At 65.0% G+C, this 114,954-nt stretch carries 99 protein-coding genes, 1 tRNA gene and 7 pseudogenes (2 of these 107 cut by a window edge); 45 read left to right on the forward strand and 62 right to left on the reverse strand.

Going from position 1 to position 114,954, the window contains the following annotated elements:
- A protein-coding gene (locus EJ078_RS13395) for a tetratricopeptide repeat protein (RefSeq protein WP_127215604.1) crosses the window boundary here: on the forward strand, positions 1–180 show its final stretch. Its footprint begins 1,146 nt before the window's first position; the window shows 180 of its 1,326 coding nt (coding positions 1,147–1,326); the start codon falls outside the window, past its left edge; its stop codon occupies positions 178–180.
- Positions 181–262: 82 nt separating this feature from the next.
- Positions 263–1,717 (forward strand): xylulokinase, encoded by a 1,455-nt coding sequence (xylB, locus tag EJ078_RS13400; RefSeq protein WP_127215605.1) that lies wholly within the window; start codon positions 263–265, stop codon positions 1,715–1,717.
- A gap of 196 nt (positions 1,718–1,913) precedes the next feature.
- Here xylB and EJ078_RS13405 read toward each other — a convergent pair whose 3' ends face one another.
- Complete coding sequence (locus EJ078_RS13405; RefSeq protein ID WP_095824430.1) at positions 1,914–2,276, reverse strand: nuclear transport factor 2 family protein; 363 nt, start codon at positions 2,274–2,276, stop codon at positions 1,914–1,916.
- 111 nt (positions 2,277–2,387) lie between these two features.
- Between EJ078_RS13405 and xylA the strand changes: the two genes are divergently transcribed.
- The 3 genes from xylA (at position 2,388) to EJ078_RS13420 (ending at position 4,950) form a co-directional block, all read left to right on the forward strand.
- Positions 2,388–3,713, forward strand: coding sequence for a xylose isomerase (gene xylA, locus EJ078_RS13410; RefSeq protein ID WP_127215606.1), 1,326 nt, complete (start codon positions 2,388–2,390; stop codon positions 3,711–3,713).
- 185 nt (positions 3,714–3,898) lie between these two features.
- Positions 3,899–4,102, forward strand: a complete 204-nt coding sequence (locus EJ078_RS13415) for a hypothetical protein (protein WP_066996194.1) — start codon at positions 3,899–3,901, stop codon at positions 4,100–4,102.
- A gap of 86 nt (positions 4,103–4,188) precedes the next feature.
- On the forward strand, positions 4,189–4,950 hold the full coding sequence (locus EJ078_RS13420; RefSeq protein WP_306462650.1) for a TIGR01458 family HAD-type hydrolase: 762 nt from the start codon (positions 4,189–4,191) through the stop codon (positions 4,948–4,950).
- Here the strand turns inward: EJ078_RS13420 and EJ078_RS13425 are convergent.
- Positions 4,931–5,911 carry a GlxA family transcriptional regulator gene (locus EJ078_RS13425; RefSeq protein WP_127403596.1) on the reverse strand — a complete coding sequence of 327 codons (981 nt, stop codon included), beginning with the start codon at positions 5,909–5,911 and terminating at the stop codon, positions 4,931–4,933. The two genes, EJ078_RS13420 and EJ078_RS13425, sit on opposite strands and share 20 nt — an antisense overlap.
- A gap of 128 nt (positions 5,912–6,039) precedes the next feature.
- On the opposite strand from EJ078_RS13425, the gene EJ078_RS13430 reads away from it, so the two are divergent.
- The 12 genes and pseudogenes from EJ078_RS13430 (at position 6,040) to EJ078_RS13485 (ending at position 23,856) form a co-directional block, all read left to right on the forward strand.
- Positions 6,040–6,957 carry a 3-keto-5-aminohexanoate cleavage protein gene (locus tag EJ078_RS13430; RefSeq protein WP_127217404.1) on the forward strand — a complete coding sequence of 306 codons (918 nt, stop codon included), beginning with the start codon at positions 6,040–6,042 and terminating at the stop codon, positions 6,955–6,957.
- A gap of 95 nt (positions 6,958–7,052) precedes the next feature.
- On the forward strand, positions 7,053–7,676 hold the full coding sequence (locus tag EJ078_RS13435) for an HD domain-containing protein (protein WP_066996070.1): 624 nt from the start codon (positions 7,053–7,055) through the stop codon (positions 7,674–7,676).
- 2 nt (positions 7,677–7,678) lie between these two features.
- Positions 7,679–8,806 (forward strand): carnitine 3-dehydrogenase, encoded by a 1,128-nt coding sequence (locus tag EJ078_RS13440; RefSeq protein ID WP_067324062.1) that lies wholly within the window; start codon positions 7,679–7,681, stop codon positions 8,804–8,806.
- Between the two features lie 4 nt (positions 8,807–8,810).
- Positions 8,811–9,974 (forward strand): acyl-CoA dehydrogenase, encoded by a 1,164-nt coding sequence (locus tag EJ078_RS13445; RefSeq protein ID WP_127216730.1) that lies wholly within the window; start codon positions 8,811–8,813, stop codon positions 9,972–9,974.
- A 64-nt stretch (positions 9,975–10,038) separates the two neighbouring features.
- Positions 10,039–12,177, forward strand: a pseudogene (locus tag EJ078_RS13450) (acetate--CoA ligase family protein).
- Positions 12,170–12,952 carry a carnitinyl-CoA dehydratase gene (locus tag EJ078_RS13455; protein ID WP_066996079.1) on the forward strand — a complete coding sequence of 261 codons (783 nt, stop codon included), beginning with the start codon at positions 12,170–12,172 and terminating at the stop codon, positions 12,950–12,952. The pseudogene EJ078_RS13450 and the gene EJ078_RS13455 overlap by 8 nt, the downstream one beginning before the upstream one ends.
- Positions 12,953–13,168: 216 nt before the next feature.
- Positions 13,169–14,110 carry an alpha/beta hydrolase gene (locus EJ078_RS13460; RefSeq protein WP_095824388.1) on the forward strand — a complete coding sequence of 314 codons (942 nt, stop codon included), beginning with the start codon at positions 13,169–13,171 and terminating at the stop codon, positions 14,108–14,110.
- Positions 14,111–14,664: 554 nt separating this feature from the next.
- Positions 14,665–16,659 (forward strand): hypothetical protein, encoded by a 1,995-nt coding sequence (locus EJ078_RS13465; RefSeq protein WP_245459218.1) that lies wholly within the window; start codon positions 14,665–14,667, stop codon positions 16,657–16,659.
- Positions 16,656–20,383, forward strand: a pseudogene (locus EJ078_RS13470) (hypothetical protein). Before EJ078_RS13465 ends, EJ078_RS13470 begins: the two are co-directional and overlap by 4 nt.
- A gap of 201 nt (positions 20,384–20,584) precedes the next feature.
- Entirely contained in the window at positions 20,585–21,262 is a 678-nt protein-coding gene (gene rpe / locus EJ078_RS13475) for a ribulose-phosphate 3-epimerase (protein WP_127215648.1), read from the forward strand.
- A gap of 262 nt (positions 21,263–21,524) precedes the next feature.
- A complete protein-coding gene (locus tag EJ078_RS13480) occupies positions 21,525–22,268 on the forward strand; it encodes a GntR family transcriptional regulator (protein WP_127215649.1) in 744 nt (247 codons plus the stop codon).
- A gap of 61 nt (positions 22,269–22,329) precedes the next feature.
- A complete protein-coding gene (locus EJ078_RS13485; RefSeq protein WP_127243146.1) occupies positions 22,330–23,856 on the forward strand; it encodes a malonyl-CoA synthase in 1,527 nt (508 codons plus the stop codon).
- Positions 23,857–24,048: 192 nt separating this feature from the next.
- On the opposite strand, the gene nagA is transcribed toward EJ078_RS13485, so the two are convergent.
- Genes nagA through EJ078_RS13505 form a run of 4 tightly spaced genes read right to left on the reverse strand, consistent with a single transcriptional unit; the run spans position 24,049 to position 27,938 of the window.
- The gene (gene nagA, locus EJ078_RS13490; RefSeq protein ID WP_127215651.1) at positions 24,049–25,209 is read right to left on the reverse strand and encodes an N-acetylglucosamine-6-phosphate deacetylase; all 1,161 of its coding nucleotides are present in this window, start codon (positions 25,207–25,209) and stop codon (positions 24,049–24,051) included.
- On the reverse strand, positions 25,206–26,237 hold the full coding sequence (locus EJ078_RS13495; protein ID WP_127215652.1) for an SIS domain-containing protein: 1,032 nt from the start codon (positions 26,235–26,237) through the stop codon (positions 25,206–25,208). The genes nagA and EJ078_RS13495 overlap by 4 nt, the downstream gene beginning before the upstream one ends.
- Positions 26,234–27,013 (reverse strand): GntR family transcriptional regulator, encoded by a 780-nt coding sequence (locus tag EJ078_RS13500; RefSeq protein ID WP_095799128.1) that lies wholly within the window; start codon positions 27,011–27,013, stop codon positions 26,234–26,236. The genes EJ078_RS13495 and EJ078_RS13500 overlap by 4 nt, the downstream gene beginning before the upstream one ends.
- A 43-nt stretch (positions 27,014–27,056) precedes the next feature.
- Positions 27,057–27,938: an N-acetylglucosamine kinase gene (locus tag EJ078_RS13505; protein ID WP_127215653.1), complete on the reverse strand. Its 882-nt coding sequence runs from the start codon at positions 27,936–27,938 to the stop codon at positions 27,057–27,059.
- A 200-nt stretch (positions 27,939–28,138) separates the two neighbouring features.
- Here EJ078_RS13505 and EJ078_RS13510 point away from each other — a divergent pair, with 200 nt between their 5' ends.
- The 6 genes from EJ078_RS13510 to EJ078_RS13535 all read left to right on the forward strand — a co-directional run bounded on the left by EJ078_RS13510 (position 28,139) and on the right by EJ078_RS13535 (position 34,438).
- On the forward strand, positions 28,139–29,047 hold the full coding sequence (locus tag EJ078_RS13510) for an N-acetylmuramic acid 6-phosphate etherase (protein ID WP_127215654.1): 909 nt from the start codon (positions 28,139–28,141) through the stop codon (positions 29,045–29,047).
- Between the two features lie 52 nt (positions 29,048–29,099).
- A complete protein-coding gene (locus tag EJ078_RS13515) occupies positions 29,100–30,359 on the forward strand; it encodes an ABC transporter substrate-binding protein (protein WP_067324040.1) in 1,260 nt (419 codons plus the stop codon).
- Between the two features lie 229 nt (positions 30,360–30,588).
- On the forward strand, positions 30,589–31,518 hold the full coding sequence (locus tag EJ078_RS13520) for a sugar ABC transporter permease (protein WP_095799125.1): 930 nt from the start codon (positions 30,589–30,591) through the stop codon (positions 31,516–31,518).
- 8 nt (positions 31,519–31,526) lie between these two features.
- Entirely contained in the window at positions 31,527–32,366 is an 840-nt protein-coding gene (locus EJ078_RS13525; protein ID WP_208721556.1) for a carbohydrate ABC transporter permease, read from the forward strand.
- Positions 32,363–33,424, forward strand: coding sequence for a Gfo/Idh/MocA family oxidoreductase (locus tag EJ078_RS13530; protein ID WP_127215655.1), 1,062 nt, complete (start codon positions 32,363–32,365; stop codon positions 33,422–33,424). Before EJ078_RS13525 ends, EJ078_RS13530 begins: the two co-directional genes overlap by 4 nt.
- A gap of 15 nt (positions 33,425–33,439) precedes the next feature.
- The gene (locus tag EJ078_RS13535) at positions 33,440–34,438 is read left to right on the forward strand and encodes an ABC transporter ATP-binding protein (protein ID WP_066996130.1); all 999 of its coding nucleotides are present in this window, start codon (positions 33,440–33,442) and stop codon (positions 34,436–34,438) included.
- 181 nt (positions 34,439–34,619) lie between these two features.
- On the opposite strand, the gene EJ078_RS13540 is transcribed toward EJ078_RS13535, so the two are convergent.
- The 5 genes from EJ078_RS13540 to EJ078_RS13560 all read right to left on the reverse strand — a co-directional run bounded on the left by EJ078_RS13540 (position 34,620) and on the right by EJ078_RS13560 (position 41,197).
- Positions 34,620–35,465: a fumarylacetoacetate hydrolase family protein gene (locus tag EJ078_RS13540; RefSeq protein ID WP_127325055.1), complete on the reverse strand. Its 846-nt coding sequence runs from the start codon at positions 35,463–35,465 to the stop codon at positions 34,620–34,622.
- A gap of 239 nt (positions 35,466–35,704) precedes the next feature.
- Positions 35,705–36,436: an SDR family oxidoreductase gene (locus EJ078_RS13545; RefSeq protein ID WP_095799122.1), complete on the reverse strand. Its 732-nt coding sequence runs from the start codon at positions 36,434–36,436 to the stop codon at positions 35,705–35,707.
- A gap of 201 nt (positions 36,437–36,637) precedes the next feature.
- Positions 36,638–39,013, reverse strand: coding sequence for an aldehyde dehydrogenase family protein (locus EJ078_RS13550; protein ID WP_127847071.1), 2,376 nt, complete (start codon positions 39,011–39,013; stop codon positions 36,638–36,640).
- Between the two features lie 166 nt (positions 39,014–39,179).
- Positions 39,180–40,229, reverse strand: a complete 1,050-nt coding sequence (deoC, locus tag EJ078_RS13555) for a deoxyribose-phosphate aldolase (RefSeq protein ID WP_127216780.1) — start codon at positions 40,227–40,229, stop codon at positions 39,180–39,182.
- Positions 40,230–40,369: 140 nt separating this feature from the next.
- Positions 40,370–41,197, reverse strand: coding sequence for a ferredoxin--NADP reductase (locus tag EJ078_RS13560; RefSeq protein ID WP_066996144.1), 828 nt, complete (start codon positions 41,195–41,197; stop codon positions 40,370–40,372).
- 219 nt (positions 41,198–41,416) lie between these two features.
- Here EJ078_RS13560 and EJ078_RS13565 point away from each other — a divergent pair, with 219 nt between their 5' ends.
- Together EJ078_RS13565 and EJ078_RS13570 are read left to right on the forward strand one after the other, a co-directional pair.
- On the forward strand, positions 41,417–43,489 hold the full coding sequence (locus EJ078_RS13565; RefSeq protein ID WP_127403797.1) for a hydantoinase/oxoprolinase family protein: 2,073 nt from the start codon (positions 41,417–41,419) through the stop codon (positions 43,487–43,489).
- A 2-nt stretch (positions 43,490–43,491) separates the two neighbouring features.
- Positions 43,492–45,197 (forward strand): annotated as a pseudogene (locus tag EJ078_RS13570) (hydantoinase B/oxoprolinase family protein).
- Here the strand turns inward: EJ078_RS13570 and EJ078_RS13575 are convergent.
- The 6 genes from EJ078_RS13575 to EJ078_RS13600 are packed head-to-tail and all read right to left on the reverse strand — an operon-like array spanning position 45,198 to position 52,259.
- A complete protein-coding gene (locus EJ078_RS13575; protein ID WP_095825566.1) occupies positions 45,198–45,659 on the reverse strand; it encodes a MarR family transcriptional regulator in 462 nt (153 codons plus the stop codon).
- A complete protein-coding gene (locus tag EJ078_RS13580) occupies positions 45,656–46,240 on the reverse strand; it encodes an amino acid synthesis family protein (protein WP_095799116.1) in 585 nt (194 codons plus the stop codon). Before EJ078_RS13580 ends, EJ078_RS13575 begins: the two co-directional genes overlap by 4 nt.
- On the reverse strand, positions 46,233–47,114 hold the full coding sequence (locus tag EJ078_RS13585; RefSeq protein WP_095825564.1) for a hypothetical protein: 882 nt from the start codon (positions 47,112–47,114) through the stop codon (positions 46,233–46,235). The genes EJ078_RS13580 and EJ078_RS13585 overlap by 8 nt, the downstream gene beginning before the upstream one ends.
- Entirely contained in the window at positions 47,114–48,655 is a 1,542-nt protein-coding gene (locus EJ078_RS13590; RefSeq protein WP_067324017.1) for a 6-hydroxynicotinate reductase, read from the reverse strand. The genes EJ078_RS13585 and EJ078_RS13590 overlap by 1 nt, the downstream gene beginning before the upstream one ends.
- Complete coding sequence (locus tag EJ078_RS13595; RefSeq protein ID WP_127217109.1) at positions 48,652–51,405, reverse strand: molybdopterin-dependent oxidoreductase; 2,754 nt, start codon at positions 51,403–51,405, stop codon at positions 48,652–48,654. Before EJ078_RS13595 ends, EJ078_RS13590 begins: the two co-directional genes overlap by 4 nt.
- A complete protein-coding gene (locus EJ078_RS13600) occupies positions 51,402–52,259 on the reverse strand; it encodes a xanthine dehydrogenase family protein subunit M (protein WP_127403795.1) in 858 nt (285 codons plus the stop codon). Before EJ078_RS13600 ends, EJ078_RS13595 begins: the two co-directional genes overlap by 4 nt.
- A gap of 224 nt (positions 52,260–52,483) precedes the next feature.
- On the opposite strand from EJ078_RS13600, the gene pncA reads away from it, so the two are divergent.
- Positions 52,484–53,098, forward strand: coding sequence for a bifunctional nicotinamidase/pyrazinamidase (pncA, locus tag EJ078_RS13605; protein ID WP_095776932.1), 615 nt, complete (start codon positions 52,484–52,486; stop codon positions 53,096–53,098).
- A gap of 58 nt (positions 53,099–53,156) precedes the next feature.
- Positions 53,157–54,557, forward strand: a complete 1,401-nt coding sequence (locus EJ078_RS13610) for a sodium:proton antiporter (protein ID WP_095825560.1) — start codon at positions 53,157–53,159, stop codon at positions 54,555–54,557.
- Positions 54,558–54,646: 89 nt separating this feature from the next.
- Here the strand turns inward: EJ078_RS13610 and EJ078_RS13615 are convergent, their stop codons facing one another.
- The 8 genes and pseudogenes from EJ078_RS13615 to gcvA (EJ078_RS13650) all read right to left on the reverse strand — a co-directional run bounded on the left by EJ078_RS13615 (position 54,647) and on the right by gcvA (EJ078_RS13650) (position 63,827).
- The gene (locus tag EJ078_RS13615) at positions 54,647–55,375 is read right to left on the reverse strand and encodes an ABC transporter ATP-binding protein (protein ID WP_127216748.1); all 729 of its coding nucleotides are present in this window, start codon (positions 55,373–55,375) and stop codon (positions 54,647–54,649) included.
- Entirely contained in the window at positions 55,368–56,096 is a 729-nt protein-coding gene (locus EJ078_RS13620) for an ABC transporter ATP-binding protein (RefSeq protein ID WP_067324686.1), read from the reverse strand. Before EJ078_RS13620 ends, EJ078_RS13615 begins: the two co-directional genes overlap by 8 nt.
- The gene (locus tag EJ078_RS13625; RefSeq protein WP_127216749.1) at positions 56,093–57,055 is read right to left on the reverse strand and encodes a branched-chain amino acid ABC transporter permease; all 963 of its coding nucleotides are present in this window, start codon (positions 57,053–57,055) and stop codon (positions 56,093–56,095) included. The genes EJ078_RS13620 and EJ078_RS13625 overlap by 4 nt, the downstream gene beginning before the upstream one ends.
- Positions 57,052–57,933 (reverse strand): branched-chain amino acid ABC transporter permease, encoded by an 882-nt coding sequence (locus EJ078_RS13630; protein ID WP_127216750.1) that lies wholly within the window; start codon positions 57,931–57,933, stop codon positions 57,052–57,054. The genes EJ078_RS13625 and EJ078_RS13630 overlap by 4 nt, the downstream gene beginning before the upstream one ends.
- Positions 57,934–58,040: 107 nt before the next feature.
- A pseudogene (locus EJ078_RS13635) lies at positions 58,041–59,344 on the reverse strand (ABC transporter substrate-binding protein).
- A 258-nt stretch (positions 59,345–59,602) separates the two neighbouring features.
- Positions 59,603–61,063 carry a hypothetical protein gene (locus EJ078_RS13640; protein ID WP_127216751.1) on the reverse strand — a complete coding sequence of 487 codons (1,461 nt, stop codon included), beginning with the start codon at positions 61,061–61,063 and terminating at the stop codon, positions 59,603–59,605.
- A 183-nt stretch (positions 61,064–61,246) separates the two neighbouring features.
- Positions 61,247–62,551, reverse strand: coding sequence for a nicotinate phosphoribosyltransferase (gene pncB / locus EJ078_RS13645; protein WP_127216546.1), 1,305 nt, complete (start codon positions 62,549–62,551; stop codon positions 61,247–61,249).
- 292 nt (positions 62,552–62,843) lie between these two features.
- Positions 62,844–63,827: a transcriptional regulator GcvA gene (gcvA, locus tag EJ078_RS13650; protein WP_127216547.1), complete on the reverse strand. Its 984-nt coding sequence runs from the start codon at positions 63,825–63,827 to the stop codon at positions 62,844–62,846.
- Positions 63,828–64,041: 214 nt separating this feature from the next.
- Here gcvA (EJ078_RS13650) and speB point away from each other — a divergent pair, with 214 nt between their 5' ends.
- The 4 genes from speB to EJ078_RS13670 all read left to right on the forward strand — a co-directional run bounded on the left by speB (position 64,042) and on the right by EJ078_RS13670 (position 67,492).
- Positions 64,042–65,097, forward strand: coding sequence for an agmatinase (gene speB / locus EJ078_RS13655; RefSeq protein WP_095782179.1), 1,056 nt, complete (start codon positions 64,042–64,044; stop codon positions 65,095–65,097).
- A gap of 196 nt (positions 65,098–65,293) precedes the next feature.
- A complete protein-coding gene (locus tag EJ078_RS13660) occupies positions 65,294–66,094 on the forward strand; it encodes a transporter substrate-binding domain-containing protein (protein WP_208721563.1) in 801 nt (266 codons plus the stop codon).
- 88 nt (positions 66,095–66,182) lie between these two features.
- Entirely contained in the window at positions 66,183–66,851 is a 669-nt protein-coding gene (locus tag EJ078_RS13665; RefSeq protein ID WP_127404182.1) for an amino acid ABC transporter permease, read from the forward strand.
- Positions 66,848–67,492 carry an amino acid ABC transporter permease gene (locus tag EJ078_RS13670; protein WP_127404183.1) on the forward strand — a complete coding sequence of 215 codons (645 nt, stop codon included), beginning with the start codon at positions 66,848–66,850 and terminating at the stop codon, positions 67,490–67,492. Before EJ078_RS13665 ends, EJ078_RS13670 begins: the two co-directional genes overlap by 4 nt.
- Before the next feature lie 40 nt (positions 67,493–67,532).
- On the opposite strand, the gene EJ078_RS13675 is transcribed toward EJ078_RS13670, so the two are convergent.
- The 10 genes from EJ078_RS13675 to gcvA (EJ078_RS13720) form a co-directional block, all read right to left on the reverse strand.
- A complete protein-coding gene (locus tag EJ078_RS13675; RefSeq protein ID WP_095825552.1) occupies positions 67,533–68,936 on the reverse strand; it encodes an MATE family efflux transporter in 1,404 nt (467 codons plus the stop codon).
- A gap of 164 nt (positions 68,937–69,100) precedes the next feature.
- A complete protein-coding gene (locus EJ078_RS13680) occupies positions 69,101–70,687 on the reverse strand; it encodes an FGGY-family carbohydrate kinase (protein ID WP_128294493.1) in 1,587 nt (528 codons plus the stop codon).
- Positions 70,681–71,364, reverse strand: coding sequence for an HAD family hydrolase (locus tag EJ078_RS13685; RefSeq protein ID WP_095799101.1), 684 nt, complete (start codon positions 71,362–71,364; stop codon positions 70,681–70,683). The genes EJ078_RS13680 and EJ078_RS13685 overlap by 7 nt, the downstream gene beginning before the upstream one ends.
- 21 nt (positions 71,365–71,385) lie before the next feature.
- Positions 71,386–72,864, reverse strand: coding sequence for a mannitol dehydrogenase family protein (locus EJ078_RS13690; protein ID WP_095825550.1), 1,479 nt, complete (start codon positions 72,862–72,864; stop codon positions 71,386–71,388).
- Positions 72,865–73,018: 154 nt separating this feature from the next.
- A complete protein-coding gene (locus EJ078_RS13695; RefSeq protein ID WP_095799099.1) occupies positions 73,019–73,789 on the reverse strand; it encodes an L-iditol 2-dehydrogenase in 771 nt (256 codons plus the stop codon).
- Positions 73,786–74,790, reverse strand: coding sequence for an ABC transporter ATP-binding protein (locus tag EJ078_RS13700; RefSeq protein WP_066999175.1), 1,005 nt, complete (start codon positions 74,788–74,790; stop codon positions 73,786–73,788). Before EJ078_RS13700 ends, EJ078_RS13695 begins: the two co-directional genes overlap by 4 nt.
- 35 nt (positions 74,791–74,825) lie before the next feature.
- Positions 74,826–75,650, reverse strand: a complete 825-nt coding sequence (locus EJ078_RS13705) for a carbohydrate ABC transporter permease (protein WP_067323984.1) — start codon at positions 75,648–75,650, stop codon at positions 74,826–74,828.
- Positions 75,651–75,859: 209 nt separating this feature from the next.
- Entirely contained in the window at positions 75,860–76,732 is an 873-nt protein-coding gene (locus EJ078_RS13710; RefSeq protein ID WP_127404037.1) for a sugar ABC transporter permease, read from the reverse strand.
- A 138-nt stretch (positions 76,733–76,870) separates the two neighbouring features.
- Positions 76,871–78,181: a sugar ABC transporter substrate-binding protein gene (locus tag EJ078_RS13715; RefSeq protein WP_208721570.1), complete on the reverse strand. Its 1,311-nt coding sequence runs from the start codon at positions 78,179–78,181 to the stop codon at positions 76,871–76,873.
- A 162-nt stretch (positions 78,182–78,343) separates the two neighbouring features.
- Positions 78,344–79,252 carry a transcriptional regulator GcvA gene (gene gcvA, locus EJ078_RS13720; protein WP_127404038.1) on the reverse strand — a complete coding sequence of 303 codons (909 nt, stop codon included), beginning with the start codon at positions 79,250–79,252 and terminating at the stop codon, positions 78,344–78,346.
- 110 nt (positions 79,253–79,362) lie between these two features.
- Here gcvA (EJ078_RS13720) and EJ078_RS13725 point away from each other — a divergent pair, with 110 nt between their 5' ends.
- On the forward strand, positions 79,363–79,548 hold the full coding sequence (locus tag EJ078_RS13725; protein ID WP_095799098.1) for a hypothetical protein: 186 nt from the start codon (positions 79,363–79,365) through the stop codon (positions 79,546–79,548).
- A 62-nt stretch (positions 79,549–79,610) separates the two neighbouring features.
- Here the strand turns inward: EJ078_RS13725 and EJ078_RS13730 are convergent, their stop codons facing one another.
- Complete coding sequence (locus tag EJ078_RS13730) at positions 79,611–80,570, reverse strand: sugar-binding transcriptional regulator (RefSeq protein WP_095825547.1); 960 nt, start codon at positions 80,568–80,570, stop codon at positions 79,611–79,613.
- 201 nt (positions 80,571–80,771) lie between these two features.
- On the opposite strand from EJ078_RS13730, the gene EJ078_RS13735 reads away from it, so the two are divergent.
- Positions 80,772–81,404: an HAD family phosphatase gene (locus EJ078_RS13735; protein ID WP_208721572.1), complete on the forward strand. Its 633-nt coding sequence runs from the start codon at positions 80,772–80,774 to the stop codon at positions 81,402–81,404.
- Between the two features lie 196 nt (positions 81,405–81,600).
- Here EJ078_RS13735 and EJ078_RS13740 read toward each other — a convergent pair whose 3' ends face one another.
- The 7 genes from EJ078_RS13740 to ureC form a co-directional block, all read right to left on the reverse strand.
- Positions 81,601–82,368, reverse strand: coding sequence for a class II aldolase and adducin N-terminal domain-containing protein (locus tag EJ078_RS13740; protein ID WP_127215806.1), 768 nt, complete (start codon positions 82,366–82,368; stop codon positions 81,601–81,603).
- A 66-nt stretch (positions 82,369–82,434) separates the two neighbouring features.
- Positions 82,435–83,067, reverse strand: a complete 633-nt coding sequence (ureG, locus tag EJ078_RS13745; RefSeq protein WP_127215807.1) for an urease accessory protein UreG — start codon at positions 83,065–83,067, stop codon at positions 82,435–82,437.
- On the reverse strand, positions 83,064–83,504 hold the full coding sequence (locus EJ078_RS13750; RefSeq protein ID WP_127215808.1) for a DUF3995 domain-containing protein: 441 nt from the start codon (positions 83,502–83,504) through the stop codon (positions 83,064–83,066). The genes ureG and EJ078_RS13750 overlap by 4 nt, the downstream gene beginning before the upstream one ends.
- A complete protein-coding gene (locus EJ078_RS13755) occupies positions 83,501–84,172 on the reverse strand; it encodes an urease accessory protein UreF (RefSeq protein WP_127215810.1) in 672 nt (223 codons plus the stop codon). Before EJ078_RS13755 ends, EJ078_RS13750 begins: the two co-directional genes overlap by 4 nt.
- The gene (gene ureE, locus EJ078_RS13760; protein ID WP_127215809.1) at positions 84,165–84,743 is read right to left on the reverse strand and encodes an urease accessory protein UreE; all 579 of its coding nucleotides are present in this window, start codon (positions 84,741–84,743) and stop codon (positions 84,165–84,167) included. The genes EJ078_RS13755 and ureE overlap by 8 nt, the downstream gene beginning before the upstream one ends.
- Positions 84,740–85,345, reverse strand: coding sequence for a glutathione S-transferase family protein (locus EJ078_RS13765; RefSeq protein WP_127847076.1), 606 nt, complete (start codon positions 85,343–85,345; stop codon positions 84,740–84,742). Before EJ078_RS13765 ends, ureE begins: the two co-directional genes overlap by 4 nt.
- A 105-nt stretch (positions 85,346–85,450) precedes the next feature.
- Positions 85,451–87,166, reverse strand: a complete 1,716-nt coding sequence (gene ureC / locus EJ078_RS13770) for an urease subunit alpha (protein WP_164750706.1) — start codon at positions 87,164–87,166, stop codon at positions 85,451–85,453.
- 164 nt (positions 87,167–87,330) lie between these two features.
- On the opposite strand from ureC, the gene EJ078_RS13775 reads away from it, so the two are divergent.
- Positions 87,331–87,699 carry a hypothetical protein gene (locus EJ078_RS13775; protein ID WP_127217220.1) on the forward strand — a complete coding sequence of 123 codons (369 nt, stop codon included), beginning with the start codon at positions 87,331–87,333 and terminating at the stop codon, positions 87,697–87,699.
- Positions 87,700–87,816: 117 nt separating this feature from the next.
- The gene (locus tag EJ078_RS13780; RefSeq protein ID WP_245457276.1) at positions 87,817–88,335 is read left to right on the forward strand and encodes a hypothetical protein; all 519 of its coding nucleotides are present in this window, start codon (positions 87,817–87,819) and stop codon (positions 88,333–88,335) included.
- Between the two features lie 20 nt (positions 88,336–88,355).
- Here the strand turns inward: EJ078_RS13780 and EJ078_RS13785 are convergent, their stop codons facing one another.
- Genes EJ078_RS13785 through EJ078_RS13805 form a run of 5 tightly spaced genes read right to left on the reverse strand, consistent with a single transcriptional unit; the run spans position 88,356 to position 90,736 of the window.
- On the reverse strand, positions 88,356–88,661 hold the full coding sequence (locus EJ078_RS13785) for an urease subunit beta (protein ID WP_127217221.1): 306 nt from the start codon (positions 88,659–88,661) through the stop codon (positions 88,356–88,358).
- A 7-nt stretch (positions 88,662–88,668) separates the two neighbouring features.
- The gene (locus EJ078_RS13790) at positions 88,669–89,262 is read right to left on the reverse strand and encodes a HupE/UreJ family protein (RefSeq protein WP_127404190.1); all 594 of its coding nucleotides are present in this window, start codon (positions 89,260–89,262) and stop codon (positions 88,669–88,671) included.
- A gap of 26 nt (positions 89,263–89,288) precedes the next feature.
- Positions 89,289–89,543 (reverse strand): DUF1272 domain-containing protein, encoded by a 255-nt coding sequence (locus EJ078_RS13795; protein ID WP_127216829.1) that lies wholly within the window; start codon positions 89,541–89,543, stop codon positions 89,289–89,291.
- A gap of 10 nt (positions 89,544–89,553) precedes the next feature.
- Positions 89,554–89,856, reverse strand: coding sequence for an urease subunit gamma (locus tag EJ078_RS13800; RefSeq protein WP_059188709.1), 303 nt, complete (start codon positions 89,854–89,856; stop codon positions 89,554–89,556).
- A 37-nt stretch (positions 89,857–89,893) separates the two neighbouring features.
- Entirely contained in the window at positions 89,894–90,736 is an 843-nt protein-coding gene (locus EJ078_RS13805; protein WP_189413706.1) for an urease accessory protein UreD, read from the reverse strand.
- A gap of 197 nt (positions 90,737–90,933) precedes the next feature.
- Here EJ078_RS13805 and EJ078_RS13810 point away from each other — a divergent pair, with 197 nt between their 5' ends.
- The 3 genes from EJ078_RS13810 (at position 90,934) to EJ078_RS13820 (ending at position 93,303) form a co-directional block, all read left to right on the forward strand.
- Positions 90,934–91,188 (forward strand): acyl carrier protein, encoded by a 255-nt coding sequence (locus tag EJ078_RS13810; RefSeq protein ID WP_040975089.1) that lies wholly within the window; start codon positions 90,934–90,936, stop codon positions 91,186–91,188.
- Positions 91,189–91,192: 4 nt separating this feature from the next.
- Positions 91,193–92,401, forward strand: a complete 1,209-nt coding sequence (locus EJ078_RS13815) for a beta-ketoacyl-[acyl-carrier-protein] synthase family protein (protein ID WP_127216828.1) — start codon at positions 91,193–91,195, stop codon at positions 92,399–92,401.
- Between the two features lie 197 nt (positions 92,402–92,598).
- Entirely contained in the window at positions 92,599–93,303 is a 705-nt protein-coding gene (locus EJ078_RS13820) for a glutathione S-transferase N-terminal domain-containing protein (protein WP_127216827.1), read from the forward strand.
- 6 nt (positions 93,304–93,309) lie between these two features.
- Here EJ078_RS13820 and EJ078_RS13825 read toward each other — a convergent pair whose 3' ends face one another.
- The 3 genes from EJ078_RS13825 to EJ078_RS13835 form a co-directional block, all read right to left on the reverse strand.
- Positions 93,310–93,618, reverse strand: coding sequence for a hypothetical protein (locus tag EJ078_RS13825; RefSeq protein ID WP_066999117.1), 309 nt, complete (start codon positions 93,616–93,618; stop codon positions 93,310–93,312).
- 141 nt (positions 93,619–93,759) lie between these two features.
- Positions 93,760–94,371, reverse strand: a complete 612-nt coding sequence (locus EJ078_RS13830; protein WP_127216826.1) for a nucleoside triphosphate hydrolase — start codon at positions 94,369–94,371, stop codon at positions 93,760–93,762.
- A 124-nt stretch (positions 94,372–94,495) separates the two neighbouring features.
- Positions 94,496–95,602, reverse strand: a complete 1,107-nt coding sequence (locus EJ078_RS13835; RefSeq protein WP_127216825.1) for a hypothetical protein — start codon at positions 95,600–95,602, stop codon at positions 94,496–94,498.
- A 283-nt stretch (positions 95,603–95,885) separates the two neighbouring features.
- On the opposite strand from EJ078_RS13835, the gene EJ078_RS13840 reads away from it, so the two are divergent.
- The 3 genes and pseudogenes from EJ078_RS13840 (at position 95,886) to EJ078_RS13850 (ending at position 98,586) form a co-directional block, all read left to right on the forward strand.
- Positions 95,886–96,809 (forward strand): D-alanyl-D-alanine carboxypeptidase family protein, encoded by a 924-nt coding sequence (locus tag EJ078_RS13840; protein WP_127404230.1) that lies wholly within the window; start codon positions 95,886–95,888, stop codon positions 96,807–96,809.
- A 518-nt stretch (positions 96,810–97,327) separates the two neighbouring features.
- Positions 97,328–98,253, forward strand: a pseudogene (locus EJ078_RS13845) (DUF1003 domain-containing protein).
- A gap of 256 nt (positions 98,254–98,509) precedes the next feature.
- Positions 98,510–98,586 (forward strand) — tRNA-Arg (locus tag EJ078_RS13850).
- A gap of 91 nt (positions 98,587–98,677) precedes the next feature.
- On the opposite strand, the gene EJ078_RS13855 is transcribed toward EJ078_RS13850, so the two are convergent.
- A complete protein-coding gene (locus EJ078_RS13855) occupies positions 98,678–99,478 on the reverse strand; it encodes a class I SAM-dependent methyltransferase (protein WP_127217016.1) in 801 nt (266 codons plus the stop codon).
- 250 nt (positions 99,479–99,728) lie between these two features.
- Between EJ078_RS13855 and EJ078_RS13860 the strand changes: the two genes are divergently transcribed.
- Entirely contained in the window at positions 99,729–99,875 is a 147-nt protein-coding gene (locus tag EJ078_RS13860; protein WP_164748409.1) for a hypothetical protein, read from the forward strand.
- A 56-nt stretch (positions 99,876–99,931) separates the two neighbouring features.
- On the opposite strand, the gene EJ078_RS13865 is transcribed toward EJ078_RS13860, so the two are convergent.
- A complete protein-coding gene (locus EJ078_RS13865) occupies positions 99,932–101,017 on the reverse strand; it encodes a nitronate monooxygenase (protein ID WP_245457227.1) in 1,086 nt (361 codons plus the stop codon).
- A gap of 65 nt (positions 101,018–101,082) precedes the next feature.
- Positions 101,083–102,198, reverse strand: coding sequence for a LacI family DNA-binding transcriptional regulator (locus tag EJ078_RS13870; RefSeq protein WP_208721579.1), 1,116 nt, complete (start codon positions 102,196–102,198; stop codon positions 101,083–101,085).
- A gap of 542 nt (positions 102,199–102,740) precedes the next feature.
- Here EJ078_RS13870 and EJ078_RS13875 point away from each other — a divergent pair.
- The 3 genes and pseudogenes from EJ078_RS13875 to EJ078_RS13885 all read left to right on the forward strand — a co-directional run bounded on the left by EJ078_RS13875 (position 102,741) and on the right by EJ078_RS13885 (position 106,381).
- Positions 102,741–103,702, forward strand: a pseudogene (locus tag EJ078_RS13875) (sugar-binding protein).
- Positions 103,703–103,823: 121 nt separating this feature from the next.
- Entirely contained in the window at positions 103,824–105,389 is a 1,566-nt protein-coding gene (locus EJ078_RS13880) for a sugar ABC transporter ATP-binding protein (RefSeq protein WP_127403338.1), read from the forward strand.
- The gene (locus tag EJ078_RS13885; RefSeq protein WP_127215317.1) at positions 105,386–106,381 is read left to right on the forward strand and encodes an ABC transporter permease; all 996 of its coding nucleotides are present in this window, start codon (positions 105,386–105,388) and stop codon (positions 106,379–106,381) included. Before EJ078_RS13880 ends, EJ078_RS13885 begins: the two co-directional genes overlap by 4 nt.
- 142 nt (positions 106,382–106,523) lie before the next feature.
- Here the strand turns inward: EJ078_RS13885 and phnN are convergent, their stop codons facing one another.
- From phnN to iolC, 8 genes and pseudogenes are all read right to left on the reverse strand, one after another.
- Positions 106,524–107,150: a phosphonate metabolism protein/1,5-bisphosphokinase (PRPP-forming) PhnN gene (gene phnN, locus EJ078_RS13890; RefSeq protein ID WP_164750437.1), complete on the reverse strand. Its 627-nt coding sequence runs from the start codon at positions 107,148–107,150 to the stop codon at positions 106,524–106,526.
- Positions 107,147–108,286, reverse strand: coding sequence for an alpha-D-ribose 1-methylphosphonate 5-triphosphate diphosphatase (locus EJ078_RS13895; protein WP_208721581.1), 1,140 nt, complete (start codon positions 108,284–108,286; stop codon positions 107,147–107,149). The genes phnN and EJ078_RS13895 overlap by 4 nt, the downstream gene beginning before the upstream one ends.
- 30 nt (positions 108,287–108,316) lie before the next feature.
- Positions 108,317–109,024 (reverse strand): DUF1045 domain-containing protein, encoded by a 708-nt coding sequence (locus tag EJ078_RS13900; protein ID WP_095799078.1) that lies wholly within the window; start codon positions 109,022–109,024, stop codon positions 108,317–108,319.
- 149 nt (positions 109,025–109,173) lie between these two features.
- Positions 109,174–109,986: a 5-deoxy-glucuronate isomerase gene (gene iolB / locus EJ078_RS13905; RefSeq protein ID WP_208721583.1), complete on the reverse strand. Its 813-nt coding sequence runs from the start codon at positions 109,984–109,986 to the stop codon at positions 109,174–109,176.
- 14 nt (positions 109,987–110,000) lie between these two features.
- Positions 110,001–110,212, reverse strand: a pseudogene (locus EJ078_RS13910) (DUF3329 domain-containing protein).
- 64 nt (positions 110,213–110,276) lie between these two features.
- Positions 110,277–111,191 (reverse strand): myo-inosose-2 dehydratase, encoded by a 915-nt coding sequence (iolE, locus tag EJ078_RS13915; RefSeq protein WP_127215320.1) that lies wholly within the window; start codon positions 111,189–111,191, stop codon positions 110,277–110,279.
- 173 nt (positions 111,192–111,364) lie between these two features.
- Positions 111,365–113,215 carry a 3D-(3,5/4)-trihydroxycyclohexane-1,2-dione acylhydrolase (decyclizing) gene (gene iolD, locus EJ078_RS13920; protein WP_127215321.1) on the reverse strand — a complete coding sequence of 617 codons (1,851 nt, stop codon included), beginning with the start codon at positions 113,213–113,215 and terminating at the stop codon, positions 111,365–111,367.
- Positions 113,216–113,266: 51 nt separating this feature from the next.
- Positions 113,267–114,954, reverse strand: partial view of a 5-dehydro-2-deoxygluconokinase gene (gene iolC, locus EJ078_RS13925; RefSeq protein WP_127215322.1) — the 3' portion only. 247 nt of this gene lie beyond the right edge of the window; 1,688 of the gene's 1,935 nt are visible here — the last part of the coding sequence; its start codon lies off the right edge, out of view — the gene reads right to left on this strand; it ends in the stop codon at positions 113,267–113,269.

The raw sequence follows: 114,954 nt of genomic DNA on the forward strand, positions 1-114,954 counted from the left end.
CGCTTCGGCGGCAGCCATGCACAACGCGACGTGATCGACCTGATGCTGATCGAGGCGGCGCTGCGTGCCGGTGACAGCGCGCTGGCGCGGGCGCTGACCGCCGAGCGTCAGCTGGCGCGGCCGGACAGCCCGCTGTCGGCGCTGTTCTCGCGCCGCGCGGCCGATTTGTCAGAGAATTGACCGGAGGCGGATCTTGGCTTAAGAACTGGCCAAGCCAGATTTTTTCGAGACCCGAAAAAATTAATGGCATCGGGAGGAAATCATGTATCTCGGCCTCGACCTGGGCACCTCGGGCGTCAAGGCGCTCCTGATCGATGATCGCCAGACGGTCGTCGGGTCCGGCCACGGCTCGCTGGACGTCTCGCGGCCGCATGCCGGCTGGTCCGAACAGAATCCGGCGCACTGGATCGAAGCCTGCCAGACAGCGATTGCCGAGCTCAAGACTTCCCATCCCAAGGAGCTTGCAGCGGTCAAGGGTATCGGCCTCTCCGGCCAGATGCATGGCGCGACCCTGCTCGACGCCTCGGACAAGGTGCTGCGTCCCTGCATCCTTTGGAACGACACCCGCAGCCATGTCGAGGCAGCGGCGCTCGACGCCGACCCGCGTTTCCGCAAGCTCACCGGCAACATCGTCTTCCCGGGCTTCACGGCGCCGAAGCTGGTGTGGGTGAAGGACAACGAGCCCAGTGTTTTTGCCGCTGTCGCCAAGGTGCTCCTGCCCAAGGACTATCTGCGGCTCTGGCTGACCGGCGAGCATATTTCGGAGATGTCGGATTCGGCGGGCACATCCTGGCTCGACGTCGGCAAGCGGCAGTGGTCCTCCGAACTGCTCGCCGCGACAACGCTCGACGAGAAGCATATGCCGTCGCTGGTCGAAGGCACGGCGAAGGCCGGCGGCTTGCGCGGCGAGCTTGCCTCGAAATGGGGTATTGCTTCAGGCATTCCGGTCGCCGGCGGCGCCGGCGACAATGCGGCCTCGGCCTGCGGCATGGGCACCGTGGGCGCCGGCCACGCCTTCGTGTCGCTCGGCACGTCGGGGGTGCTGTTTGCCGCCAACGCCTCCTATCTGCCCAATCCGGAAAGCGCGGTGCACACCTTCTGCCACGCGCTGCCCAACACCTGGCACCAGATGGGGGTCATCCTGTCGGCCACCGATTCGCTCAACTGGCTGTCGGAGATCACCGGCAAAGGCGCCGGCGACCTGACCGGCGAGCTCGGCGACAAGCTCAAGGCGCCGACAGGCATCGCTTTCCTGCCTTATCTCTCCGGCGAGCGCACGCCGCATAATGATGCGGCCATTCGTGGTTCCTTCACCGGCCTCGCGCATCAATCGAGCCGCGCCGTGCTGACCCAGGCCGTGCTCGAAGGCGTGGCGTTTGCCTTCCGCGACAGCCTCGAGGCGCTGAAAACGGCGGGCACGACCCTGACCAGGGTGACGGCGATCGGCGGCGGCTCTCGCTCGCGCTACTGGCTGAAGGCGATCGCCACCGCGTTGCAGCTGCCGGTCGACATCCCGGCCGACGGCGATTTCGGCGCCGCCTTCGGCGCGGCGCGTCTCGGGCTGATCGCCGCGACCGGCGCCGATCCGCTTGCCGTTTGCACCGCGCCGGCGACCGATGCGACGATCGAACCGGATGCCGGGCTTGGTGGGGCGTATGCAGATGCTTATCAACGCTATCGTGCGCTCTATCCGGCGATCAGGGCGGTAACCGCGTGAGTATGCGCGAGGCACCCCCCTCTGCCCTGCCGGGCATCTCCCCCTCAAGGGGGAGATTGGCAGCTTGGGCGCCTCGCTCCCTTTTGCAGCGTTGGAGATTGGCGAAATCCTAGATGAAAGCCGATCTCCCCGCTTGCGGGGGAGATGGCCGGCAGGCCACAGGGGGGCGCCTCGCGCCTCCCTTACCCAGTTAGCCTCACTGCGCCGGCACCTTGTCGAGGAAGCCGGTGACGCTCTTCAGGCGGCCGTTCTCGATGACGCAAATATCGGTGCCTTCGATGACGGATTCTGCGCCTTCGGGGCCCAGATTCCACGAGAAGCGGATGCGGTCGGCAAAACCGTCCGGCTCACCCTTCAGCGAGAAGCGGAAGCCGGCGAATTGCTGCTGCACGCCGTCGATCAGCGCGGCGAGGCCGTCGTGGCCGTCGCCTTGCATGATCGGGTCGCGATAGCTGACGTCGCTGGTGAAGGCGGCCTCGAGCAGGGTCTTGCGGCGCGCCGCATCGCTCTCGTTCCAGGCGGTGATGTAGTTGCGGGCGATCGTGTTGAGGTCGGTCATGGTCTTCATCCTTCATTGGATCGTTTCGACATGACCCTTTTGGACCCACGGAAGCGCCAAACCAATTACGCCTGAGGTAATCGGCGAAAGCAGTTGGAGAGGAAGGAAACCATGAGCAGCGGATTTTTCGGCAATATCAAGACCATCAAGTATGAAGGGCCGGATTCGACCAATCCACTGGCCTACCGATATTACAACCCGGACGAAGTGGTGGGTGGCAAGCGGCTGGAGGACCATCTGCGCTTCGCCGTCGCCTATTGGCATTCCTTCGCCTGGCAGGGCGGCGACCCGTTCGGCGGCCAAACCTTCGACCGCCCCTGGTTCGCCAGGCCCGGCGGCATCGACACGATGGAACTGGCGAAACTGAAGGCCGACGTCGCCTTCGAGCTGTTCTCGCTGCTCGGCGTCCCCTATTTCTGCTTCCACGACGCCGACGTTCGCCCGGAAGGCAAGGATTTCTCCGAAAGCGCGGCGCGCCTCGACGAGATCGCCGATTATTTTTCGGCCAAGATGAACCAGACCGGCGTCAAGCTGCTCTGGGGCACGGCGAATCTTTTCTCGCATCGGCGCTTCATGGCGGGCGCCGCCACCAATCCCGATCCGGACGTGTTCGCCTATGCGGCGGCGACGGTGAAGAAGTGCATCGACGTGACCAAGAAGCTGAAGGGCGAGAACTATGTGCTGTGGGGCGGGCGCGAAGGCTATGAGACGCTGCTCAACACCGACCTCGCGCGAGAGCAAGAGCAGGCCGGCCGCTTCCTCAACCTCGTCGTGGATTACAAATACAAAATAGGTTTCGAGGGCACGATCCTGATCGAGCCGAAACCGCAGGAGCCGACCAAGCACCAATACGACTACGATGTCGCCACCGTCTACGGCTTCCTGAAGCGGTTCGGGCTGGAGAAGGAGGTGAAGGTCAACATCGAGCAGGGTCATGCGATCCTTGCCGGCCACTCCTTCGAGCATGAGCTGGCCTTGGCCAACGCGCTCGGCATCTTCGGTTCGATCGACATGAACCGCAACGACTATCAGTCCGGCTGGGACACCGACCAGTTCCCCAACAATGTGCCGGAGATGGCTTTGGCCTATTACCAGATCCTGCAGGGCGGCGGCTTCAAGACCGGCGGCACCAATTTCGACGCCAAGCTGCGCCGCCAGTCGCTCGACCCGGAGGATCTGCTGATCGGCCATATCGGCGGCATGGACGCCTGCGCGCGCGGGCTCAAGGCGGCGGCCAGGATGATCGGAGACAAGGCGCTGTCGGGTCCGCTTAACGAACGCTATGCCGGCTGGAACACGGCCGAAGGCAAGGCGATGCTTTCCGGCAAGCGTACGCTGGAGGAGATCGCCGAACGCGTGGTGACGGAGAAGATCGAGCCGCAGCCGCGCTCCGGCCGGCAGGAGCTCCTTGAAAACATCGTCAACCGCTACGTCTGAGGCTTTCCTGCGGCGCCCGAATCGAGCGCCGCAGAGCTGAAATTGCATTCCATGCGGGGTGAACCTACACGACAAGGTTTTGCCCCGCGCTGCCTCTCAATCGCCGCGCTCTTGCCTTCAAACAGCCGTCACGAATCGCGTATATTGTCGACATCCGGCGGGAAGGAAAGAAGGAGGCGAAACGTATGCAGCACGAACGCGAAATCGACGCCCTGCTCTCTTCCGGCGAGGCTGGTTCGATCATCGATCGGCTGATGGCGCTGCCGCATCCGAAGGATGGCGCCGGCGAAGCAAATGAATGGGATCGCGCGGTCGCCGCGCGGTTGGAAACGGCGCTGGCCAAGAGCATGCGCTCGCGCATTGTGCGCGAAGGCCGCGACGCCGCCTGATTCTTCGGCCCCTGTGTCCGAGGGCGTATTTTCGGCAGTTTGACGAACGGAGACTGTTTCTCCATCCTGCACCGATGATACGCGCGGTGCTGCTCGATCTCGCGGGTGTCGTCTATGATGGCGACACCCCGATCGCAGGCGCTGTGGCTGCGGTCGAGCGTTTGCGCAAGGCCGGACTGCCGCTCCGCTTCGTCAGCAACACGACACGTTCGCCGCGCCATAAAATCATCGCGCAGCTCGCCGCGCTGGGCGTCGAAGTCAGGGATGAAGAATTGCTGACGCCGGCGCGCGCCGCAGTCGAATGGCTGCGAAGGCATGGCCGCCAACCTCACCTGCTCGTCCATCCCAACCTCGAAGCCGAGTTTACCGGTTCGGAGGGCGGCAAGAGCCGCGCTGTCGTCGTCGGCGACGCCGGCGAGGCCTTCGACTATGCCGGCCTAAACCGAGCGTTCCGCGAACTGGTTGCCGGCGCCGATTTTCTCGCTTTGGCCACCAACCGCACCTTCAAGGACGCAGACGGCCAGCTCAGCCTCGACGCCGGCGCCTTCGTGGCAGCGCTCGAATTCGCCTGCGGGCGAAGCCCTGTCGTGCTCGGCAAGCCGTCGCCCGATTTCTTCCTCTCGGCGCTTGCCGGCTTGAATTGCCCGCAGACCGACGCGGTGATGGTCGGCGACGACGCGGAAAGCGATGTCGCCGGCGCGCTCAGCGCCGGGCTCGGCGCGGCGCTGCTCGTACGCACCGGCAAGTATCGCCCCGGTGACGAGACACGCTTCGACTCGGCGCCCACGGCGCTGGTCGACGACCTCAGCGCGGCGGTGGACTGGATCCTCAGCCGCGCCGCAGCCTGACCGGCGCTTCGCCGAACGCGCGGGAAAACGCCCTGGAAAACGCCGCGGCTGATGAAAAACCCGTACGCCCGGCAATGTCGGCCATGGCGATGCGCGTGTCGACCACCAGACGTCGGGCGGCGGCGAGCCGCAGCCGCAGATAGTAGGCGCCCGGCGTCTCGCCGATCGACTTGCGGAAGATGCTCTCGAGTGTGCGCGCCGTGACGCCGGCGCGCTTGGCCACGGCATCGATGGTCAGCGGCTCATCGACATGCGCTTCCATCAGTCGGATCGCCTGCGCCAGGCGCGGATCGTAGCCGTCGAGCCGGCCGAGCGAGACCAGCGGCTGGGCGTCGGTCGCCGCGCGCGTCTGATCGTAGATGAAGACGCTCGCCACATCGAGCGCGGCCGCCATGCCGAGCCGGGTGCGGACCAGATGCAGCATCAGGTCGAAGGTGGGCGAGGCACCGCCCGAGGTGAAGACCGGCCCGTCGATGACATAGCGGTCGGGGCGCACATCGACGCACGGAAAGGCGGCGGAGAAATCCTCCATGTCTTCCCAATGCGTGGTGGCGCTGCGGCCTTCGAGCAGGCCGGCGCGCGCCACCAGCCAGGTGCCGGCCTCGACGCCGCCGCAGGCGCGGGCCGCACGCGCCGCGCGGCGCAACCCGGCAAGCAACGCCGACGTCGCATAGTTCTGCGTGCCGAAGCCGGCGACGACGACCAGCATGTCGGTCGCTTCGGCGGCATCGAAGCAGCCGCCGACGGCGACCGGCAAGCCGCAGGTCGTCACCGGCGCCTCTCCGGTGAGCGAGACCAGCTTGAAGTCGAACAAAGTCTCGCCGGAAATGCGGTTGGCGGCGCGCAGCGGGTCGACCGCCGAGGCCACGCACATGATCGACGAGCCCGAGAACACCAGAAACGTCACCTTGAGGGTTTCCCGCTCGGCGCGAAAGATCGTCGGCTTTTCGCTTTTAGTCATGGCGCCTTCGTAAAACGCAAAACAGTTTCCGGCAAGTCGGTCATGCTTGGCCAGCTTCGGCGCAGGTCGTCATAGCAAAGCCGGTTTCCGGCTTCATGAATGGCTGATCGAATTTGGGAGGAAAGACGATGCCGCTCGCGATGAACCGTGAGGTTTTCATTACCTGTGCCGTGACCGGTTCCGGCGGGACGCAGGACCGCAGCCCGAACGTGCCGCGCTCGCCCAAGCAGATCGCCGATTCGGCGATCGAGGCCGCCAAGGCGGGTGCTGCGATCGTCCATTGCCATGTGCGCGACCCCGAGACCGGCAAGCCGAGGCGCGACGTCCATCTCTACCGCGAGGTCACCGAGCGCATCCGCGAGGCGAACGTGGATGTGGTGCTGAACCTCACCGCCGGCATGGGCGGCGACATGGTGTTCGGCTCGCCGGAAGCGCCGCTGCCGCTTAACGAGAAGGGCACCGATATGGGCGGCGCCACCAACCGCATGGAGCATGTGCGCCAGTGCCTGCCGGAGATCTGCACGCTTGATTGCGGCACGATGAACTTCGCCGAAGCCGACTATGTGATGACCAACACGCCCGGCATGCTGCGCGCCATGGGCGGCATGATGACGGCGCTCGGCGTGAAGCCCGAGATCGAGGCTTTCGATACCGGGCATCTGTGGTTCGCCAAGCAGCTGGTCGAGGAACAGGTGCTGAAGCCGGATGCGCTGGTGCAGCTGTGCATGGGTGTGCCTTGGGGCGCGCCGGACGACCTCAACACCTTCATGGCGATGGTCAACAACGTGCCGTCGACCTGGAACTGGTCGGCCTTCTCGATCGGCCGCAACCAGATGGCCTATGTCGCGGCGGCGGTGCTGGCCGGCGGCAATGTCCGTGTCGGGCTGGAAGACAATCTGTGGCTGGACAAGGGCGTGCTGGCGACCAATGCGCAGCTCGTCGAGCGCGCGGTGAGCATCGTCTCCAATCTCGGTGCGCGCGTGCTCGGACCGGAGGAAGTGCGCAAGAAGCTCAACCTCACCAAGCGGACGCCGATCGCGGCATGAGCATGACCCCGAAAAGTGGGAACCGGTTTTTGCTGCGCTGACCTGCGGTTCGGAAAAGATCATGCTCAAACAACATTGAAAAGCGGGAGGTCGAGATGGCTACCGTCAAATTCACCGCGATGAAGGACGGCGACAAGGAAGACTATGAATTCCTGACCGCCCACGAGATCGACTATGCCGCCAGGACGGGGGATCGGCTGCTTTCCGCCCTGGTGCAGCTGGACGAAGGTTTGTCCGGCTATAAGATCACCCGGCTCGGCCATTCGCTGCAGGCGGCGACGCGCGCCTGGCGCGACGGCGCCGACACTGACTGGATCGTCTCCGCGCTGCTGCACGACATCGGCGACATATACGCGCCCTACAATCATGACGAATATGCCGCTACGATCCTGAAGCCGTTCGTGCGCGAGCAATGCACCTGGGTTGTCGAAAAGCACGGCGACTTCCAGCGCCTCTATTACGCGCATCATTTGGGCGGCAACCAGCATGCCCGCGATCGCTTCGCCGGCCATCTCTATTTCGACGATTGCGACCGGTTCTGCGAGCGCTGGGACCAGTCGAGCTTCGATCCCGACTACGAGACGCTGCCGATCGAGTTCTTCCGGCCCCTCGTGCTCGAAGTCTTCGCCCGAAAGGCTTACGACCCGGCCGTGATCCGCGCCGGCGAGCGCGTGCCGCTTTCCGATCCCGAAACAGCCAAGACCAGAACCGGAGCCTGACCATGAGCATCATCAACAAGGCGGCCGCCATCGGCGGCGGCGTCATCGGCGCCGGCTGGGTGGCGCGCCTGCTCTTGAACGGCATCGATGTCTCGATCTTCGATCCCGATCCCGAGGCGTCGCGCAAAGTCGGCGAGGTGATGAAGGGCGCACGCCGCGCTTACAAGCAGATGCTGCCCGGCGGCCTGCCCAAGGAAGGCAAGCTCACCTTCGCCAAGACGATCGGCGAGGCGGTAGCGGATGCCGACTTCATCCAGGAGAGCGTGCCGGAGCGGCTCGACCTCAAGCACAAAGTGCTGGCCGAGATCGACGCCCATGCGCCGGCCAACTCCATAATCGGCTCCTCGACCTCTGGCATCAAGCCGACTGACATGCAGGTGGCGATGAAGAAGCACCCGGAGCGGCTGGTCGTCGGGCACCCGTTCAACCCGGTCTATCTTCTGCCGCTGGTCGAGATCGTCGGCGGCCACCAGACTTTTCCCGAGGCGATCGAGGTCGCCAAGGAGATCTACGCCTCGATCGGCATGAAGCCGGTGGTGGTGCGCAAGGAAATCGAGGCCTTCGTCGGCGATCGCCTCCTGGAGGCCGCGTGGCGCGAGGCGCTGTGGCTGGTCAAGGACGGCATCTGCACCGTCGAGGAACTCGACGATATCATGCGCTATTCCTTCGGCCTGCGCTGGGCTCAAATGGGCATGTTCCAGGTCTACCGCGTCGCCGGCGGCGAAGCCGGCATGCGCCACTTCATGGCGCAGTTCGGACCTTGCCTGAAATGGCCGTGGACCAAGCTGATGGACGTGCCGGAGTTCAACGACGAGCTGGTCGACCTGATCGCCACGCAGTCGGACGAGCAGGCAAACGGCCTCTCGATCCGCGAGCTTGAAAAGATCCGCGACGACAATCTGGTCGCCATCATGGATGCGCTGTCGAAGCAGAACAAGGGCAAGGGCTGGGGCGCCGGCGCGCTTCACAAGGACTATACCAGGCAGTTGGCCAAGCTGGCGGCGAAGCCGGCCGCCAAGGCAGGCGACAAAGCAAAAGCCGCCAAGCCGGCGAAGAAGATGGCGAAGCCCGCAAAGGCCGAGAAGCCCACGAAGGCCGACAAGGCGAAAACAAGCAAGAAGAAGGGCTGAGGCGATGCATTTCGGTCTTTCGGAAGAACAAAAACTGATCGTCGAGACGACGCGTGCCTTTGTCGAGAACGAGCTTTACCCGCATGAGCGCGAGGTGGAACGCACCGGCGAACTGCGCCGCGAGCTGATCGAGGAATTGAAGGCGAAGGCGATCGCGGCCGGGCTCTACGCCGCCAACATGCCGGCCGATGTCGGCGGCGCCGGCCTCGATACGGTGAGCTGGCTGCTCTACGAGAAGGAGCTTGGCCGCGCCAATTACGCGCTGCACTGGACCTGCGTGGCGCGCCCGTCCAACATCCTGCTCGCCGGCACGCCGGAGCAGCGTGAAAAATATCTCTTCCCCTGCATCCGCGGCGAAAAGTGGGACTGCCTTGCGATGACCGAGCCCGGCGCCGGCTCCGACCTGCGCGGCATGAAGGCGACCGCGGTCCAGGACGGCTCGGACTGGGTGCTCAACGGCACCAAGCACTTCATCAGCCACGCCGACATCGCCGACTTTGCCATCGTATTCATGGCTTCGGGCGAAGAGAATTCGCCGCGCGGCAAGCGCAAGAAGATCACCGCCTTCTTCGTCGACAAGGGCACCAAGGGTTTCACGGTGCGCGACGGCTACCGCAACGTCTCGCATCGCGGCTACACCAACTCGATCCTCGAATTCGACGACTGCCGGCTGCCGGCTTCCCAGGTGCTCGGCGAAGTGCACAAGGGCTTCGAGGTGGCGAATTCATGGCTCGGCGCCACGCGCCTGCAGGTCGGCGCCACCTGCCTCGGCCGCGCAGAGCGCGCGCTTTCGCATGCCATCGAATATGCCGCGCAGCGCCAGCAGTTCGGCCAGCAGATCGGCAAGTTCCAGGGTGTGTCGTTCAAGCTCGCCGATATGGCGACGGAATTGAAGGCGGCCGACCTGATGGTGTTCGAAGCCGGCTGGAAGTACGATCAGGGCACCGTCACCGATCAGGACATGGCGATGGCCAAGCTGAAGGCTACCGAGATGCTGGCTTTCGTCGCCGACGAGGCGATCCAGATCCATGGCGGCATGGGGCTGATGGACGATCTGCCGCTGGAGCGCATCTGGCGCGACGCGCGCGTCGAGCGCATCTGGGAAGGCACTTCGGAGATTCAGCGACATATTATTTCGCGGGCGTTGCTGCGCCCGTTCGGGGCTTAGAGCATGATCCGCCAAAACCGGGATCCGGTTTTGGCAACGATCGTGCTCAAATGAAAAGATGACCATGCATAAACTCGAACGTCTCCTGCGCCCGAAATCGATCGCCGTGTTCGGCGGGGCGCAGGCCGCCGCCGTCGTCGCGCAATCGATCAAGATGGGCTTTGCCGGCGAAATCTGGCCGGTGCACCCGACTAAAGACGAGGTCGCAGGCCGCAAGGCCTACCGTTCCGTCGCCGACTTGCCCGGCGCGCCGGACGCCGCCTTTGTCGGGGTCAACCGGCATCTCACCATCGAAGTGGTCAAGGCATTGGCCGAGCGCGGCGCCGGCGGCGCCGTCTGCTTTGCCGCCGGCTTCCTCGAGACCGAGGCCTATGACGAGGACGGCGAGCGGCTGCAGGCCGAGCTGGTCGCCGCCGCGGGTGAGATGCCGATCATCGGCCCGAACTGCTATGGCCTGATCAACTATGCCGACGGCGCGCTTTTGTGGCCCGATCAGCATGGCGGGATCAGACTGGCCGAGGGCGGCAAGGGCGTCGCCATCATCATCGTCCATCGCCATCAGCGGTCAACATGCCACTGATGCAGAAGCGCGGTCTGCCGATCGCGTTCCTGATGACGGCCGGCAACCAGGCGCAGACCGGCCTTTCCGAAATGGCGCTCGGTCTGATCGAGGACGAGCGCGTCACGTCGCTTGGCCTGCATATCGAGGCCTTCGATTCCGTGGCCGGCTTCGAGCGATTGGCGGCGAGAGCCCGCGAGCTGAAGAAGCCGATCATCGCCATGAAGGTCGGCCGCTCGGAACAGGCGCGGCAGGCGACGGTTTCCCATACCGCGTCGCTTGCCGGTTCGGATGCCGCCTCGGGCGCGTTCCTGAAGCGGCTGGGCATCGCGCGCGTCGATTCCATACCGGCCTTCATCGAGGCGTTGAAGCTCTTGCACATCACCGGGCCGCTGCCCGGCTACAGACTGTCGTCGATGAGCTGCTCGGGCGGCGAAGCCTCCGTGATGGCCGACAGCGCGGAAGGACGCTGGGTGCATTTCCCGACGCTAAGCGCCGAGCATCGCGCGCATGTCAAATCGACGCTCGGGCCGCTGGTCGCGGTCGCCAATCCGCTCGACTACCACACCTTCATCTGGAACAACGAGCCGGCGATGACGGCCACCTTCACTGCCATGGTGTCGGGCGGCTTCGACCTCAACATGCTGGTGCTCGACTTCCCGCGCCCGGACCGCTGCTCGGACACCGACTGGTGGGCGACGCTGCGTGCCTTCGAGGCGGCGCTGAAGACCAACAGGGCGCAGGGCGCGATCGTCTCCTCGCTGCCGGAAAACCTGCCGGAGGAATATACCGCCGGGCTGATGGCGCGCGGCATGGTGCCCTTGTTCGGCATTTCGGAAGCGATGGACGCCGCCCAGGCCGCCGCCTTCATCGGCTGGGCCTGGCGCGAGCCGCAGGCGCAGCCGGTCGACACCACGGCGGCGGGCGCTTCCGACGGCGACCACGTCACGCCGGACGAAGCCGAGGCCAAAGTGCGTCTGATCGAGGCCGGGCTGCCGGTGCCGAAGGGCGAGCGCGCCTCGAACGCGGTCGAGGCGGTGATTGCGTCCATGGCGCTCGGTTTCCCGGTGGCGCTGAAGACGCTCGGCGTGACGCACAAGTCGGAGGTCGGCGCGGTGCGGCTGAACCTCAAGGACGCCGAATCCGTCAGCAATGCCGCGCATGACCTGTTGCCGCTCGGCACCGGGCTTTATGCCGAGCGCATGGTGCGCGACGGCGTCGCCGAACTGATCGTCGGCTTCACCCGCGACCCGATGTTCGGCGCGGTGATGACGCTCGGCACCGGCGGCGTGCTGGTCGAGCTGCTGCGCGACAGCGTGACCCTGATGCTGCCGGCGACGCGCGACGACATCGAGGCGGCGCTGCGTGGCTTGAAGCTCACCGCTCGAGCATCGCGGCAGCGCTCGGCAGGATGAGCGATCGGCGCATAGCGATCGCGCTGCTGGAGGGCTATCGCGGCAGGCCCAAGGCAGACGTCCAGGCCGCCATCGACGCCATCGCCGGCATTGCCGACTTCGTGCAGAAGAATGAAGGCGAGATCGAAGAGCTCGGCTCGACATCAACCCGCTGATCGTCTGCGCCGAAGGCAAGGGCGCCTGGATCGCCGACGCGCTGCTGGTGCTTGGAGAAAAGAAGAATGGCTGACGTCATCACCACTCGCCGCGAAGGCACGATCCTGGAAGTCACGCTCGACCGGCCCAAGGCCAATGCCATCGACCTCAAGACCTCACGACTGATGGGCGAGACGTTCAAGGCGTTCCGCGACGATCCCGGCTTGCGCGTCGCCATCGTCAAGACGGCCGGAGACAAGTTCTTCTGCGCCGGCTGGGACCTGAAGGCGGCTGCGGCCGGCGACGCGGTCGACGGCGACTACGGCGTCGGCGGCTTTGCCGGGCTGCAGGAACTGCGTGACCTCAACAAGCCGGTGATCGCCTGCGTCAACGGCATGGCGGTGGGCGGCGGCTTCGAGCTGGCGCTGTCCTGCGACCTGATCTACGCCTCTGACCATTCTTCCTTCGCGCTGCCCGAGATCCGCGCCGGCACGCTGGCCGACGCCGCGACGATCAAGCTGCCGAAGCGCATCCCCTACCATATCGCCATGGACCTTCTCCTCACCGGCCGTTGGATGGATGTGGCGGAAGCGCATCGCTGGGGCCTGGTCAACGAGGTGCTGCCCAAGGAGAAGCTGGAGGACCGCGTCTGGGAAATCGCGCGGCTTTTGGCCAGCGGGCCGCCGCTGGTCTTCGCCGCGATCAAGGAGACGGCGCGCGTGGCCGAGGCGCTGACTTTCCAGGAGGCCATGAACAAGGTGACGCGCAGGCAACTGCCGACGGTCGATATCCTCTACGGCTCGGAGGACAATATGGAAGGCTTCCGCGCCTTTGCGGAGAAGCGCGATCCGGTGTGGAAGGGTAGATAGGCCGCAGACGATGGCGTTCCGTCACACCCCCCTCTGCCCTGCCGGGCATCTCCCCCGCAAGGGGGGAGATCGGATGTCACGGTCGCTTTCGCCAATTGCCAGCGTCGCAGGTGGATCGCCGGCGCCCAAGCTGCCAATCCCTCCCCCTGCGGGGGAGATGTCCGGCAGGACAGAGGGGGGTGCTCAGGCTCGACCTTCGCGATCGGCCCAAGCGCTATGACCGACTACAAGACCCTCATCGACGTCGAGACCTGGGCTTTCATCGAGAAGACCAATTCCTATTACCCGCCCGACACGATCGACTACACGATCGCAGAGCAGCGGGCGATCTACGACCGGATGTGCCGCGAGTTCTTCGCCGGCTATCCGCAAGGCGTGACGGTCGAAACGTCCGCCATCGCCACGCCGACCGCCAGCATCCCGATCCGCATCTATAGCAACGCGGAATCGAACAGCGCCGCAATGGTGCTCTATGTTCATGGCGGCGGATTCATCCTCGGCGGGCTGGACAGCCATGACGATGTCTGCGCCGAGCTGTGCGCCCGCACCGGCTACGAGGTGGTCTCGGTCGATTACCGGCTGGCGCCGGAACATCTGCATCCGGCCGCCTTCGACGACGTGCTAAGCGCCTTTGAATGGGCCGCCAAGACCTATGATTGCCCTGTCCTGCTTTGCGGCGACAGCGCCGGCGGAAACCTCTGCGCCGCCGTTGCCCACGCAACGCGCGGTCACATCAAGAAGCCGGCCGGCCAGGTGCTGATCTATCCCAGCCTCGGGGGCGACCGCTCGCGCGGCTCCTATGTGGCGCATGCTGACGCGCCGATGCTGACCCTGCGCGATATCGAATTCTACCTGAACATTCGCACCGGCGGCGTGGACCGGACCGGCGACATCACGCTGTCGCCGCTCGCCGACGCCGATTTCGCCTATCTCCCGGCGACGGTGCTGATCACTGCCCAATGCGACCCGCTGTCCTCAGACGGCGAGGCCTATCGCGACCGCGTCGTCGCGGCCGGCGGGTATGCCTACTGGTTCGAAGAACAGGGGCTAGTGCACAGCTATTTGAGAGCCCGGCATACGGTCGGTCGTGCTCGCGCGAGCTTCACCCGCATCGTCGAGGCGGTCTCCGTGCTCGGCAGAGGCGAGTGGATCTGGTGATTTTGCCAAAGCGCGTGGCGTCGAGAATTCAAGCGCCGCGCTTCGGGGCTGATGCCAAAATCGCTGCTCTCTTTTCGGCGACTTGCATGAGACGGGCAAAGACAGCTCTACCAGCCGGACGCCTAGAGCATTTCACCGTTTCACGGAAACGACGAAATGCTCGGGCTTGTTTGTTCTGACGCAATTCCGGACGGAAAACCGCTCACACTTTTTCTCGAATTGCTCTAGACCGGATTGAACCTTTCCGACTCAGCCTGCGACTGACGGCCAGGCGCCGCATGGCGCGGGCCGGAAAGGGAGCCCGTATGATCAGAAATCCAGAGCCGCGGTGGTCCGAGGAAGCAACAGGAGCTCGGCGCGATCATCGGCTTCGGGATGGAGACGACGCGCTCGGCTTTCGGCTGATTCCGTTGACCCTGCCAGGCACCCGGCGTATCGTGAACAGGCGGAAAACAGACAATTCTATCAGGGACGAACGAGCCGGAACGCTGCGACTTACCTTGTTTTGCGCGGCGAAATCGGAGGGTTCTTCCGACGACTTCGGGGGGAGCTCAATGTCTCGCGACCGCGGCTCGTTCGTGGCTTTTCGCGGCGGCGGTTTGCGCCGCGCGATCGTGACCACCAGCGGAATTCTTGCCCTGGCACTGGCCGCCGGCTTTTGCCTCGGCGGTGCGGCAAAGGCTCAGGAAGCCCAGATCATCTATCCGGGCTCGATGGCGGTGACCGGCTTCCCCGGCACGATCATCCCGGATTTCGGCTCTCCCGATTCCGAAAAGGGCGGCCTGCCGCCCGGCGTCGACCCGGTCGACGAAACCTTCATCGACACTTCGCAGGCCTCGTTGCGCATTTTCAACGTCTCGCAACTCGGCGGCCCAGCTTCGGGCCAGCTCGTCTACACGCCGCCGCCCTTCGAGGTGACAGCCGGCCAGATCGGCGAGGTCTTCGGCCTCACTTATGACGACGGCGTGCGCGATGGCGTGCCGTCGGGCATTCCGAACCTCTATACGGCGGCGACCTCGCTGCACGGCATCGACATCGTCACGCCGGACGCCGACGAGGACGGGCGGCCTGAGCGACAGCGCCGCGGCGCCGCCGGCGCTGTCTTCATGAACGGCCAGTTCGGCATCGAAAATGGCGGCGGACCGGGCACCATCTGGAAGATCGACGGTATCTCGGGCGCCGTCTCGAAATTCGCCGACATCGACACCAACAGCGGGCCCGGCATCGGCAACCTCGCCTTCGATCCGACCCATCGTGAGTTCTTCGCTTCGGATCTCGATACCGGGCTCATCCACCGCATCGATATCGAGGGCAATCTGATCGACAGCTTCGACCATGGCGTTGCCGGGCGTCCCGCGCATGGGCTGGCCCCGGTCGCCGACGACGGCGCCGTGATGGACATCCACGATACTGCCTTCGATTCGGAAGACCCCCGAACCTGGGGCTATACGCAGGATGCGCGCCGCGTCTGGGCCGTCGCCTACCATGGCGGGCGGCTCTACTATTCCGTAGGCGAGAAAGCCGAAATCTGGTCGGTCGGCATTGCAAGCGACGGGGGTTTTGGCCGCGATCCGCGCTGGGAACTGACGGTCAAGGCCGACCAAGATTATGCCGTCACCGATATCGCCTTCGACAATCAGGGTTTCATGTATCTTGCCCAGCGCGGCCCGGTCGAGAACCGCTACGATTACAGCCGCTTCGCCGATACCGGCAAAGGCGAGGTGATCCGCTACCAGCGCGAGGATCCGGACGATCCGGCAACGGAATCGGTCTGGGCCGAGGTGCCGCAGGAATATGCGGTCGGCTTCCCGCAGGGCAACCGGCAGTCGGCAGGCGGCGTCGACCTGCAATACCGCTACGACCCCGAAGGCAATCTTGACACCTCGGTCTGCACCGACACGGTCGTGAACACCGGCGACAAATTGCGCGACAATCCGGAGCTTGCCGAGCGCCTCGCCGCCGGCGGGCCGCTTGCCGTGCATGGCGTCCAGCTCACGCCAAGCAAGCTGGTCAAGCCGGTAAACGTGCCGCCCTTCGGCTCCTGGGTCGTCGACTTCGACGGCTATTTCGAAGACCCTGACGTCCAGGGCCATGTCGGCGACGTCAGGGTCTGGCGCCCCTGCGAGGGCCGCGCCGGCTATTATGAGGAAATCCCCGGCGGCTTCCTGCCTCCCGTCTATCCGCCGGACTTCCCTCCGCCCGGCAACCTGCGCCCATGCCTCGATGTCGAGGACGTGCAGTATTTCTGCACACCCCGCGGCCTCCGGGCCGACCTCTATCTCGATGACCACGCCGGCTTTGGCGGCGATTCGATCAAGGCTTTGTCCAAGACACCGGGCGTCGGGGTGACCTCACCCATGTCGCATGCGCCGGGCAAGCCCTACACGATCGGCATCATCGGCCATAATCCGGGCGACACCGTCAATGTCGGGCTCTGCTTCTACCGGAAGTCCGACCGGGACAAAGGCGGCTACTATCCTTGCTGCAAGGTGACGCTGCCGCTGAGGACGCCGGCCGTCGAGTGCGAAGCGCCGAGGAGGGACAGATGAGCGGTCTCGTCCTTTCCCGCCCTGCCCCGCGCAAAGCCGTCATGGGCACGATCATGAAACCCCTGTCATACGCCAGGCGCGGCGCGCGCTGGCTGATGGCGGCCGGTGTCGCGGTCGCCATGATGCCGGCAGTGCCGGCGCTTGCGCAGGACAAGGCACCGGCCGGCCAGATCGCCAACCCGGAAATCACGGCTGGATCGCGCGGCATCAATCCGGAGCTCGGGCGGATCATACCCTTCTTCACCAAGAAGGGTGGCCTAAGGGGCTGCGATAGTGTCGAATACGTCTTGAGCTTCGGCATCCATGGCGACCCGCAGGACTTCGACCGGCCAAGCGTGGCGGCCCTTCTGAAGGCGACAAGGCTCGACTTCAAGGACCAGTTGCCGCACGGCTTGCAGATCGTGAGCGTCGACCTCGTCGGCGACGGCACGGGCGCTTCCGGCGGACCGCTGCCCGCTGCTTCGATCAGCACATCGGCCGGCCCAAATGATACGGCAAGCGTTTCAAATTTCCGGATCAGCGCTTCGAACCTCGACGGCGTCGGCGCTGCCGACGAACGCGTGATCACTTTCCGGATCACGGCCAAGATAGACCATGCCGCCTTCGCCGCGCCGGCAACGGTCGATAACCAGGGTGAGATGAAGGTGGCCTTCAGGGGCGGCCCGGCAACCACGATCCCCTCGCAGGATCCGGACAAGCCCGACGACGCCGATTTCCTCACCGGCGTGAAAACCTCGATCACGATCGACCTGAGCAAGTGCAACCCGCCGCCTCCGCCTCCCAGCAAGGAATGCTTCAAGGTCGAACGCGGCTCGGTCGACTGCGTGCCCGGCGGCGGCGCCTTCATCTATCACATGCCGGTCGGTCCGGAGATGGCCGGCAAATGGGTGCAGCTGTCGACGACGACACCCGGCATCACCATCGCCACCGACACCCAGCAGGTACCTGCCGGCGGCGGCGTGTTGAACTGGAAGATCATCGGCGCCTCGCCGGGCGAGGCCATCCATCTCGTCGTCACCGGCATCGACACCTATGCCGGGCCGAAGGAAGGCTGGGGACTTTGCTGCACGCAGGAGATCGACATCGACATTCCGCGTGATCTCAGGTGCCCGCCCCAAAAGCAGCCCGACCTCAAGGTGGAGAAGTGGGCAGAGGTGCCGCGCTGCACGATGTCCGGCGGCTGCGACTTCACCATCACGGTCACCAATGTCGGCGATGCGCCCTATAACGGCAAGATCGTGCTCGACGAGGTGACATTGCCGGCCGGGTCGGCGCTGTCGTCGGGACCGAACCCACCCTGGGTCTGCGCGCCCGGGACGACGCCGATGACCTGCACCCATCCGGCAACCACGCTCAACCCGGGCGCCTCCGCCGTCCTCAAGCTCGGCTTCAAGCCGGCCGGCGGCTGGCAGGGAAGCGTGCTGCGCAATTGCGCCGCCTATGACTACCAGGCGAGCGGCAAGCCGCTGTTCGGCAGCCAGCAGAACGATCGCGGCTGCGCCTCGATCCCGGTCTGCCGCCGTGGCGATCGCGATCCGCAATGCCAGCCTGCGGTCGAGAAGAAGGTCGACCTGCTGCTGAAGAAGCGCGCCCGCATGCCGGTCTGCACGCCGGACGGCATCTGCAGCTTCGTGATCGATATCATCAACAACGGCACCAGCACCTATCACGGGCCGCTGACCGTGATCGACACCTATCCGGGCGACGCGCCGACCTCCTCGGCCTTCGGGCCCAGCCCGCCATGGATCTGCTTGCCGAACGGCCCCGGCCAGTTCCGCTGCGACAATGCCGGCATCTCGCTGCCGCCGGGCGCCTCGACGCCCATCGTGGTCAAGGCGGTCATGCCGGCAAACTACCGGCCGGACACGGTCGAGAATTGCGCCGAGGTGAAGGCCATTGCGCGCGAGGTCGACCTCGCGAACAACAAGGCGTGCGCGACCGAGCGCATCCGCCGTCCGAATGGCGCCAAGCCCGGCCTGCGCATCACCAAGGCGTGCGAGAGCTCGCTGGCCGGTGCGTCTTCGGTATCCTGCCGCATCACCGTGACCAATGCCGGCACTGCTGCCCCCACCGGTCCGGTGCGGGTCAACGATGCCGCCACGCTGGTGTCGGGCGGCGCGCCGGTCGCTGTCCGGACCCTGACCCCGGACGGCGCCGACTGGAACTGCGGGCCAGTGCCCGCCAACATGCTGTCTTGCCAGATTGCCGGCGCCGTCATGACGCCCGGAACCAGCCGGCACTTCGACGTGACGGTCGGCGGCAATGACGCGTTCGAGAACTGCGCGCGCGGCTCTTTTGGGCCGGCGCCCCGCGACGACATCGTCTATCCGATCGGCCAGGCTTGCGCGAAGGGCGGTGGGGCCTCCATGATCCGCGTCGAGAAGACCGGCGACAGCGAATGCCAGCCAGGCGCGCCCTGCTCGTTCGAGATCACCATCACGAATGGGGGCCGAATGCCTTCTCCGGTCCGGTCCGCATCGGCGATGCGGTCGGCATCGACGGTCTCGGCAGGCTGGAGGGTGTCAAGATCACCGCGATCGACCCGCCTTTCGGCTGCTCGCCGGAGCCGGCGACGCTGCCGGCGTCCTGCATCGCCAATCTGACGCTGGGCGCCGGCGAAAGCCATACGCATCATGTCACAGTGGTCCTTCCCGACGACGCGCGCCTTGCCACTCTGCGGGGTACGGTCAGCGGACAGAACTGCGTTGGGGTGCTCTCGCCAAACACGCCGGTGCAGGGCGGCGGCGATGTGCTGTCGCGCGCCCCAGCCAACGCGCAAGGCGACGGCGGCAGGGCCTATGCATGCCACCCCTTCACAATCAAGCGTGAGGTCAAGAACCAGTGTTCGGGCGGCATGGTGCTCAACTCGGCCGGCCGCTGCGCCTGCCCGGACGGCACCACATTCCGCAACGGTCAGTGCTCGTCCGGCGGCACCAAGCTTCTGCCGCTGCCAGTGCCGCAGCGCTGCGTCCTACTCAAGGGCCAGATCCGGACCGAGGACGGGCGCTGCGTCTGCCCGCGAGGCGCCGAGCTGGAAAACGGCAGATGCGTTCAGAGCGAGCAGCCGCAGGAGCCGCAGTGCACGCTGCGTCCCGGCCAGTACCGCGACCAGGACGGCAATTGCGTATGCCGGCGCGGCGAGCTGGTGAACGGCGTCTGCCGGGTCGCTCCGCCGAAATGCACGATCCGCGGCGCCGTGCCAACACCGGATGGCTGCGCCTGTCCCAAGGACACGCATGTCGACCGCGCCGCCAAGGCTTGCGTGCCCGACAGGCAGCAGCCGCCCAGCCAGTGCCGCATTCGTGGCCAGGTGCGCAATGCCGATGGCGATTGCGTCTGCCCGAGGGGGACGGCGTTGAAGGGCAAAGCCTGCGTGCCGGTCAGGAAGCCGCAAGCATGCTCCATCCGCGGCCAGTTCCTCAACAAACGCGGCGTCTGCGTGTGTCCACGCGGCACCGAAGTGATCGAAGGTAGATGCGGCAGGTTCGAAGACGCTGAATGCGCGCCGGGCTCGGAGATGATCGATGGCATGTGCCAGCCGATCATCAGGCGGCGCTGCCCGGTCGGAACGGCCGGCCGGTATCCGGATTGCTTCCCGATCCGCAGGCGGCCAGGCTTGGAGATCGATCCGGACCTGCTGCTCAATCCGAATATCCTGCAGCAGTTGGTGCCAAGAAGCCAACCAAGGCTGCAGCGGAACCCGGCGACTGACAACCTTCAGTAAGGCAGCCCATCACTACCGCGCCCGCGAACCCGCCGGAGAAATCCAGCGGGTTCTCTCTTTCCCGCATCGCAGCTCGCGTTTTTGCGCGCCCCTCGAGCGAAGCGGAAAACACGCTTCCCCTTGGCCGGACGATGGTCTAGGCAGACCCGCGTGCCAGCGCGCAGCCCAGCGCGCCGATGAGGATGCCGGGAGAAGCCTTTCATGAGCAAGAAGACCCTGATCGCACCATCGGTGCTGGCGTCGGACTTTTCGAAGCTCGGCGACGAGGTCGAAGCGGTCGCGGCGGCCGGAGCCGATTGGATCCATCTCGACGTGATGGACGGCCATTTCGTGCCCAACATCACTTTCGGCCCACCGGTGATTAAGGCGATCCGCAACCGGACAAAAACCTTCTTCGACTGCCATCTCATGATCGCGCCTGCCGACCCCTACCTGGTGGCCTTTGCCGAGGCCGGCTGCGACGGCATAACGGTGCATGCCGAGGCCGGCCCGCATCTCGACCGTTCGCTGCAAACCATCAAAGGTCTCGGCAAGAAGGCCGGTGTCTCGCTCAACCCGGCGACGCCGGAAACGGCGATCGAATATGTGCTCGACCGGCTCGACCTCATCCTGATCATGACCGTCAATCCCGGCTTCGGCGGCCAGGCTTTCATCCCGGCGATCGTCGACAAGGTGCGAAAGGTCAAGGCGCTGATCGGCGAGCGCCCGATCCGCATCGAGATCGACGGCGGCATCTCGCCGGAAACGGCGCCGCTGGTGACGGCCGCCGGCGCCGGCGTGCTGGTGGCCGGCGCGGCCATTTTCAAAGGCGGCACAGTAGAAACCTATCGGGCAAATATCGAAGCGATCCGCTCAGCCGCCGACAAGGCCGCCCGTTAAAGACGTCGACAGTGCGTTCCTACCAAAAGCCGCCTCGCTAACTAAGGGCTGTTCAGTATACCGAGTTATGTCAAGTCTCCCACTGACGTCAGCCTTTTTTCAAGTGGATTTTACTTTATTCGATAATTGACCCCGCCTTGTCTTAAAGTACGAATATCGCCATCATACGTTTTTAGGCGGCTGTGCTCGGCTGCAAGATACATCGTATGAAATTGCTTGGCCGAGGGGCCCTGCAAAACAGGGGCCGGCAATAGGAGTCAAATTGCCATACGGGAACGCCGATACGGGCGAAGGCAAGGGTGCCAAGAGCACGCTGGCCAGTTCGGTCTACCATCAGCTCCGCGAGGACTTGCTGCGGGGAGCTTTGGAAGCCGAGGGCAAGCTGCGCGTCGAATGGGTCGTTTCCCGGTATGGCGCCGGCGCCTCGCCGGTGCGCGAGGCGCTGAACCGTCTGGCCGCCGAGGGATTGCTCGGCCGCCACGACCAGCGCGGCTTCTTCGTGATGCCGGTCAACGCGACCGAGCTGGAGGAGCTCACCCGCACGCGGTGCTGGCTGGAAGAACGCGCATTACGCGAATCCATTGCGCACCGAACGGCGGAATGGGAAGAACAGCTGGTGCTCGCCCTGCACCGCCTGGCGCGCGCCGAACGCCGCCGGCCCGACGACCCGGCAACCAACAATCCGGAATGGGAGAAGCTGCACCGCGCCTTTCATCGCGCGCTGATCTGCGCCTGCCGCTCGCATTGGCTGATCGGCTTTTGCGACCAGCTTTCCGACCAGGCCTCCCGCTACCGGCTGATCTCGCAGCGCGGCCCCGGCTCCGAACGCGACGACTTCGGCGAGCACCGGACGATTGCCGAGCGGACCATGGACGGCGACGCCGACGGCGCGGTCGAGGCCTTGCTCAGTCACTACCGCCTGACGGCGGAGATGTGCATGGCGCAGCTCAGCCCAGGCGACGGTCCGCGGGCTCGCGCAGGCAAGGCCGCGCGCGGTCGCAAATAGCTGCCCATCGCTGACAAATCTGATATTCGCTCTGGCCGAGCTTTCGACGCCAGGGGACGACATGACCAATCACCTGTTCGACGCGTTTCGCGCCAGCATGCCGGCGCCTGGCCAAGTGCTGATGGAGACGGATGACGGGCGTTCGATTTCCTATGCCGACATGCTGGCGCGGTCCGCGCGGTTTGCGCACGCGCTGGTCGCCGCTGGTGTGCTGCCCGGCGATCGCGTCGCCGTGCAGGTGGAGAAGACCCCTGAAGCTTTGCTCCTCTATCTCGCCTGTCTGCGCGCCGGCGCCGTCTTCCTGCCGCTCAACACCGCCTATACGCTGCCGGAGCTCGACTATTTCTTCCGCGACGCGGAGCCGCGGCTGGTCGTGTGCGATCCGGAAAAGGTGAAGGATGTGCAACCGCTTGCCGCATCGGCGGGGGCGGCGACGCTGACGCTAGGCCGCGACGGACAGGGCACGCTTGCGGACCGTGCGGCGCTGCAGCCGGCGGATTTTGCGGATCTGGAGCGCGGCCCCGACGATCTTGCCGCCATCCTTTACACGTCTGGCACGACGGGCCGCTCCAAGGGCGCCATGCTCAGCCACGAGAACCTCGCCTCCAACGCGCGCGTGCTGGTGGATTACTGGCGCTTCAGCGGCGATGATGTGCTCATCCACGCGCTGCCGATCTTCCACACGCACGGCCTGTTCGTCGCGACCAACGTCATCCTGATGGCCGGCGCAAAGATGCTGTTCGAGCGGAAGTTCGACCCGGCCCGTGTGATTTCGCTTCTGCCGCGCGCGACCGCGCTGATGGGCGTGCCGACTTTCTATGTGCGGCTCCTGCAGCAGCAGGGCCTGACGAAGGATGCGGCCAGCCACATGCGGCTGTTCATCTCCGGTTCGGCGCCGTTGCTTAGCGAGACGCATAATGCCTGGCGCGAGCGCACCGGCCACGCCATCCTCGAACGCTACGGCATGACCGAAACCAACATGAACACCTCCAATCCCTATGACGGCGAACGGCGCGCTGGCACGGTCGGCTTTCCGCTGCCGGGTGTCACGCTGCGCGTCGCCGACCCCGAAAGCGGCAAGCCGCTAGCCCAGGGCGAGATCGGCATGATCGAGGTGAAGGGCCCGAACGTCTTTGCCGGCTATTGGCGGATGCCAGAGAAAACCAAGGCCGAATTCCGCGACGACGGCTTCTTCATCACCGGCGACCTCGGCCTGATCGACACCGGCGGCTATGTCCACATCGTCGGCCGCGGCAAGGACCTGATCATCTCGGGCGGCTACAACGTCTATCCCAAGGAGATCGAGAGCGAGATCGACGCGCTTGCCGGCGTTGCCGAAAGCGCGGTGATCGGGGTTGCGCATCCCGACTTCGGCGAAGGCGTCACGGCGGTCGTGGTGCGCAAGCCGGGCTCGGCAATCAGCGCAGCCGATATCGCCGACGCCATTGCCGGGCGGCTGGCCAAATACAAGCATCCAAAGCAGGTGATCTTCGTCGACGAATTGCCGCGCAACACAATGGGCAAGGTGCAGAAGAACGTTTTGCGCGAGGCGTACAAGGATATCTACCAATCCAGACCGCAGAGCTAGGACTAGTGCAAACGCCCGGCAGCTTCGTCATTTTAGGGCGGAGCAAGGAGCGAAGCGACGCGGGAAGACCCTGGAAGCCATGCCTTAACGCCAAAGCGTGCAACGATTACAGAATTCTGCACCGTTGCGCCCCACCGCAGAGGTCACGGCATGGATCCTCGGGTCAAGCCCGAGGATGACGAAGGAAGAGGCCTACGCCGCAAAAACCTTCTCGCCGCCGATCCAGACATTCTTGACGTCCAGGTCTTCCGACAGCCCGACAATGTCCGCTGCGGTGCCGTTGGCGAAGCGGCCGAGGCGATGCGCCTGGCCGATCGCTTCGGCGGGATAGAGCGAGGCCATGCGGAGCGCCTCGTCGAGATCGAGCCCGACCACGCGATGGACGAAGCGCACGGCGGAAATCATGTCTAGATCGGCGCCGGCCAGCGTGCCGTCGGCAAGCCTGAGACTCCCGTCCTTGCGGTAGATGGTACGGCCGTTGAGGGTGAAGGATGTCATGTCGGTGCCGATCGTCGCCATGGCGTCGGTGACCAAAAGGATCCTGCCCGGGCCTTTCTTGGCATTGAGTGCAAGCGTCATGGTGCCGGGATGGACATGGATTCCGTCCGCGATGATGCCAGCGTAGAAGCTGCCGGTGTCGATCGCCGCTCCGGCCAGTCCCGGCTCACGATTGCCAATCTGGCTCATGGCGTTGAAGAGATGGGTGACGACCGTGGCGCCCGCCTCGGCGAAGGCCGTTGCCGTGGCATAGCCGGTGTCGGAGTGGCCGAGGCTGACAACGATGCCGGCCGCGGCCAGCGCCGTGACCCGGGCCGGCTGGACCGATTCCGGTGCGACCGTGGTGAGCAGCACCGGCAAGCCCTGACGCGCCGCGACCAGCGCAGCCTGGTCAGCGTCCGTCATTGGCCGGATAAGAGCCGGATCATGCGCGCCCTTGCGCGCGACGGACAGATGCGGGCCTTCGAGATGCAGCCCAAGAAAAGCCGGCACCTTCTTCCGGGCGGCCTCGGCGCCGGCGTCGACCGCCGCGGCGGTGATCGCCGGCGTGTCGGTGATCAGCGTCGGCAGGAGCGCCGTGGTGCCGAAGGGCGCGTGCGCCCGGCAGATGGTCTCGATCGAGGCGACATCGGGATGGTCGTTGAGCATAATGCCGCCACCGCCATTGACCTGGATGTCGACGAAGCCGGGAACCAAGAGGCCGCCACCGGTCTCGACATGGGAGACGCCTGACGGCACGGCGCCGGCGGGCAGAATGGCCTCGACCACGCCGTCCTTGACGACAAGGGCCGTATCGTCGTGCCAGTCGGCCCCGTCGAAGATACGGGCGCCGGTGAGGGCGAAACGGTCGCTCATACGGTTTCCGTCACCTTGCGCAGATTGCGTGGCGCATCCGGATCGAGACCGCGATGGCGAGCGAAGGCCTCGACGAAGCCATAGAAGGACACGATCAGCGGCAGCGGATCGGTTAACGGATGGCCAGTTGCGACATACGGCAGCAGCCCGGCTGCCTTCGCATTATCGGAGGTGACGAAAGCGGCCGCGCCTTTGGCCGTCAAGCTGTCGGCCGCCTCGGTCACCGAAGGCTCCGACGCGTCCCGGGCAGCAAGCGCCAGGACCGGGAAGCCCGGCCCGACCAGCGCCAGCGGCCCGTGCATGACCTCGGCGGCGCTATAGGCCTCGGCATGCATGGCGCAGGTTTCCTTGAATTTTAGCGCCGCCTCGCTGGCGATCGCGAAGGATGGGCCGCGGCCGAGGATGAACAGCGAGCGCGGCGTCTCGAGCGCCGCGGCGAGCGCCATCCAGTCGTAGGCGATCGCCTTCTCGAAATGCTCCGGCAGGCGGGCGAGCGCAGCAAGCAGCGCCTCATCGCCAGTGCTGTGCGCCATCAGCGCCAGGGCGGCGACGGCCGAGTTGACGAAGGTCTTGGTGGCCGCGACGCTGCGCTCCGGGCCGGCGAGAATGTCGATGGCATAATCCGAGGCGCGCGCCAGCGGCGAGTCGGCGGTGTTGGTGATGGCGACGGTGAGCGCGCCGCCGGCTCTCGCGGTTTCGGCCATGGCGACGATGTCGGGACTCTTGCCCGACTGCGAGATCGCCAGGCAAGCCGAGCCGCGCAGCCTCAGCTTCGCGCCATAGATGGAAGCGATCGACGGGCCGACGGAAGCGACGGCGAGGCCGGCTGTCAGCTCCACGGCATATTTCATGAAGGTGGCGGCATGGTCGGACGAGCCGCGCGCCACGGTGACGACGAAATGCGGATCGCGCTCGCGAAGGCCGCGGCCGGCATCGGCCAGCACCTTGGCTGAGCCGTCCAGCAGGCGGGCGGTGGCCTGCGGGATCTCCTCGATCTCGCGCCGCATGTGGGTGGCGGTTGCGCTCATGGCCGGCTCTCCTCTCCCGGCCCGGTCAGCCGGAGTTCCGCGACGAAGTCATAGGCGTCGCCCCTGTAGATCGAGCGCGTGAACTCGATCACCTTGCCGCTCGCCAGATAGGAAATACGTTCGATGTGCAGGCCGGCAACCCCCGGCGGCACTTCGAGAAGGCGCGCGTCGCCGTCGCCGAGATTGGCGGCCGAAATGCGCTGCACGGCCCGCATCGGGCGGTTGCCGGTCAGTTCCAGCGCCGCGTAGAGCGAGGAGCCGATCGCTTCGGGGTCGGGAAGCACGCTCGCCGAAATCGCGGCGCGCTCGATCGCCAGCGGCGTGTCGTTGGCGATGCGCAGGCGCGCCACGCGCGCCACCAGCTCGCTCGACGACAGGCCGAGCACCATCATCTCGTCCGGCGAGGGCGCATAGAGGCCGCGATCGAGCCAGGCCGAGCGCACGACCATGCCGCGGCGCGCCATATCCTCGGTGAAGGAGGTGAGCCGCGACAGCGACTGCTCGACACGTTCCATGCGCGGGGCCACAAAGGTGCCGGAGCCATGGCGCTGGACGAGGATGCCGCCCTTGACGAGATCCTGCACGGCCTTGCGCACAGTGACGCGCGAAATGTCGGCCTTGCTGGCTATATCGCGCTCCGACGGCAGCGCGTCACCCGGCCCGATCAGGCCGCGATTGACCGCTTCCTCGATGCTTTTTCTCAGCTGCAGGTAAAGCGGCGCGCCGCTCTGCGAGGATTCTTTCAGCATAGCGAAGATCTGGTCGGCGGCGCTCATCGCGGCGCCTCCAGCAGCATAGCGAAAATCCGGTCGGCGGCGCTCATCGGGCGCCTCCGGATTTGCCCGCGAAGATGCGCGCGGCCATCTGCACCGCGCCGCCGAGCGCATCGTCAAGCGGGGCCTTCAGCAGCGCCTGATAGCGCGCCGCCAGCCGCGGCGCGTAGAGCGGCGCCAGGCCGCCGAGCAGGCATAGCGGCGCATCGTCGGCGAGTTCGAGGGCGCCGAGCGAAGCCTCGACATCGGCAACCGCCTTATCGAGGATCCAATTGGCAACGAGATCGCCCTTTTCGGCATGCTCGAAGACTTTTGGCGCGAAACCGCCGAAGTCGCCGGGCTTGGCGTTGGTGGTGAACTCGACCACGTCCTCGGGATTGTTGCGGAAGACGGCAAGCATGGCATCCGTCAGCGGCGAGCCGGGGCGGATGCCGTCATAGGCAAGGAGCGTCTGCTCGAGCAGGTCGCGGCCGATGCGGGCGCCGCTGCCCTGGTCGCCGACCTGGAAACCCCAGCCGCCGATGGCGTGCGACTTGCCCGCTTTGCGCGCCATATAGGCGGTGCCGGTGCCCAGGATCGCCATGGCGCCGTCGCCGGAGCCGACGGCGCCTTCGAGCGCGATCTCGGCATCGGTCTCGACGCGGCTTTTGCTGAACGGCAGGATCGCTTCCAGCTGCTGCCTGTAGGTGCCGACATTGGCTCCGGCGAGGCCGAGAATGGCAGGCGTCTCGGGGATCAGCTCCGGATCTTCACCGGCGGCCACGAAAGCTTGCCTTGCCGCCTCGACGATGTTTGCGCGCGCACCGGTAAGGTCGGTGCGGATATTGGCCGCGCCGCTCTTGGCGCGGCCAACGACAGCGCCGTCGGCGGTCGCAAGGGCCGCCCTGCAGCTTGTGCCGCCGCCATCGATGCCAAGCACGAATTTCACGCGATTTTCTCCTCGTCGCGGATAATACCAATAAAATACCAACAGCCAAGCGTTAATTTCGGCTCAAAAAAGATTAAGGCGTATTTGATTGAAAGGACATGGAAATTTGTTCCCGACGCGCTCCGGAGCATGAAAACGCAATGAGAGATGTGGACAAGTGGTATTTTTTTGGTATTGTTCGATCAGTTGGAGGAAAGCGGATGGCCGAGACGCGCACGGAAGCGCTTCATCAGAACGCCGCGGGGCTGGATGTCCAGGCCCCGGACGCCATCCTTTCGTTCCTCGCCAATGCGCAAATCGAGGCCGCCAGGGCCGTGCACGGCGCCATTCCGGCCATTGCCGAGGCCGCCGAGCTTGTCGCCAGACAATTGAAGGGTGGAGGCAGGCTCGCCTACGCGGCAGCCGGCAGTTCCGGCCTCATGGCTGTCGCCGATGCGCTGGAACTTCCCGGCACATTCGGTATAGCGCGGGACCGCATCGCCATCCTGATCGCCGGCGGCGACGAGGCGTTCCGCACGCTTGCCGGCGGACCGGAAGACGATACCGAGGAAGCCGCGGCAGCCGTCGCGAATGCCAATATCGGCAAGGGCGACTGCCTGATCGCCATCTCGGCCAGTGGCTCGACGCCCTATGCCGTCCAGGCGATCGGCGATGCCCGGCGCCGGGGCGCGGCGACGATCGCGATAGCCAACAACAACGGCGCGACGCTGTTCGGCGAGGCCGACGTCGCCATCCTGCTCGAGACGCCGCCGGAGCTGATCGCCGGCTCGACGCGCATGGGCGCGGGAACAGCACAAAAGATCGCGCTCAACATGCTCTCGACGCTCGCTGCCGTCCATCTCGGCCATGTGCATGACGGCTACATGGTCAACCTTGCCGCCGACAACATCAAGCTGCGTGACCGCGCGGTGCGCATGGTGGCCGCCATCAGCGGACGCAGCCGCGAAGACGCGGCGCGCCTGCTCGAAGAGAGCGGTGGCGGCGTCAAGACTGCCATTCTGCTCGCCGCGGGTGCTGCCAATGCCGATGCGGCCGAGAAGATACTGGAAAAAACCGGCCAGAAGCTCAGGCCGGCGCTTTCCGCGATCGAGGGGAGCAAGGCGCGCTAGCCGCTGTTCTCATCAAAACCGAACCTGAAAAAGGTCAACAGGGAGACTGGACATGACGACCAAACTACTGACGGCACTTCTCATCGGCACGAGCATTCTCGGCACCACCGGGATGGCCCTCGCCGAAGACGTCACGCTCAACATCGAGAGCTGGCGCGGCGACGACCTGACCATCTGGAAGGACAAGCTGATCCCGGCCTTCGAAGCCAAGAACCCGGGCATCAAGGTGGTGTTCGCGCCCTCGGCGCCGACCGAGTATGACGCGGCACTCGGCGCCAAGCTCTCTGCCGGCTCGGCGGGCGACCTGATCACTTGCCGCCCCTTCGACAAGTCGCTTGAGCTGTTCAAGAAGGGCAACCTCGCCGACCTCTCGTCGCTGCCCGGCATGGACAACTTCTCTCCGGTCGCCAAGGCCGCCTGGCAGACCGACGACGGAAAGTCGAGCTTCTGCGTGCCGATGGCTTCGGTCATCCACGGCTTCATCTACAACAAGGACGCCTTCGACAAGCTCGGCCTCAAGGTGCCGACGACGAATGAAGAGTTCTACGCCGTGCTGGACAAGATCAAGGCGGACGGCACCTATATCCCGATGGCGATGGGCACGAAGGACCTCTGGGAAGCCGCGACCATGGGCTACCAGAACATCGGCCCGAACTACTGGAAGGGCGAGGAAGGGCGTCAGGCGCTGATCAAGGGCGAGCAGAAGCTGACCGATCCGCAGTGGGTTGAACCCTACAAGGAACTGGCCAAGTGGAAGCCCTATCTCGGCGACGGTTTCGAGGCGCAGACCTATCCGGACAGCCAGAACCTGTTCACGCTCGGCCGCGCCGCCATCTACCCGGCTGGCTCCTGGGAGATCGGCCTGTTCAACACCCAGGCGCAGTTCAAGATGGGCGCCTTCCCGCCGCCCGTGCAGAAGGCCGGTGACACCTGCTACATCTCCGACCACACCGATATCGGCATGGGCCTGAACGCAGCCTCGAAGCACCCGGAAGAAGCCAAGAAGTTCCTGTCCTGGGTCGCTTCGCCGGACTTCGCCAACATCTACGCCAATGCGTTGCCGGGCTTCTTCAGCCTGAACAACACCCCGGTGAAGATGGAGGACCCGCTGGCACAGGAATTCGTCTCCTGGCGCGGCAAGTGCAAGTCGACGATCCGCTCGACCTACCAGATCCTGTCGCGCGGCACGCCAAACCTCGAGAACGAGACCTGGGTCGAATCGGCCAACGTGATCAACGGCACCGACACGCCGGAAGCCGCGGCCAAGAAGCTGCAGGACGGCCTCGACAGCTGGTACAAGCCGGCGAAGTAAGACTTTAGCCATTCGAACCGGCCGGGCAGCTGCCCGGCCGGCCTTCGGACAGATCTAGATAGCGATTGTCGGCGCCGCCTCTCGGTCTTACCCTCACCCTTGCGGGAAGACGAAGCCGCACTGTCGCTGGCCTTGTCCCTCGCATCATGGGGACAGTCAGGCCGCCGTGCATCGAGGCATCAGCCAAGCACCATCGACCTGGAACCGAGAGACGGCGGGGACCGAACTCATGGCCGCACAAACACGACCCAAGAAACCGATCCGCTGGCATATCGGCGTCTTCCTGGCGCCGGCGGTGCTGGTCTACACGGCAGTCATGATCCTGCCGCTGTTCGGCACCCTGCAGCTTTCTCTGTTCCGCAACATCAACCAGGCGCAAGTGTTCGTCGGGTTCGACAATTTCCACAAGCTGTTCGGCGATCCCAACTGGTCGGTGAATTTCTGGAATGCGCTCAGGAACAATGTCTGGTTCTTCATCATCCACATGCTGGTGCAGAATCCGATCGGCATCCTCTTGGCGGCGCTGCTGTCCAGCCCGAGACTGCGGTTTGCCGCCTTCTATCGCACCGCGATCTTCGTGCCGACGATCCTGTCCTTCGTCATCGTCGGCTTCGCCTGGAAGCTGATCCTGTCGCCGATCTGGGGCGTGGCGCCGCACCTGCTCGACTTCGTTGGGCTGAAGAGCCTGTTCACGCCGTGGCTCGGCAAAGAGCAATATGCGCTCACCGCGCTCAGCCTCGTCTCGGTCTGGCAGTTCGTCGGCATCCCGATGATGCTGATCTATGCAGCACTTCTGTCGATCCCGGACGAGGTGATCGAGGCCGCCGAATGCGACGGCGTCACCGGTATGGCGCAGTTCTGGAAGATCAAGCTGCCGCTGATCCTGCCTTCGATCGGCATCATCTCGATCCTGACCTTCGTGGGCAATTTCAACGCTTTCGACCTGATCTACACCGCGCAAGGGGCGCTCGCCGGTCCGAATTATTCGACCGACATTCTCGGCACCTTCCTCTACCGCGCCTTCTTCGGTTTTCAGCTGCAGGTCGGCGATCCCAACATGGGTGCCGCGATCGCCACGATCATGTTCCTGATCATCCTCGCCGGCGTCTGCGTCTACCTGTTCCTCGTCCAGACGCGCCTGCGTCGCTATCAGTTCTGAGGCGCGCCATGAGCACCGCAACACATTCGCTTCCCCGCACCATCGGCGCCCATGCGGTCCTTTTGACCTACACGGTGATCGCGCTGTTCCCGGTGATCCTGGTCATCATGAACTCGTTCAAGTCGCGCGCCGGCATTTTTGGCGCGCCGCTGACGCCGCCAACGCCGAAAACCTTCGACCTGATCGGCTACACCACCGTGTTCGGCCAGGGCGACTTTCTGCATTATTTCCAGAACAGCCTCGTCGTCACGGTCGCCTCGCTGTTCTTCGTGCTTCTGTTCGGCGCCATGGCCGCTTTCGCACTGTCGGAATACCGCTTCCGCGGCAACACGATGATGGGGCTCTATCTCGCGCTCGGCATCATGATTCCGATCCGCCTCGGCACCGTCGCCATCCTGCAGCTGATGGTGGCGAGCGGGCTGGTCAACACGCTGACGGCGCTGATCCTGGTCTACACGGCGCAAGGCCTGCCGCTCGCCATCTTTATCCTGTCGGAGTTCATGAAGCAGGTGTCCGACGACCTGAAGAACGCCGGCAGGATCGACGGGCTGTCGGAGTACACGATCTTCTTCCGGCTGGTGCTGCCGCTGGTGCGCGCGTCGATGGCGACGGTCGCCGTCTTCACCATGATCCCGATCTGGAACGACCTGTGGTTCCCGCTGATCCTGGCGCCGTCGGAAGAGACCAAGACGGTGACGCTCGGCGCGCAGCTCTTCCTGGGCCAGTTCGTCACCAACTGGAACGCGATCCTGGCGGCGCTCTCGCTGGCGATCCTGCCGGTGCTGATCCTCTACGTCATCTTCTCGCGGCAGCTGATCCGCGGCATCACGTCAGGAGCCGTCAAGTGAGTGCAGAACAGCCTCTTCGCGTCGTCGTCGCCGGCCTTGGCAATATGGGCCGCAGCCATGCGCTGGCCTATCACACCAATCCGGGCTTCGAGATCGCCGCGCTCGTCAACCGTTCCGAGGTGCCGCTGCCGGATGGGCTCGCGGGCTATCGCATCAGGCGCTCCTTCGAGGATGTGCTGCGCGACGAGAAACCGGACGTCGCCGCCATCGCTACTTATTCCGACAGCCACGCCGACTATGCGGTGCGGGCGTTCGAGGCCGGCTGCCATGTCTTCGTCGAGAAGCCGCTGGCGACCACGGTGGCGGACGCCAGGCGCGTCGTCGATGCCGCCAAAGCCAACGGCAGGAAGCTGGTGATCGGCTATATCCTGCGCCACCATCCGTCCTGGATGCGGCTGATCGCCGAGGCGCGCAAGCTCGGCGGGCCATACGTATTCCGCATGAACCTCAACCAGCAGTCCTCCGGCCACAGCTGGGAAACGCACAAGCAGTTGATGCAGACCACCTCGCCGATCGTCGATTGCGGCGTGCATTATCTCGACGTGATGCTGCAGATCACCGATGCCAGACCGGTCGAGGTGCGCGGCATGGGCGTGCGGCTCAGCGATGAAGTGGCGCCCTCGATGTATAATTACGGTCACCTGCAGGTGCTGTTCGAAGACGGCTCGGTCGGCTGGTACGAGGCCGGCTGGGGACCGATGGTTTCGGAGACCGCCTTCTTCGTGAAGGACGTGATGTCGCCCAAAGGCTCTGTGTCGATCGCCACGAAGGAGGGCGTGAAGTCCGACGACATCGACACGCACACCAAGACCTCGACCATCCGCCTGCACAGCGCCGCGACCGGGCCGGACGGAAAGTTCATCAAAGAGGACGAACTGCTGTCGATGGAAGGCGAGCCGGGGCACCAGGAACTCTGCGACCTCGAACAGGCCTTCCTGCTCAAGGCCATCCGCGAGGACATCGACCTGACCCGCCACATGGAGGACGCGGTGAAGTCGCTCGCCGTCTGCCTCGCCGCCGACCAGAGCGTGCGCACCGGCGCGCCAATCAAACTCTAGAACAAGGACGAAGCCGTGGGCTCGCTGAACATCGAGAACGTGAAGAAGGCATTCGGGCCGGTCGAGGTGCTGAAGGGCATCGACCTCGAGGTCAATGACGGCGAATTCGTCGTCTTCGTCGGCCCGTCCGGCTGCGGAAAGTCGACGCTGCTGCGCGTGATCGCAGGGCTAGAGGATTCGACCTCCGGGCGGGTGGTGATCGACGGCGACGACGTCTCCGTCACGCCGCCCGCAAAACGCGGCATCGCCATGGTGTTCCAGACCTACGCGCTCTATCCGCATCTGACGGTGAAGAACAATATGGGGCTCGGCCTGAAACAGGCCGGCACGCCTTCGGCCGAGATCGAGCGCCGCATCAAGATCGCTTCCGCGATGCTGTCGCTCGAGCCCTATCTCGAGCGGCGGCCGGCGGAGCTGTCGGGCGGGCAGCGCCAGCGCGTCGCGATCGGCCGCGCCGTGGTGCGCGAGCCGAAGCTGTTCCTGTTCGACGAGCCGCTGTCCAATCTCGACGCGGCGCTGCGCGTCAACACCAGGCTGGAGATCGCGCAGCTGCACCGGCGGCTAAAGGCAACGATGATCTACGTCACGCACGACCAGGTCGAAGCGATGACGCTGGCCGACAAGATCGTCGTGCTCAATGCCGGCCGCATCGAGCAGATCGGCAGCCCGATGGAGCTCTACAATGCGCCGGCCAATGAATTCGTCGCCGGCTTCATCGGCTCGCCGAAGATGAATTTCATCGACGGCGCCAAGCTTGGCGAGACGGCGAAGACCGTCGGCGTGCGCCCGGAACATCTGACCGTCGATGCAAAATCCGGCGCCTGGAAAGGCACGGTGGTGCATGCCGAGCATCTCGGCGCCGACACCAATCTCTATCTCGACTGCGAGAAGGCCGGGCTGCTCACCGTGCGGATCTTCGGCGTCTACAATGCCGAACCGGGCGCGACGCTCTATGCAACGCCGGATCCGGCGAAGACGTATCGGTTCGGGGCAGATGGAAGGGTGTTGAAGTAGCGCCGGCCTCCCCTTCTCCCCTTGCGGGAGAAGGTGGATCGGGGCGCAGCGCCGAGACGGATGAGGGGTGCTCCAGCGGAGTGCGACGCTTACTTCTGCAACGCAGAGATCGTTCCAACACCCCTCATCCGGCCGCTTCGCGGCCACCTTCTCCCACAAGGGGAGAAGGCGAGGTCTGCGCTTACTCGTCCGCCTTGAAGGTCTGCTTCTGCTGGCCCATGCCCTCGATGCCGAGCTCGACGACGTCGCCGGCCTTCAGGAACACCGGCGGCTTCATGCCCAGCCCGACGCCGGGCGGCGTTCCGGTGGAGATGATGTCGCCGGGATGCAGCGACATGAACTGGCTGAGATAGGAAACCAGATACTTCACGCCGTAGACCATCGTCTTGGTCGAGCCGTTCTGCATGGCCTTGCCGTTGACCGTCAGCCACATTTTGAGGTTCTGCGGGTCGGCGATCTCGTCCGTGGTCACCAGCCAGGGGCCGATCGGGCCAAACGTGTCGCAGGACTTGCCCTTGGTCCACTGGCCTTGGCGCTCGGCCTGGAAGGCTCGCTCGGAAACGTCGTGCGCGACGCAATAGCCGGCAACATAATCCAGCGCGTCGTCCTCGCTGACATACTTCGCCGTCTTGCCGATGACGACGCCGAGCTCGACCTCCCAGTCGGTCTTGACCGAGCCGCGCGGGATGAGCACGTCGTCATCCGGCCCGACGATAGCCGAACTCGCCTTCATGAAGATGATCGGCTCCGGCGGCACGGTGGCGCCGGTCTCGGCAGCGTGGTCGGAATAGTTGAGGCCGATGCAGATGAATTTCCCCGTGCCGGCCACGCAGGCGCCGATGCGTGGGCTACCGGAAACAGCCGGCAGCGATTTCGGATCGAGCTTCGACAGCATCTCCAGCGAAGCCGGATGCAGCGCCGTGCCGGCGATGTCGGCGACATAGGCCGAAAGGTCGCGGATCGTGCCATCCTGATCGAGCAGGCCGGGACGCTCGCTTCCCATCTCGCCATAGCGCAGCAACTTCATCTTTTCTCTCCACCTTGCGGCCAAAGACCGATTTGCAAAACTTCCCGCCACGACCTCATGCGAAAATCGGGCGGACCCTAGCCATCAGCCTGGTACCCCGCAAGCGCGGACTCCACGCAGTAGGTCGGCAGGCTGGATTTTTCAGACTTTTCGATGCTTCCGATGAACGCGTAGCCCCGATCCGATCTTCCTGTTCGCCCACTAGCACTGCGAACCGCCCCCAATTTTCGAAACGGGCGTCAGATCGACCAGCCGCCATCAATATTGTAGGCCTGCCCCGAAGTGTAGGTGGCGCCCGCCAGATAGACGGCGAGATCGGCGATTTCTTCCGGCGTGCCCAGCCTTCCCATCGGCTGGCGGGCGATGAAGGCGGCGCGCGCCGCCTCATAATCGCCCTGCGCATGCATGCGGTCCTGCAGCGACGGGCTCTCGACCGTGCCCGGACAGATGGCGTTGCAGCGGATGCCCTTAGCCACATAGTCGGCGGCGACCGCCTTGGTCAGGCCGACGACCGCGGCCTTGGTCAGACCGTAGACGAAACGGTTCGGCACGCCCTTCTGCGAACTCGCCAGCGATGCCATGTTGATGATCGAGCCGTCGCCGCGCTCCAGCATGCCGGGCAGCACGGCGCGGATGGTGCGGATCATAGAGCGGACATTGAGATTCAGGGCGAAGTCGAGATCGGCATCCGTCATTTCGAGGATCGAGCCCGAATGGACGAAGCCGGCGCAATTGAACAGAACATCGACCGGGCCGATCTCGGCGAAGGCCGATGTCACGGCCGCGTCATCGAGCACGTCGAGCTTGCGGGTTTTTATGCCGGAAGTCTTGCCGAGTTGGGCCAAAAGCTGCTCGTTGATGTCGGTGGCATGAACGGTGGCGCCGGCCTTGGTGAAAGCCAGCGCGCTCGCCCGCCCAATGCCTTGCGCCGCCGCGGTGATGACGACCACTTTGCCTGCCAGATCCGCCATGCTTCCCTCCGGTGTCGCAAGCTTTCTTAGTGGCGGCCAGACGGGATGCAATGTGCCAGGCGAGCCTGACCGCTATTCCGCAGGCCAATTGTTTTTTCTGGTTAAAGAACACATGCCGATGCGTCAAGCCTGGAAGCCTGCGGCAAACGCGCCGAATTTGCGGCGCGAGTGTCGTCAAACCAGACCCGGTCTGGAACGCGCTTAGTCGCCGTAAGGCACCCAAACGTTCTTGACCTCGATGGCGCGGCGCAGGACGGCCTCGCCAGCCGCCTCGCTCGATGTCCAGTCGAGGCTGCGGCCATTGCCGGTCCAGACGCGCTTGAGGTTGCCGATGGAATCGGCCTCCGCCTTGGCGCAGGTGTCGGCATCGGCAAACACCCAGAGCCCATCGACGTCGTCGTGCTTGGCCAGAACGCCGCAGAGCTCGGCGCTGCGGCCGGTGACGATATTGATGGCGCCGGCCGGAATGTCGGAATATTCGATGATCTGGTAGAGATCCGTGGCTAAAAGCGGGTGACGCTCGGACGGCACGGCCACCACGGCGTTGCCCATGGCGAGCGCCGGCGCCACCAGCGAGACGAAGTTGAGGAGCGGCTGATTGTCCGGCGCAACGATGCCGACGACGCCGACAGGCTCGTGCAGCGCAAGCGTCACGGCGCGGGCCGGCGGCTGGTGGACGCGGCCCTCGAACTTGTCGGTGAGGCCGGCATAGAGGAACAGCCGCTCGATGGACTGCTCAACCTCCTCGCGCGCTGCCTTCGCCGTCACGCCGGCGAGTTGGACAAGGCGTGCAGCGAACTCATCGGCACGGCCCGAAAGGTTTTCCGCGAAGTAGTAGAGCACCTGGCTGCGGTTGAAGGCCGTCGCGTCCGGCCAGGCCTTGCAGGCGCGCGCGGCGGCGACCGCGTCGCGGATATCCTTGCGGTTGCCAAGGCCGACTTCGCCGGCAAGCTTGCCCTTGGCGGTGGCGACGGTCAGCGAGTAGTTGCCGTCCGGACGCACCTGCTTGCCACCGATGAACAGCTTTGCCGTGCGGTCGATGGCCATACCGTCAGCCTGCTCGACGACCTGCGCCGAGCCGACTGCGGCCGGCTTGATGGCGGGGCCGACCGGCAGCTTGGCGGCAAGATATTCGAACATCCCTTCCCGTCCGCCTTCGCGACCGAAGCCGCTTTCGCGATAGCCGCCGAAGCCGCAGGCCGCATCGAACATGTTGGTGCCGTTGACCCAGACGACGCCCGCCTTCAATTGCGGCGCGACATGCAAAGCGAGATTGACGTTCTCGCTCCACACCGAAGCGGCAAGACCGTAACGCGTGTTGTTGGCTAGCTCGATCGCCTCCTCGGTGTTACGGAAGCTCATCGTCGCCAGCACCGGCCCGAACACCTCCTCCTGCGCCAGGATATTAGCCGGCGAAACAGAGGTGGCGAGCGTCGGCAAGTGATAGTAGCCCGTCGTCGGCAAGGCAGCGTCCGGCTGCCAGCAAGCGGCGCCCTGCCTGGCGCCCTCGGCGATCAGGCCCTTGACGCGGTCGAGCTGCGTGCGGTCGACCAGCGGCCCGATGTCGGTGTTCTTGTCGAGCGGGCTGCCGACGCGCAGGCGGCTCATCCTGACCTTGACCTTGGCGATGAAGGCCTCCGCGATGCCTTCCTGCACCAGGAGCCGCGAGCCGGCGCAGCAGACCTGGCCCTGGTTGAACCAAATGCCGTCGACCAGTCCCTCGACGGCGCTGTCGAGGTCGGCATCCTCGAAAACGACGAAGGCCGATTTGCCGCCGAGCTCCAGCGACAGCTTCTTGCCAGATCCGGCGGTTGCCTTGCGGATGATCTTGCCGACCTCGGAGGAACCGGTGAAGGCGATCTTCTGTACGCCCGGATGGTTGACGATGGCGGCACCCGCCTCCGGTCCGCCCTGAACGATGTTGACGACGCCTTTCGGCACGCCGGCGCGCTCGCAGATCTCGGCAAACAGTATGGCGGTGAGCGGCGTGAATTCGGCCGGCTTCAGCACCACCGTACAGCCGGCCGCGAGCGCGGGCGCGATCTTCCAGGCCAGCATCAGCAGCGGGAAGTTCCACGGAATGACCTGGCCGACGACGCCGACCGGCTTGTGGCCGGGAAAATCCTTCTCGAGCGTCTGCGCCCAGCCGGCATGATGGATGAAGTGGCGGATCGCCAGCGGCACGTCGATGTCGCGGCTCTCGCGGATCGGCTTGCCGTTGTCGATCGATTCCAACACCGCGAACAGGCGCTGATGGCGCTGCATGGCGCGGGCGATGGCATAGAGCACTTTGGCTCTGGCGTAGCCCGAGGATGCCGACCATTTCGGCAGCGCCTTTGCGGCCGCCGCAACCGCGGCGTCGATGTCGCCGGCGCCGGCATCCGAGATCTTCGCCAGCAGCTTGCCGGAGGACGGCTCGCTGGTATCGAAAGTCTTGCCGCTTGCCGCCGCCTTCCAGGCGCCGTCGATGAACAGCGCCCTGGAAAAATCGCGGCCGGCGAGCCAGGCGTCGGCCTCGTTGCGGGCTTCCGGCGCCGGGCCGTACTCCATGGCGCGATAACGTTCTAGGATGTTCATGGGATCGCTCCTTTACCCTTCCCCGTGTGGGGAGGGTCGATCGGCGAAGCCGATCGGGGTGGGGGTAAATGGCTAATGGTTTGGTGCATGGATCAGGCAGATTTGTTTTTTGACCCCCACCCCGCCGCTTCGCGGCGACCCTCCCCGCAAGGGGGAGGGGGGTGGCTCACGCCATCGCGTGGCGATGGTTGGCCGAATAGTGGCCGGTCAAATGATGTTCGAGCTGGCGCTCGATGTCGGTGAGCAGGCTGGAGGCGCCGAAGCGGAACAGCTGCGGCTCGAGCCAGGGCCGGCCAAGCTCTTCCTTCATCAGCACCAGCCAGTCGAGCGAGACCTTCGCGGTGGAAATGCCGCCCGCCGGCTTGAAGCCGATCAGATAGCCGGTCTCCTCGAAATAGGCGCGGATGGCGCGCACCATCGCAAGCCCGACCGGAAGCGTGGCGTTGACGCTTTCCTTGCCGGTCGAGGTTTTTATGAAATCGGCGCCCGCCATCATCGCCACCATCGAAGCCAGCATGACGTTGCGCAGGGTGGCGAGATCGCCCGTGCCTAGGATGACCTTGAGATGGGCTTCGCCGCAGGCGGCGCGCATGGCGACGATCTCGTTGAACAGTTCGCGCCATTTGGCGCCGTAAACCAGCCCGCGCGGGATGACGACGTCGATCTCGTCGGCCCCGTCCTTCACCGAGGCCTCGATCTCCTGCAGGCGGGTCGAGAGCGGCGCAAGGCCGTGCGGGAACGCTGTGGAGACGGCCGCGACATGGATGCCTGTGCCACGCACCGCATCCACGGCCGTGGCCACGAAGGGATGGTAAACACAAACCGCCGCGGGGCGGATCGATTCGTCGGCGATGCCGAGGCCCTCGACGATGTCCCGGCGCAGCGGATTGATCGCTTTGGCGCAGAGCCGGCGCACACGCTCGTCGGTGTCGTTGGAATTCAGCGTGGTCAGGTCCATGCAGGCGATCGCGCGCAGCAGCCAGGCGGCCTGGTTGTCGGCCTTGATCGAGCGCCGCTTGGTGAGGGTCGCGACGCGGCGCTCCAGCGCCGAGCGGTTGACGCTGCGCACGGATTCGAGGAAGCCGAGGTCCAGCTTCATGCCAGGATTGCGGGCAATGCCGTGCTCCAGCGGCATCGGCGTGTTGGCGGCGGCACGCGCCGGCAGCGGCATGATCTTGGACGCGCCTGCGCCGGCCTCGCGGATGGTGCTGCTCATCTCCTGCCCTTTCATTCAGCGACGTGCACCGAAGATAGCCCGCGAAGTTGTCCTTCACGAGTCCTTCAGTGGCTCATAGCGGAAAAAGGCGGCAAAAGCAGTAGGTTTTTGACCGCATGGTCAAAACACTGGGAGATGCCTCAGCCGACGAAGGCGCGCTCGACGACGAAGCTGGCGGGATGGCTGAGCGAGCCCTCCTGGAAGCCGAGGCTTTCGGCGAGCTCCTTGACGTCCTTCAGCATGTGCATCGAGCCGCAGATCATGATGCGGTCGGTCTCCGGATTGAGTTTGTCGATGCCGAGGTCGGAGTAAAACTTGCCCGAGCCGATCAGAGCCGTGATCCGGCCCATGCGCGCCGACTCCTCGCGGGTCGTCGAATTGTAGAGCGTGACACGCCCGCCGGTCAGCTCGCCGATCAGCGGATCGGTCTCGAGCGCAGCGACCAGTTCCTGGCCGTAGGTGAGCTCGGCGTTGTCGCGGCAGGTGTGGGTGAGGATCACCTGATCGAACTTCTCATAGGTGTCGGGGTCGCGCAGCAGGCTGGCGAAAGGCGCGATGCCGGTGCCGGTCGAGATCATGAACACGCGCTTTGCAGGCGTCAGCGCGTCGAGCACCAGCGTGCCGGTCGACTTCTGGCGCATGATGACGGTATCGCCGACCTCAATCTTCTGCAGCTCGGAGGTCAGAGGACCGTCCGGGACCTTGATCGAGAAGAATTCGAGCTCGTCGTCCCAGGCGGGGCTGGCAACGGAATAGGCGCGGAAGATCGGCTTCTCGGCATTGGGCAGACCGATCATGACGAACTCGCCGGAGCGGAAGCGCAGCGACTGCGGGCGGGTGATGCGGAACGAGAACAGGCGGTCGGTGTAATGCTTCACCGATACCACGGTCTCGGCATAGACATTGGCCGGGATCGGGAACTGCAGCGGCTTTGCGCCGGCGAGGTTCAACGCGGATGTCGTGTTCATCAACCCAACTTTCCGGCGCGGACGCGAGGCGCTGGCGCCAAACTTTCTCGTGCGCGCCCGAACGGTCAGGTTCCGACGTGCTCTCTGCACACTGCCAAGCGGTAAGCTCTTGTGTCCGGAATTTATTAGTATACAAATGATCTTCAGGTCAAGATGGCAGCGTAAAACGGCTTTCCAAACCGAGGCATATCCGTAGTCCTGGCATTTCGGGTTTCGGCAATGAATGAGAAATTTTCGGCGTCGGCGGGAAGCGTGGTTGCCGGCATCGATGTCGGGGGAACCTTCACCGATCTGCTCCTGATCGACGGCAAGGCCGGCGGCAAGGTGCACATCGCCAAGACCCCGACGACGGTAGAAAATCAGGCCTTTGGCGTGGTCGCCGCACTTGGCGCGACCGGCTTTCCGGTCGAGGGCATCGACCTCATCGTGCACGGCACGACGACCACCACCAACGCCGTGCTGGAGCGCCGGCTGGCCAGGACCGGCATGATCACGACGCGCGGCTTCCGCGACGTGATCGAGCTTGGACGGCGCACGCGGCCGCAAGCCTATGGCATGACGGGCACCTTCGTGCCGGTCATTCCGCGCGATCTGCGGCTTGAAGTTTCGGAGCGCGTCGAGGCGTCCGGCGCGGTTCGCCTGCCGCTCGACGCGGCCGAAATGCGCGATGCCGTGAAAAAGCTGCTCGACGCCGGCTGCGAGTCGCTCGTCATCCATTTCCTGCATTCCTACGCCAACCCCTCGCACGAGCGGCGCGCGGCCGAAATCGCGGCGGAGCTCTGGCCGAACGGTCACATCACGACCGGCCATGCGCTGCTTTCGGAGGCGCGCGAATTCGAACGCGGCGTGACGGCGGCGGTCAACGCCTCGGTGCAGCCGATCCTGGAGCGCTATGTCGAGCGGCTGCGCAAGGAGCTCGCGGCGAAAGGCTATGCGCGCGACTTCCTGATCATGAACGGCAATGGCGGCATGATCTCGGCCCGCTTCGTCACGCAGGAATCGGCAAAGACCGTCATGTCCGGTCCGGCTTCCGGCGTCATCGCCGCCGCTTACACGGGAAAGCGCGCCGGCTTCGCCAACTTGGTGACCTACGATATGGGCGGCACCTCGACCGACGTGGCGCTGATCCGCAACGCCGAGCCCGCGGTCTCGAACGAGATCGAGATCGAATATGCGATGCCGATCCATGTGCCGATGGTGGCGGTGCACACCGTCGGCGCCGGCGGCGGCTCGATCGCGCGCGTCGACGCCGCCGGCCTGATCCAGATCGGCCCGGAAAGCGCCGGTGCCAATCCCGGCCCGATCTGCTACGGGCGCGGCGGCACGGAACCCACCATCACGGATGCCAATCTGGTGCTCGGGCGGCTGGCGCCGAAGAAGCTGCTTGCGGTCGACAATCCGGTCACTGTCGAGCGCGTCACCGCAATCTTCGAGGACAGAATCGGCAGGCACACGGGCCTTTCCGGCGTCGAGGCGGCCGGTGCCATCTTGAGGCTCGGCAACATGAAGATGGCGGGCGCCATCCGCATGGTTTCGGTGTCGCGCGGCCACGACCCGCGCGATTTCGCGCTGTTCGCCTTCGGCGGCGCCGGGCCGCTGCACGCGACGGCGCTGGCCCGCGAACTCGGCCTGCCGAAAGTGGTGGTGCCGGCACGCCCGGGTATCACCAACGCGCTCGGCTGCGTCGTCGCCGACCTCAGGCACGACTTCGTCAATACGGTCAACCAGCCGGTAGCGAGCCTCGACGAAGCAAAGCTTCGCGAGTTGTTGGAACGGCACCGAAACGAAGGCGAGTCGCTGATCGGCAAGGAAGCAGTGAAGCCCGATGCAATCCGCGTCACCCACTCCGCCGACATGCAATTCGTCGGCCAGACGCACATCATCAACGTGCCGCTGCCGTCATCCTCGGTTTCACGGGCGACGCTGCAGCAGCTGTTCGAAAAAGCCTATTTCGCGCGTTTCAAGGTTGAACTGCCGGAGATCCGCGCCAATCTCGTCAACCTCAACACCTCGGTGACCGGCGTGCGGCCGCAGATCGACCTGTCTCAGCTGATCGACCCGGCAGGACGCGCGGCGACGCTCGAGGAGGCGCGGCGCGAGATCCGGCCGGTCTGGTACAGCGGGCGCTGGCACGACACGCCGGTCTATGCGCGCGAAAGGCTGCCGCTCGACGCAGCAATCGAAGGGCCGGCGATCCTCGAGCAGATGGACGCCACCACCGTGCTTGAGCCCGGCGATCATGCGCGTTCGGACGCCGACGGCAACATCATCATCGACATCGGCGAGGCCTGACAATGGCAGTCGAAGGGGCAAAGCTCGACACGATCACGCTTTCGGTGCTGCAGGCCGCCCTGCAGCAAGTTTGCGACGAGATGGATTTGACGTTTTCCCGCGCCGCCTTCTCGCCGGTGATCGCCGAGGCCAATGACCGCTCCGACGGCATCTATTCCGCCGCCGACGGCTCGCTCATCGCGCAAGGCAGCCAGGGCCTGCCGGTATTCGTCGGCGTCATGCAGTATTCGACCAAGACGGTGATCGAGATGATCGCCGACGGGCGCTGCCTGGCCCCGAGCCCGGCGACATCTACATCGTCAACGACCCCTATCTCGGCGGCACGCATCTGATGGACGTGCGCTTCGTCATGCCGGTCTACCGCGACGGCAAAATCTTCTGCTGGCTGTCCAACACCGGCCATTGGCCGGATATCGGCGGCGCGGTGCCTGGCGGCTTCTCGGCCTCGGCCACCGCCGTCGAGCAGGAAGGTCTGCGGCTGCCACCGGTGAAGCTGTTCAAGAGGGGCGTGCTCGATCCCGAGATCTACGCCATCATCTGCTCCAACATCCGCGTCGCCGACCAGCGCATCGGCGACATCCGCGCCCAGGCTGCGGCGCTGCTGATCGGCCAGGACAGGCTCAATGAAATCCTCGATCGTTACGGCGACGAAACCGTCGTCGAGGCGATCGCCGAACTGCGCCGTCGCGCCGCCGACCAGATGCGCGCCTCGATCGCCGTCATCCCGGACGGCGTCTACCGCTCGCAGGCTTTTGTCGATTCCGACGGCGTGGTGAACGAGCCGCTGACCATCAATCTCGCCGTCGAGAAGAAGGGCGACAGCCTGACCTTCGATTTCGCCGGCTCATCAAAGCCCTGCGCAGGCCCGATGAACAGCGTGCTGGCGACGACGCTGTCATCAGTCTACCTCGCCATGCGCCATATCTTCCCCGAAGTGCCGATCAGCGCCGGCGCGTTCGAGCCGCTCAATGTCAGGCGGCCGGAAGGTACCTTCCTCGACGCCAAATATCCGCGGCCGGTCTCGGGCTGCGCGGCGGAGGTTTCGCAGCGTATCGCGGAGGCCGTGTTCGCGGCGATGGTACAGGCCTTGCCGGAGAAAGTCACGGCGGCGCCCGCCGGTTCCAGCGGCAATTTCGCGCTCGGCGGCAACGACCCGGCACGCGGCCGCGACTATGTCATGTACCAGATTTCGGGCGGCGGCTATGGCGGCAATGCGAGCCATGACGGCTTGAGCAATGGCTGCTCGACGATCGGCATTTCGAAGTCGCCGCCGGTCGAGATCATGGAGCAGGCGTTCCCGGTGCTCTACCGCCATTACGCGTTGCGCGAAGGCTCCGGCGGCGCCGGCAAACATCGCGGCGGCTTCGGGCTCGCCTATGAAGTCGAGATCCTGCGCGGTGAAGCCCGCGCGTCCTTCGTCATGGACCATGGCCGTTTCGGGCCGCAAGGCGCGCTTGGCGGCAGGGACGGCGCGCCGAACAGCGTGACCGTGTTCCGGGGCGGCGAAGCGCATGTGCCGCCGCATCTGTCGAAGGAGCAGGATATCCCGCTCAAGGCCGGCGACCGCGTGCGCGTCGGCACGCCCGGCGGCGGCGGCTATGGCGATCCGCGCGAGCGCGATCCGAAGCAGGTCGCCGAAGATGTCCGGCTCGGCTACTACACGGCCGAGCAGGCGCGGGAGATGTTCGGGGCCGATCCGGAGGTTTGATCAGGCCAACTTTGCCAGCAGCCGCAAGAAGGTCGCAGCCTCCTTGGCCGTGAGCGGCGCCAGCGTTTCCTCGGTGATGGTGCGCGCAAGCGGGATCAGCCGCTCGATCGCCTCGCGGCCTTCAGCCGTCAGATTGACCAGCAGCCGCCTCTTGTCCACCTCGTGCTTGGAAAGCTCGACCAGCCCGCGCGCCTTCAGCCGGTCGATGACGCCCTTTACGGTCGCGGCATCCATGGCGATCAGCGTGCCGAGCTGGTTCTGCGAGGTCTCGCCGATGTCGTAGAGCTTGGCGAGAGCGGCGAATTGCGGCGGCGTCAGATCGCCAATGTGGGAGGCGAAGATCGCCACATGGCGCTGATGCGCCTTGCGCAGGATGAAGCCGACCTGGTCCTGCAGATGGTAGTTGTTCTCGTCCAGCTCTTCGGCCTCGACCAGCCGCAGCAGATTGTCCTCGCCGCTCATCTCAAGCCGTCCCAAGCCTTGATGTCTCCGGCCGCAAGGCCGCCCATGCGGTTGTGGACGCGCGGGCCGCAGGTCATGGCGAGGCAGAACAAGATCTCGTCGGGACGCGGGCCGTCGCTGATGCCGACTTCCATCGCGTCGAAATGGCTGCGCACATAGGCAGCGTTGATGTGGCCGAGCGGAACATCGAGCCGTGCGCCGAAGGCGCCGACCTTCTTCGCCGACGGCACGATCGCCTTGGCGTCGCCGAGCCGCTCGCGCATGGCGTAGCCGCCGGGCACGTGCCAGAGCGCGCCGTGCTCCAGTTCGCCGGCACTGCCGACGATGGCGCCCTTGCCGTAACCGTCGATCTTTTTCACATCGCCGCCAAGCGCGGCGATCAGCCTGTCGGAAAGCAACAGCCCGAGCGGCTTCAGGTCCTCCATCGCGCCCTGCAGGTCCTCGACATAGCGACCGGCAAACGGGTTCTTGACCACGGCGAGAGCCGCGGCGCGCAGGCGCGGCTCCTTCGCCGCTGGGCCGCCGTCGTGGAAGATCTCTTCGGTCAGCACCGCGACCTTGCGGATCGGGAATTCAGGCATGGGCAGTTTCCTTCGCTTTATGCTTGTTGGGCGCAGCGAGCGCCACGGAGCCACTGATGCGGGTTTGGCCGGCAAGGAACAGCGCCGACGCGGCGATCAGGCCGCGCCGACGAAAATCTTCGGCGACGGCAAGGCCGTTATCCAGCGCCCGGGCCACCTCGCCGGGCGCTAGCCCGCCGACGCCCTGCGTCACCAGCCGTTCGCCGAGATCGCTGTCGGGCGAAAGATCACGCGCCGGCACGCGATGAACCGCCGGATGCCCAGGCAGGTCGACCGCGTTGGCAATCAGCGTCGCCGCGGCATCCGCCTCGGCGCCGGTCCGCGCCAGCACGGTGACTGCGTCGGCGATGCCCAGCGAAAAGGAGCGGCCGCGCCAGCCACTGGTGGCGACGCCGCGCACGCCGTCTTCGGCGCGGATCGTGATGCGGTCGGCCATGCCGTGCCCGGTGCCGGCGATCGCCAGCGTTATCGTGCCGCCCTTGCCGAGATGAATAGCGCTGTCGCCGCCATTGTTGACGTAGGCGCGCTCGAGCCGGCGTCCGGCGAGAAGCGCGGCCAGAACTTCGTCGGCTACCGAACCCGCAACGGCGGCCATCGGCGTGATGAAGCTTTCCGCGAGCGGTGAGACCGCGGCCTCCATGCGCCGCGCGGTCGGACCTGCAAAAACGCTCGGCGTCAAAGACGCCGGACGGCGCAATTCGGGAAGCTCCTCGACCAGTTCGGTCAGGATCGTCTGGAAGCGCGCGACGGCCTGCACGCAGCCGGCGCGGCGTTCAGCTGCATCGCCAAAGGCCTCGACGATGAGGTCGATCGGCCCGTGATTGAGATGAAGCCGCCTGCCGTCGGCGAGCCAATGCGCCTGCGGGCCGTTCATCAGTCGGCCCCATTGGCCGGGGTGCGGCGCAATTGCGCCAACGGCGGCCAGGGATTGCCGGCCGGCGCGCCGACATTGCTGCGCGGATTAAGGTATTCGCCGCCTTTGGCAAGAATGTCCTCGACGCTGCGGATCTCGTCCTCGTAACCGCCGAGCCGGACGTAGTCGTCGCGGCGCATGGTGAATTCGATCGGCGCGACCAGCGCCGGCGTCGGCACATAACCGAATGCGCCTTCCGGCACGCGGGTGACATCGACCATCAGGGTGATGCCGCCGCCCGGCCAGACATAGACCGGCGCGCCGCCGACCGTGACATAGGTCTTCAGGCCCTGAACCGAGCGGGTGAGATTGACCGGGTTTTCGGTGACGCCGGCGCGCAGCGAGCCGCCCGCGCCGCCGATGAAGAGCACAGTGCACAGGGCCGGCTCGCAATTGTCCTCGATCAGGCCGACGGATTTCTGCAGCCGCTCCGGGAACGGTTTCTCGACCGGTTTCAACTGATCGTCCAGTTCGTAGTAAGCGAACTGTTCGCCCGTGGTCGAGACCATCAGCAGCGACAGGCCGGGGCGAGCACCCTTCTTGGCGTTCCAATCGCCCAGGATCGACAGCGGATCGGAGATCGTCGTGCCGCCCCAGCCGAGACCGGGCTCCGAAACCTTGAAGTAGCGGCCGGGCGTCGAGCGGCGGCCGATGATCTTTATCCCGGTATCCTCCCAGCCCAATACCTTGCCGGCCTGATGTTCCGACACGACGCCGGTGATATGGTCGTCAACCACCACAACCTCGTCGACGAGCCCGCGCCATTGCGTGGCGAACATGCCGATGGTGGCCGAGCCGCAGCCGACGCGCATGCGATGCTCGATCTTGCCGTCGATGACCGGCGCCTTGCCAGCCTCGACAATGACCGTCGCACCGCCGTCGATGGTGAGCTCGACCGGCTTCCTGTTGCAGAGGTTGAGAAGCGCGTCGCAAGTCGCGCGGCCTTCAGCCTTGGAGCCGCCGGTCAAGTGATGCACGCCGCCAAGCGACAGCATCTGCGAGCCATATTCGCCAGTGGTGACGTGGCCGATCGCCTCGCCTTCCGAGCGCACGGTCGCCGTCTCGTCGCCGATGTGGCGGTCCGTATCGATCTTCACCTTGACGCCGCAATAGGAGAAGATGCCCTCGGTGACGACGGTGACGAGATCGACGCCCTCGACCTCCTGGCTGACGATGAAAGGTGCGGGCTTGTAATCCGGGTAGGTGGTGCCGGCCCCGATCGCGGTGACGAAGCGGCGGCCGGTGTTGACCAGCTCACCACCCCACTCCTCGCCCTCGGCGACGAATGGCACGACCGCGCCGCCGGTCTCGGCCGCGTGGTCGAGGATGGTCAGCGGATCCATGCGCACGATGCGCCCGCCGACATTGCCGTAGCGGTCGCAGGCGCCGGTGCGGCCGTCGGCGATGTAGCACATCACCGGACAGGCATCGCAGCGGATCTTCTCCGCCACCTGCTTCTCACCGGGATCGTGGGTTTCGAAACGTTCGGCAAGCTCGCTCATCGGCGCGCCTCCTTTTCGCGGATCGCCGCCAGGATGCGGCTCGGCGTCGCCGGCACTTTGGTGACCAGCACGCCGGTGGCATGTCGGATGGCGTTGAGGATCGCCGGCGCGGTCGGGATCAGCACATGCTCCCCCAAACCCTTGGCGCCGAAAGGTCCTTCCGGGTCCGGAACTTCCACCAATATGTGCTCGACCGGCGGCACGTCGCCGATGGTCGGGATGAGGTAGTCGTGCAGGTTCTCGGTGCGGCCGGGGATATATTCCTCCATCAGTGCCATGCCGATGCCTTGCGCGATGCCGCCCTCGATCTGCCCCTCGACCAGTACCGGGTTGATGGCCTTGCCGACATCATGCGCGGCGGTGATCTTGAGCAGCTTCACCGTGCCCAGCTTGAGATCGACCTCAAGCTCGGCGATCTGGGCGCCATAACCATAGACGGCGTAGGGCTTGCCCTGGCCCTTGGCGTCGAGCGGCAGCGTGGGCGGATCGTAGGTCTCTTCCGCGACGAACACCAAGCCATCGGCATCGATCTTCAGTGTACGCAGATCGATGCGTCGCGTCGCATCCACCTCGCGGATGGAGATGCTTGCGCCGTCGAGCGCGATCGTTGCTTGATCGGACACATTGGCGAAACGCAGGATCTTTTCGCGCAGCGCGCGGCCCGCCTTCTCCGCCGCCTTGCCGGTGACAAAAGTCTGGCGCGAGGCGGATGTCTTGCCGGCGTCGGGCGTGATGGCGGTGTCGGCGCTCTTCAGCCTGAACTTGTCCAGCGGCAGGCCGAGCGCGTCGGCGCAGATCTGGCTGATGACCGTGTTGGAGCCTTGGCCGATGTCGACGGCGCCCTGGTGCAGCACGACATCTCCGGAGGCCGAGACGCCGACCTTGATCGTCGAAGGATTGGGCAGCGAGGTGTTGCCGCAGCCATACCAGCAGGAGGCGACGCCGACGCCGCGCTTGCTTGCCGTGTTGATGGCGTTGAAGGCTTCCGCATCGCCAAGCGCGCGCGCCCAATGCTGCTGAAGCCTCTCCAGGCATTCACTGATGCCGACGCCCGACTCCAGCCGTTGGCCCGTGACCGTTTCGCAGCCGTTTCGAAGGCAGTTCTTCAGCCGGAAATCGAGGCGATCCATGCCAAGCTTGCCAGCGAGCGCGTCGTAGAGCGTTTCCTGCATAATGGTTGCCTGCGGCACGCCGAAGCCGCGGAAGGCGCCGGCGATCGGGCCGTTGGTATGGATGGCCCTGCCCGTCGCCCGATAGTTCGGCGTCTGATAGGGGCCGGAGGCATGCACCGGCACGCGGTTGGCAACCGTCGGGCCCCAGCTTGCATAGGCGCCGGTGTTGAAATCGCCCTCAAAGATCATTCCGGTGACGCGGCCCTCGGAATCGGCACCGATGGTCGCCTCCATTTCGGCCGGATGGCGCTTGGTGGTCGACATCATGGATTCGTTGCGCGTGTAGGCGAGTGCCGCCGGCCTGCCGGTCTTCATCGCCACAAGGCCGATCAGAGGCTGAAGCGAGACATCGAGCTTCGAGCCGAAGCCGCCGCCAGTGGCGGTCGGCACGATGCGCACCTTTTCGACCGGGAGGCCTAGCACCTTGGCCGTGTCGTCGCGATCCATGTAGGGCGCCTGGGTGCAGGCGACGATGACGAGCGTGTCGCCATCCATGTAAGCGAAGCCGGCTTCCGGCTCGATGTAGGCATGCTCGACGAAGGAAGTCTCGATGGCGCCGGAGACGGTGACAGCAGCGGCGGCAAGGGCACCGTCGGGATCGCCACGCTCGACATAGCCGGAGGTGAGCAGGTTCGCCGGGCGATGCCGGTGGATCAGCGCCGCGCCGTCGGCTTTCGCCTCGCGGGGCTGCAGCACATGCGGCAGCTCCGTCCAGGCGATCGGAAAATCCGTCAGGTCGAGGTCGGGGATGGCTTCGCGCTCGCCCGCCACCAGCGCGATCGCCTCGCCGCGAAGGCGCGCGAAACCTTCGGCAAGGGCCGGCTGATCAGCAAAGGGGCCGATGACCCCGAAGCAGTTCTTGCCCGGAATGTCGGCGGCGGTGAAGACGCCGGCAATGCCGGGATGCTCTTTGGCCCAGGCGTCGATATCTCCGAAGCTGAAACCGGCGTGATAGTAGGGCGAGCGGACGACCAGCACCGACAGCGCGTCGTCCGGAAAGGAATCGCCGCCGAATTTTTCGTCGCCGGTAACCTTTGGCACGCCGTCGAGCCGGATCGGCGAGGCGCCGACGGCGCGGCCGACCTCCGGCAGGCGACGGTCGAAACCATCCATATGCTGCGAGGCATGCATCACCGCCGCGACGATTTTCCGGTACCCCGTGCAGCGGCAGAGCACGCCGCCGAGCGCATCCTGCGTCTCGGCCTCACTCGGCGTTGGGTTGCGCTCCAGCAGCGCGGTAGCCGCCACCAGCAGCCCCGGCGTGCAGATGCCGCATTGCGCGGCGCCGTGTTCGAGAAATGAGGCCTGCAAGGCCGACAACCTGCCGTTGGCGAGGCCCTCGACCGTGATGACGGACGCGCCGGAGACCGAGGCCGTCGGCACAAGGCAGGCGCAGACGGGATTGCCGTCGACCAGCACGGTGCAGGCGCCGCAATCGCCGGCGTCGCAGCCGACCTTGGTGCCGGTCAGCCGCAACTCGTCGCGCAGAACCTGCGAGAGCCGCCGCACCGGCGGCACCGACACGCTGACAGCCGCGTCGTTGACCTCGAAGGCAATGTCGGTGCGCTCCATTGTCATGCGGCCACCTTGCCTTCGCCCAGGCTGGTCGCAGCGCACACTGCGCGGACAACGATCTCGCGCGCCGCATGCTCCCGGTATTCGGCGCTGCCGCGCACATCGGCGATTGGCGACAGTTCGTCGATCGGCGCGGACAGCACCGCATCGGCGAGCGCGGCGGTAACCGGCTGGCCGCGCAGGGCCGCCTCGACGCCGGCAAGACGACGGGCGACGGCGGAGCAGGCGCCGACAGCGATAGCAGCATCGGCGACCACGCCATCTTCGATCACGAGACGCGCCGCCGCCATGGCGATCGAGATCACGAGATAGCGCCGCGCGCCAAGCTTGACGAAGGCGGACGAGCCGACAGCCGAACGTTTCGGCACACGAATGGCGGTAACCATCTCGTCCGGCTGCAGCGCCGTGCGGCGATTGCCGAGAATGAACCCGCCAAGCGGCAGGTAGCGCGTGGCTTTCGCCGACCGCAATTCGACTTCGGCATCGACCACCTGCAGCGCCGGCACGCCGTCGGCGGCGGGCGATGCGTTGCAGAGATTACCGGCGACCGACGCGACGTTCTGGATCTGGACCGAGCCGACTTCGCACGCGGCCGCCTTCAGCGCATCGAACGCCCTGGGCAGCTTGTGGCGCACGACGTCGGTCCAGGTGGTGCGGGCGCCGATCCGCCAATAGTCGTCCGTCTCGGCGATGCCGCGCAGCGCGGCGAGACCATTGATGTCGAGAATGTTGTCGCGGAATGGTTTCGCGCCCTGCGCCGGATAGAAATCGGTGCCGCCGGCCAGAATGCGCCAGCGGTCCTCGCCAAGCAGAGCGAGCGCCTCGTCGACCGTGGTGGGTTTCGCGTAACGGATCACGCTTTGCCTTCCCAGAAAGGGGCCTTTCCGAGGGAATCTGCCGCCGTCCAGCCGGGCAAATTCATTCGTATGCAAATGATATCAACTTCGCCGCGATTGTCAAAGCGAAGTGGTCGGCCACGGCTTTGTTATACCGGTGGAGGTTGACGCAGCCGGCCATCTGGTCAAGGTTCCGTGTCCGGTCGCGTCAACTGGAGCCCAAGCCGAGGAAGAAGGGAGGCCGCATGGCCGACGAAGCGCTCATCGTCATCGACCTGCAGAACGACTTTTGCCCCGGCGGCGCGCTGGCCGTGGCCGGGGGCGACGAGATCGTGCCGCTGGTCAACGACCTGATCCGGCGGACCGATCACGTGATCCTGACGCAGGACTGGCATCCGGCCGGCCATTCGAGCTTCGCTTCCAGCCATCCAGGCAAGCAGCCCTTCGAAGCGATCGAGATGCCCTACGGGCCGCAGACGCTTTGGCCGGATCACTGCATCCAGGGCAGCCTTGGGTCCGATTTCCATTCCGGGCTCGCCTGGACCAAAGCGGAACTGGTCATCCGCAAGGGTTTCCGCACCGCGATCGACTCGTATTCGGCTTTCTTCGAGAACGACCACACGACCCCAACCGGCCTTGCCGGCTATCTCAAGGAGCGCGGCATCGACACCATCACCTTGGTCGGCCTGGCCACCGATTTCTGCGTCGCCTTCTCGGCACTCGATGCCGCCAAGCAAGGTTTCAAGACGACGGTGCGGCTGGATGCCTGCCGCGGCATCGATCTCAACGGCTCGGTCGGCACGATGCTGAAACGGATGCGCGAGGCCGGGGTGGTGCTCGAAGATCACCTTTCGGACTGACCGCGCCGTGAGGCATCGAGGGGGCTTTGCGACATTGGCGAAGGTGTTGGCGGCAACCATGACGGCCGCACTCCTTCTCGCCTTTCCACAAGCGGTTTTCGCAGCCGAGGCGCATGAGCTGCCCGGCGCGGCGATGTCGCTCTGGTGGGCGCTGCCCTTTGCCGGCCTGTTGCTGTCGATCGCGACCGGGCCGCTGCTGTTCCATCATGTCTGGGAGCATCATTACGGCAAGATCGCCGCCGCGTGGGCGGCACTTGCCGTGGTTCCGCTGGCGATCGCTTTCGGCATGCCGGCGGCAAGCGAGGCGGTGCTGCACACGCTGCTCACCGAATATCTGTCCTTCATCATCCTTTTGTTCGCGCTGTTCACCATTTCCGGCGGCATCCTGGTCGCCGGCAACATTCACGGCACGCCGCTGGTCAATTCAGGCTTGCTGCTGATCGGCGCGATCCTCGCCTCGGTCATCGGCACGACGGGCGCCTCGATGATCCTGATCCGGCCGATGCTGCGCGCCAACGACAACCGCCCGTTCAACGCGCATGTGGTGATCTTCTTCATCTTCCTGGTTTCGAACATCGGCGGCTCGCTGACCCCGCTCGGCGACCCGCCACTCTTCGTCGGCTTCCTGCGCGGGGTCGACTTCTTCTGGACGACCGCGAACCTCTGGCGCGAGACGCTGTTCACCGGCGGGCTGGTGCTGATCATCTTCCTGGCGCTCGACATCGTGCTGCATCGCCGCGAGGGCGGCTTGCCGAAGATCAAGGACCCGACACCGGACACGAAGGTGCGCCTGCGCGGCCTCGCCAACCTGCCGCTGCTGGCCGGCGTGATCGGTGCGATCCTGCTTTCCGCCAGCTGGAAGCCGGGCATCAGCATCCCGATCCTCGGCATCGGCCTGGAGCTGCAGAACCTGGTACGCGACGCGATCATCCTGGCGCTGGCCTTTCTGTCGCTCAAAGTCTCGTACAAAAACCACAGGGAAGCGAACGGCTTCAGTTGGGGGCCCATCGCCGAGGTGGCGAAACTGTTTGCCGGCATCTTCATCTGCATCGTGCCGGTTATCGCCATCCTGAGAGCCGGGCACGATGGGGCGCTGGCGCCGCTGGTTTCGCTGGTCACCTCGGCGGACGGCCAGCCCGACGATCTCGCCTATTTCTGGCTGACCGGAGCGCTGTCGTCCTTCCTCGACAACGCGCCGACCTATCTGGTGTTCTTCGAGCTTGCCGGCGGCGACGCCAGGCACCTGATGACGGAGGCGGCCTCCACGCTCGCCGCGATCTCGGCCGGCGCCGTGTTCATGGGCGCCAACACTTATATCGGCAATGCGCCGAACTTCATGGTCTTTGCTATCGCCAGACATCGCGGCTTCAAGGTGCCGGGCTTCTTCGGCTACATGGCGTGGTCCGGCCTGGTGCTGATCCCGACGTTTTTGATCGCGGGGTTTTTGTTTTTTAGGTGAAGCGGTGCAGAGCTTTACCTCCCCTTGTGGGAGGTCGGGCCAGGTCCGGGTGGGGCTCGGCGCCAGCTCCCGCTGCTTCGCAGTGACCTTCAGCCCACGCCCACATAGCGCCGAACCGCGGAGGGGTCGGCGCGCAGTTCCTCGACATCGACGGTCTCGCGGTTGCGGCCGTTCTCGATGAATGAGATGCGGTCGGCGACCGACAGCACGGCGTCGACGCGCTGCTCGACCAGGATCGTCGAGACGCCCAGATCGCGCAGCTTCGCCACCGTCTCGCGGATCTTGGCGATCATCGACGGCATCAGCCCTTCGGTGGGTTCGTCGAGAAGAAGCACCTGCGGCTCGAGGCAGAGCGCACGCGCCATGGCAAGCATTTGCTGCTCGCCTCCGGAAAGCGTGCCGGAGCGTTGCTTCAAGCGCTCTCGCAACAGCGGGAAAAGGCCGAGGACGCGTTCCCGCGTCGCCTTGCCCTTGCCGCGGGCCATCAGGCCGATCTCGACGTTTTCCGCCACCGTCATGTCGGCGAATAATCGCCGGCCCTGCGGCACATAAGCGACGCCCGTCTTCGGCACGTCATGCGCGGCAAGCCCGGTCAGCTCCTTGCCTGCCAGTCTGATCGAACCGGCAGCGGCCGGAACCAGCCCCATGATCGCCTTCAGCGTCGTCGTCTTGCCGGCGCCGTTGCGGCCGAACAGGCAAAGCACTTCGCCCTTGTTGAGGACAAGGTCGAGCCCGTAGAGCACCTGCACCTCGCCGTAAAAACAGTCGAGGCCGGAAATGGCGAGCAGCCCGCTCTCGGTGCCGGGGAGATCAGCCATGGGTCGCTCCGAGATAGGCATCCTGCACCTCGGCATTGGCGCGGATCTGCTCGGGCGTGCCCTCAGCGAGAATCTTTCCCGAATTGAAGACGGTGATGCGGTCGGCAAGCTGCATGACCACCGGCATGTTGTGCTCGATGAGCAGCACGGTGGCATGCTTGGCGATCTCGCGCACCAGTAGGACGAAATTGTCGATCTCGCTGTCGGCCAGCCCTTGCGTCGGCTCGTCAAGGATCAACAGGCGCGGCCTCAGCGCCAGGCCCATTGCCACCTCCAGCAGGCGCTGGTGGCCGTAGGAAAGCTGGCCGGCCGGCGTGCCGGCGCGGTCGGCGAGGCCGGTGCGTTCCAGCGCCGCCATGACGCCGCTCCTCACCTGCCCCTTCGAGCGGCCGTCGGTCAGCGTGCGCTGCACCGGCAACGCGACATTGTCGTAGGCCGTGAGATTGGCGAAGACACTGGTGATCTGGAAGGTGTAGGCAACGCCGAGGCGAACCCTTTTGTAAGCCGGCATGGTCGTGATGTCGGCGCCGTCGAAGACGATCATGCCGGAGGACGGCTGGATGCGGCCGCTGAGCAGACTGACGAAAGTTGTCTTACCGGCGCCATTGGGGCCGATGATGGCGCGGATTTCGCCCGGCATCAGCGCGAAATCGACGCCGTCGACGGCGCGCAAGCCCCCGAAACGGCGCGAAAGACCCTTGGTGGTGAGCAGCGGCATCACGGCAACCATCCGAGCCAGCGCTGGCGGACGCTGCCCAGAACGCCCTTCGGAAAGAAGAGCACCAGCACGATCAGCGCCACGCCGACGATCAAAAGATAGGCGGAGGTGAAGCCGCTGGTGATGTCGGTGACATAATACATGAACAGCGTGCCGATGAGCGGCCCGAGAATGGTCGCGGCGCCGCCGAGCAGCACCCACAGCAGTGGCAGGATCGAATACTGCACCGACGCGAAGCTCGATCCAATATAGCCGAACAGCAGCGCGTAAGCCGCACCGGACGCGGCGCAGATGGCGCCCGAGGCAATGACGGCGACGAGCTTGTTGGCGACGGTGTCGTAGCCCAGCATCTTCGTGCGCTCCTCATTCTCGCGAATGGCGACCAGCACGCGGCCGAAGCGGGAGCGAACGACGGCAAGCGTGATGAGCAGCACGACCGAGAACAGCGCCAGAGCGCTCATGTAGCGCACAGTCGGATTGGTCAGGTCGAGCGATGCGCCGCCGATCGCGATTATTCTCGACGGCTGCTGGATGACAAGGCCCTGGTCACCGCCGGTCCAGGCGGCGAAATAAAGGATGAGCAGATAGAAGACCTGCGCGAACATCATGGTGACGATCATGAAGGCCACACCCGATGTGCGCAGCGCGAGCAGGCCGATGACCAAGGCAAGCAGGGCGCCGCAGGCAACCCCGGCAACGAAGGCTTCCGGCACGCCCCAGCCCAATTGATAGACAGCCAGCCCGGCACCATATAGGCCGGCCGAGAAGAACATGGCGTGACCGAGGCTGAGCAGGCCGACATAGCCGAAGAGCAGGTTGTAGCCCATGGCGAAGACCGCAAGCGCCATGATGCGCGCGAACAGGCCCTGATGATAATCGGGCAGGACGAAATTCAGCGCGAACAGGAGCGCGATGACGCCGATATGCAGCGCGTAGATCTTCGCCGGCGAAGCATCCTTCATCGCGCCGCCGTCCCGAACAGGCCTTGCGGCCGGAACACCAGCACCATGGCGACCACCAGCGTGGCGATGATCTTGGCCAAGGTCGGCGAGAAGAACACCGAGACGATGCCGTCGGAGAGGCCGATCAGGATGGCGGCGACCACCGTGCCGCGCAATGAGCCGAGGCCGCCGATGATGACGACGATGAAGGACAACAGCAGCGGGTCCTGCCCCATCAGGTAGTGCGCCTGGCTGATCGGCACGATCAGCACCGCCGCGATTGCCGCCAGCATGGCGCCGATGGCGAACACGCCGGCATAGACACGCTCGACCGGGATGCCGAAGGCCTGCGCCGTCTCGCGGTCATACTGGGTGGCGCGCATGATCAGGCCGATTTTCGTCCGTGTCAGCACCAGCCAGGTGATCACCAGCAGAACCGCGGAGGCGGCAATGACCGAAAGCTTGTAGCCTGAATAGCCGAACCACGGCAGCAGGATGCGGTAATTGAAGGGTGGCTCGACCGGGCGCGCTTCCGGGCCGTAGAAGGTCAGCGCCAGCTGCTGGATGATATAGAGCATGCCGATGGTGGCGACGATGGTGCCTTCGGGATTGTAGTTCAGCCGGCGCAGCACCAGCCATTCGGCAAGAAACGCGACCAGCCCGACCAGCAACGGCGCGATCACCAGCGCGGCGACGAAGCCGATAGCGGGATGGCCGGAAATCGCCGTCGAGATCGCCCAGGCAAGCACGGCGCCCAGCATGAAGAACTCGCCATGCGCGACATTGACGATGCGCATGACGCCGAACACCAGCGACAGGCCAAGCGCCGTCAGCGCCAGCACGGCGGACGTGACGAGGCCTTCCAGGGCGGCGAGCAGGAAGTGGGGTCCGAACTGCATGGGCTAGATACCGGCGGATGCGCGAGGCATCCCCCACTGCCCTGCCGGACTGTCCGGCAGGACAGAGGGGGGTGGCTTGGCGCTCACGCTCGGTGAAACGTCGAAGCTCACAGCGCTTGCGTCGTGTAATCCCCTTCCGGCTCGTAGAGGCCGTCCTCGATCTTGGTCTTGTGGACGACCTTCAGCTTGCCGCCTTCGACCTTGGAGATGTTCTGGATGCCGAAGCATTGGTGGATCTTGCCGTTAAAGGTTTTCGGACCCTGCGGATGCTCCGGCCCTTCGGCGAATTCCTTCAGCGCTTCGGTTGCCTCGACCAGCTTGGCGCGGTCTTCCGGCCCCTTATAGCCGGCATCCTCCATCGCCTTCTTGATGACATAGAGCGTCTCCCAGCAGCCGAACATGTGGGCAGCGGTGGAGACGTCCTTGGGATCGCCGACGGCGGCGCCATTGTCGTCGATGCCGACGGCGGCGCGATAGGCCTTCTGCGCGGCCGAGTCATCGGGCTGCGCGTAGCGCGGCGAGCCTTCCCAGAAATGGCTGCCGTCGAGGAATTCGAGGCCGGGGCTGTTGATGTCGACGGCTTCGAGGGAGTCGATGAAGCCGAAGAGCTGCGGCCTTTGCGAGCCGTAGAACTCGCCGAGCTCCTTGACGAAGGTGAGCACGGCCGGACCCACCATGACGTGGTAGATCACCTCGGTCTCGGCCGGGATCTGCGGGAAGTATTTGGTGAAGGACGACTCCGTCGGCGGGATGGCGATCTGCGCGATCACGTCGGCGCCTTGCGCCTTCAACGCCGGCGGCAGGTAGTCGCGATGGTCGTAGCCGAAGGCGAAGTCGGGGAAGATCTGCGTCACCTTCTTGCCGGCATTCGCCGCGATCCACGGCGCCATCGACTGGATCTGGCTCTTCACGTCGGTGATGCCGGGCTGGAAGACGTAGCGGTTGAGCTTGGTCGAGGCGACGTGGTGGCCTTCGCTGACCACGAAATAGGGATCTTGTTTTCGCCGGCGGCGGGCGCCGAGCCGATCACCACATGCGAGAACAGCGTGCCGAAGACGATGTCGGTCTTATGCTGCGTGGCGAACTTGCCGACCACCTCGGCGCCGCGGGCAGGATCGGTGCCATCATCTTCGATCACCAGCTCGACCTTGCGGCCGCTGATACCGCCGGCATCGTTGATCGCCTTGACGGCGGCAGCGCTCGTCTTCTCGTACCAGCGGCCGTAGGCGGCGCCGATGCCGGTGCGGTGCGACTGGAAGCCGATCTTGATCGGCGCCGAACTCTGCGCCTGGCTGTAGCGAACGAAGCCGGGCGCGAGCGCCAGGCCGGCGCCGGCGGCGATGCCTTTCAGCGCTGTGCGGCGGGAAAGCGTGCTTTTGGAGAGGTCGAAAAATCCGTTCTTGTCAGCCATGTCCGTTCCCCTGTTTTCAATTTTTTGACCAGCAATAAGGCGGCTCGATCCTCCGCGCTCGGAGGACGCGAAAATTGCATGTGTACAAACTAAATCACCAAAGCCGTGACGTGGCAAGCGAGCTTCCACTCCAGCGCCGCCGCGCGTCCTCTAGGGGACGCGCAAAGGACGCTGGAGCACTTTCATTTTGCGCATGATCCTTTCCGAAAATCGAACCCGATTTTCGGGGTCATGCGCGCGTCATGACGGGCCCTTGTCTCATCCCGCCGTCGGCGTGGCAAGCAGCCATAGGCCGAATATGGTGTAGGCGATCATCAGAAGCGTCAGCGGCAGCTGGCTGAGCGCCGCGCGCGACGGCTGCGGGTGGAGTCGCCAGGCTAGGCCGTGTGCGATCAAGACCGCCAGCACATGGCCGACGATGATGACGCCGGCCTGCAGATTCCACAGCCACCAGGCCGACTCGGCGCCGGCGACAACGCCCGCCTCGACCATCCTGTCGGCGGTGCCGAACAGGTTCCAGCCGAGCGCGAACGGGTCGGACAAAGCGACCAGCGCGTATTGGCCGTCGACGAGCAGCGCCGTGAGGTAGTGGGCGATGTGGTAGGCGAGCGCGATCGGCACGACCGACCAAACCAGGAGGCCGGCGGCTTTCTCGAACGGTTGCCCGTCGCCGGCAAGGCGCTGGCCGAGTGAAACGGCAAGCGCGAACACGGCAGCCAACAAGATGAATGTCAGCACCAAGCCAAAGCTGCCGATGCCGATCAACGCGGTGCGGCCGGGAAATTCCAGCGGATTGACGCCGAACAGGCCGAGCCAGAAGAAGGTTTTGGAAAGACCGTCGAAGGATACGGACGAGAGCGCCAGCAGCAGGAACGCCGTGCCGCTTGCCGGCAGCGACGAGGCGGAAAGCAGCTTCGCACCGGGCCAGCCGAGGTGGAGCCGGCCTTTCTCGCGCTGCAAAGGCGCGAAGCGGGCGACCATGGAGAAAAAGACGGTGAGGAATTCGCCGCGCCGACTCCAGTCTCCGTAGCCGAAGACGCATATGGCGGCGAAGCTGAGCAGCCAGTAGATGCCGGCGGCGAAGGCCAGGCGCGACGGATCGTCGGGCGCGGGATCGATGAGCTCGAACCAGGCGAAGCCGAAGAACAGGACGAACGCCGGCCAGTAGCCGAGCCATTTGGGAAGGCGCGATGGGTCGGCTTCGTCAGTGCGAAGGCTGAAGACGCGAGATGCAACACGCCAGGGGCCGTACCACGGGTTGAGCCAGGACCAGAGATCGCCGAGTGCGCCCTGCAGCAGCGTGAAACCGGCCCAGAGCAGTGTCCAGATCACCAGAGGCAAGGGGTTGGAGAGTGGATCACGGCTGCCGAACAGGCCGGTGGCGATGAGAAGCACGAAGCCGGCAAAGGAAAGCAGGCTGAGGACGGTGCGCGGGTGATCGCTGACAGTGAACAGAGAGAGGCGCCGGCGCCAGAAGCGGTCAAGAGCGGCGGGCGGCAGCAGCGCCAGCGTCAGAAAGCTGAAAGCCACCGCAAGCGCGCCACCAGCGATGTAGTAGCCCGTGGGAAGAAGCAGGACATGGCCGCGGTCAGAGGCGTGGGCGAAGGCGGGGGTGGGGAGGAGAGGTATGAATGAGGCCGCCATTGCGAAGGACGTATTTCGAAGCCGTCGATTTCCACCGACGTGCTCCTTCGCACCCCCCTCTGTCCTGCCGGACATCTCCCCCGCAAGGGGGGAGATCGGATGTCGCGCGCGATTTCGCCAATTTTGACCGCCGCAGAAAGAGGCAGATTGCGCGAAACTGCCAATCTCCCCCCTTGCGGGGGAGATGTCCGGCAGGACAGAGGGGGGTGGGCGGGAACTCAAGTTATCCGGTTATCCGAAATTCTATTCGAGCAGTCCTCACACCTTGACCAGCTGCTCCACCCGCCCCTTCTCGCCGAAGATGCGCAAATAACGCTTGATCTCCTTCTCATCGCCGGTCGACTTGGCGGGGTTGTCGGAGAGCTTGACCGCCGGCCGGCCATTGGCTTCGCTGACCTTGCAGACCAGCGAGATGGCGTCGAGGCTGTTGGTCTCGGTCGGCGCGCAGCCTTCGAAATCATTGGTGAGGTTGGTGCCCCAGCCGAAGGACATGCGCACCTTGCCGCGGAAATGCTTGTAGGTCTCCTCGATGGTCTCGACCTCGAGCCCGTCGGAGAAGATGAGCAGCTTCTGTTTCGGATCCTTACCCTTCTCGCGCCACCAGGAGAGGATCTTCTCGCCGCCTTCGATCGGCGGCGCGCTGTCGGGGCGGAAGCCGGTCCAGTCGGCAATCCAGTCCGGCGCGTCGCGCAGGAAAGCGGCGGTGCCGAACGTATCGGGCAGCACGATCAGCAGATTGCCGCCATAATAGCGCTGCCAGTCCTGCAGCACCTTGTAGGGCGCCTGCCTCAGCTCCTCAACGGAGTTGGCGAGTGCCGCAAACACCATAGGCAGTTCGTGCGCATTGGTGCCGAGCGCCTCGAGGTCGTTGTCCATGGCCAGAAGCACGTTCGACGTGCCGGTGAAAGCCTCGCCGATGCCTTCCTTCAGCGCCTCGACGCACCAGCGCTGCCACAGGAAGGAGTGGCGGCGGCGGGTGCCGAAATCGGAAATGCGGATGCCGGGCAGTGCCTTCAGCCGCTCAGTCTTGGCCCACATCTTGGCCTTGGCGCGGGCGTAGAGCACGTCGAGCGCAAACTGGCCGAAGGAGCGCATGGCGGCGCGCGAGCGCAGCTCGTTGATGATGGCGAGCGCCGGTATCTCCCACAGCGTGGTGTACATCCAGGGACCGGGGAAGGACAGTTCGTACTGGCCGTCGCGCTTGGTGAGTTCATAGTCGGGAAGGCGGAAATCCTCCAGCCAGGCGAGGAATTCCGGCTCGAAGATCTGCTTGCGGCCATAGAAGGTGTTGCCGCCGAGCCAGATCATCTCCTTCTTGGTGAAGCGCAAGGTGCGAGCGTGGTCGAGCTGCTCGCGCAGTTCGCCTTCGTCGATCTCGTCGGCGAGCCGCACCGAGGTCGTGCGATTGATCAGCGTGAAGGTGGCGTCGACCTTGGGGTACATGCCCCAGATCATCTGCAGCATCAGCAGCTTGTAGAAATCGGTGTCCAGCAGGCTGCGGACGATGGGGTCCAGCTTCCAGGTGTGGTTGTAGACGCGCCGCGCTATATCGGTTCGTGCCATATCTGCTCACCCAAAAAGCGCGTCGCGCTTGCGTGATTGCAAGCGCGGCGCCTCAAGTCCCTGTTATGAAGCACTCCGGACGGAAAACCGCCGCGCAGCTCCCAGAATTGTTACCAGCTGCGGTCTTAGCATTGTATTTTTGAAAGCGCTTCCTGCTTTGCAGGCTGGCCCGACAAAAACCAGCTATGCAAGTCCAGCGATCATGACGCTGCGCCAGAGCATTCCACCGTTGCACGGCAACCGCGAAATGCTCTTGGCTTTTTTTGACGGGAATTTCCGGACGGAAAACCGCTCACACTTTTCCTGGAATCGCTCTAGCCCCGATCACCTTGAGCGCTGGGCGCTTCCTGCGGCTCGGCACACGGCCGGCGACCGGCGCATCGGCGCGGCCCTCGTCCTGCTCCTTTTCGGCAAACAACCAGTCGATGAATAGCTGGACGATCGGCGCCGAGCGCATCTCGTTGCGGCAGACGACATAGAAGTCATCGACCGCCGGCACCGACAAAGCGAAGGGCGCGACGAGCATGCCCCTGGCGAGCAGGGCGCGCGCGGTCACGGAATCGCCGAGCGCCACGCCGTGGCCGTGGACGGCGGCCTCCACCGCTATGCGCGCGTCGCCGAGGTGATGGCGGCGGCCGCGCTCCAGATCGAGCGCGTCGGCGGCGGCCAGCCAGGTGTGCCACTCGCGGCCGTCGTCGCCATGCAGGAAAACGTGGTCGGCAAGGTCGCGCACGCTGCGGATCGGGCGGTTGTTGATCAGCGTCGGGCTGACCACCGGAAACAGCTCGAGACCCGACCATTTGCGTATCCAGCAGTCGCTCCAGCTGCCATCGCCATAATGCACGCAGACGTCGATGTGCGGCGCGCGGATGTCCCTGGCGTCGTTGGAGGGGATCAGCGTCAGCTGGATGTCGGGATATTGCGCGGTGAAGGAGCCGAGCCGCGGCGTCATCCACAACAAGAGCAGCGCCGGCACGCAGGACACCGACAGCACACCGGTGCTTGCGGGGCGTGTCATGCGCTGCGTGGCGGCGGCGATGCCGTCGAATGCCGCCGAAACCGCCGGCAGGAACTCAGCGCCGTGCGGCGAAAGCTTCACGCGCTGACCCGCGCGCTGGAAAAGCTTTACGCCGAGCGATTGCTCGAGCGCCTTGATCTGATGGCTGACCGCGCCATGCGTGACATTGAGCTCGCCCGCCGCCTTGGTCAGCGAGGCATGTCGCGCCGTCGCCTCGAAAGCGCGCAACGGGTTCAACGGCGGCAAGCGCTTGGCCAAGGACAGCTCCCGACTTTGTGAGATTTTCTCACAGCAAAGACCCTAACAATATCAATTGATTTTTCAATACAGTTGCCCGACACTTTTGCCCGGAACAGCTCAACAGACGTAGATTTCGCAGGCGCCGGCGGGCAACGATCAGCCGGATGACTGCTGGCTTGGCAGCCGTCGGTGCAGCCGCCGCGCTGCAAGCAGTCTCGGAGGAGTACCGGACATGGGTTACGATCGCGGCAAGCTCGAAGCGTTGCGCCGCAAATATGGCGAGAGCCATGGCGGCGAGATGTTCGACCCGAAATTCCGCAAGGTTGCCGACAAGATCTTCAGCAAAAGCGGCACCCGGCTAGCGCCCTATTCCGGCATCCCGACCTTCCTTGCCGCGCCGTACCGGCAGGTGGCGGCCGACAATCCGGATTTCGGCGACTTGCAAGTGGCGATGATCGGCGTGCCGATGGACCTTGGCGTCACCAACCGGCCGGGCTCACGCTTCGGGCCGCGGGCGCTGCGCGCCATCGAGCGCATCGGCCCCTACAATCACGTGCTGGAATGCGCGCCGACGCATGAGCTGCGCGTCGCCGACATCGGCGACACGCCGTTCCGCAGCCGTTACCGGCTGGAGATCAGCCACGAGGACATCGAAAAGCGCACCAACCAGATCGTCGACGCCGGTGTGCTGCCGCTTTCGGTCGGCGGCGACCACTCGATCAGCCATCCGATCCTGAAGGCGGTCGGTAAGCAGGCTCCGGTCGGCATGATCCATATCGACGCCCATTGCGACACCAGCGGGCTGTTCGACATGACCAAGTTCCACCACGGCGGACCGTTCCGCAACGCGGTCCTGGACGGCGTGCTCGATCCCACCCGCACGATCCAGATCGGCATTCGCGGCTCGGCCGAGTATCTGTGGGAGTTCACCTATGAATCCGGCATGACGGTGGTCCATGCCGAGGAGGTGACCGGCCTCGGCATACCCGCCATCATCGAGAAGGCGCGGAAGATCGTCGGCGACGGCCCGACCTACATCTCCTTCGACGTCGACAGCATCGATCCGGCCTTCGCCCCGGGCACCGGCACGCCTGAAGTCGGTGGGCTGACGACGCGCGAGGTGCTCGAGCTGCTGCGCGGCCTGAAGGGACTCAACATCGTCGGCGGCGACGTCGTCGAGGTGGCGCCGCAATATGACGCGACCACGAACACCGCCCATGTCGGCGCGCAAGTCCTGTTCGAGATCCTGAGCCTGATGGTGTTCAGCCCGGCAATCAAGAAAGGCTGACACGAGAGCGTTTCACCGCTTCATGGAATCGGCGAACCGCTCTAACGCTTTGTTTCTACGCAATTCCGGACGGAAGCTATACGAAGTCGCCAAGCGTAGACCGCTTCCCGCTTTTCCTGGAATTGCTAACCAGTACGGCCGTCGCGCTGGAGCCGGCGGCCGGTTTCAACAACAAGCTTCCAGCAGGGGAACTAAAATGACTCTTCGAAACACACTGAAATCCGCACTTGCGGCACTCATCATGCTCGGCGTCGCCGGTCTTGCCTCGCAGGCCAAGGCCGACGCCATCGACGACATCACCAAGGCCGGTGCCATCAATGTCGGCATCTTCTCCGACTTCCCGCCTTTTTCCTCGGCCAGCGCCGACATGAGCATCAAGGGCTATGACATCGACGTCGCGCAGGCGATCGCCGATTCCTTGAAGGTGAAGCTGAACCTCGTCAGCGTCACCGGCCAGAATCGCATCCCGTATCTCACCGACAAGCGCGTCGATATCCTGATGAGCGTCGGCTATTCGAAGGAGCGCGAGCAGGTGATCGATTTCGCCGCCGCCTACGCGCCCTATTACATCGCCGTCATCGGCCCGGCCGAGCTTGCCGTCAAAGGCAAGGACGACCTTGCCGACAAGTCTATCGCCGTCAATCGCGGCACGCTGGAGGATACCTCGCTCACCCAGGCGGCGCCCGCCTCGGCCGACATCCGCCGCTTCGACAACTACAATTCCGTCATCCAGGCCTTCATCTCCGGACAGACGCAGCTCATGGTGGTCGGCAACGATGTCGGCGCGCAGGTGCTGGCCAAGCAGGTTGCATTGAAGCCCGAGCAGAAGTTCCAGCTGCTGACCTCGCCCTCGCATATCGGCCTCAACAAGAACGAGGATAGGCTGAAGAAGGCGGTGAACGATGCGGTCGCCAAGATGCTGGCGGACGGCAAGCTGGACGAGAGCTCGAAGGCCTGGCTGAAGACGCCGCTCAATCCCGACAACCTCAAGGATTGATCCCCGGAGCGGTTCAGCGCGCATGAAGCGCTGAACCGCTCCCGTACTTGCTTCTTGCGCTACACGCTTTCCAACAGGGCCAATCGCGATGGGCTACAGCCTCGACTTCGGCTGGCTTGCGGGTGCAGCGGGCGCGATCGCGCGCGGCGCGGCGATGACGCTGCTTCTGATCGTCGTCACCACGCTCGCCGGCACTTTCCTCAGCATCCTGGGCGCCGCCGGCCGCCGGAACGGCCCGAGGCCGATCAAGCTGGCGATCGGCTGGTATGTCGAGGTGATGCGCAACACGCCGTTCCTGGTGCAGCTGTTCTTCATCTTCTTCGGCCTGCCCAGCCTCGGCATCCGACTCGATCCGATCCTGGCCGCCATGCTGGCGATGACGCTCAACATGGCGGCCTACACGATCGAGATCGTCGGCGCGGGTCTGGACGCGGTGCCGCGCGGGCAGACGGAGGCAGCGCTTGCGCTCGGGCTCAGGCCCAGACAGGTGTTCATCAAGATCGTGCTGCCGCAGGCGCTGAAAGTGATCTATCCGGCGCTGACCAGCCAGATCGTCATCATGATGCTGGAATCGGCGGTGGTGTCGCAGATCGCGGTGCGTGAACTGACCTACGAGGCCGACATGCTGCAGGCGCGCACCTTCCGCGCCTTCGAAACCTATCTGGTGGTGACCATGGTCTATCTCGGCCTGTCGATGGGGCTGCGCCGGCTGCTGGTCAGCGGCGGACGCCGCGCACTCGGAGCCGGCGTGTCATGATCGAATTCACCCTCTGGGACATATTGCGCAACCTTCTGCTCGCCGCGCGCTGGACGGTGCTGCTGTCGCTTGCGGCCTTCGTCGGCGGCGCGCTGGTCGGGCTGGTCGTGCTGTTCTTCCGCATAGCCAAGAACAAATGGATCAAGCGGATCGCTTCCGGCTATATCGCGCTGTTCCAGGGCACGCCGCTCCTCATGCAGCTTTTCCTGATGTTCTTCGGCCTGCCGATGTTGGGGCTGCGCATCGAGCCATGGACCGCCGCGGCGCTCGGCCTCACCTTCTTTGCCAGCGCCTATCTCGCCGAGATCTGGCGCAGCGGTGTCGATGCGCTGCCGCGCGGCCAGTGGGACGCCGGCGCCAGTCTCGGACTGCATTATCTGCAGGAACTCAGGCTGATCATCCTGCCGCAGGCCTTGGCCATCACGCGCGCCCCGACCGTCGGCTTCCTGGTGCAGCTGATCAAATCGACGGCGCTGACCTCGATCATCGGTTTCGAGGAGTTGGTCAGGACCTCCAACGCCATCAACAACGCGACCTTCGAACCCTTCACCGTCTACGGGCTGGTGGCGCTGATCTTCTTCGTGATGTGCTTCCCGCTGACGCAATATGCGCGGCGGCTTGAGCGTGTCGCCGCACACTGAAGGTCGACGAGGGCCGCCGCCTGACCGGCGGCCGCTCTTCTCAATGGCTGAACGACAGCGCCGGCGCGATGCGATCGCGCCGCAGCCAACGGACGAGCAGGAGCACCGCCACCACCGCCAGGCCTGACGAAAGGCCGATCCAGATGCCGACGCCGTTGAAGCCGAAATGGAAGGCGAGCAGCACGCCGAGCGGAAGGCCGACCCCCCAATAGCCGATCGCGGCATAGATCATCGGCACCTTAGTATCGTGCAGGCCGCGCAGCATGCCGGCGGCCACCGCCTGCGCGCCGTCGAAGATCTGGAACAGCGCGGCAAACACCAGGAAGGACACGGCAAGCGTGATCAACCTGGCATTGGCCGGATCGGCGAGATCGATGAAGGCGCTGATCAAAAGATGCGGCCATAGGATCATCACCAGCCCCATCAGCGCCATGAAGGAGACGCCGATGACAAAGCTGGTCCAGCCGGCGCGCGAGACGCCCTCGGGATTGCCGGCGCCATGTGCCAGGCCGACGCGCACGGTGACCGCCTGGTTGAGGCCGAGCGGCACCATGAAGGAGATCGAGGCGATCTGGATGGCAATCGCGTGGGCTGCCAGCGAATCCGCGTCGATCAGACCCATCAGCAGGGCTGCCGCATTGAAGATCGTCACCTCGAAGGCGAGGATGCCGGCGATCGGCAGGCCGAGCCTCAGCAGGCCGCGGAAGCGCGGCCAGTCGGAGCGCCAGAAGCGGCCGAAGAGGTGATAGCGGCGGAATTTTTTCTCCAGCACCACCACGGCCGCCAGTCCAACAAACATCAGCATGCTGGAAAGCGAGGTGGCGAGGCCCGAGCCGGCGATGCCCATCGGGCGGACGCCGAGGTTGCCGAACATGAAGACCCAGTTGAAGAAGGCGTTGCAGGCGACGGCGACGAAAACGATGATCAGCGCCCAGCCGGGCCGCTCCAGCGCCGAGATGAAGGAGCGCAGCACGATATAACCGTAAAAAGGCAGCACCGCCCATTGCAGCCAGTGCAGGTAGATGCCTGCCTGGTGCGCGAGGTCCGGCTTCTGCCCCATGGCCAAAAGCACTTCTTCGCCATGCCAGAGGAACAGCCAGATCGGGATCGAGACGAGGACCGCCAGCCAGAGTCCTTGGCGCACGGTGCGGCGCAGGTCGCGCACCGAATGGCGGCGGCGGCCGAGCTCGGTCGCCATCATCGGCGAGGTGGCGAGCATCAGGCCAAGCCCGAAGATCAGCGGCATGAAATAGAGGTTGGAGCCGAGCGCGCCGGCGGCCAGCGTGTCGGGTCCCAAACGGCCCATCATCATGACGTCGGTCGCGGTCATGGCGGTCTGGCCGAGATTGGTGAGCACCATCGGCCAGGCAAGCGACAATGTTGCCCTGATTTCCTGACGCCAAAAATTTTCCGGCGCGCGAGCGCCGGCTTCGATCGCAGACATTTTCCGCTCTTCAGACCACGGCGCGTCGGGACTCGCCCGGAAGCCGCACGCAAACGGCGCAAAATGGCGCCGTTTGCGCCGTCTTGTGAACGAAATGCGACATATTGGCAAGGAGGAGGAGCGGCGACCTATTGAGCCAGCGGGAAGCGCAAGAGCCGGGCCTTCTATTGGATGGTGTCGAGCGCCTGCCGCTGGCGGTGCATTTCGAGGAAGATGCGATAGTCGCGGTCGAAGCGAGCGCCGGCGGCCGGATTCGGGGGCCGCGTCCTGCCGCCCTGCTGCATGGCCACGCAAGCGGCGTTGAGGTCGGCGTAAAGCCCAGCGGCGGTCGCCGCGACCATGGCGGTGCCGAGCAGCACTGCCTCGTAGGCCAGCGGCTCGATGACGGTGCAGCCGGTGGCATCGGCATAGAGTTCCATCAAGAGCGGGTTCTTGGTGTGGCCGCCGGTGACGTGCAGCGTGTCGATCAAATAGCCGTTCTCGTTCAGCGCCTCGAGCACATGGCGCACGCCGAGCGCGATGCCGACGGCGGTGCGCCAGTAGAGCTTGCACAGGCTGTCGAAGGAGGAATCGAGTGTCAGCCCGCTGACGACGCCAACCGCGTGCGGGTCGGCGAGCGGCGAGCGATTGCCGTGGAAATCCGGCAGCACATGCAGCCGCGCCGCCAGCGCGTCGCCCTCGGCGGCGCGCAGTTCGGCGACGCGCTTGGCGATCCTGGCATGCATTGCCGCATCCGGCTCGCCGCCGGCGCCGTGCCAGCGGATGATGTGGTCGAGCAGAGCGCCGGTCGCCGACTGACCGCCTTCCGACAGCCAGAGCTTTGGCAACGCCGCGCCATAATACGGTCCCCAGACGCCGGCGAAGGGCTGCGGATCCTGCGACATCGCCATGACGCAGGACGAGGTGCCGGCAATCAGCGCCAGGTGCCGGCTGATGTCCTTCTCGTCGCCGGCAAAGCCGCCGAGCACGCCGAGCGCGCCGGCATAGGCGTCGATGACCCCGGCGCCGACCCGGCATTTCTGCGTCAGGCCGAGATCTGCCGCTGCATCGGCCGTGAGTTGCCCGATATCGGTGCCGACGGGGCTCGCCTTGTCCGGGAGGTTGCCATGCTCGAAGAGATCGCCGATGCCGACGAGCTTGAAGAAATCGCGCCGCCAGCCCGTCTCCTCATGCGCGAGATAGGTCCATTTGGCCGTCAGCGTGCATTGCGAGCGGGCGAGCGATCGGGTCGCTTTCCAGGTCAGGAAATCGGCGAGATCGAACAGATAGCCGGCTTCATTCCAGGTTGCGGGCAGGTTGCGCTTCAGCCACATCAGCTTCGGCGTTTCCATTTCCGGCGACATCACCCCGCCGATATAGTCGAGCACTGCATGGCCGCTTCTGGTGCATTCGTCAGCTTCGGCGATGGCGCGATGGTCGAGCCAGACGATGGTGTCCCAGCGCTTCTCTCCCGTGACCGAGACGCTCAGCTGATCGCCCCGCCTGCCGCGCACCACCAGCGAGCAGGTGGCGTCAAAGGAGATGCCGACAATATCCGATGCGGCGACGTTCGTCTTCTCGCGCGCGGCCCGCACGGCGGCGCAGACTGCCGACCAGATATTTTCCGAATCGTGCTCCGCGTGATCGGGCTTAGGCTGGTGCATGGCGATCGGCCGCTCGGCGCGGCCGAGCAGGTTGCCATGCGAGTCGAGAATGCCCGCGCGAGCGCTCCCGGTGCCGACATCGACCGCGCAAACGAAACTCGTCAAGATGCTTTTACTCTCGCTCCCAGGTCTGCAATCAGGTCGGGCAATTGCAGCATGTCAGCGAATATAAAGTCCGGTTCGGTCGACGCAAGCCGCGCCTTGAGCGCAGGGTTGTTTGCATGCGATCCGCCGGTGAAGGCAAAGACACGCATCCCCGCCGCTCGCGCCGCGGCGATGCCGGCCGGGCTGTCCTCGATGACAAGGCATTTGCCCGGATCAGCGCGCATCGCGGCGGCGGCATGGAGAAACAGGTCCGGCGCCGGCTTGCCGCGCTTGACCATGGCGGCGCTGAAGAGGTGCGGCTCCAGCAGGCCCAGCAGGCCGGTGACCTCGAGCGCGTAGCGGATGCGCTCCAGCGTGCCGGAAGAGGCGACGCAATGGGGCAGGCCAAGCTTCGGCAGGATCTCCTTGATGCCGGGGATCGGCTTCAGCTCCTCGCGGAACTTGCGCATCAGCTCGACGCGCATGGCGGTGAGATGCTGGTCGCTGATCTCAAGCCCGAAATCGCTGCCGAGGATCTCGCGCACGCTCTTCATGCTCTTGCCGAGGAAATGCTCGTAGGCGGCGTCCTCCGAGACCGTGCCGCCGGCGAGCTCGATCATGCCCAGCAACGCGGTCACCGAAAGCGCCTCGCTGTCGACCAGCACGCCGTCACAGTCGAAGATGACGAGCTCGGGCGTCATTGCGGCTGCGTCCAAAGAGCTTCAGAGCTTATCGGCGAGATAGCGCGTCAAGGTTTCGCGCGCGCCGTTCGCCCACAATTCGTTCAGCGCATGGGCGAAGGCTTCGGCAAAGACGGCGGAGCGGCCGACATCGCCATAGATGTCGTCCATCGCCAGCCAGGCCTCGGGCGAGTTCTTCGCCGCTTTGGCGGTCGCCTGCATCCGGTCCCAGTTCGGATCGTTCGGCTCGATGACGGCGCCGCTGTCGGTGGTGCCGAAGCAGTAGCGGCACCAGAGCGCGGACTCCAGAGCCAGGCCGGCAACACCTTTCCCCGCCTTCAGTCGGTCCGCGGCGGTCGGAATTATGAATTTCGGCTGGCGGTTGGAACCGTCGAGGCAAAGCCTTCGGATGGTGTCGCCGATCTTGGGGTTGGAGAAGCGGCGCTCGATGAGCTGGTAGTAATCCTCGAGCACCGTGTCGGGCACCGGCGGCACGGTCGGGATGATCTCGTCGCGCTCCACCTTGGCGAGAAAGCGGCGCACCAGAGGCTCCTGCATCGCCTCATGCACGAAATGGATGTCCATCAGGCCCGCCGGATAGGCAATGGCTGCGTGGCCGCCGTTCAAGATGCGGATCTTCATCAGCTCGTAAGGCGAGACATCCTTGACGAACTGGACGCCGGCCCGTTCCAGCGGCGGCCGGCCGGCGGTGAAATGATCTTCCAGCACCCATTGTTTGAACGGTTCGCAGAAGACCGGCCAATTGTCCTCCAGCCCGAAATCATTGGCCAGAATGCTGCGCTCGCGATCGGTGGTGGCCGGCGTGATGCGGTCGACCATGCCGTTCGGGAAAGCGACGTTGTCCCTCACCCAGTTGGCCAGAGCCTCGTCGATCAGCCGGGCAAGGCCGATGACGCCGTCGGAGGTGACGTGGCCATTGTGGGGGATGTTGTCGCAGGACATGACCGTGAACGGCACGATGCCGTCGGCGCGCCGGCGCACCAGTCCGGCAAGAATGATGCCGAAGACCGTCTTCGGTGCCGCACCGGGCTGGGCATCGGCGACAATGTCGGGATGGGCCGGATTGAACTTTCCGGAGGCCGGATCGATGAAATAGCCGCCCTCGGTGATGGTCAGCGACACAATCTTGATCGCAGGGTCGGCGAGCTGCTCGACGATCGCCTCAGCATCGCCCGGCATCAGGAAATCGACCATGGCGCCGGTGACGCGGGCGCTCATATGGCCCTGGTCCTGCTCGACCACGGTGGTCAGCCAGTCCTGCTCCTGCAGCCTGGCGCGGCCGGCCTTCTCGCCCTCGAACACGCCGGCGCCGATCAGCGCCCAGTCATGGCCGAGGCCGGAATTGAATAGGTCGTCGAGATAGACAGCCTGGTGCGAGCGGTGGAAGTTGCCGACGCCGAAATGCACGATGCCGGCCTTCAGCGCGGCGCGATCGTATTTCGGACCGGAAACCTTCGACGGAAGCTTGGCGAGGTTCGAGGAAGAGAGTTTCACGGTCATCTTACTTACCCTTTGGCCGATATGCAGCCCGACAATCCAACCCCCAATTCACCCGCTTGGGGGAGCGGTGAGGGGCAGCATCCGTTTGCCGGTATGCGCCCCTCACCTGCCCCGCGACGCGTCCTCCCCGGAGGAAGAGAGGCGCGCTTCCCCCTCAACTCATCCATTGACCGCCATCGACGTTGTAGGTCTGGGCGACAATGTATTCGGCCTCGTCACTGGCGAGGAAAACCGCCATGCCAGTCAGATCTTCGGCTCGACCCATGCGGCCATAGGGCACGCTTTCGCCGACGAGCCTCTTCTTCTCGCCCTTCGGCCGGTTCTCATATTTGGCGAACAGCGAATCGACGTGATCCCAATGCTCGCCGTCGACGACGCCCGGTGCGATGGCGTTGACGTTGATGCGGTGCTTGATCAGGTCGAGTCCGGCCGACTGGGTAAGCGAGATGACGGCGGCCTTGGTGGCGCAATAGACCGCGACCAGCGGCTCGCCGCGGCGCCCGGCTTGGCTCGCCATATTGATGATCTTGCCGCCCCGGCCAGCAGCGATCATCGAGCGGGCCGCCGCCTGCAGCATGAACAGCGTGCCGGCGACATTGACGGAGAAGAGCTTGTCGTAGCTCGCGCGGCTGATCTCGACGATGGGCGCAAGGTCGAACAAGGCGGCATTGTTGATCAGGATGTCGAGGCCGCCGGCGTTCGCTTCGACGGCTTTCACGCCGGCCTCGATCGAGGACTGGTTGGTGACGTCGAGCCGGATCGCGTAAGCGGCAGAGCCGATATCCTTTGCCGTCGCTTCCGCCGCTTCGAGATTGATGTCGGCAATCGCCACCCTGGCGCCTTCGCGAACATAGGATTCGGCGAAGGCCCTGCCGATGCCGCGCGCCGATCCGGTGATCAGCGCCGATTTGCCTTTGAGCCTCACTGCGCCAGCGCCTTGCCGTCGGCGCCGAAGCGATGGAGCTTGGCCTTGTCGGGCGTCAGGTAGACGGTGTCGCCGTGCTTGACGGCAACCTCGCCGTCGGCGCGCACATTGATCGTGCCGATGCCATCGGTCTGGACATGCAGGAAGGTGTCGGAGCCGAGATGCTCGGCAACGCCGACCGTCGCCTTCCAGTCGCCGGCCGTGGTCGAGATGTTGATGTGCTCGGGCCGGATGCCGATGGTCTTGGCGCCGTATTTGTCGGCCGGCGCGCCTTCGATCAAGTTCATCTTCGGCGAGCCGATGAAGCCGGCGACGAACAGGTTCTTCGGCGTCTTGTAGAGTTCCATCGGCGAGCCGACCTGCTCGATGTTGCCGGCATTGAGCACGACGATCTTGTCGGCCATGGTCATGGCCTCGACCTGGTCGTGGGTGACATAGATCATCGTCGTCTTCAGCTGATGATGCAGTTCGCTGATCTCCAGCCGCATGGTGCCGCGCAGGGCGGCGTCGAGGTTGGACAGCGGCTCGTCGAACAGGAAGGCCGATGGCTGGCGCACGATGGCGCGGCCGATGGCGACGCGCTGGCGCTGGCCGCCGGAGAGCTGGCCCGGGCGCCGCTCGAGATAGTTGGTGAGGTTCAAGACGCGCGCCGCGTCCTTGACCTTCTTATCGATGGTCGCCTGGTCCTCGCCGGCCATCTTCAGCGGGAAGGCGATGTTCTTGGCGACCGTCATATGCGGGTAGAGCGCGTAGGACTGGAAGACCATGGCAAGCTTGCGCTTGGCCGGCGCCTCGCGGGTGACGTCGCGGCCATCGATGCTGATGGTGCCGCCGCTGGTGTCCTCCAGCCCGGCGATCAGCCTGAGCAGCGTTGACTTGCCGCAACCCGAGGGGCCGACGAACACGACGAACTCGCCGTCCTCGATGGCGAGGTCGATGTTCGGAATGATCGTCGTCGACCCGAAGGACTTGGAGACGTTCTTGAGCGTGATGTTTCCCATGGTTTCCTCCCCGGATTTCGCCCGCCGCTTACGGTTTACTTCACGGCGCCAAAGGTCAGGCCGCGCACCAGCTGCTTCTGGCTGAACCAGCCCATGATCAGAATCGGCGCGATCGCCAATGTCGAGGCGGCCGAGAGCTTGGCCCAGAACAGGCCCTGCGGACTGGAGAAGGAGCTGATGAAGGCGGTGAGCGGTGCGGCCTCGGTGGTGGTCAGGCGGATCGTCCAGAACGCCTCGTTCCAGGCCAGGATGATGTTCAAGAGCATGGTCGAGGCAATGCCGGGAACGGCCATGGGCGTCAGCACATAGATGATCTCGTTCCACAGCGAGGCGCCGTCCATGCGCGCCGCTTCGAGGATCTCGCCCGGGATCTCGCGGAAATAGGTGTAGAGCATCCAGACCACGATCGGCAGGTTAATCAGCATCAGCATGATGGTGAGGCCGATGCGGCTGTCGAGCAGGCCGGTGTCGCGGAAGATCAGATAGATCGGGAACAGCACGGCGACGGCCGGCATCATCTTGGTGGAGAGCATCCACATCAGGATGTCCTTGGTCCGCTTGGTCGGCGAGAAGGCCATCGACCAGGCCGCCGGCACGGCGACGATGAGCGCAAGGACGGTCGAGCCGACCGACAGGATCACCGAATTGAGGAAGAACTTGAAATAGCCGCTCTGCGCCTGCACCTCGGAGTAGCTTTCGGTGGTGCCCGACGGGATCAGGGCGAAGCCCTGGATCGCCTCCTGCTCCGACTTGAAGGATGTGATGATCGTATAAAGGATCGGGAAGAAGATCAGCAGGGCGACGACCCAGGCCGCGACTGTTGCGATCGTCTTGTGCTGGGTGGTGACTGCGCGTGCCATGTCAGGTCCTCCCGTATCGGCGATGTTGGCGGCAGGGTCGACGACCCCCACTCCGGTTTGCTGCGCAAACCACCTCTCCCCCGATCGACGGGGTAGAGGAAGCGCGGGGCTTCGATGCAGGCGTTTCCTCTCCCCCGGGCAGGGGGAGAGGTGTCCCGCGCAGCGGGACGGAGTGGGGGTGGTTCAGCGCAAGTGGCATCGTCTTGCCCCTACTTGTCCAGGTTCCTGCCGACCGCGCGCATGACGAAGAAGGCGACGATGTTGGCGAGAATGACCGCGATGACGCCGCCTGCCGACGCCTGGCCGATTTTGAATTCCAAGAGCGCCTTCTGGTAGACGAGGAACGGCAGGTTGGTGGAGGCGTAGCCGGGACCGCCATTGGTGGTGACCAGGATCTCGGCATAGACCGAGAGCAGGAAGATGGTCTGGATCAGGATGACGACGGTGATGGCGCGCGACATGTGCGGCAGCGTCAGATACCAGAAGCGGCTGAGGAAGCCGGCGCCATCCATCTCGGCCGCCTCTTTCTGCTCACCGTCAAGCGATTGGAGCGAGGTGAGCAGGATCAGCGTCGCGAAGGGCAGCCATTGCCAGGCGACGATCAGGATGACGGCGGTCAGCGGGTGCTGACCGAACCAGTCGATCGGGTTGGCGCCGAAGAAGCGGGCAATATCGGCAAAGACGCCGTATTGCGGGTGCATGATCATGTTCTTCCAGACAAGCGCCGCCACCGGCGGCATGACGAAGAACGGCGAGATGACCAGGATGCGCACGAAGCCCTGACCCCAGATCGGCTGGTCGAGCAGCAGCGCCAAAAGGATGCCGCCGATCACGGTGATGACCAGGACACTGACGACGATGGTCAATGTGTTGAGGATCGACTGCAGGAAGGCGGGGTTGGAATAGAAGAGCTTGTAATTGGCGAACCAGACGAACCCATCGCGGATCGGATTGAGCGGGTTGTACTGGAGGAACGAGAACCACAGCGTAAAGACCAGTGGCACGATCATCCAGACGAACAGCAGGATCACCGACGGCGCCATCATGAAACGGGCAAGCGAACGGGTTTGCTGAGTAGCCATGACGGTCACCCTCCCAGGGTCAGCCGGATTTTAGACTTGTGCCAGAATTCCTGATTGCAAAGGTGGCCGCCCGAACTGGGTTTCGGGCGGCCTATGCCGGTCATGATCCGCTACCGGCGTTCGGCACCGGGAGGAGCCTTACTTGAGGTAGCCGCCTTCGGTCATCGCGGCGGTCGCCGCGTCCTGGGCCTGCTTCAGCGCATCATCGACGCTCGACTGGCCGGCAAGAGCGGCGGAGAAGAGCTGACCAACGGTGGTGCCGAGGCCCTGGAATTCCGGGATGGCCACGAACTGCACGCCGACATAGGGCACCGGCTTGACGGTCGGATGCGTCGGGTCGGCGGCATTGATGGAGTCCAGCGTCATCTTCGCGAAGGGCGCTGCCTTCTGGTACTCCGGATTGTTGTAGAGCGAGGTCCGCGTTCCGGGCGGAACGTTGGCCCAGCCTTCCTTCGAAGCCACCAGTTCGAGGTAGTGCTTCGAGGTCGCCCAGGAGACGAACTTCTCGGCGGCGTCGGCCTTCTTGGTGCCGGCGGGGATAGCGAGAGACCATGCCCACAGCCAGTTGCCGCGCTTGCCGAGACCCTTGTCGGGCGCCAGCGCATAGCCGACCTTGTCGGCGACCTGCGAGGCATTCGGGTCGGAGACGAAGGACGCGGCGACGGTGGCATCGATCCACATGCCGCACTTGCCCTGCTGGAAGAGCGCAAGATTCTCGTTGAAGCCGTTGGAGGACGCGCCCTCAGGACCGTCTGCCTTCATCAGGTCGACATAGAACTGCAGCGTGTTCTTCCATTCCGGCTGGTCGAATTGCGGCTTCCAGTTCTCATCGAACCAGCGAGCGCCGAAGGAGTTCGACATGGCGGTCAGGAAGGCCATGTTCTCGCCCCAGCCGGCCTTGCCACGCAGGCAGATGCCGTTCACGCCATTGGCGCGATCGGTCATCTTGTCGGCGGCTTCCTTGATGAAGTCCCAGGTCGGCGCGTCGGGCATTTTGAGGCCGGCCTTTTCCATCAGGTCCTTGCGGTACATGACGAAGGAGCTCTCGCCGTAGAACGGCGCGGCATAGAGCTTGCCGTCGACCGAAAGGCCGCCGGCAATGGCCGGGATGATGTCCTTGACGTCGTAGTCGTCGCCGAGCTTCTCGAGCGGCAAGAGCCAGCTCTGCTTGGCCCAGATCGGAACCTCGTAAGTGCCGATGGTCAAGACGTCGTACTGGCCACCCTTGGTGGCGATATCGGTGGTGACGCGCTCGCGCAGCACGTTCTCTTCGAGCGTGACCCAGTTGAGCTGGATGTCGGGATTGGCCTTCGTGAAGTCGTCCGTCAGCTTCTGCATGCGGACCATGTCGCCATTGTTGACGGTGGCGATGGTGATGGATTCGGCATGCGCGGCGAATGCAAGGGCGCTGGCCGACAACAGGCCCAGGGTGAGCGTGCGAAGTTTCATCAATTCCTCCCTAAAACCAAGATGAGCATTTGCCTTGGCTGTGGGCAATTACTCACTAAGTGTGAATTATGTCAAGCCGGAATCGATGCTGCAGCGCAGCACAAATCGATGTCGCGCCCGTCTGGGCGATGCGTAGCGGAGACGGCAGGCTGTGATGTCGGGCTACTGGCAGGCGATCTCGGAGAGAATCCAATCGCGGAAGGCGCGGATCTTCGGCACGTTGCGCCGGGCCGTGGGATAGACCAGCCAGTAGGCGTGGCCGTCGTCGCCGACGAGATCGAAGGGCTGGATCAGCCGGCCGTCGGCAAGCTCGTTCTTGAACAGGGCGCTGGTGACGATCGCAACACCTTGCCCGGCCATCGCGGCATTGGCCTCATAGGCCTGCGCGCCCATGCTGGTGCCGGGACGGCTGGCGAGTTCCTCCGCGGGCAGGCCGGCGAGCGCGAACCATTCCTGCCACCAGATGTCGCCGGGATCGAGGATGGGGAGCTTGAGCAGGTCGGCGGGCTCCTTGACGCCGCCGATGCTCGCCGCAAGCCTGGGGCTGAGCACCGGGGTGAAGTCGGCCCTGAACAGCATATGCGTTTCCACGCCGAGCCATTTGCCGCCGCCGGAGCGGATGGCGATGTCGACGTCCTCACGCGCGAAATCGACGACTCGGTTCGAGGTGTCGACACGCACGGCAAGCGAGGGGTGCGCGACCTGAAAGGATCCCAGATGCTGCGCCAGCCAGTTCGAGGCGAAGGTGAGCAGGGTGGAAACGCAAAGCACGCCGTCGGCGCCGGCTCGGGCGGCTGCATAGGCGCCGCTCAGCAGCGCGAATGCCTCGCTGACAGCCGGCGCAAGACGCTGGCCGGGTTCGGTCAGCTCGATCTGCCGTGGACGGCGCAGGAACAGCGGCGCGCCGATGCGCTCTTCCAGAAGCTTGATCTGATAGCTCGCGGCGGCCTGGGTCATGCCGAGCTCCTCGGCAGCCTTGGTGAAGGAGAGGTGTCTGGCCACGGCCTCGAACACCCGAATCGCCTGCAGGGGCGGGAGCTGGACATTCTGCCGGGAGCTCAGATCGGGCATAAGGCCTCTTTATGGGTCATGATCGACGTTTGATTGGAAGCACGTGCCGATTAGCCCGATATTTGGGGTCGACGATCACTCCAGTTCAAGCATAGCGAAGGCTGACGATCATGACTCCGATGCAGGAAAAACTCGATTCGACCCCAATACATGGATGGATTTCGCTGCTGGCACGGGAATTGTCGTGGTTCGCCAGCCGCAGGCGCGGCTATGTCGATGTCCGAGAACTGTCGGAGCACCTGCAGCGGGATATGGGCTTCCTCGACGGCAACGATCCGCATGGACGCTACAAATAGCCGGGTTTCTTTTTATCGCCAACGGCTCGTCGCGTCAGATTCGCCCGAGCCCAGCATCACGATCACGCGCCGCCGAGCAGGGCGGTGGCTGTCCGTTCATCGGTGATGAGGCCATTGACCAAACGACGGTTCACGGCGGCGAGAATGCCCGGCAGCTTGCGCTCGCCCATGGCAAGCGCGATGACCAAGGACTTCTCGCGTGACGGCAAGGCGGCGGACGAAACGCGGTCGTTGGTGATGCCTTCGATCATGCGGCCTTCGCGGTCGAAAACCCAGCCGACGATCTCGCCGACGCCGCCGGCTTTCTGCAGTGCCTTCAGTTCCCCCTCCGAGATGAAGCCGTCCTCGTAGAGCGGCGCCTTCGGGCCGAGATCGCCGATGCCGACGAATGTGACGTCGGCTTCCGCGGCCAGCGCCAGCGTCGGCTGGATCATCGGCTGGCTGAGCAGCATGTCGCGCTCTTCCGGCGAGGAGGCGATGACCGGCAGCGGCATCGGGAAGGAGCGCGCCTTGACCCGATCGGCCATGGTGAAGATGACGTTGTAGAAGGCGGCCGAGCCGTCGGGCGAGATGTTGCCGGTCAAGGACACCACCTTGTGCTGCGGGCACTCCATCGGCGGCAACAGCTCGATCGCCGCCTTCAGGGTGCGCCCGGTGCCGATGGCCATGACGATGGGGGCGGCGGAGCGCAGCCGCCGCTCGATTTCGGCAGCCGCCGCCTCGGCGACGCCGATCGTCGTCGAGGACGAGGTCGGATCGCTCGGCACCACCTCGACGAGATCGAGCGCGAAACGCGACTTCAGCCGCGCGGCAAGGTCGAGGCAATTGGCGATCGGATGATCGACGCGGACCTTGATCAGCCCTTCCGACATCGCCAGCGAGACGAGCCGCTGCGCCGTCTGCCTGGAAATACCGAGCTTGGCGGCGATCTGATCCTGGGTATTGCCGGCAACATAGTAGAGCCAGCCGGCGCGCGCGGCGTCGTCCAACCTGGTGCTGCCGGTTTCCTGTCGCGCGTTCACATTCTGCCTCCCCAAGCCCGACAATAGCGGGCCCTCTAGATTACAGCGAAAGCGGCCCTGCGCAATTGTCAATTGAAAGAGCAATTGCTTGCGCCCCTGCCGACCAAGGATGACACCATTTGCGCTCGCCTCAACCATTTGCCGGGAGAACGGTTTATCTCTGACCGGAAACCCATTAAGGGATCGGCAAAAGGAGCCTGCATGACGCCGAAAGCGGTTTTCTGGGACATGGACGGCACGCTGGTCGACAGCGAGCCGCTGCACGAGGCAGCACTTGTGGCCGCTTTGCGCAGCGTCGGCATCACGCCGCCGACCGACCTGCACGAACGGGTGCTGGGCGTCGCGGCATGGCCGGTCTACGAAATGCTGCGCGACCAGTTCGGCCTCGACCTGCACTTCGATGACTGGATCGTGCGCAAATACGACCACTATCTGCCGATGGCCGAGACGCTCAAGCCGCGGCCCGGCGCGATCGATGTGTTCAACGAATTGCGCGCGCTAGGCGTCGAGCAGGCGGTGGTGTCCAATTCGGACCGGCTGATCGTCGACGCCAATCTCGGCGCGGTCGGTCTCGTCTATCCCGGCATGCACACGGTGAGCCGAAACGACGTACGCCAAGGCAAGCCGCATGCGGAACCCTTCCTGCGCGCGGCTTATCTCGCCGGCGTCGATCCGGCCGACGCGGTCGCGGTCGACGACAGCCGCACCGGCGCGATGGCCGGCCTGGCTGCCGGCATGAAGACGATTTTCTGGCCGGAAGCGCCGATGGAAGGGCTGCCCGGCGCAATCGTCATCAACAGCGCCGAGGAACTGCGGGCGCAATTGGGTCTCTAAGAAGACGTGCCAACGCCGGCGCTGCCCCTCATCCGCCTGCCGGCACCTTCTCCCGGTGACTACGGGGAGAAGGGACACGCTCCCACGCCGACGATCCTCCTCTCTCCGTGCTTCACGGGGAGAGTGTGAGGGGCAGCGCCCGGCTTCGAAAATAGGCGAAAGCCAAGCCTCCAGCGTCAACCCACAACCGCGGGGCTCAGTTCCTGTAGACCGGCTCTTCCTCGTCGAGGATTGCCTTCAGCTCCGCAAGGTGGCGCTCGGCCTGGCCGGGATAGTCGTCCATCTCGCTCGCCGTCTTTTCCGCGATCTCATCGGAGAGCGTGCGCAGCGGCCGACCGGTCCACAGCGCCTTGATGTAGGTCTCGGCGGCACGCTCGAAATAGAACATGCGATTGAAGGTGTCGGCGACAGAATCCCCGATGACCATCACGCCGTGATTGCCCATGACCATCACCTTGACCTTGGGATCGACGAGCAGTCTCGAGCAGCGCTCGCCCTCCTCTTCGAAGGCCAGCCCGCCATAATGAGGGTCCACGACATGACGGTTGAAGAACATGGCCGAGTTCTGGTCGATCGGAGGCAGGGTGGAGTCGGCCAGCGAGGCAAGCACCGTGGCGTGGATCGAATGCACATGCATGGCGCAGCGCGCATGCGGCACGTTGCGGTGGATGGCGCCGTGCAGGCCCCAAGCCGTGGGGTCGGGCGCGTTGGGGCCGGAGAGCGTGTCGGGATCGTTGGCGTCGATCAAAAGAAGATCGCTCGCCTTGATACGCGAGAAATGCACCTGGTTCGGGTTCATCAGGAACTTCGTGCCGTCCTCGTTGACCGACAGCGAGAAATGATTGGCGACCGCCTCATGCATGTTGAGCCGCGCCGTCCAGCGGAAGGCGGCGGCGAGATCGACCCGCTCCTGGTAATAAGGCAGGTTGGTCAGCGTTTCCTTCTGCAGACGGGCAAGGCTCATCGAAAATCCTCCGGTTTGGCCGAGCATGCCGTGCATGGCGGCTGCCAGCAACCGCAAACTGATGGGTCAGGCGGCAGGCCGTGCCGATTGCAGCCCGCCCAGCTCGACGATGAACTCGATCACCTCCTGCAGACCCTTGCCGCGCGACAGATCGGTGAAGCCGAATGGCCGCTTGCCGCGCATGCGGGCGGCGTCCGCCTGCATGACGTCGAGGTTGACGTTCACATAGGGCGCCAGATCGCTCTTGTTGATGACGAGGAAGTCTGAGCGGGTGATGGCCGGGCCGCCCTTGCGCGGTATCTCCTCGCCCTGGCAAACGGAAATGACATAGAGGGTCAGATCGGCAAGGTCCGGCGAGAAGGTGGCGGCGAGATTGTCGCCGCCGGATTCGATGAAGACGATGTCGAGGTCGGGGAATTTGCGGTGCAGCTCGGCGATCGCCCGCAAATTGATCGAGGCGTCCTCGCGGATGGCAGTGTGCGGACAGCCGCCGGTCTCCACGCCGACGATGCGCTCCTCCGGCAGCGCCTGCAGGCGCGCCAGCATCATGGCGTCTTCCTTGGTGTAGATGTCGTTTGTGACGACGGCGATCGAGAACCGGTCGCGCAGCGCCTTGCAGAGCTTTTCGGTGAGCGTCGTCTTGCCGGAACCGACGGGGCCGCCGATGCCGATGCGCAGGGGACCATTGGGTTGGCTCATGCCGGAAACTCCGTGATGGCGAGGATTGCGAAGCCCAGCCCGATCAACAGGCAGAGCGGCGAGTAGAGGCGCCGGTCGAGCCGGGCGAAGGGCTGCTCCGGCGTCAGCCCGCGCCACCAGGGGGTGAAGCCGGCGATGCCTCGCCCGAAGAAGACCATCCCAAAGAGCAGCGCCGTGGCGGCGAGGCCCTGCCTGGGAAAGGGCGAGGCGAAGACGCCTTCAAGGGCCAGCGGCCATAGCGTCGCAAGCGCCAGGCACGCGGCGACGGCAAAGCTCGCGACGGACGAGGGCATGTCGTCGACGCCGCGAAAGCCGACGACGGCGCGGGCGCAGGATTTCGCGTCCTTTCCCGGCCAGATGCCGCCTATGCCCCAATAGACATGCAGCGTGGTGATCAGCAGCAGGATGAGGGAGAGGACAAAGGCAAGTATGATCATGAGCGGAACAGACGCGAATATTGGGTTTCGTGCTTCATCGCCGCAATGTCGGATATCAAGGCCGAGCCGCCGAGGTCATCGAGCGTGGAGTTCGCGGCGCGAGCAGCTGTCGCGAGCGCCAACGGTTCGAAGCCGGCTAACAAAGCGGTGGCATCGACCTGTCCTACAACGCCGAGCCGGATAGCGGCCTGCACGAGGTTGGAGAAGAAGGCCTGCAGGAAGGCCGACAGCGCGTCCGCCAAGCCGATGCCATCGCTGCCAGCGATCGCGCCGACAGCGACGCAATAGGGGCAATCCGCAGGCAGGCGCTCGAGCGCATGACAAGGCCAGGCAGAGGCGGCTTTTTGGAAGGCGGCGCCTTGGAGCATGGTTTCCATGTGACGCTGCTGCGATCCGGCAAGCGCCTCGGCAAGCGCGGCGACTTCCGCGATATCGCCGCCGTCACGCGCGCGTCGCCAGCTTTCGGCAAAGAGCACCGCATCGTTCCAGCCCGAGCCCATCTCGACCAGCGTCTCCAGCCACTCGGCGAGATCCCCGCGATCGGCGACAAGTCCGTCATGCACGGCCCTTTCGAGGCCATGACTGTAGGAGAAGCCGCCGACCGGAAAGGACGGCGACAGCCAGGCCATCAGCCGCAGCAGTGCGGTACCGGACGGCTGGTCAGTCATGGTGATGGTGGTGATCGTGGTCGTGGTCATGATGGCCATGCGCGTGATCATGATCGTGATGGTCGTGGCCGTGATGATCATGCGCATGGCCATGGTCGTGGCCATGTCCGGAATAGGCGCCGCGCACGGGACTGAACGGTTCCAGCACCTCGCTGACCGTGGCGCCGAGCCCTTCCAGCATCGCCTTGATGACATGGTCGCGCAGGATGAGGATACGGTCCGCCTCGATTGCCGCCGCGAGGTGGCGGTTGCCGATATGCCAGGCAAGCTCGGTGAGATGCACGGTGTCGCGGGCGCGGATGTCGTAGACCTCTTCGGGCGCGGCGACGATCTCGAGCTGGCGGCCGTCCTCCAGCACCAGCCGGTCGCCATTGCCGAGAGCCACCGGCTCGGGCAGATCGACCAACACCCTGTCGCCGCCGGCGGTTTCGATGGCGCGGCGGCGCAGATGCCGCTCGTCATGCGTCAAGATAGCCTTGTCGAAAGGTGTCGCCGCTCCGCCCTCGCCGGCCGGGAGCACCGAGACGGCGCGCGGAAATTTGGTGAAATCGGTGTTGATGTTGAGCTTCATTTCATGGCTCCGCCATTGGCTTGCGCCCGCGACCGGGCGGGTCGCGACAGCACGCGATCGAAATAGGCGTTGACGCGATCTGAGTCGACCGGGAACCGGCCGGCGCGCGCCCAACCACCCATATCGCCGAGCAGAACGTCGACGGCGGAAAAGCGGTCGCCGAGGGCAAAAGGCTTGTCGCCGAGCCGGCGGTCTAGTGCCTTGACTTCCGAAGCGAAATCATGGGCGGCGGCAGGGCCGACATCGACGCGCAGCTCCTTGGGCAGGATGAAGCGGTGGCGCAATTTGTTCCACAGCGGCGCTTCGAACTCGCTCTGAGCAAAATGCATCCAGGAATCCAACTCGGCGCGGCCGGCGAGCCCGGGATCGGCGCCCATTCCCTTATCGGCATGCTTGTGCGCCAGATAGACGCAGATCGCCGCCGAATCAGTGATCGTCAGCTCGCCGTCGATCAGGATCGGCACCTTGCCGGAAGGGTTCAGCGCATAGGTCTCGGGCGAGCGCAGCTTCACCTCTACGAACTCATAGGATTGCCCGAGCTCCTCGAGCATCCAGAGCACGCGGCTGACCCGGGAACCTCGTGATCCGACGGCCTTGTACATGGTTCGAATCCTGCCTTTTCCCGGAGCCTAGACCATCCAAGCCATCAGCCCAATGATGACGATCATGCGATGAGGTCGAAGAGCCGCAGGAATGAAATCCGGTAGCTAAAACAGAAAATACCGCTGCGCCATCGGCAGCACGGTCGCCGGCTCGCAGGTCAAGGGCTCGCCGTCGGCGCGCACCTCATAGGTTTCAGGGTCGACCTCGACATGCGGCGTGGCGTCGTTGAGCACCATCGAATGCTTGCCGATGCCGCCGCGCGTGTTCTCGACCGCGACCATCGCCTTCTCTACGCCAAGCCTGCCCTGCAAGCCGGCATCAAAAGCCGCCTTGGAGACGAAGGTGACCGAGGAGTTGGTCAGCGCCTTGCCGTAGGCGCCGAACATCGGCCGGTAGTGCATCGGCTGCGGCGTCGGGATCGATGCGTTGGGATCGCCCATCGGGGCGGCGGCGATTGTGCCGCCTACCAGCACCATCTCCGGCTTCACGCCGAAGAAGGCCGGGTTCCACAGCACGAGATCAGCGCGTTTCCCGGCCGTCACGGAGCCGATCTCCTTCGACAGGCCATGCGCGATCGCCGGGTTGATGGTGTATTTGGCGATATAGCGGCGAACCCGGAAATTGTCGTTGTCGCCCGTCTCCTCAGCCAGCGCGCCGCGCTGGCGCTTCATCTTGTCGGCGGTCTGCCAGCAGCGGATGCCCACTTCGCCGACGCGGCCCATGGCCTGGCTGTCGGAGGAGATGATCGAGAAGGCGCCGATGTCGTGCAGGATGTCCTCGGCCGCGATCGTCTCCTTGCGGATGCGGCTTTCGGCAAAGGCGATGTCCTCGGGAATCGACGGCGACAAATGATGGCAAACCATCAGCATGTCGAGATGCTCGGCCAGGGTGTTGACCGTGTAAGGCCGCGTCGGGTTGGTCGATGACGGGATGACGTTGGGCAGGCCGCAGACCTTGATGATGTCGGGCGCATGGCCGCCGCCGGCGCCCTCGGTATGAAAGGCGTGAATGGTGCGGCCCTTGATCGCGGCAACCGTGTTCTCGACAAACCCTGACTCATTCAGCGTGTCGGTGTGGATCATCACCTGCACGTCATAGTCGTCGGCGACCGAAAGGCAGCAGTCGATCGCGGCCGGCGTCGTGCCCCAATCCTCATGCAGCTTCAGCGAGCAGGCGCCGGCGAGCACCATTTCCTCCAGCGCTGCCGGCTTTGAGGCATTGCCCTTGCCGGACAGCCCGATATTCATCGGGAAAGCGTCGAAAGACTGGATCATGCGCGCCATGTGCCAGGGGCCGGGCGTGCAGGTGGTGGCCAAGGTGCCATGCGCCGGACCGGTGCCGCCGCCGAGCATCGTGGTGATGCCGCTCATCAGCGCTTCCTCGATCTGCTGCGGGCAGATGAAGTGGATATGCGCGTCGAAGCCGCCGGCCGTCAGGATCTTGCCTTCGCCGGCGATGATCTCGGTGCCCGGACCGATGATGATGGTGACGCCATCCTGGGTGTCCGGATTGCCTGCCTTGCCGATCGCGGCGATGCGACCGTCCTTCAGGCCGATATCGGCCTTGACGATCCCGGCGAGCGCGTCGACGACCAGCGCGTTGGTGATGACGGTGTCGACGGCGCCGCCCGCCCTAGATACCTGGCTCTGGCCCATGCCGTCGCGGATGACCTTGCCGCCGCCGAATTTCACTTCCTCGCCATGGACGGTAAAATCCTTCTCGACCTCGATAAAGAGGTGGGTGTCGGCAAGCCGCACCTTGTCGCCGACCGTGGGGCCGTACATCTGCGCATAGGCGGCACGGGAAATTCTTGCCATCAGCGATTGCTCCCAAAAGCGAGTTTGTGTGGGCGCGGAGCGCACTTTGTCGCCATCCAATGGTCATGCAATGACCCGCTCGACGACACCTTCCGATCCCATTTGGCGGTTGAGGTGACCGAGTCAGCCCAAAACGACCGTTTTCCAAACCGAGGGAAGGAATATCCATGCGAAAGACGATACTTTTCGCGGCCGCCGCCAGCTTGATGATGGCGGGTGCGGCCGGCGCGCAGCAGCCCGCGCCGCAGCCGAGCCCGGCGCCTGCGGCACCTGCTGCCGCCGCGCCCAAGGCGCCGACGATCGAGAGCGTCAGCATCGTCGATATTACGGAACTGCCAAAGGACACGCAGACGCAGGTCAATCAGATCGTCGCCCAACGCGGCGACGCCGGCCTGCAGACCCTGCGCAAATCGATCGACGCGACACCCAAGGTGAAGTCCGCGCTCGAAGCCAAGGGAATGAGCTCGGCGCAGGTGATCGCCGCCAGCCTGCAGCCCAATGGCGCGCTGACGCTGATCACCAAGAAGGCGAGCTGACGACCAACGCTGGCGGGCCGGTTGCAGGCCCGTCAGCATCATCGCGAACGGAATCTCCCGCCGACAGGACTCGTTTCGCCTTTTTCGCCCCGCCACAAGTTCAACCAGGAGCGAGCGATGGCGAGCGCCCCGTGCCCCGGAACAGGATTTCCAGCCCTTGTCTTTCCAGCCCTTGTGGTGGCCATGCTTCTCGTGGTCGCCGCCCCAGCGTTCCCCGCGCAGCCGGCGGACGGCAAGCCGCCACTGGACAGCACCAAGCCGGGCGCGACGATCGTCGATTCCGATGTGCGGCGGGAGGAGGCGCTGTCGAAGACGGAGGCCGGCAAGGTCATCACCGCCATCGACCGCACGCGCGACAATATCGGCACCGTGCGCAAGACGACCAAGCTGGATACCGTCGATATCGTTTTCCTGACGGATGCCGCGCGCAGCGAAGGCGGGCCGCCGCCTGCGATCGAGAACAAGGTGAAGCAGCATCAGGAAGACGTCGCGGAGCTGCGGCAGGAGATCGAAGCGAACGCCCTGCTCTTCAACGCCATCGATTCGCGGCGCGTGCAGGCCGAGGACGTGCTTGCCGTCGAGTTCGACAATCCCGGGAAGGTCGTCATCTACGCGGCCGCCAAGCCGCCGAAGTGATTTGAGCGCGCCGCCACGCCTCACAGCTTGCCCATCACCTTCTGTTGAAATCCATAGACCTCGCGCCTGCCGCCGAGCGGCACCAGCGTGACGTCACGTTCCTGGCCCGGCTCGAAGCGCATGGCCGTGCCGGCGGCGATGTCGAGCCGCATGCCGCGGGCGCGTTCGCGGTCGAATTTCAGGCCATCATTGGTCTCGAAGAAATGATAGTGGCTGCCGACCTGGATCGGACGGTCGCCGCTGTTGGCGACCTTGAGCATCACCGTCGGCAGGCCCTTGTTCAGCTCGATGTCGCCCTTTGCCGTGATGACTTCGCCGGGGATCATCGCAGCCTCACAGCACGCCGAAGGCAAGGCCCGCGCCGACCGTCGCGCAGGCGGCGCCGGCAAGACGCGCCAGGGCGCGGAAGCGGAGCCCAAGTCCGAGCGCGGACGCGATGCCGATGCCATGAAGAAGTGCCGTCGCCACGGCAAAACCCGCCATATATTCGAGGCCGCCGGCATTCTCCGGCACTTCAGTGCCATGCGCATGGCCGTGGAACAGGGCGAACAGGCCGATGATGGCCACACCCGCCGAGACCGGCAGGTCGACCGCCAGCGCCACCAGCAACCCGAGGGCAACGACCGAAGCGAGGATACCCGGCTCGACGAAAGGCACCGGCACCTGCAGCATGCCGAGTGCTGCGCCCGCCACCATCACGCCGACAAAGGCGAGCGGCCATGCCCACACCGCCTTGCCGCCTTTCATCGCCGCCCACAGGCCGACCGCGATCATGACGGTCATATGGTCGAGGCCCGACAGCGGGTGCATGAAGCCCGCCGTGAAGGACGAGGTCGTGCCGACGCCGACATGGGCGTAAGCCGGCATCGCCGCCGCCAGGAAGAGGATCGCGGCAAGCGCGGTGCGTTTCGTCGAAGCGGAAGTCATGGGCGGGTCCTTTTCGAATTGCCGACTCAGGCGGCCTTGCGGGGGCCGCAGCCCCCGGCCTTGAGCACGCGTTTGGTCGAGGCCGGGTGTTTCTTCAGTTTTGCCGCCGGCCGGATCGGCCGCGGCGCGAAATTGCCGCCGCAGTTCGGGCAGACACCGCCCAGAACATCTTGCGCACAATCGGCGCAGAAGGTGCATTCGAAGGTGCAGATCAGCGCATCCGCCGCCTCCGGCGGCAGATCCTTGTCGCAGCATTCGCAATTGGGTCTGAGTTCCAGCATCGGATCCTCCTCACCGGATCGGTTCGTGCACGGTCACCAGCTTGGTGCCGTCGGGAAATGTCGCCTCGACCTGGACGTCGTGGATCATCTCGGCAATGCCGTCCATGACCTGGGCCCGTGTGACGACGTGGGCGCCGGCCTCCATCAGCTCGGCCACCGAGCGGCCGTCGCGGGCGCCCTCGACGACGAAATCGGTGATCAGCGCGATCGCCTCGGGGTGGTTGAGCTTGACGCCGCGTTCCAGTCGCTTGCGCGCCACGATCGCCGCCATGGCGATCAGCAGCTTGTCCTTTTCACGCGGCGTCAGGTTCATGCGTCTTCTCGGTACTCAAGATCAAAGTATTCGAAGGTCAAAGTGACCATAATTTGGGCAGGCCAGCCCGTCCGTTGAGCAGCTCGACGAGCGGAACCAGCCGCTTGCGGAGCTTGTAGCCGCCGCCGGCGGTGAGCCTCGCAAGAAGCTTGCCAGATTGCCCGACGCTCCAGAAACTGGCGCCACCCTGATCACCGATGATCGCGCGGGCAGGTTCCAGCAAGGTTTCCGCACGCGGGGAGACGAGAAGCATCGTTGCACTTGCAAGCGCGCCGCCGGCCACGGCCTGGCGCTGGAGGCCGGCCGCGATATCCGGGCCGATGCGAAAGTCCTCGGCGTGGATGAGCCTGCCACCCTGGCAAACCCGCCAGCGGTCATGGAAATTGCCTAGGAGCGTCCGTTCGCCCATCGCAAGCCGGCCGAACAGCGTCGCCTCCAGGAGCAGCGCCTCGGCGCCGACCGCCAGCTCGACATGCAGCGCGCGGGCAAAGGCCGCGCGGTTGAAAACGATGGTTTCCTGCGGCAGCCAGGCAATGCTGCCGCCGGCGCCAACCGTGAGGCTGACCTTCGTCTCGGCCCGGTCGGATGCGGCGCGATAGATCTTCTCGCAGGCCTGGGTGGTGATCGATGCCGAGGCGCCCTCGCCGACCTCGATCTCCCAGCCAAGCCGGTCGCCGCCGGTCAGCCCACCGGCCGTGTTGATCAGCACGGCCTCGAGCGGGTCGCCTTGCACCGCCGGCATGCGAATCTTCGCCGATCCGTCCTGATAGAGACGTTGAAGGCGGGTCCTGCCGCGGCTCTTGCCGCAGAAAAGCCTGCCTCGCCCGGCAACACGTTGCGCGGCAGGCAGAGAAATCAGGATATCCTCGATCATGTCCACGGCGCCAACGTTAAGCACTCCACCGGCTTTGTCGATATATAGCTTGTTGCTTGACATCGTTTCGGTTTCTATAGAGGGAGCCACCTTGGAGCGGTCACACGGATTCCTGGCGAGGTAAGGGGCGACGACGTTTGTGAATCCGGGGACACAGGGGCGCTGATCAGTTGGCGTCGGAAAACGACAGGGGAAGGAACCGAATGGCTGACCAGCTGACGACCGAAATCATCGAAAAGATCAAAGCGCATGCCGAACCTGGCGGCGAAGAAATCACGCCGAGCACGGATCTCAACACGCTGGGGATCCATTCGCTGGAATTGACCGAGATCATCTTCGATCTCGAGGAGAAGTACGGCATCGAGATCGAGATGAACACGGTCGACGCCTGGAGCAACCTCAAGAACGTCGGCGACATGGTCGAGGCGGTTCGCGAACTGATCGCGAAAAAAGCCTGACTGCATGCTCAAGCGCGTCGTCATCACCGGCATTGGCGGAATATGCGGGCTCGGCAACGATGTGCCGGCGATCTGGGACGCCATGCGCGCCGGCCGCTCGGCAATCGGCCCGATCGACAATCCTTCGCTGCATGACCTGAAGGTCAAGGTCGGCTCCGAAATCAAGGCGTTGCCCGATCACGGCATCGACCGCAAGCAGGTGGTGTCGATGGACCGCTTCAGCCTGTTGGCGGTGATCGCGGCGCGCGAAGCGATGCGGCAGTCCGGACTCGTCGCGCATACCGACAACACCTATCGGATGGGTGCCGTTGTCGGCGTCGGCGTCGCCGGCTTCGAGACGATCGAGGAAAATTACCGCGCGATCCTGATCGAGGGGCGCAACCGCGCCGCTATCTTCACCGTGCCGAAGGTTATGCCGGGCGCGGCCGCCGGCCAGGTCAGCATGAGTCTCGGGTTGCGCGGACCCGTGTTCGGCGTCACTTCGGCCTGCGCGTCGGCCAATCATGCCATCGCCTCGGCCGTCGACCAGATCCGGCTTGGCCGCGCGGACGTCATGGTCGCCGGCGGCACCGAGGCGCCGCTGGTCTGGGGCGTGCTCAAGGGCTGGGAGGCGCTGCGCGTGCTCTCGCCCGACACCTGCCGGCCGTTCTCTGCCGACCGCCAGGGCCTGTCGCTCGGCGAAGGCGCAGGCATGGCGGTGCTGGAAAGCTACGACCACGCGATGGCGCGCGGCGCCACCATCCTTGCCGAGATCGCCGGCGCGGGCCTCTCGGCCGACGCTTCCGACATCGTCGCGCCGACCGTCGAGGGACCGGAAGCGGCGATGCGCTTCTGCCTGGTGGATGCAGGGCTCAATCCCGAGGACGTCGACTATCTCAACGCGCATGGTACCGGCACCAAGGCCAACGATCAGATCGAGACCGCGGCGATCAAACGCGTCTTCGGCGAGCATGTGAGCGCACTGTCGCTCTCCTCGACCAAGTCGATGCATGCGCATTGCCTTGGCGCCTCGGGCGGGCTGGAGATGATCGCCTGTGTCATGGCGATCCGCGACGGCATCGTGCCGCCGACTGCCAATTTCCGCGAGCCCGACCCCGAATGCGATCTCGACGTGACGCCGAATGTGGCGCGCGAGCGCAAGGTGCGCGCAGCACTGAGCAACAGTTTTGCCTTCGGCGGCACCAATGCCGTGCTGGCCTTCAAGGCGATCTGAGACGGGCGATCTGAGATGGGCGACCCGACGCGGGCGCTCGCCGGCGCCGGACGCGTTCTCATCCTTGCGGGTGCTTTGGTTGACTGACCGTCCACGGGGGTCGATTGGCGGCCATATTGATCCCGAGGGGTCGGGATCCTAATTCTTGCCCACCCGCCACGCGCGCCGCCACGCGCCCATCCGCATCCGGAGCCACGATGACCGACCTGTCCGCCTTTCCGATCGCCAAGCGCTGGCCGGCCAAGCATCCCGACCGCCTGCAGCTCTATTCATGGCCGACGCCCAACGGCGTGAAGATTTCGATCGCGCTGGAGGAGATCGGCCTGCCTTATGAGCCGCATCCGGTCGACATCGGCAAGAACGAGAGCTGGACGCCGGAATTCCTGTCGCTCAACCCGAACGGCAAGATACCGGCAGTCATTGATCCGAACGGGCCCGACGGCAAGCCGATCGGGCTGTTCGAATCCGGCGCCATCCTACTCTATCTCAGCGACAAGACCGGCAAGCTGATCCCGGCCGATCCCATCCGGCGCTACGAGACGATCCAGTGGGTGTTCTTCCAGATGGCCGCGATCGGCCCGATCTTCGGACAGGTCGGCTTCTTCAACAAATTCGCCGGGCGCGAGATCGCCGACAAGCGCCCGCTGGAGCGGTATCGCGACGAGTCGCGGCGCCTCATCGGCGTCCTGGAAACGCGGCTCAAGGGCCGGCAATGGATCATGGATGACGAGTTCACGATCGCCGACGTCGCGACGCTCGGCTGGGTGCGCAATCTGATCGGCTTCTACGAAGCGCGCGATCTGGTCGGCTTCGACGATTTCCCCGGTGTCGCGGCATGGCTGGAGCGCGGCCTCGCACGGCCCGCCGTGCAGAGGGGCCTGACTATCCCGGCCAGAAGCTGAGTCGCTCTATTTGGGCTTGGCCTTGGCGCCGCCTCGGCCGAGCACGGATGCGGCAAGCCGCGCGGTGGCCACCACCGCGCCGGTCGCCACGCTTGCCACAGTGCGGATCGGCCCCGAGCTTGCCGCCGGCTTATGCGGCTTCGCGGCCTTCGCGGGGGCCTTGTGCGCGGTGCCGGGCACGACTTTCTTGGGCGCGGCCTTGCCGAAGCTCGGCTTGGCGTCCTTGGAGCGCTCGGCCGTTGCGGTAGCTGCACCAGCTCTGGATTGATTGGCTCTGCTTCTTGCAGGCGCGGGTTTTCTGGTCTTGGTTGCCATAAGACGGTTCCCTTATCGCGCAATTCCGGAAGCCGTTACACACTTTCCTGGAATCGCGTCAGTGCCGGACAATTCGGGTCATGGAGATAACGACCTGTAAATCTTAAGGTTCCCGCCCGAAAATGGTGAAAATTGAGCAGGTTAACCAATCACCAGATCGGCCTCCCGGCGACGCGCCAACACGCGCTCGATATTGGGCATGTCGTTGGAGGCGATCCAGGCGCGGGCGTCCTCGTCGGACTTGCCATGGCCGCGCCAGCGCTCCATCAGCCGGCGCTCGAGCTCGTCGCGCGGGACATCGACGAAAATGGTGAAATCGAACAGCTCTGCCAGCCGCGACCACGGCTCCTCGTCGAGCAGCAGATAGTTGCCCTCGACCAGGATGAACTTGGTGTCGGCGGAAATGATCTCGGCGGCGGCGCGCGAGAGTTCGATGCTGCGGTCGAAGACCGGAATGGCAATGTCCGGCTCGCCGGAGCGGATCCGCTTCAAAAGCGTCTCGAAGCCGGCAAAATCGAAGGTTTCCGGCGCCCCTTTTCGCGCGCGCAGGCCGCGCCGGTTGAGCACGATGTCGTCATAGTGGAAGCCGTCCATCGGCACGACTTCGGACGTGCCCTCCGGCAGCAATTCATGCAGCCTGCCCGATATGGTCGACTTGCCGGCTCCCGGCGGGCCGGCAATGGCAACGACGAAACGCCTGGCCTTGCCGGCGCGCTTGAAGATGGCGGCAGTGATATGGGCTAAGTCGGACATCAGCGCCTCTTCGCTAGTGACTCCGGCCGCATCTTGGCGGCACTGGGGAGAAATTTCAAACGGTTATAAAGCCGCTGCCGCACGCCCTTGAGATCGGTCGTCATCCTATGGCGGAGCAAGGGCCTCAGGCGGGTATGGAACGGCCGATGCGCAGGAATTCGCCGTCGAACGGTATCTCCTTCGCTGAACCATTCTGGGCAAGGATGCGCAGTCGATCGGTCGCTTGTTCCAGGCCGCTTGGCGGTTCGACGTCGGCTGCCGGAACCGCGCCGATGACATGGCGGAAGGAGACGCTGCGCCCTTCGGCAAGCGCGAAGGCCGTCGCCACGCCTTCATGCTTCAGCCAGTTGTCGCCGAGCGAGGCGGCGTGGCCGACCGCGGCGCGGCCGTCCTCGATGCCAAGCACGCCGACATGGCGGCCGCTCCAGGGCGCGTAGTCGCGCCCGCCATTGCTGAACCACAGCATGGTGACCGGCAGCTCGGCCGGATTCTTCAGCACCAGCACCAGATCCTGCTCGGCGCGGCGGGCGAGCGCCGTCCAGCCCGGCCCGCCATGATCGGCCTCGACCAGGGTGATGAAATCCTCGCGCCGGTCTTCCATGCGGTAGTCGGCGAGATCGGCGGTGCCGCCGGCCGCGAGCGGGAAACGGGTGAGGTCGGTGGTGCGGGCGGGATAGGCCAGACGAAACCGGCCGCGCGCCGGATCGGGCTCCAGAGGGGTCTCAGGCGTGACCGCCAGACGTTTCGGCGAGAAGGCGAGCCGGCCGCCGTCCTGCATCGCCGTCATCGGATGGTGGGCGACGGAAATGGCGCCGGAACCGCCGGAGAAGATGTGTTCCTGGTAGAGGAAGGGATGGTTGTCGCGGAGCGTGAAGACCTTGTCGACGGAAGCACCCATCACCTTGCGGCGCAAGCGGAAGACGGCGCGCCAGCCGCCGGCGATGGCACTGCTTTCGACGACATCCCACTCGCTGTTGGCCGTCCAACCGTGGAGGGGAGCAGCTTCGACATCGCTGGTGGAGAACGGCGCGCAGAGGAAGTCGCCGGACAGGCGCACCGTGCCTTCGGGGAGGTTTTGCGGCAACGTCGCGCGCGGCGAGCCGACCCAGGGCGCGCGGTGCAGCGGTTTTAGGCGGCGGCCATCGGCCTCGATTTCCAGGGCGGCGATGTGGCCGACGGCGAGATCGAGGGAGACCGAGATGCCTTTTGCGTTGATGCTGAGGGTGTCCATTGCCAAACCTCGAATCTTCGGTGACAACAAAGCCTGACCGGCGGCAGCGGCGCAAGCAGGGCGATAGGCTTTTTGCATCAGGCGAATGCCACCAATTGTCGAACTCGGCGCTGCCGACCTTGAAGGCAATTCAACCTCCTGCAAACCGCCAAAAGCTGGGCAAATGCCTCATTCCCGCCGTTAACCAGTTGGACGGAGCGGATGCGGTACGCTAGCTTCGCCGCATCTCAGCAACCGTTTTTGAACAATCTTGTCCACTCCGCTTTCGCTCCTCCAGAAATTGATGACCGCGCTGGTGCTGCTGCTCCTCATTGCCGGCTGCACCACCGCCGCGCCGCCGGAAACCGTGCTGGCCGTGCCGGCGCAGCCGCAGAAATATGCCGCGATCGTGGTCGACGCTTCGACCGGCAAGACGCTGTTCGAGGTCAATTCGACGGCGCAGCGCTATCCCGCGTCGCTGACCAAGATGATGACGCTCTACATGCTGTTCGAGGCGCTGGAGAGCGGCCGGGTGAGCAAGGAAACGCAGATCCCGGTATCCAACCACGCCGCCTCGCAGCCGCCGACGAAGCTGCGCTTCAGGCGCGGCGAGACGATCGACGTCGATTCCGCCATCCGCGCCATGGTGGTGAAGTCGGCTAACGACGTGGCGGTGGCGGTGGGCGAATATCTCGGCGGCGGCAGCGAGGAGCAGTTCGCCGCCATGATGACCGCCAAGGCGCGCCAGCTCGGCATGACCAGCACCAATTTCCGCAACGCCTGCGGCCTGCCCGACGACGGCCAGGTGACGACGGCGCGCGACATGGCGGTGCTGGGCATCGCGCTCCAGCGCCGCTTCCCGCAGCATTTCCACTATTTCTCCGAAAGCGATTTCATGTTCCGCGGCCGGCTGGTGCGCGGCCATAACGACATGCTGGGACGGGTGCGCGGCGTCGACGGCATCAAGACCGGCTATATCCGCGCTTCCGGCTACAACATCGTCACCTCCTACAATGCCGACGGCAGGCATCTGATCGTGGTGGTGATGGGCGCCCAAAGCGCGCGCCAGCGCAACGACCATGTCGAGGCGCTGATCCAGCGCAGCTTGTCGCCGATGAGCGCCGATGCCCAGACGCGGCTGATGTATGCCGGCCAGCAGCCGGCCGCTTCGGCACTTCCGGGTTTGCCCACGCCAAGTTCGTCGCTGCCCGGTTTGCCGGCGCAGTAGCGAAGCCCGAGTGGCGGCGGCCTGTTCAAGCGACCGCCTTGGCCCTGATGCGGTTTGGCGGGGCGGCCGCCCACAGGGCCAGGATAGGCCAGCCGGCGGTGACCATTGGCGCCAGTGAGGCAGGATTAATGCTTTCGACGGTGGCGCTGCCCCTCACCTGCCTGCCGGCATCCTCTCCCCGTAAGTGACGGGGAGAGGGGCGCTCTCATCGCCGGTTTCGCCAATCGCCGGCGTTGCAGGAAAGGCGCCGAGCATGCGGCCAGCCTCTTTCTCCCCGTGACTTACGGGGAGAAGGTGCCGGCAGGCGGATGAGGGGCGGCGCTGCCCCGAGAGATTTGCTGTTGCTCAGCAATCCCTTTCAGCCGAATCTTCCCAGAATTGGATCTATGTCTTTGCGCGCCGAAAGCAGATCCATCCATCACAACAACTTGTTCCGTCACACCAGCTTCACAGTCGCGATGGATATGCCGCGCCGGCTCGGCGTATCGTATCGAAGCCCGAGAAGAGGAGCACTGAGCATGGCCGGCGACCCAAAGGCATCCGCGCAGACAATAGCCGACAACGAAAACGACTCGGGCGGCGAATATCTCGAGGCGGCCACCGTGCCGGAAGACCAGCATGAGGCGGCGGACGAGATCCTCGAAGCGCCGGAGGTGCCGGATTCCGAGCCGCACCTGCCCGGCACGGCGCGTGCAAAGCCCAAGAAAAACCGTCGGCGATCAGCGGCCGGAAGTTCCGCAAGCGCGACCTGGTGCGCGTCGACGACCTGAGGCCGAGCCTCGCCGACCGCATCCGCTCCGACCATCCCGACCTGCCGCGCGGCGCCCGCATCAGCCGCGAGGAGCTCGCCCGCTACCGCATGCGCTACATGGAGGAATTGCTGCAGCAGGAGCACGGCGAATTCTCCGAGCTCGACCGCCAGGTGGTGGAATCGATCGCCAGACAGGACACGATCTCGGAGAACTCGGAAGAAGAGTTCGAGGAGCGCCGCTCCTTCGCCGACCGCGTCTCGGACGACATGGCGGCCTTCGGCGGCAGCTGGTGGTTCCTGATCTCGTTCGCGGCGGTGCTTCTGATCTGGATCGGCCTCAACCTCTTCGAGGGCGCGTCCGCCGCCTTCGACCCCTACCCATTCATCCTGCTCAACCTCTTGCTCTCCTGCATCGCCGCCATCCAGGCGCCGATCATCATGATGAGCCAGAAGCGACAGGAAGCGAAGGACCGGCTGCGCTCCTTCAATGACTACCGGGTGAACCTCAAGGCCGAGCTCGAAGTGCGGCACCTGCACGAAAAGCTCGACTACCTGATCTCGCGCCAATGGCAGCGCCTGGCCGAAATGCAGCAGATGCAGCTTGATGCCATGCACGAGCTGACCGCGAAGAAGCAGAAGCGGGCGACGCGCGGGGTGCAGCGGAGGGTGGCGAAGAGCGAGGTGGAGGGGTGAGGGCTGGCGAGAGCTTGCGCCTGAACAACGCTCGGAAGTCGCGATGCATTGCCGAAGTGGGGCCGCCGGCCTCCGAGCCTACATCAGTTGGGACCGCTCGCTCTCGACTCCAGCACCTCCATCGGACGAATGCGAGCCTGTCCGCTACGGCGAATATTCCGCCAAGCCAATTGCCCGTTGAAGCCGGCACGCGCTTCCGCTAAGAAGCCGTGGCTGGCCGGCTCACCGGCTGGTTCGTTTTCCGGTTTCCCGGGAAGCACCCGTAGCTCAGCTGGATAGAGCGCTGCCCTCCGAAGGCAGAGGTCACAAGTTCGAATCTTGTCGGGTGCGCCAACTATTGGCACCGCTGGCTGCCGGCACTGGCCGGCTAGGCGACCGCAGTTTCCGCGACGCCGTCCGCGCGCAGCTCAGATAGCGCTAAAAGTCAGCGCACGATGCCGCGGCAGGCCCAGGCGACGCTGGCGAAAGACCTCGGCCCATCGGCACGACCGGCCTCATAGGCATCGCGGACTGCAGCCTCCGTGCGGGTCCGCTCGGCTGCGTCGAGCGTGGTCATATATTTGCCGAGCGGGCCTTCGCCGGCGGCAATCGGCGCCCAGTAGTCGTCGAAATTCTGGTAATCCATGCGGATCATCAGCTCGGTTTCGGTGACGTCGGTCAGGCCCTGTTCGACAAAGGTCCGCTTCATTTCGCCGGGCTGCATCATCGGCTGGAAACAGTAGCGATTGCGCATCTGGCGGCCGCTTTCGCTGAGCGCGGCAACGGTGTCGATCATCATGCGCATGGCCGGCATGCCGCCGAGGTGATCCCACACCACGGCCGCGACCACGCCGCCAGGCCGCGTTACGCGGCGCATCTCGGCCATTGCCTTGCCGGTCTCCGGCACGAAGTGAAGGACCAGCAGCGCCAGCGCACGGTCGAACACATTGTCCTCGAAAGGCAGCGCCGTGGCGTCCGCCTGCTCAATGGTGATGCGCGGATCGGTGTTCCTCTCCTTCGCCGCCGCGACGAAGACGGCTGAGAAGTCGATGGCCTGGATTTCGGCGAGATCGCGCGACTTCGCCAGTTCGAAGGTCAGGCTGCCGGTACCGCAGCCGACGTCGAGGATCTTCTCGCCGCCGGCCAGGCCGACGAAGTCGATGAACTTGGGCGCGAGCCTGCGGCTCCAGCGGCCCATGAGCTGCTCATAGCCGGATGCGGCGTGAACGGTGAAGCTTGATGTCATCCCGTCCTCCCTTGCTGGTTTCAGCCTAGACCCACGCGGGAACCATGCCAAGCAACGAAACCAGCCGATCGTCCCGAGATCGCACAGGTTGGGCGTTGGCTGGAGCATACGACGCCGAGGCCGAGCGCCAGGTCGGTCTATCGCAACCAGAAATCGCCGCCGAGCGAGCCCGGATCGCCGAGATGAACGCGTTGTCGGAGGGCCTTCCTGTTTCGCCGCCGCAAACGAGGATGCCGACGCGTTCCGCGGCGTGATCGAGATCGCCTTGTGCGTTTCGCTGCCGCAGATCACCAGAGCGCATATGGCCGCAAAACTGGCCGAGCTGGGCGATCGCCGCTTGCCGCCGAATGCCAGCATCATCGATCGCGCCCGGATGGCATCCCTGCCTGCCGGCTGATCTTGTCGCAGTCCGGATTGCAACCTGTCCGCGACGTCTACGAGTGGAGACTTCGCTCACGCAGGCGTCGTTTTGCCGGTCGAAAGCGCTTCGAACACCTCGCCGGTTTCGGCCACGAGCGTCTGCATCAATTCGCCGGCAGGAAGCTCCCGGTTCAAGGCGGCCGCCTGCCCATAGAGATGGAAGGCGAAATCTCCTTTTGCACCGGCCTCGCCGAGCGGAGCGCTGAGCGCAACCATTTGCGGGAAGTCGGGGAGGTGCGCCCGGTTCACCTCCATCTCCAAGGCGAAGCGGGTGCGTCTCGCCCGCGCCGCGCGGCCGGTGAAGGCATCGGTGACCATCGTGTCCATGTCCGTGGCGGCGCGGATCAGGGCTCGGCGCGGTCCGTCCGTGCCGGCCTCGTCGCAAGACAGGAAGCCGGTGCCGATCTGCACGCCGCTGGCGCCAAGCGCGAAGGCGGCCGCTATGCCGCGGCCGTCGGCGATGCCTCCGGCGGCAATGACCGGCAGGTTGACGGCATCCACGACCTGGGGAACCAGCGCCATTGTGCCAACGCCGTCACCGGGACGGTTGGGAGCGTGCGATCCCCGGTGGCCACCTGCCTCCCAGCCCTGCGCTATGACCGCGTCGGCTCCGCCGTCGGCGAGTTGGCGCGCCTCGGCGACATTCGTCGCGGTGCTGATAACCACGATCCCCGACTGCTTCAACTTGGCGACCGCGGCCGCGTCCGGAATGCCGAAATGGAAGCTGACGACCGGTGGCCGGATCTCGAGCAGCAGTTCAAGCTTTTCATCGTCGAAACCCGGGCCGATCGGCGGAAGCCTCCGCGAGGGTTCGTCGAGCGACAGCTCCTTGTAGTAGGGCCGCAACCTGTCGATGACCTGGGTCAGTACGGCGTCGTTGGTGTCCGGTCTGGGAAAAACAAAGAAATTGAGGTTGAAAGGACGCTCGGTCGAGGCGCGCAGCTGGCGCGCAGCGGTGCGCAAGCCGTCCGGCAGCATCGATGCGCAGCCGAGCGATCCCAGCCCGCCGGCATTGCTCACCGCGGCGGCGAGTTCCGGAGTCGCCGAGCCGGCCATCGGAGCCTGGATGATCGGATGTTCGATCTTTAGGAGATCGCATAAACGACGGTTCGGCCACACGAGCGTTTTTCCTGTGTCGGGAAAGGAACACGCGCAGTCCATCATAGGCCTGGATCAAGACGGGGTCACCGGAATTGTGCGAGGCACGCTCCCACGCTCTCCCGCTCCACCAAGGGGCATTCAAGCTTGGTGATGGGATAGCGGCCGCGGCCGGGCGTCGGCGGTGCCTCCAATTGCTCGATCGCCCATTGGCCCATCGCCAGATGCGGCAGGATCGATGTGGTCAGCGGCGGGAAGAGGTGGCGGGCGATCTCCTCGTCGTCATAGCCGATCACGGAAATGTCGCCGGGGATATGCAGGCCCGCCTCCTTCAGCGCTTCGTAACAGCCGATTGCCGTGCGGTCGTTCTGGGAGAAGATGGCGGTCGGGCGGTCCTTCAGCGCAAGCAGCTTCACCGTCGCGGCATAACCGGCGCTGGCCGACCAGTCGCCCTCCACCACCAGGTCCGGATCGAAGGGGATGTCGGCGGTGGCCAAAGCGCGGCGATAGCCCTTCAGCCGATCCTGCGCCGCCTGCATCCAGGGCTCGCCGGTGATGGTGGCGATGCGGCGGTGGCCGCGGCTGATCAGATGCCGGGTGGAGCTCTGGCCGCCGGCGATCTCGGAAGGCACCACGGCCGGGAAGGCATAATCGGCGGTGTAGCAGTTGAGCAGGATGACCGGAATGTCGAGGCTGTAGAGGAACTCGGGCGCGGTGATCTCGCGGGTGAAGATGGTCATGTAGATCAGCGCCGAGAGGCCGCGCCGGGTGAGCGCCTGGATGGCACGCGGCTCCATGACGGCGTCACCCATGGTCTGCGCCACCAAGAGCACGTTGCCGGCATTCCAGGAGGCCTGCCGCGCGCCCTCGATGGCCACAACCGCCTCGGGGCTGGTGGCGAGCTGATCGACGGCAAAGCCGATGACGCCATCCAGCCCTTCGAAGGGCGTGACGGGCGGACGCAAAGCTGAAAAGACCGGCGGCGAATAGCCCAGCGCTCTAGCTGCCTCGATCACGCGGTCGCGCGTCTGCTGCGACAGCCTGATGCCCGGCGAATTGTTGAGCACGAAAGAGACCGTCGCCTGCGAACAGCCGGCGGCCCTCGCTATATCGGTCATGGTGACCCGGCCCTTGGGCTTGGCCGAGGCCTTGCGGCGTCTGGACGTTTCCCGTGGATCGCGCAGTTGCGTCGGTTCGCTCATGGTCTTTTCCCAAACCTGCCGGGCTGTTCCGCAAAGCCCGCCACCGAGCGGGTATGCTTATAACTATTATCACTAACAAGGGCGTTGGCACCAGCCACGGCACGCGGCGACAAAATGGCCAAAAAGGTCAGCAAAGCTGTCAATTTTCCCGAGTTTTGCCGACCCGACCAGCGCAAATCCTGCTTCCGCTGGCGCCCACCGCGGCACTCGGTTCGCCGTGGCTGGGGCGCCGGTCCGATCCCGCGACTAATACTATTTACTAATATCGGTAAGCGATCTACTGTCAACGTGTCGCCGGGCGAGCCGCGGCGACGGCATCTGGGAGGAGCGCAGGTTCGCTGCCCGGCAATTTGCCGGAAGAGGGCTGCCCTCATCCTCACGAAAATGTCAGACAAATCGGACTATTTACGAACGTCAAATCTGTGTCTAGTGTTTCGGTCGCGGCTGGATCGGCCCCGGACTTAGGTGCCAGACCCTTGAGGAGGAGGGCGTCCAGGCCGCAGCCGAGACAGCGCGATGAGTTTCAAAAGGGAGGTTGAAGCATGAAATCCATGATACGCAACGCGTCCGTCGCCGCGGCGGCCTTGGCTATTGGCCTGACGGCCAGCGCAGCTGTGCGCGCCGACGACAAGCCGACGCTGGCCTTCGTCGTCAACGGCGCGTCAGACTTCTGGAAGGCGGCGGAAGCCGGCGTGAAGAAGGCGCAGGGCGAACTGCCCGACTACAATCTTGAGTTGAAATATCCCGAGCAGTCGTCGGTCGCCATCCAGCAGCGCCTGATGGACGACTTGGTGACGGCCGGCGTGAAGGGCATCATGGTGTCGGCAGTCGACCCCAAGACCTCAACCGACGGGCTGAACAAGATCGCGTCCGAGACCGCTCTGTTCACCACCGATAGCGACGCCCCGCAGACCAAGCGCGTCGCTTATATCGGCTCGTCCAACGTCGATGCCGGCAAGCAGGCGGCCGAGATCGCCAAGAAGGCGATGCCGAACGGCGGCAAGTGCCTGGGCTTCGTCGGCCTGCTCGGCGCCGACAATGCCAAGGAGCGCATCGAGGGCATGAAGGAGGGGCTTGCCGGCAGCAAGATCGAGCTGGTGGACGTGCGGGGCGACGACATCGACCAGGCACGGGCCAAGAAGAATGTCGAGGACGCGCTGGTCGCCAGCCCCGACATCACCTGCATGGTCGGCTTCTACTCCTACAATACGCCGCGCATCTATGAGGCGCTTCGCGACGCCGGCAAGCTCGGCCAGATCACCGTCGTCGGCTTCGACGACGATCCGATCACGCTGGGGGCGTCAAGGAAGGCACGGTTGCCGCGACCGTGGTGCAGCAGCCCTTCGAATGGGCCTATCAGGGCATGAAGCTGATGGCCGCCTACCTCAAGGGCGACAAGTCGGGCATTCCGGCCAACGGCCTGATCATCGTGCCGACCAAGATCATCGGTAAGGACGATGTCGACGCCTATGCCGCAAACCTGAAGGCGATGGCCGGCAAGTAATCGATGCACAGTTGCGCCGGCTCAAGCTTCGCCTTGAGCCGGCGTCCGTATTGACGGGCCGCATGCGGCCCGTCAGTCTGCAGCCCACCGGCTGCCGATAAGCGCGATGAACAATGGCGTGATGAATTATTCCGACCCATCCATCGTCCAATCCGCTCCGTTCCTGAGCCTCGAGGCCGTGCGCAAGACCTATCCCGGCGTGGTGGCGTTGGACGGGTTCTCGATGGAGGTCAGGCCGGGCGAGGTGATCGGGCTGGTCGGCGAGAACGGCGCCGGCAAATCGACATTGATGAAGATCCTCGGCGGCGTGACGCGGCCGGACAGCGGCTCCGTCACCGTCGACGGCGTCGCGCATGACGGCTTGACCGTGGAAGCCAGCATCGGCTCCGGCATCGCCTTCGTGCATCAGGAGCTCAACCTGTTCGAAAATCTCGACGTCGCCGCCAACATCTTCTTCGGCCGCGAGCCGCTCAAGGCCGGGCCGCTGAAGCTGGTCGACCGCGCGAAACTGCGCGAGATGGTGGCGCCGCTCCTGAAACGCGTCGGCGCCAATTTCTCGGCCGACGCGCCGGTCGCCTCGCTGTCGCTGGCGCAGCAGCAGATGGTCGAGATCGCCAAGGCGCTGTCGATCAAGGCGCGGCTGGTGATCCTCGACGAGCCGACCTCCAGCCTGCCGATCGCCGAGACCGAAAAGCTGCTCGACGTGATCAAGGGGCTGCGGGCGGAAGGCATCAGCGTCATCTTCATCTCGCACCGCCTGCACGAGGTCGAGCGCGTCGCCGACCGCGTCGTGGTGCTGCGCGACGGCATGCTGGCCGGCACGCTGCCGAAGAGCGACATCAATCACGACCAGATGGTCAAGCTGATGATCGGGCGCATGCTGAAGCAGCGCGAGAAAGCAGCGGAGGCGGGGCGCGCGCCGGGCGGCGTCGCACTCTCGGCGACAGCGGTGCGCACCAGCGCCTATCCCGACCACCCGGTCGACCTGGAGCTTCGGCGCGGCGAAATCCTCGGGCTTGCCGGGCTGGTCGGCTCCGGCCGCACGGAGCTCGCGCGCGTCCTGTTCGGCATCGACGAGCGGCTCGGCGGCAGTGTCGCGCTGGACGGCAAGGCGCTCAATGTCGGATCGGCCGCCGATGCGGTGGCGAGCGGCATCTTCCTGGTGCCCGAAGACCGCAAGCTGACCGGCATCCTGCTCGACCTCTCGATCGCACAAAATATTTCGCTGCCCAATATGCCGGCGCATGCGAAGCGCTCGCTGGTGTCGACCAGCGCGGAGCTCGCCACCGCCGAGAAGCAGAAGAAGGATCTCGACATCAAGGCGCCATCGGTCCTGACCCGCACCGGCACGCTGTCCGGCGGCAACCAGCAGAAGGTGGTTCTGGCCAAATGGCTGGCGATGAACCCCAAGGTGATGATCCTCGACGAGCCGACGCGCGGCATCGATATCGGTGCCAAGGCCGAGATCTACGCGCTGATGCGGGCGCTGGCCGATGCCGGCGTCGCGGTGCTGATGATCTCCAGCGACATGGAAGAGGTGATCGGCGTCTCGGACCGCATCGCGGTCATGCATGAGGGGCAGATCTCCGGCATTCTCGACCGGGACGATTTCAGCCAGGAGAACGTGCTGTTGCTCGCGGTGGGCAAGAAGCCGAAGCTGGCGCAAGCCGCGGGAGGAGCGCAATGAGCAAGAAAGACCTCGGCCTGCTGGTCCTGATCCTGGTGGTCGGTGCGGTGGTCACGGCTATAAATCCGCGCTTCCTGTCGACGATCAATCTCGCCAACACCTCCAACCTGGTCGCGCTGTTCGGCATCCTTTCGATCGGCCAGGCCTTCGTCATTATCACCGGCGGCATCGAGCTTTCGGTCGGTTCGCTGATCGCGCTGCTCGGCACGCTGTTCATCGACTTCATCGCCGTGCGCGAGATGGACTGGCCGTTGGCCTTCGTGCTGATCATCGTGCTCGGCGCCATCATCGGCTTCGTGCATGGCTGGCTGATCACGCGGCTCAAGATGCAGCCCTTCGTGGTGACGCTTTGCGGCCTGCTGATCTACCGCGGCGTCGCCCGTTTCTACACCGCCGACGGCACGGCGGGCTTCGCTTTCGGCCAGAATTTCCCGGATCTGGAATTTCTGACCGCCGGCCGCTCCGGCGGGTTGCCTAATTCCTTCATCGCGCTGATCGTGATCGCCATCGTCATGTGGGTGGTGCTGCACCGCTCGGTGTTCGGACGCTATCTCTATGCCATCGGCAAGAATGAGGAAGCGGCGAAGTATTCGGGTATTCGCACCGGACGCGTGGTGATCGCGGCATACGTGATCTGCGGCGTGCTGACGGCGCTGTCGGCGATCTACTTCGCCATGTACACGCGCTCGATCTCGCCGGCGAGCCACGGCCAGTTCTATGAGCTCTACGCCATCGCCGCGGCGGTGCTCGGCGGCTTCTCGCTGCGCGGCGGCGAGGGCTCGCTCGTAGGCGTCATCCTCGGCACCGTGCTGCTGCAGGAACTGCAAAACCTCGTCAATCTGCTCGGCATCCCGTCCTCACTGAACTTCGCGGTGATGGGCGGCGTGATCCTGATCGGCGTGCTGGTCGACCAGCAGTGGGGCGTGTTCCGCGCCCGGCGCCGGATGATGGAGGCGTCGCGCCGGAACGTCGCCGGCGCGCCGGCGACGTAGCTTCCCTCGTCCGATCTCGGCAGGCAGCGGGGCAGATTTCAACTTCGCGTGCTGCACGCATTTTTTGGACGTTGGCGCCGACATCAACAAGTCTCGGCCCAACCTCCCACTCGCAAGCCGGCATCACCTGAATCAATACACCTCAGATCATGTCCGAAAGGTCCGAAAACGCCATCGCCTTGCGCAGCACCTCGGCGAAACGCTCGCCGGCGATCTCTCTGGCGCCGCTGTTGTCGATGGAGGTGACATCCGGCCCGGAAAGCGTCACGCTGGTGCTGCGCGCCAGACGCGCCAGCACCTCGCCGCGCGATTCACGGCCGCGCGCCGCCAGCCGCTCGGCGAGGATCTCCGGCGCAGCGGTGATCTCGACCACCGCCAGGTTGGCATAGCGCTCACGCAGCGCCGGGATGACGGCACGGGAAACGTTGGCAACGGCGACATGACCATTGGCGATCGCCCAACCGACATCGGCCGGCAGGCCATAGCGCAGGCCGTGCGCGTCCCAGCAGATGACGAAGGCGCCGTCCGCTTCCGCCTCGGCGAAGGCGGCGTCGGCCAGCGTATCGTGGTCCTCGCTGGCGGAGTCGCTCGGACGGGTGATGACGCGGCGGACGAACTCCAGCCGCGTCTCGCCGGCAAAATGCGCCTTGGCGTAGCCGATCACCGTGTCCTTGCCGGCGCCGCTCGGCCCGACCACCGCGACGAACACGCCGTTGCGGATCGGAAGCGTCTCGGTGAGCTCGCGTTCGATCAGCGCAGAAACCATCATGCGACGCGCCTGCCCTGACGCCAGACGTTGCGCACGACCGGCACATGCTGGTCGACGCGCACGCGCACGAGGTCGGCGCGCCGGCCGGGCTCGATGACACCGCGATCGCTAAGGCCGACCGCTTCCGCCGGGTTCTTCGAGACCATGGCGACCGCCTGCGGCAGCGAAATGCCTTCCACGACATCGCCGAGGAAGAAGGCGGACTGGATCAGGCTGAAGGGGATATAGTCGGACGACAGGATGTCGAGCAAACCGTCGCCGGCAAGCGAGCGCGCCGACACATTGCCCGAATGCGAGGAGCCGCGCATGAGGTTGGGCGCGCCCATCAGCACGCCGAGGCCTGCCGCCTTCGAGGCCCTCGCCGCCTTCTCGGTGGTCGGGAATTCGGCAACGCGCACGCCCTGCTCCACCGCCTCGTCGACATGGCCGGCCGTCGCATCGTCGTGGCTGGCAAGAACGATGCCGCGCTCGCGACAGGCGGCGGAAATGAAGACGCGGTTTGGCCCGGAATTCTTGGCCGATTCCGCCATACGCTTCTCGCAGAATTTCTGGAAGTCGCGGTCGGTGAGCTTCAGTTTGCGCTGGTAGTAGTAGGCGTAGGTCTCGAGATTGACGAACTGGCGCTGGCCCGGCGCGTGGTCCATCAGCGAGGCGAGCTTCACCCTGTCGTCGGTCTCGAAATTGGCGAAGGCCTCGAGGCAGTCCGGCGCCGAGACCTCGCAGCGCAGATGGATGAAGTGGTCGGCCCTGAGCCGATCCTGGCGCACGCTGTCCTCGATCGCGTCGGCGAGCTTGCGCACGTCGTCGGACTTCAGGTCGGCATCCTCGTCCATGCCGACACGCAAGGCGTCGAGCACCGTGGTGATGCCGGCGGTGGCCACCTGCGCATCGTGGGCGAGCACGGCGGCGATCGGGTTCCAGCGCACTTTCGGACGCGGCGCGTAATGGCCTTCGAGGTGATCGGTGTGCAGTTCTACGAGACCCGGGATGATGTAGTCGCCGCCCATGTCCTCGCCGGTGCGGGCCGCACCCGGCTCGATCGCGGCGATCAGCCCATCGCGCAGCAGCAGCGAGCCCGCGACGATCTCGTCGGGCAGCACGATGCGGGCATTGTTCAAAACGGTCTCGGCGGTCATTTCAGCAGTCCTATCTCAGGCGGGCGGACATCAGGCGGTTTTTCTGGCCGGGCCGCGTCCAAGCACGTGGTGCGAGAGCACCATGAAGGGCGCGCCCGGTTCGGTTTCGACGAACAGCGTCAGCGCATCCACCGGCACCGGACGCTGCAGCACATCCGCGAACAGGCTGTCGATTGCAGCGCGAAGGCGCGGGCTTTCCTGTGGCCCGACCCGTCCGGAGAGCGTCATGTGGAAGCGGAACGTCTCGAAGACGTAGGGATAACCCCACTGGCAGAGGTTGCGGAACTCATCCGGCTTCAGCGAGTCTGGGCTGCGGCGCTCGATCTCGGCCTCGGTCAGCGGCGCACGGAAGCGGTCGAAAGCGCGCACGACCTCGCCGGCGAAACTGTTGAGCGGCTCGAAAGGACTTCCCGGCACCAGCGCGAAAAAGCCGTCGATCTGGCCGACGACCAGACGCGGGACGACGACTGGTGCCGTGGCCTCGGCGAAATCGTCGAGCGCCGCCCGCAGCGAGGCTTCCGTTTCGCTGGGCGCCAGCCGGAACGGCGCCTTCAGCGTCGCGTGGAACCCATAGCGCCGTGCCGAGGCGGTGTGGAAGGCAACTTCCGCCGCCGACAGGTCACCCACACCCTCGACCGGCCGCGTCGGCGCGCCGAACGGGTCGCGCCCCAGCCAGTTGGCGGCAATCCGCGCCAGCGGCTCATCCTGCCTCGGGGTAAAGTAAATGGCATAGCGCATCGAAAATCCTCGTCAGACCGCTGCCATAGGTGATTTCCATGACGGATTGACGAAGCTTTCATGGGTTTTCGAAGGCAACCCAGGCTCCGGCGGTCCTTAGCCGACGATTTTCCCGAACTGGACCAACAGGTTGAGCGCTATGAAAAATCTCACGCCTTCATCAGCCACTCATGCTCGGCGGCGTTGTGGAATTTCCATGTCCGCTTCGGGCCGGCCATGACGTTGAGATAATAGAGATCGTAGCCGTGGCAGGCCGCACACGGGTGGTAGCCCTTCGGCACCAGCACGACATCGCCGTCCTCGATCGCCATCGCCTCGTCCAGATCGCGCACTCCATTCCTGTCGGCGTCGGCGTAGACGCGCTGGAAGGCGAAACCCTGCGGCGGGTTGAGGCGGTGGTAATAGGTCTCCTCGAGATAGGACTCGGCCGGCAGATTGTCCTGGTCGTGTTTGTGCGGCGGATAGCTGGAGGTATGGCCGCCGGGCGTGATGACCTCGACCACCAGCAGCGAGTCGGCCGGCTTGCCCTCGGGCAGGATGTTGGTGACGTAACGGGTATTGGTGCCCTTGCCGCGCACTTCCTGACCGAGATCGTCGGGCGCAATGACGCGGGCGGGCAGGCCGCCGCCAAGACCGGGCGCCGAGCAGACCGCAAGCTCCAGTTCGGTGTCGGCGGTCACCGACCAGTCGGAGCCTTGCGGCACATAGACCGACCAGGGTTTGCCCTCGAAGGGCGACATGCGCTCACCGATCAGGCCGAGATCCTTGCCGCCGGCCGCAGCCTGGCCCTTGCCGGTGACGAACACCAGGCAGACCTCGCGCTCGCCCGTCTTGCCGGCGGCCGTCTCGCCCGGCCGCAAGCGGTGGAGATCGAAACCCACGTAAGTCCAGCCCGCGCTTTGCGGGGTGACGTGGGCGACGTGGCCGTGGCCCTTGTCGGCCTTGACGAGCAGTTTCGACATTTTTGTCTCCTGGGTCATTCCTTCGGCTCGGCCGGAGGCTTGGGCTCCTCGGCCGGCTTGTAGAGGTAGAAGAACTGCCACACCGCGTAACCGGCGAAGCCGAGCGCGATTACCCCCAGAACGGCGTGCCGGAGGCGAATTCGATCACCGACCAGATTAGGCAGACGGCGACGACGGCAATGCGCCGCCACAGCGGTCGGAAGAAGGGGTGCTCATAGTCTTTCATCGCGCCAATCCGGGACTTGTCCAAACGCATCAGATAGACCGAGCGGCCGGACGAATCCACTCGTTTACGCCGGGAAGCCCTGCGTCTCGACCGTATAGCCGGCGGCCGTCATCACCCGCATCAGCTCCTTATGGCCGACCTCAGCCATCCTCAGCGGCGGGTTCTTTTTCGGATCCTGCTCGGCCTCGACCACGAACCAGCCTTCATAGCCGTAGTCGGCGAAGCGCTGTACGATCGCGCCGAAATCGAGCGAGCCGTCGCCGGGCACGGTGAAGGCGCCGAGCGCGACGGCATCGAGGAAGGACTGTTTCGTGCGGTCGAGCCCGTCGATCACGTTCATGCGCACGTCCTTCACATGGACGTGGTTGATGCGCTTGTGGTGGTTGCCGATGGCGCGCAACACATCGCCGCCGGCGAAGGCGAGGTGGCCGGCATCGAGCAGCAGCGGGACGCCCTCGCCGGAATGATGCATGAAGGAATCGAGTTCCGGCTCGGTCTCGATCACGGCCGCCATGTGATGATGGTAGGAAAGCGGCATACCCTGGTCGGCGCACCATTCGCCGAATTCGGTGACGCGGCGGGCATAGGCCTTCATCTCGTCGGCCGAAAGCTTTGGCTTGGTGGCAAGAGGCTTGGAGCGGTCGCCCTGGATGGAGCGGCCGACCTCGCCATAGACGATGCAGGGCGCGTTGACCGCCTTGAACAGGTCGATCATCGGCTGGATGCGATCCTTGTTGCTTGCCAGGTCGTCATCGACCAGCGTGCCGGAGAACCAGCCGCCGCAGAGCGTGACGTCGGCCTCTTTCAGGATCGGCAGCATCACCTTCGGGTCGTTGGGGAAGCGGCGGCCCATCTCCATGCCGGTGAAGCCGGCCGAGCGCGACTGGCGCAAACACTCCTCCAGCGACACATCATCGCTCAATTCCACGAGATCGTCGTTCCACCACGCGATGGGAGACATGCCCAGTTTGGCTTTCAAGTCGTCACTCCAGGTTTGGATCGTTCAACTTTCGCTCATCGGCGCTGCCCTCATCCGCCTGCCGGCACCTTCTCCCTGGAAATGAGGGGGAGAAGGGACAGGCTTCAGCGGTGGCGGCCCCCTGCTCCCCGTTCTTTACGGGGAGAGGGCAAGGGTGAGGGGCAGTGCCAGCTTCAATCACCTAAGCTCCGCATGAGCTTTTTCTCGTCATACGCCTTGCGCGCGGCGTTCACCTGCGGCCGCGACGAGACTTCCGGCACGGCAACATCCCACCAGTGGCCGCCGGCCTCGGTCGACACCAGCGGATCGGTGTCGATGACCAGCACGGTGGTCTTGTCGTTGCCCTTCGCCTTGGCGAGCGCCGTCTCGAGTTCAGCAATCGAGGCCACCTTCTCGGCGACGGCGCCGAGGCTGGCCGCATGGGCGGCGAAGTCGACGTCGGGCATCACCTCGTGGCGAGCGTCCTTCAGGAGATTGTTGAAGTTGGCGCCGCCGGTCGCCATCTGCAGCCGGTTGATGCAGCCATAGCCGCGATTGTCGAGCAACACGATGGTGAGTTTCAGGCCGAGCATCACCGACGTCGCGATCTCGGAATTGAGCATCAGATAGGAGCCGTCGCCGACCATGACGACGACTTCCTGGTCGGGTTTCGCCATCTTGACGCCGAGCCCGCCGGCGATCTCGTAGCCCATGGTCGAGAAGCCGTATTCGGCGTGATAGGAACCGGGCGCGCCCGCTTGCCAGAGCTTGTGCAATTCGCCGGGCAGCCCGCCGGCGGCATGCAAAAGCGTGACGCCCGAGCCCATCGCGCGCTGCACGGCGCCGATCACCTGCGCGTCGGAGGGATAGGCGGCGTTGGTCGAGGCCGTCACCTTGGCGGCAGCAGCCTGCCATTCCGTCTTGCCCTTCAGCGCACTGTCGGTCCAGGCGGTCGGCGCCTTCCAGCCCTTCAGCGCGGCGGAAAGCTCGGCGAGCCCCTCGGTGGCGTCGGCAACCAGCGGCAGCGCCCAGTGCTTGCCGGCATCGAAGACCTGGGTATTGAGCCCGATGATGGTGCGGCCGGCATTCTTGAACAGCGCCCAGGAGCCGGTGGTGAAGTCCTGCAGCCTGGTGCCGACGGCAAGAACCACATCGGCCTCTTCCGCCAGCCGGTTGGCCGCTGATGTGCCGGTGACGCCGACGGCCGCCATGTTGAGCGGATGATCGTCGGGCAGCGAGGATTTGCCGCCTTGGGTCTCGCAAACCGGAATGCCGGCGCCCTGCACCAGCTTGGCCAGCTCTCCGGAAGCCTGCGAATAGAGGACGCCGCCGCCAGCGATCACCAGCGGCTTCTTGGCGTTCTTCAGGGCCGCCACGGCGACGGCCAGCTCGTTGCGATCCGGGCGCAGCCGGCGCGGCGTCCAGACGCGCTCGGCAAACAGGCTTTCCGGATAATCATAGGCCTCCGCCTGCACGTCCTGGCAGAGCGAAAGCGTGACCGGGCCGCATTCGGCCGGATCGGTCAGCACCTGCATGGCGCGGTTCAGCGCCGGGATGATCTGCTCCGGCCGCGTGATGCGGTCGAAATAGCGCGAGACGGGGCGGAAGCAATCGTTGACGCTCGCCGTGCCGTCGGAGAAATCTTCGGCCTGCTGCAGCACCGGGTCGGGCAAGCGGTTGGCGAAGACATCGCCGGGAAGCAGCAGCACCGGTAAGCGATTGACGTGGGCGAGCGCCGCAGCCGTCACCATGTTGAGCGCGCCGGGGCCGATCGAGGTGGTCGCGGCCATGAAGCGGCGGCGGAAATTCGCCTTGCCGTAAGCAATCGCCGCATGCGCCATCGCCTGCTCGTTATGGGCGCGGAAGGTCGGCAGCTCGTCGCGGACCTGGTAGAGCGCCTCGCCGATGCCGGCGACATTGCCGTGGCCGAAGATCGCCCAGACGCCGCCGAAGATCGGCACCTTCTTGCCGTCGATCTCGGTCATCTGGCGGCTGAGAAAGCGGGTCAGCGCCTGCGCCATCGTCAGGCGAACGGTGTTGGTCATTGTCGTTTCCTCCGGCTTTCCCTGTGCCGCCTAATATGCTGCCCGTTCTTCTTATGCTGCTTTGCGGCCGCGCGCTGCAAGCCATGCCTCGGTCAATTGCTCGAAGCGCGAGGCCATGTCGGCGACAGCCTCGTCATCCGAGATCTTGCCGGCCAGCCATTGTTCGGCGGCATTGACAAAGATGGTGCGACCGACTGCAAATCCCTTGACGATCGGCGCATTGGCGGTGGCGGCAAAGGCGGCGACCAGCTCATCCTGCGGCGCCTCCAGACCGAGCAGCACGACGCCGCGGCACCACGGATCATTCTTGACGATCACCTGCTCTATCCTGGCCCAGGCGCCTGCCGAGGCCTGCGGCTCGAGCTTCCACCAGTCGGGCTTGATGCCCAGCGCATAGAGTTCTTCAAGGGCGCGCGGAATGGTGGTGTCGTCGAGTGTGCCGTGCTTGCCGGCGATGATCTCGACGAGCAGTTCCCTGCCGACTTTCCGCGCCGCCTCGAACAGGGCTCGCAGTTTTTGCTGCTGCTCTGTCTTCAGCGCCTCCGGATCATCCGGATGATAGAAGCAGAGGCACTTGATGCAATGGTCGACCGGCCATTCGGTGAGCTGCGAGCCGACGTCCTGCGAGAATTCGAAGCGCAGCGGCCGCGATCCGGGCAATTCGACCGGCCGACCGAGCCAGGCAAAGGGATGGCGGGCGAACTCGAACATGGCATCGCGGCCGTATTTCTCATCGATCAGCATGCCGTAGCCGTCGCGACCGGCGGCGACCTTGGCCGCCGCCTTGACGGTGAGCACCTTGAAGTCGGGGATGCGCGAGACATCTGCACCGACCCTGGCGGCGACATCTTCCAGCTGGACGCGGTGGTCGCAAGCGAGCGCCATCAGCGAAGGGATGTCGCGCCGGCGCGTCGTCGCCCAGTGGATGTGGTTGATCGCCTCGTCCTTGCGCAGCGCCAAGTGCTTGCTGCCGTGCTTCAGAAAGAACTGCAGCTCCTCGAAGGTGGGATATTCCGGCGCGCATAGCAGGCGCGACACGGCGAAGGCGCCGCAGGCATTGGCCCAGGTCGCCGCCGTGGCATAGCTTTCGCCGCCGAGCCAGCCGCGCAGGAAGCCCGACATGAAGGCGTCGCCGGCGCCGAGCACGTTGTAGATCTCGATCGGGAAGCCCTCACCGACGATACCGTCCTCGAGGTCGTCGCTGATCGGCCCGTCATAGACGATGCAGCCTTTGGCACCGCGCTTGAGCACGATGGTAGCGGCCGACAGCGTGCGGATCGTCTTAAGCGCGCTCAGACAATCGTCGGCGCCGGAGGCGATCATGATTTCCTCCTCGGTGCCGACGATGAGGTCGCAATCGGGCAGCACCGTCTTCAGCTGCGCCGAGACCCGGTCCGACTTGACGTAGCGCTCGAAGCCCTCGGCATGGCCGGCGAGCCCCCAGAGGTTCGGGCGGTAGTCGATGTCGAACACGACCTTGCCGCCCTTGGCCTTCATCAAACGGATCGCCTTGCGCTGTGCGGCATCCGAGTTGGGACGCGAGAAATGGGTGCCGGTGACGACCACGGCGCGCGCCGAGGCGATGAAAGCCTCGTCGATGTCCTCTTCGGCGAGCGCCATATCGGCGCAATCCGAACGATAAAAAATCATCGGCGAGACGCCTTCGTCCTCGACGGAAAGCAGCACCAGCGCCGTCAGCCGTTCCTTGTCGGTCTTCAGGCCGTCGACCGAGACGCCCT

It is taken from the genome of Mesorhizobium sp. M1A.F.Ca.IN.022.06.1.1 (assembly GCF_003952605.1).
GTDB lineage: Bacteria > Pseudomonadota > Alphaproteobacteria > Rhizobiales > Rhizobiaceae > Mesorhizobium.

Bases quoted from the DNA above. Each gene is read 5' to 3' on its own strand.
- xylB (WP_127215605.1), top strand. From the start codon at position 263: ATGTATCTCGGCCTCGACCTGGGCACCTCGGGCGTCAAGGCGCTCCTG.
- EJ078_RS13405 (WP_095824430.1), bottom strand. From the start codon at position 2,276: ATGACCGACCTCAACACGATCGCCCGCAACTACATCACCGCCTGGAAC.
- xylA (WP_127215606.1), top strand. From the start codon at position 2,388: ATGAGCAGCGGATTTTTCGGCAATATCAAGACCATCAAGTATGAAGGG.
- EJ078_RS13415 (WP_066996194.1), top strand. From the start codon at position 3,899: ATGCAGCACGAACGCGAAATCGACGCCCTGCTCTCTTCCGGCGAGGCT.
- EJ078_RS13425 (WP_127403596.1), bottom strand. From the start codon at position 5,911: ATGACTAAAAGCGAAAAGCCGACGATCTTTCGCGCCGAGCGGGAAACC.
- EJ078_RS13430 (WP_127217404.1), top strand. From the start codon at position 6,040: ATGCCGCTCGCGATGAACCGTGAGGTTTTCATTACCTGTGCCGTGACC.
- EJ078_RS13435 (WP_066996070.1), top strand. From the start codon at position 7,053: ATGGCTACCGTCAAATTCACCGCGATGAAGGACGGCGACAAGGAAGAC.
- EJ078_RS13440 (WP_067324062.1), top strand. From the start codon at position 7,679: ATGAGCATCATCAACAAGGCGGCCGCCATCGGCGGCGGCGTCATCGGC.
- EJ078_RS13445 (WP_127216730.1), top strand. From the start codon at position 8,811: ATGCATTTCGGTCTTTCGGAAGAACAAAAACTGATCGTCGAGACGACG.
- EJ078_RS13455 (WP_066996079.1), top strand. From the start codon at position 12,170: ATGGCTGACGTCATCACCACTCGCCGCGAAGGCACGATCCTGGAAGTC.
- EJ078_RS13460 (WP_095824388.1), top strand. From the start codon at position 13,169: ATGACCGACTACAAGACCCTCATCGACGTCGAGACCTGGGCTTTCATC.
- EJ078_RS13465 (WP_245459218.1), top strand. From the start codon at position 14,665: ATGTCTCGCGACCGCGGCTCGTTCGTGGCTTTTCGCGGCGGCGGTTTG.
- rpe (WP_127215648.1), top strand. From the start codon at position 20,585: ATGAGCAAGAAGACCCTGATCGCACCATCGGTGCTGGCGTCGGACTTT.
- EJ078_RS13485 (WP_127243146.1), top strand. From the start codon at position 22,330: ATGACCAATCACCTGTTCGACGCGTTTCGCGCCAGCATGCCGGCGCCT.
- nagA (WP_127215651.1), bottom strand. From the start codon at position 25,209: ATGAGCGACCGTTTCGCCCTCACCGGCGCCCGTATCTTCGACGGGGCC.
- EJ078_RS13495 (WP_127215652.1), bottom strand. From the start codon at position 26,237: ATGAGCGCAACCGCCACCCACATGCGGCGCGAGATCGAGGAGATCCCG.
- EJ078_RS13500 (WP_095799128.1), bottom strand. From the start codon at position 27,013: ATGAGCGCCGCCGACCAGATCTTCGCTATGCTGAAAGAATCCTCGCAG.
- EJ078_RS13510 (WP_127215654.1), top strand. From the start codon at position 28,139: ATGGCCGAGACGCGCACGGAAGCGCTTCATCAGAACGCCGCGGGGCTG.
- EJ078_RS13515 (WP_067324040.1), top strand. From the start codon at position 29,100: ATGACGACCAAACTACTGACGGCACTTCTCATCGGCACGAGCATTCTC.
- EJ078_RS13520 (WP_095799125.1), top strand. From the start codon at position 30,589: ATGGCCGCACAAACACGACCCAAGAAACCGATCCGCTGGCATATCGGC.
- EJ078_RS13525 (WP_208721556.1), top strand. From the start codon at position 31,527: ATGAGCACCGCAACACATTCGCTTCCCCGCACCATCGGCGCCCATGCG.
- EJ078_RS13540 (WP_127325055.1), bottom strand. From the start codon at position 35,465: ATGAAGTTGCTGCGCTATGGCGAGATGGGAAGCGAGCGTCCCGGCCTG.
- EJ078_RS13545 (WP_095799122.1), bottom strand. From the start codon at position 36,436: ATGGCGGATCTGGCAGGCAAAGTGGTCGTCATCACCGCGGCGGCGCAA.
- EJ078_RS13550 (WP_127847071.1), bottom strand. From the start codon at position 39,013: ATGAACATCCTAGAACGTTATCGCGCCATGGAGTACGGCCCGGCGCCG.
- deoC (WP_127216780.1), bottom strand. From the start codon at position 40,229: ATGAGCAGCACCATCCGCGAGGCCGGCGCAGGCGCGTCCAAGATCATG.
- EJ078_RS13560 (WP_066996144.1), bottom strand. From the start codon at position 41,197: ATGAACACGACATCCGCGTTGAACCTCGCCGGCGCAAAGCCGCTGCAG.
- EJ078_RS13565 (WP_127403797.1), top strand. From the start codon at position 41,417: ATGAATGAGAAATTTTCGGCGTCGGCGGGAAGCGTGGTTGCCGGCATC.
- EJ078_RS13575 (WP_095825566.1), bottom strand. From the start codon at position 45,659: ATGAGCGGCGAGGACAATCTGCTGCGGCTGGTCGAGGCCGAAGAGCTG.
- EJ078_RS13580 (WP_095799116.1), bottom strand. From the start codon at position 46,240: ATGCCTGAATTCCCGATCCGCAAGGTCGCGGTGCTGACCGAAGAGATC.
- EJ078_RS13585 (WP_095825564.1), bottom strand. From the start codon at position 47,114: ATGAACGGCCCGCAGGCGCATTGGCTCGCCGACGGCAGGCGGCTTCAT.
- EJ078_RS13590 (WP_067324017.1), bottom strand. From the start codon at position 48,655: ATGAGCGAGCTTGCCGAACGTTTCGAAACCCACGATCCCGGTGAGAAG.
- EJ078_RS13595 (WP_127217109.1), bottom strand. From the start codon at position 51,405: ATGACAATGGAGCGCACCGACATTGCCTTCGAGGTCAACGACGCGGCT.
- pncA (WP_095776932.1), top strand. From the start codon at position 52,484: ATGGCCGACGAAGCGCTCATCGTCATCGACCTGCAGAACGACTTTTGC.
- EJ078_RS13610 (WP_095825560.1), top strand. From the start codon at position 53,157: ATGACGGCCGCACTCCTTCTCGCCTTTCCACAAGCGGTTTTCGCAGCC.
- EJ078_RS13615 (WP_127216748.1), bottom strand. From the start codon at position 55,375: ATGGCTGATCTCCCCGGCACCGAGAGCGGGCTGCTCGCCATTTCCGGC.
- EJ078_RS13625 (WP_127216749.1), bottom strand. From the start codon at position 57,055: ATGAAGGATGCTTCGCCGGCGAAGATCTACGCGCTGCATATCGGCGTC.
- EJ078_RS13630 (WP_127216750.1), bottom strand. From the start codon at position 57,933: ATGCAGTTCGGACCCCACTTCCTGCTCGCCGCCCTGGAAGGCCTCGTC.
- EJ078_RS13640 (WP_127216751.1), bottom strand. From the start codon at position 61,063: ATGTCCGGCAGGACAGAGGGGGGTGCGAAGGAGCACGTCGGTGGAAAT.
- pncB (WP_127216546.1), bottom strand. From the start codon at position 62,551: ATGGCACGAACCGATATAGCGCGGCGCGTCTACAACCACACCTGGAAG.
- speB (WP_095782179.1), top strand. From the start codon at position 64,042: ATGGGTTACGATCGCGGCAAGCTCGAAGCGTTGCGCCGCAAATATGGC.
- EJ078_RS13660 (WP_208721563.1), top strand. From the start codon at position 65,294: ATGACTCTTCGAAACACACTGAAATCCGCACTTGCGGCACTCATCATG.
- EJ078_RS13665 (WP_127404182.1), top strand. From the start codon at position 66,183: ATGGGCTACAGCCTCGACTTCGGCTGGCTTGCGGGTGCAGCGGGCGCG.
- EJ078_RS13670 (WP_127404183.1), top strand. From the start codon at position 66,848: ATGATCGAATTCACCCTCTGGGACATATTGCGCAACCTTCTGCTCGCC.
- EJ078_RS13675 (WP_095825552.1), bottom strand. From the start codon at position 68,936: ATGTCTGCGATCGAAGCCGGCGCTCGCGCGCCGGAAAATTTTTGGCGT.
- EJ078_RS13685 (WP_095799101.1), bottom strand. From the start codon at position 71,364: ATGACGCCCGAGCTCGTCATCTTCGACTGTGACGGCGTGCTGGTCGAC.
- EJ078_RS13690 (WP_095825550.1), bottom strand. From the start codon at position 72,864: ATGACCGTGAAACTCTCTTCCTCGAACCTCGCCAAGCTTCCGTCGAAG.
- EJ078_RS13700 (WP_066999175.1), bottom strand. From the start codon at position 74,790: ATGGGAAACATCACGCTCAAGAACGTCTCCAAGTCCTTCGGGTCGACG.
- EJ078_RS13705 (WP_067323984.1), bottom strand. From the start codon at position 75,650: ATGGCACGCGCAGTCACCACCCAGCACAAGACGATCGCAACAGTCGCG.
- EJ078_RS13710 (WP_127404037.1), bottom strand. From the start codon at position 76,732: ATGGCTACTCAGCAAACCCGTTCGCTTGCCCGTTTCATGATGGCGCCG.
- EJ078_RS13715 (WP_208721570.1), bottom strand. From the start codon at position 78,181: ATGAAACTTCGCACGCTCACCCTGGGCCTGTTGTCGGCCAGCGCCCTT.
- gcvA (WP_127404038.1), bottom strand. From the start codon at position 79,252: ATGCCCGATCTGAGCTCCCGGCAGAATGTCCAGCTCCCGCCCCTGCAG.
- EJ078_RS13725 (WP_095799098.1), top strand. From the start codon at position 79,363: ATGACTCCGATGCAGGAAAAACTCGATTCGACCCCAATACATGGATGG.
- EJ078_RS13735 (WP_208721572.1), top strand. From the start codon at position 80,772: ATGACGCCGAAAGCGGTTTTCTGGGACATGGACGGCACGCTGGTCGAC.
- EJ078_RS13740 (WP_127215806.1), bottom strand. From the start codon at position 82,368: ATGAGCCTTGCCCGTCTGCAGAAGGAAACGCTGACCAACCTGCCTTAT.
- ureG (WP_127215807.1), bottom strand. From the start codon at position 83,067: ATGAGCCAACCCAATGGTCCCCTGCGCATCGGCATCGGCGGCCCCGTC.
- EJ078_RS13750 (WP_127215808.1), bottom strand. From the start codon at position 83,504: ATGATCATACTTGCCTTTGTCCTCTCCCTCATCCTGCTGCTGATCACC.
- EJ078_RS13755 (WP_127215810.1), bottom strand. From the start codon at position 84,172: ATGACTGACCAGCCGTCCGGTACCGCACTGCTGCGGCTGATGGCCTGG.
- ureE (WP_127215809.1), bottom strand. From the start codon at position 84,743: ATGAAGCTCAACATCAACACCGATTTCACCAAATTTCCGCGCGCCGTC.
- EJ078_RS13765 (WP_127847076.1), bottom strand. From the start codon at position 85,345: ATGTACAAGGCCGTCGGATCACGAGGTTCCCGGGTCAGCCGCGTGCTC.
- EJ078_RS13775 (WP_127217220.1), top strand. From the start codon at position 87,331: ATGCGAAAGACGATACTTTTCGCGGCCGCCGCCAGCTTGATGATGGCG.
- EJ078_RS13780 (WP_245457276.1), top strand. From the start codon at position 87,817: ATGGCGAGCGCCCCGTGCCCCGGAACAGGATTTCCAGCCCTTGTCTTT.
- EJ078_RS13785 (WP_127217221.1), bottom strand. From the start codon at position 88,661: ATGATCCCCGGCGAAGTCATCACGGCAAAGGGCGACATCGAGCTGAAC.
- EJ078_RS13790 (WP_127404190.1), bottom strand. From the start codon at position 89,262: ATGACTTCCGCTTCGACGAAACGCACCGCGCTTGCCGCGATCCTCTTC.
- EJ078_RS13795 (WP_127216829.1), bottom strand. From the start codon at position 89,543: ATGCTGGAACTCAGACCCAATTGCGAATGCTGCGACAAGGATCTGCCG.
- EJ078_RS13800 (WP_059188709.1), bottom strand. From the start codon at position 89,856: ATGAACCTGACGCCGCGTGAAAAGGACAAGCTGCTGATCGCCATGGCG.
- EJ078_RS13810 (WP_040975089.1), top strand. From the start codon at position 90,934: ATGGCTGACCAGCTGACGACCGAAATCATCGAAAAGATCAAAGCGCAT.
- EJ078_RS13815 (WP_127216828.1), top strand. From the start codon at position 91,193: ATGCTCAAGCGCGTCGTCATCACCGGCATTGGCGGAATATGCGGGCTC.
- EJ078_RS13820 (WP_127216827.1), top strand. From the start codon at position 92,599: ATGACCGACCTGTCCGCCTTTCCGATCGCCAAGCGCTGGCCGGCCAAG.
- EJ078_RS13825 (WP_066999117.1), bottom strand. From the start codon at position 93,618: ATGGCAACCAAGACCAGAAAACCCGCGCCTGCAAGAAGCAGAGCCAAT.
- EJ078_RS13830 (WP_127216826.1), bottom strand. From the start codon at position 94,371: ATGTCCGACTTAGCCCATATCACTGCCGCCATCTTCAAGCGCGCCGGC.
- EJ078_RS13835 (WP_127216825.1), bottom strand. From the start codon at position 95,602: ATGGACACCCTCAGCATCAACGCAAAAGGCATCTCGGTCTCCCTCGAT.
- EJ078_RS13840 (WP_127404230.1), top strand. From the start codon at position 95,886: ATGACCGCGCTGGTGCTGCTGCTCCTCATTGCCGGCTGCACCACCGCC.
- EJ078_RS13855 (WP_127217016.1), bottom strand. From the start codon at position 99,478: ATGACATCAAGCTTCACCGTTCACGCCGCATCCGGCTATGAGCAGCTC.
- EJ078_RS13870 (WP_208721579.1), bottom strand. From the start codon at position 102,198: ATGAGCGAACCGACGCAACTGCGCGATCCACGGGAAACGTCCAGACGC.
- EJ078_RS13880 (WP_127403338.1), top strand. From the start codon at position 103,824: ATGAATTATTCCGACCCATCCATCGTCCAATCCGCTCCGTTCCTGAGC.
- EJ078_RS13885 (WP_127215317.1), top strand. From the start codon at position 105,386: ATGAGCAAGAAAGACCTCGGCCTGCTGGTCCTGATCCTGGTGGTCGGT.
- phnN (WP_164750437.1), bottom strand. From the start codon at position 107,150: ATGATGGTTTCTGCGCTGATCGAACGCGAGCTCACCGAGACGCTTCCG.
- EJ078_RS13895 (WP_208721581.1), bottom strand. From the start codon at position 108,286: ATGACCGCCGAGACCGTTTTGAACAATGCCCGCATCGTGCTGCCCGAC.
- EJ078_RS13900 (WP_095799078.1), bottom strand. From the start codon at position 109,024: ATGCGCTATGCCATTTACTTTACCCCGAGGCAGGATGAGCCGCTGGCG.
- iolB (WP_208721583.1), bottom strand. From the start codon at position 109,986: ATGTCGAAACTGCTCGTCAAGGCCGACAAGGGCCACGGCCACGTCGCC.
- iolD (WP_127215321.1), bottom strand. From the start codon at position 113,215: ATGACCAACACCGTTCGCCTGACGATGGCGCAGGCGCTGACCCGCTTT.